Raw genomic sequence first — 94,494 nt, forward strand, 5'->3', positions numbered from 1 at the left:
TCTCCAGATCCACGGTCGCGCCGGTGCGGAGCTTGTGCTCCTCCAGCCGGAGCACGACCCGCCCCGCCGGCACGGCGGTCTTCGGCAGGTCGACGCGGATCGCCTCGTCCTCGTGGACCTTCGCCTCCGCCTCGGCCACCGCCTCCTGCGCCGACTCGAGCCGCTCGGACTGCATCCCGAGATGCTTGCCCGCCGACACCTGGGCCGACCGCTTGAGCCCACCAGCGATGATCTTCGGGATCCCGCCCTGCTCGAACGCCTTCTGGCCCCGCGCCCGGCGCTGATCCATCTTCATCCGCGCCTCGACCAGATCGCGCTTCTGCTTGCGGGCGTCGGCCTCGGCCGCCCGGAGCGTCCGCTCCGCGGCGTCCTGCTCGACCGCCACCGCCTCCTCGTACGCCGTCAGGTTGCCGCCGTACCAGGTGATGTCGCCCTTGCGCAGGTCACCGATCTGGTCGACCCGGTCGAGCAGTTCGCGGTCGTGGCTGACGATCAGCAACGCACCACGGAACTGGTCGACGGCGTCGTACAGGTGCCGGCGAGCCCGCAGGTCGAGGTTGTTGGTCGGCTCGTCGAGCAGCAGTACGTCGGGACGCCGCAGCAACTCGGCGGCCAGGCCGAGCAGGATGGTCTCGCCGCCGGACAGCTCACCGACACTGCGGTCGAGGTCGATCGCGCCCAGGCCGAGCTTGCCCAGCAACGCCTCGGCGCGTTCGTCGGCGTCCCACTCGTCGCCGACGATCGCGAAGTTCTCCTCCGAGGCGTCACCGGACTCGATCGCGGTGACGGCGCGGCGGATCGCGTCGATGCCGAGCGCCTGGTCGACCCGCAGACCGGTGTCGAGGGTCAGGTCCTGAGGCAGGTACCCGAGCTCGCCGGTCACCCGGATCGTGCCGCGCTGCGGCGTCAGCCGGCCAGCGATCAGGCGCAGCAGCGTCGACTTGCCGGCGCCGTTGCGGCCGACCAGGCCGGACCGCACGGGTCCGGCGACGAAGTTGAGCCCGTCGAACAGGACATCGCCGTCCGGCCAGGCGAAGAAGAGGTCTGTACAGGTCAGGGAATTACTCATATGCGTGTACTCCGAACGAGGTCTTGGACGAGACCGCGCACCAGAACGGGCGGCGGTCACCGGCTGCAGAAAAGACCTCGGAGTTACAACGCGACCCCTGACGTCGGGAATGGGACGTTCACCAGAGTAGCGGGCCGTGCTTCACCGCTTCAACTATTTTCCCGGCGCTTGCGCCAGGCAACGATCACCAGGTCGACCAGGGCGACGACCGCCAGGACCACGCAGGTGATCACCCAGCCGACCGGTACGTCGTACGCCGCGAACAGGATCGCGGACGTGACGAACAGCGCCACTCCGAAGCAGGACAGCACCAGCCGGAGCGTCAGCGCACTGCGGGGTGGCGGCGGTTCGAACGCCATACCACCGGACTACCTCAGGGCGCCTTGCGGAGCCAGGTCTCGACGCCGGCGATGTGGGCGGTCATCCAGGCGCGGGCGGCCTCGGCGTCACCGGCCTCGATCGCATCCAGGATCGCGGCGTGCTCGGACAGCGTCCGCTCGACCGCGCCGGCCTGGGTGACACCGCGCCAGATCCGCGCCCGCTGGGTCGCTCCGGAGATGCCGTCGAGCAGTGAGCAGACGACCATGTTCCCGGTCGCCTCGGCGATGCAGCGATGGAATCTGAGGTCGTTGGCGACCAGTTCCTCCACCTCCGCGTCGGGCGTGAGGTCGCTGCAGAGCAGCCGCAACTCAGTCACCTGTTCCCTGCTGATCCGGACCGCGGCCAGCGCGGCGACCCCTGGCTCGAGCAGCCGCCGTACCTCGAAGAACTGCAGTACGGAGTCGTCCCGGTGCAGGTCGACCATGAAGTTCAGCGCGTCCAGCAGGTGCGACGAGTCCAGGCTGGTGACGTAGGTGCCGTCACCGTGCCGGACGTCGAGGACGTTGACCAGCGTCAACGCCTTCACCGCTTCGCGCAGCGAGTTCCGCGACAGGCCCAGCCGCGCCGCGAGGTCCGCCTCCTTCGGCAGCCGATCCCCCGGACCCAGTTCCCCCGACGTGATCATCCCTTTGATCTTGACGATCGCCTCGTCCGTCAACGCCATTTGGTCAGTATGCCGCCCGCACCACTCAACGACGTACCGCGACAGCGTCCACTTCGAAGCTCATCTCCGGCAGGGCGAGTGCGGCGACGCCGAGCAGGGTCTGGACCGGCGGCCGCTCCGGCCAGTACTTCGCGATCACCCGACCGAGCGCGGCGAGTCTGTCCATCGAGTGGTCGACGATGTACGTCCGCAACTGGACGACGTTCTCGTAGTCGAGCCCGGCGGACCGCAACGCGATGCCGAGGTTGGCGAACGCGAGTTCCAACTGCTCCTCGAACCCGGCGACCGGTACGTGCCCGTCCGGGCCGGAGGCGTACTGCCCGGCGACGAAGACGAGGTCGCCGACCTCGGCGACATGGCTGTAGCCGAACCTAGCCGGATCGTGCAGCCCGACGGGATTGCTGATCATCGCGCACCTCTTCTTTTTCTGGATATTTGATGTCCAGAACATAGCATCCGGCTATGGGCACGACACCTGGGTATTCGGGTAAGCCGCTGGTCGCCAAGCTCGGGATCAAGGCGGAGCACGCCGTGTTGCTGGACAACGCTCCGGACGGGTTCGTGATCGAGGGCGTGCCGGCGACGCGGCGGTTGGGGCGGGGGCCGTACGACGTGGTGTTCGCGTTCTGCCCGGATCGGGCCCGGCTGGCAAAACGGCTGCCGGTGCTGCTGGCGAGGACGACGGCCGCGGGGATGATCTGGATCGCGTGGCCGAAACGGTCGTCCGGCGTACCGACCGACCTGAACGAGAACGGCATTCGCGAACTGGCGCTTCCGCTCGGCGTCGTGGACGTGAAGGTCTGTGCGGTCGACGCCACCTGGTCCGGCCTCAAGCTGGTTCGGCGGCTCAGCAACCGCTGAAGACCAGTCGTGTCGAAGTGGACTGATCCGAAGCGTGACGTTGGCCACATTCCTGCACAGTCCTGATCATCACCGGGGGCGAGTGCGCAACTGCATACAGTGGCCAGTTAGGCTGGAACCGTACACCGTGGGTCACCGTCAGAGTCGCCGGAAACCCTCCACTGCAAGGCGTCCCGGACACGGTTCGTCCGGACGGCGGAGCACCGGTCGATCACCGTCGGCCCGGTGAGCTGAAACACCTGTCAGCACAGTGTTTCAGGCCTCGAGCGATCCATCCGCCAAAGCCCGACCACCCGACACACTGGTCCGGTGGTCCCAGGCTGTGGAAGAGGGTCGCGTGCTATTAGCCTTGCCCTGGGGAACCACCCATAACATCAGCATTAACCACCGCGGTACCGGACCCGATCGGAAGAGGCGAACTGCCAAGTGGCCACCGAGCCATCAGACACAAATCCCCTAGCAGCCTTCGGTGCGAACGAATGGCTGGTCGACGAGCTGTACGAGAAGTACCTGCAGGACCCGAATTCGGTGGATCCGGCGTGGCTCGCCTATTTCAAGAGTGACAGCTTCAAGGCATCCCAGCCTGGTGACGCGAAGCCGGTGACGAGCACCCCGGCCGACGCTCCCCGGCCCGACGCCGTATCGGACAACAAGACTCCCGAGGCACCGAGGCGCGGCACTGTGCCGTCCGCGCCGGCTTCGAGCGCACCCGCCGCGGCCGCGGCCGCCACGCAGACCCCGGCCACGCAGACCGCCGTACCGCAGAGCCAGCCAGCAGCGAAGCAAGCGCCGGCCACGAAAGCCGCCGCCCCGACCGGAGGCACGGTGAACCAGCCGCCCAGCGCCCAGCCCAAGGCCACTCCCGCCACCACCGCGGACACCGAGCGCCAGATCATGCGCGGCGCGCCCGCCCGGACGGCGCAGAACATGGAGACCAGCCTCCAGGTCCCGACCGCGACCAGCGTCCGGCAGGTCCCGGTCAAGCTGCTGATCGACAACCGCATCGTCATCAACAACCACCTCAAGCGCGCCCGCGGCGGCAAGGTCTCCTTCACCCACCTGATCGGCTGGGCGCTGGTGAAGGCGCTGAAGACGCTGCCCGAGATGAACGCGTCGTACGACGAGACCGACGGCAAGCCGACCCACGTCCAGCCGCAGCACATCAACCTCGGCCTGGCCATCGACATGCAGAAGCCGGACGGCACCCGGCAGCTGCTGGTCCCGTCGATCAAGGCCGCCGAGACGATGACGTTCGCCGAGTTCTGGATGGCCTACGAGGACGTCGTACGGCGGGCCCGGGACAACAAGCTCGCGCTGCCCGACTTCCAGGGCACCACGATCAGCCTGACCAACCCCGGCACCATCGGCACCCAGCACTCGGTGCCGCGGCTGATGGCCGGCCAGGGCTGCATCGTCGGTGTCGGCGCGATGGAGTACCCGCCGGAGTACCAGGGCGCGGCCGACGAGACGATGGCCAAGCTCGCGGTCAGCAAGGTGATGACGCTGACCTCGACGTACGACCACCGGATCATCCAGGGCGCCCAGTCGGGTGAGTTCCTGCGCCGGCTGCACCAGCTGCTGCTCGGCGGAGAGGGCTTCTTCGACGAGATCTTCCAGTCGCTGCGGATCCCGTACGAGCCGATCCGCTGGGCCGCCGACCTCCCGCACAGCCACGAGGAGGACGTCTCCAAGCAGGCGCGCATCCTCGAGATGATCCACGCCTACCGGGTGCGCGGCCACATCATGGCCGACACCGACCCGCTGGAGTACAAGCAGCGCAGCCACCCGGACCTGGACGTGGCCACCCACGGCCTGACCCTGTGGGACCTGGACCGCGAGTTCGCCACCGGCTCGTTCGGGGCCGCCAGCGAGCGCAAGTTCATGAAGCTGCGCGAGATCCTCGGCATCCTGCGCGACTCGTACTGCCGGACCACCGGTATCGAGTACATGCACATCCAGGACCCCGAGCAGCGCAAGTGGATCCAGGAGCGGGTCGAGCGGCCGCACACCAAGGTGCCGCGCGAGGAGCAGTTGCGGATCCTGGCCAAGCTGAACGAGGCCGAGGCGTTCGAGACCTTCCTGCAGACCAAGTACGTCGGCCAGAAGCGGTTCTCGCTCGAAGGGGGCGAGACCACCATCCCGCTGCTCGACGAGCTCTGCGAGGAGGCGGCCGGGGCCGGCCTGGACGAGGTCGTCATCGGGATGGCGCACCGCGGCCGGCTGAACGTGCTGGCCAACATCGTCGGCAAGTCCTACGGCCAGATCTTCCGCGAGTTCGACGGCAACATCGACCCGCGGACCGTGCAGGGCTCCGGTGACGTCAAGTACCACCTGGGCGCCGAGGGCGAGTTCGTCTCCGAGTTCGGCGACAAGATCAAGGTATCGGTGGCGGCGAACCCGTCCCACCTGGAGACGGTCGACCCGGTGCTCGAGGGCATCGTCCGGGCCAAGCAGGACATCCTGGACCGCGGCGTCGCGTTCCCGGTGCTGCCGGTGCTGGTCCACGGTGACGCGGCCTTCGCCGGCCAGGGCGTGGTGGCGGAGACGCTGAACCTGTCCCAGCTGCGCGGCTACCGCACCGGCGGCACGATCCATGTGATCGTGAACAACCAGGTCGGCTTCACCACCTCGCCGGCCTCGTCCCGCTCGTCGATGTACTCCACCGACGTGGCCCGGATGGTGCAGGCGCCGATCTTCCACGTCAACGGCGACGACCCCGAGGCCTGTGTCCGGGTCGCCGACCTGGCCTTCGAGTACCGCCAGGCGTTCAACAAGGACGTCGTCATCGACCTGGTCTGCTACCGCCGCCGCGGTCACAACGAGGGCGACGACCCGAGCTTCACCCAGCCGCTGATGTACGACCTGATCGAGCAGAAGCGGTCGGTCCGCAAGCTCTACACCGAGGCCCTGATCGGCCGTGGCGACATCACGGTCGAAGAGGCCGAGCAGGCGATGCGCGACTTCCAGCAGCGGCTGGAGCGGGTGTTCGCCGAGGTCCGCGAGGCGAAGAGCCAGCCGGACACCCCCGCGCCGTACGTGACGGTGCCGGTCTACCCGGACAAGCCGGAGGGGCCGGACGCGACCGCGACCACGCCCGAGGTGCTGAAGAAGATCGCCGACGCGCACACCACGCTGCCGGAGGGCTTCACCGTGCACCCGAAGGTGCTGCCCCAGCTGCAGCGCCGGGCGACCGCGATCACCCAGGGCCCGATCGACTGGGCCAGCGCGGAGATCACCGCGTTCGGTTCGCTGCTGCTGGCCGGGCGCCCGGTGCGCCTCGCCGGTCAGGACAGCCGCCGGGGCACCTTCGTGCAGCGGTTCGCCGCGATCATCGACCGGGTCAACGGCCAGGACTACGTCCCGCTGCAGAACCTGGACGACAGCCAGGCGAACTTCCACGTCTACGACTCGCTGCTGAGCGAGTACGCCGCACTCGGCTTCGAGTACGGGTACTCCGTGGCCCGGCCGGACGCGCTGACCGTCTGGGAGGCGCAGTTCGGTGACTTCGTGAACGGCGCCCAGTCGATCATCGACGAGTACATCTCCGCCGGTGAGGCGAAGTGGGGCCAGAAGTCGGGTGTCGTGCTGCTGCTGCCGCACGGGTACGAGGGCCAGGGCCCGGACCACTCGTCGGCCCGGGTCGAGCGCTTCCTCCAGCTGTGTGCGGAGAACGCGATGACGGTCGCTCAGCCGTCGACGCCGGCGTCGTACTTCCACCTGCTCCGCCGGCACACGCTCGGCGAGGAGCACAACCCGATGATCGTCTTCACGCCGAAGCAGTTGCTGCGGCGCAAGGAGGCGGTGTCGCAGCCGGAGGAGCTCACCCACGGCACGTTCCGGCCGATCATCAGCGACGCCGAGGCGGAGGCCACCGCGGGCACGGTCGACCGGATCGTGCTGGCGTCCGGACGGATCGTCTACGACCTGCTGGCCGAGCGGAAGAAGGCGGAGCCGGACAAGATCAGCACCGCGGTCATCCGGGTCGAGCAGCTCTATCCGCTGCCGAGCGACGAGATCGCCGCGGAGCTGGCGAAGTACCCGAACGCGACCGAGATCCGCTGGGTCCAGGACGAGCCCGCGAACCAGGGCCCGTGGCCGTTCATGGCGCTGAACCTGACCGAGCACCTGGGCGGCAAGCCGTTCTACCGGGTGTCCCGGCCGGCCATGTCGGCGACCTCGGTGGGCTCGATGGGTGCGCACCAGGCCGAGCAGTCCACGCTGCTGAAGCAGGCCTTCAGCTGACGTGTACTTCACCGACCGAGGGATCGAGGAACTCGAGGGCCGGCGTGGCGAGGAAGACGTCACGCTGGCCTGGGTGGCCGAGCGGCTGCGCGAGTTCGTCGACCTGAACCCCGAGTTCGAGACCCCGATCGAGCGGTTCGCCACCTGGCTGGCCCGCCTCGACGACGAGGACGACTGAGCTTCCTCCTCATCTAGAGTGAGCGTGTGCCCTTCGCTGAGCAGCCCGTACGCCGGGTGGCCGCGGCGGAGGGCGTTCGTCCGTCCGGGCCTTGGCCGCACACGATTCCCGCAGTACGGCAACTGCTGACCGACGGTCTCGACCTGGATCCCGGTGTCACCTTCCTCGTCGGCGAGAACGGCACTGGCAAGTCCACTCTGGTCGAGGCGATCGCGGTCGCTTACGGCCTGTCCCCCGAGGGCGGCTCCACCGGAGCCCGGCTGACCACGCGGGCGACCGAGTCACCACTGGCGGACGAACTCCTGTTGACCCGGGGCGTCGGCGGCAAACGGGCCGGCTTCTTCCTCCGCGCCGAGACCATGCACGGGTTCTACACCTACCTCGAGGACAACCCTCGCCCCTCGGGCCCGGCGGATGTGGCCTTCCACGAGATGAGCCACGGCGAGAGCTTCCTGACCCTGATCAACGACCGCTTCACCCGGCGCGGGTTCTACTGCCTGGACGAACCCGAGTCGGCTCTGTCGTTCTCCAGCAGCCTGGCCGTGGTCGGCGTACTCAACCGGCTGGCCGAGTCGGGCTCGCAGGTGCTCTGTGCGACCCACTCCCCCGTGATCGCCGCTTTGCCGGGGGCAACGATCCTGGAGACCGGCGACTGGGGCATCCGGAAGACGGTCTGGGAAGACCTCGAACTCGTGCAGAACTGGCGTGCGTACCTGCGTCACCCCGAGCAGTACCTCAGACACATCATCTAGTCAGCGTGCGGCGGCCTGGTCCGCAACGGTGGGTCGGGAGCCAGGGTGCCGTCCGGAGCGATGTGCTCGAAGATCTGGTCGACCAGGTTCAGGACGTGTGGGTCGTCGACGGTGTAGATGTGCCGGCGGCCTTCGCGGCGGGCGGTGATGATGCCAGCCAGCCGGAGCTTGCCGAGGTGCTGGCTGGCGGTGGCGATACTCACGCCCACCCGCTCGGCCAGTGTGCCGACGTCGTACTCGCCCTGAGCCGCCAGTGAGACCAGATGCAGCCGCACCGGGGCGGACAGCATCGCGAAGGTGCCGGCGGCGGAGTCCAGCTGGGCCTTCGTGGGTTCGGGAAACGGTGTCGTCATCGCGCAGTCATTGTGACCGCTGAAGGGGCTGTGCGGCAGTCCGCCGGGCCGGGGTGAGGACGGTCTCACACTTTCGCAATTGCGAAAGTATCAAAACGGTGGCAGGCTGGAACCATGTTCCGAGCCCTCCGCCCTGTGCTCCTGCTGCTCGTGGTGGCGACCCCCGCGGTCGCCCTCCGGCTCACCGGCACACACCCCTCGGCCCTGCCGTCGATCTTCATCTTCGGCCTCGCCGTGGTCGCCGCGTCGTTCGTACTGGCCTGGGCGGCCGAGGCTGCGGAGGTCGACATCTCGGGCGGTCTGGCGATCGCCCTGCTGGCGGTCATCGCGGTGCTCCCGGAGTACGCGGTGGACCTGTACTTCGCCCACACCGCGGGCAGCAACCCGGACTACGTGCAGTTCGCCGCCGCCAACATGACCGGCTCGAACCGGTTGCTCCTCGGCCTCGGCTGGTCCAGCGTCGTCCTCCTCAGCCTGTACGTCGCCTCGCGGCGCAGCCGGCGGTCGGTCCAGGCACTCGTGCTCGAGTCCGGGTACCGCCGCGAGCTCGGCTTCCTGGCCATCGCCGGTCTGGTCGCGTTCGTCATCCCGGTGACCGGCGAGATCCACCTCCTGCTGGGCATCCTGTTGCTCGCGTTCTTCGCCTACTACCTGTACCGCGCCGCGATCTCGGAGCACGACGACGAGCCGGACCTGATCGGGCCGGCGGCGACGATCGGCGGGCTGCCGACGGTACAGCGACGGATCGCGGTGATCGGGATGTTCCTGGTCTCGGCCGGGGTGATCCTGGCCTCCGCGGAGCCGTTCGCGGACTCGCTGGTCGAGGGTGGCCACGCACTCGGGATCGACCAGTTCCTGCTGGTCCAGTGGCTGGCTCCGCTGGCCTCGGAGGCGCCGGAGTTCATCGTCGCGCTGCTGTTCGCCTGGCGCGGCAAGGGCGCGGCCGCGCTCGGCCTACTGATCTCGGCCAAGGTGAACCAGTGGACGCTGCTGATCGGCAGCCTCCCGATCGCCTACGGCATCGGCGGTGGACCGATGGCGCTGCACCTGGACGGACGGCAGATCGAGGAGTTCCTGCTCACCGCGACGCAGACGCTGCTCGGGATCGCCGTACTGCTGAGCCTGCGCTTCCCCCGCTGGGCGGCCTGGACGCTGCTGGGTCTGTTCGCGATCCAGTTCGCCGTACCGGGTCAGACCGGGCGGTATGTGATCAGCGGGATCTACCTGGTGCTCGCGATCGTGGCGGCCGTGCGCAACCGGCAGTACCTCATGGCAACGTTGACCTCGCCGTTCCGGAAGACGGACAAGCCCGCCGACGCCGAGCGCGCCAACGAACTCGTCGAGGTCTGATCCATCCCCCCGTCTCGTGGGTCAACCCACGAGACCGTGGGTTGGCCCACCGCACGCGGCTCGCCAACCCACACCCTGATAGGTCAACCCACCGGACCAGGGAGCGAGCCGGGCGAGCGGTGGGTCAGCCCACGAGACCGCGGGTTCGCCCACCGCACGCGACTCGCCAACCCACACTCTGATAGGTCAACCCACCAGACCGGGGAGCAAAGCCGGGCGCGCGTGGGTCAGCCCACGAGAGCGTGGGTTGGCCCACCGCGTGCGGCTCGCCAACCCGCGCTCTGGTGGGTGGACCCATCAGACGGGGAGGGGAGGCGGGTGGGCGGGGGTCAGCTGGCTTGCTGTTGTTCGGGCTCGACCAGGGTGCCTCGGCGGCGTTCCTGGGGGCCGGGCTTGCCGCGGCGGCGGCCGGAGAGGAACTTCTCGCCGGCCGCGGTGCCGGTGAACTTGGTCCGGCGGGCCCATTCACGGCATTCGTCGATCACCGGGCACGAGTTCAGGCACACGGCCTGGGCCCGGCGCTGCTCCCAGTGCGTGGCGGACTCGTCGTACGCCGGCGCCTGGCCGACGCACGCGGCCCGGGTCATCCAGCGGTCGGCGGGGTCGGCGATCACCGTCAAGGTCGGCCTCATGGGCCCTCCTGGTCCCTCATCGATCGGGCGGATCGACCCGCGGGGGTTTCCCGCGGTAGGACCAGAGTGCGCCCGCCTCATTGCCCCGCTGCGACGCGCATGTTTCAGCCGTGCAACGTCAGCGCCGGATCATCCGGATCTCCCAGAGGCCGAAGAACGGATCGTGCTTGCGGGCGCCGTCCTCGACGAAGTCGTTGCGCTGGTAGAACGACCGGGCCCGCCGGTTGTCCTCGAACACCCACAGGCTCGCCGGATCCTTGCCAATGGCAAGCTCCAGCAGCCTGGCACCGAGCCCGGTCCCCCACCACTTCTGGCGGGTGTAGATGGCCTGCAGCTCGAGCGGAGTCGGGGCGTCGTCGTCACGCCCCGGCCCGCCGGACGCGAAGCCCACCACCCGGTCGGCCACAGGTGCCGCGGGGTCCGGGTTCAACGCGAGCCAGCGCACCCATCCGTTCTTGGCGGCGGTCGTCCAGCGCTCGATCCGGCGGTCGATGTCGCTGGTCCGTTCGAGCAACTGGTCGGCCGGGACCAGGTCGGCGTACGCCTCCCGCCAGCAGAGCAAGTGACACCAGGCCGCGGCCTCGGAGTCCTCGACGGTGGCGCGGCGGATGAGAGGTTGCACCTAGACAGTGAAGACGATCTTGCCGAAGACGTCACCTTCATTGAGTTTGGTGAAGCCCTTGCGGGCGTCGGCCAACGGCAGGATCGAGTCGATGTGCGGCGAGATGCCGGCGTTCGCCATGAACTGGAGCAGCTCGGCCAGCTCGGTCCGGGTGCCCATCGTCGAACCCTGGACCCTGAGCTGCAGGAAGAAGATCCGGTTCAGCTCGGCCGACTTCGGCGCCTGGCCGCTGGTCGCGCCGGAGATGACCATCGTGCCGCCCTGCTTGAGCGACTTCAGCGAGTGCGACCAGGTCGCCTGCCCGACCGTCTCCATCACCGCGTCCACCCGCTCCGGCAGCCGCGCACCGGATTCGAACGCGCCGTGCGCGCCGATCTCGAGCGCCTTCGCCCGCTTCCCCTCGTCCCGGCTGGTCGCCCAGACCCGGATCCCCGCCGCCCGCGCCAGCGTGATCAGAGCGGTCGCGACACCACCGCCGGCACCCTGCACCAGCACGGTGTCACCCGGCTTCAGACCCGACTGGGTGAACAGCATCCGGTACGCCGTCAGCCACGCGGTCGGCAGGCACGCCGCCTGCTCGAAGCTCAGCCCGGCCGGCTTCGGTACGACGTTGCGAGCCGGTACGGCGACCTTCTCCGCGAGCGTTCCCTGGTAGCGCTCACTGAGCAGCGACCGCTTCGGGTCGAGCGTCTCGTCACCCTTCCACGCCGGGTCGGAGATCACCGCGTGCACGACGACCTCGTTGCCGTCCGGGTCGACCCCGGCCGCGTCACAGCCGAGGATCATCGGGAGGTTCTGCTCGGCCAGTCCGACGCCCTTGAGCGACCACAGATCGTGGTGGTTCAGCGCGGTCGCCCGGACGTCGATCGTCACCCAGCCCTCGGGCACCGTCGGGTCAGGGCACTCCCCCACCTCCAGAGCGGCGATCGGGTCGTCGGCGTCGAACTTGGCGGCGTAGGCAGCAAGCATGCGTACCACCCTAGCCAGTGGTTCAGTCGGAGTCAGTTACCGAATTCACCATCGGAGTGGAGAGCACGCCGTCGAGCAGGCGACGGGATTCCTCGAGTGCGGTGATCGAGGCGGTGATCCGGTCGCGCTCCTGGTGCAGCTGGTCGATGAGCACCTCACACCTCGGCTCCAGCTTCGCCGTGACGCACGGCAACACCTGCGAGATCGTCGCCGTCGACAACCCGGCCGCCAGCAAGGTCCGGATCCTGGCCACCACGTCGACGTCGCTCTCGGCGTACTTGCGATACCCGCTCGCCAGCCGCTGCGGACTCAGCAGCCCTTGGTCCTCGTAGTACCGGAGCAATCGCTCACTTACCCCGGTCCGCGCCACCATCTCGCCCATCCGCACCCCGTCGCCACCTCCACGACTCGACCCTCACATGCGTGTCGGAGTTTAACCTGCCTCCGGATCGGCAATAAGGGCCATGACCGTAATCCCCTGAGGAGACCCGATGCTACGCGCACTGATGGTCGCGGGTGTGACCGCCGCCTTGCTGACCGGACAGACCACGGCCGCCCCGGCCGCGCCGACCACACAGGTCACCGGCGCCTACCTTCAGATCACTGCCGACGGCGTCGCCACCGACCCAGGTTTCGAGGGCGCGTCGCATGCGCACGCCGCACTGGCGGCGATGTACGACGTCACCGGAGACCCGCGGCAGCGCCAGACCGCAGACGAACTGCTCGACTACATCCTGGGGCGAAAGCCCGGCCAGATGAGCACAGACCTCGCCCTGCAGTTCCTGCGAAGCCCTTACCTCCAGAGCGATCCGCGGTTGCGCGCCAACCTGGAGACCTTCGTGACCGCGCTCCTCGACCTGTACGCCACGCAGCCCGACAAGGTGCTGCGTACCGGCGACATCCGCACATTGACGGGACGCGCTGAGCTGCTGGTCGACTACGCCGAGTACCTCGAGCACCGGCACGGCGACCCGTCCCGGATCCGGTCCGCCGACACCGCGGCCCGAGCGATGCTGGACCGAGTCGCCGCGCTGCAGTACACCCGCGAAGAGGCCGTCTCGTCGTTCCACAACGACCGGTACGTCGGTGCCTTCCCGCACTTCGTCGCCGGTGACGACGGCAACATGGGCACCTGGGATGTCGAGCACTGGGCGCCGTCGATGCTGTCACTGGACCAGTACGCCGCGGTCCGCGCACTCGCCACCGGGTACGGCCGGTTCCACACCGCCACCTACAACGACGCCGCCGCGTCCGGCACCCGTCACCTGCTCGGCACGACCCAGATCGATCCGGGCCTGATTTACGCCGGCGCACCGGCCGGGTTCCCGCTGGACGGCGCGACGTACGTGATCGGCGAGGAGACCGGCGAGCAGCCGTACCTGATCACCTACGGCTGGTCCCCGAACGCGATCGCCCAGCTGGGTACGGCGTTGAAGGCGGTCCGGGACAACCGGGTCAAGGTGCCGGACTCGGCCGCCTGGCTGGCGTCGTACTGGCGTGGCACTCCTCCGCGCAGCGTGCTCGCACCGGGACAGTTCTGGCACGGGCTGGACGCGAAGATCGACTACACGCACCGGTTCATCGAGGCCACCCAGCTCGCAGTCCCCGCCGACTTCCCCTGGCTCGACCTGGACCGCACCACGTTCCCCGGCACGGGTGACGACGACATCCGCCGAGGCGGCTGGTACGACGGCTCCGGCCGCGGCACCATGTCCGCGGTCTACTCCCGGCTGGCGATGACCGGCTACATCCAGTCCGGCGGCCACGACATCCCCATGCTCAACCAAGCCGCCCAGTGGTGGGGCCGCATGATCGTCCGCAGCTGATAGCGGGTTATGTCACCGCTGGCCGGAAACTATCCCGCCAGCGGTGACACAACCCGACAGCGACCAGTCACGCGCGGGCGACTCCGTCGGTTTCGGCGGCTGCTGCTACTGCGGCGGCGACGGCTGGGGCGACGCGGGGGTCGAAGGGCGACGGGATGATGTAGTCGGGGCGCAGGTCGTCGGTCGCGATGAGGTTCGCCAGTGCTTCGGCGGCGGCGAGCTTCATGCCCTCGGTGATGCGGGACGCGTTCGCGTCGAAGGCGCCGCGGAAGATGCCGGGGAACGCGAGCACGTTGTTGATCTGGTTCGGGAAGTCCGAGCGACCGGTCGCGACGACGGCGGCGTGCCGGTGCGCGATGTCGGGGTGCACCTCGGGGTTCGGGTTCGCCAGCGCGAAGATCATCGACCCCGGTGCCATCCGGGCGATCGCTTCCTCGGGCACAGTCCCGCCGGAGACGCCGAGGAACACGTCGGCACCGTCGAGCGCGTCCACCAGGCGGCCGGACAGCCCACCGGTGTTGGTGTCCCGGGCCAGCGACAGCTTCACCGGGTTCAGGTCGGCGCGATCCTCGTGCAGAACACCCTTGCTGTCGACGACCGCCAGGTCGCCAACCCCTGCCTGCAAAAGGATTCGCGCACACGCGACCCCGGCCGCACCCGCACCGGAGATGACCACGCGGATGTCACTGATCGACTTGTCCGTGACCCGCAGCGCGTTCCGCAGCGCGGCCAGTACGACGACCGCCGTACCGTGCTGGTCGTCGTGGAAGACCGGGATGTCCAGGCGCTCCTTCAGCCGGCGCTCGATCTCGAAGCACCGCGGCGCGGAGATGTCCTCCAGGTTGATGCCGCCGAACGTCGGCGCCAGCCGGACGACGGTCTCCACGAACTCGTCCACGTCGGTGCAGTCGAGCGCGATCGGCACCGAGTCGACGCCGCCGAACTCCTTGAACAGCAGGGCTTTGCCCTCCATCACCGGCAGCGAGGCGGCCGGGCCGATGTCGCCGAGCCCGAGTACGGCGGTGCCGTCGGTGACGACCGCGACCACGTTGGACTTCCAGGTGTAGCGCCGTACCAGCGCGGGATTTTCAGCGATCGCCGTGCAGACGCGGGCGACGCCCGGAGTGTAGGCCTTGGACAGGTCCGCGGCGTCGCGGACGTGCACGGACGAGGTGACCTCGATCTTGCCACCGCGATGCAGTTCGAAGACGGCATCACCGGCGTACGGGTCGGGAACCTCTGGTGAGAATGGCTGGGCGACCATCAGAGCCCTTTCGCAAAACGTGGGTGGAAGTGTTCGACAACAGGGGATCGCCCGTGCGCACGAGTAAACCACACGGCCTACTGGTCTGCTGTGAGGGGTCCCACATCCGGTGACGATCCAGTCTCGCTCCGAGACGAACGCCGGGCGTCGGACTGCCTGTTGTGTCAGGATGCGGTTTCCCCCCACCATGTCGAGGAGAATTCGCGATGAACATCGTCTCCACCCTCCGCAGGAGCCGCCTGACAGCCGCCGCCACCACGGTCGCCGTCCTCGCGCTCGCGCTCGCCGCCTGTGGCAGCGACGACTCGGGCGCCGGTGGAACCGAGGACAAGGCGAAGGCGGCCGGCATCACGCTGGTCAAACCGGGCAAGTTCACTGTCTGCACACACCTGCCGTACAAGCCCTTCCAGTACAAGGACGGCAACAAGGTCGTCGGCTTCGACGTCGACCTGCTCGACCTGGTCGCCCAGGACCTCGGCCTGGAGCAGGAGGTGGTGAACATCGAGTGGGCGCAGGTCACGTCGGGCGCCGCGTTCAAGGCGAAGAAGTGCGACATGGGCATGGGCGCGATGACGATCACGCCGGAGCGGCAGGCCGCGATCAGCATCACCGACCCGTACATGGACGCCACCCAGGTGCTGATGGCCAAGAAGGACTCCGGCATCAAGGGCCTGGAGGACCTGCGCGGCAAGAACCTCGGCTCCCAGGCCGACACCACCGGCCACAAGTACGCCGACGAGAACAAGGACAAGTACGGCTACAAGGTGATCCCGTTCCCCGACTCGGCGCTGCAGGAGAACAACGTGAAGTCCGGCCGGGTCGCCGCCGCCATCAACGACAACGGCCTGCTGTACGACTTCATCAAGGACAACCCGGACATGGCCGTGGTGGCCGAGTTCGACACCGGTGAGCACTACGGCTTCGCCGCCCTCAAGGACGGCAGCGGCCCGAAGCTGGTGGAGAAGTTCAACGGCCTGCTGACCACGGCGAAGTCGGACGGCAAGTACAACGAGATCTACAAGAAGTGGTTCGGGGTCGAGCCGAAGAAGTGAGCCGACAGGAAATGAGCTCCGCCACCGAAACCCTTCAGCGGAAGGGGTTGAGCCCGCGGCAACGGGCTCGCCGCTCCCGCGGGATCCAGTACGCCGTCCTCGTCGTTCTCCTCCTGGTCGCCGCGTTCAGCGCGGACTGGGGCCAGATCGTCAGCGTCTTCTTCAAGCCGCAGTTCATCAAGGAGGCCTTCCAGAACGGGCTTCTCACCGCGCTGGTCAAGACGCTGGAGTACACCGCCGGCGCGTTCGTGATCGGCCTGGTCGGCGGCACCGTGCTGGCGCTGATGAGGCTGAGCCAGGTCGGGCCGTACCGGTGGATCGCGACCGCGTACATCGAGTTCTTCCGGGGCCTGCCGGCGATCGTGGTGTTCATCGCGTTCAGCCTGCTGCCGCTGGCGTTCGAGGGCATGACGATTCCCTGGGACCCGTACGGCGTGGTCTGGCTGGCGCTCGGGATCGTCGCGTCGGCGTACATGGCCGAGGTGATCCGGGCCGGCATCCAGGCGGTGCCGAAGGGACAGGTCGAGGCGGCCCGCTCGCTCGGTATGCCGGCCGGGCTGGCGACCCGCAAGATCGTGCTCCCCCAGGCGTTCCGGATCGTGCTGCCGCCGTTGACCAACGACCTGATCCTGCTGGTCAAGGACTCGTCGCTGGTGTTCATGATCGGTGTCGCCGCGGACGGGTACGAGCTGACCGGCTTCGGCCGCGACCTGGCCAATACCGAGGCCAACCTGACGCCGCTCGTCACGGCCGGCTTCTGCTACCTGCTGATCACGCTGCCACTGGGCCTGCTGGTCCGCCGGCTCGAGGCCAGGACGGAGAGGACGCGCTGATGGCACCGGTGGTTGAGATCAGGGACCTGCACAAGTCGTTCGGCAGCAACCATGTGCTGCGCGGCATCGACTTCACCGTCGAGCAGGGCGAGGTCGTCTGCGTGATCGGCCCGTCCGGTTCGGGCAAGTCGACGCTGCTGCGCTGTGTGAACCTGCTGGAGAAGCCCCAGCAGGGACAGGTGTTCGTGCGTGGTGAGGACATCACCGACCCGGACTGTCACCTGGATGCCGCGCGGCAGCAGATCGGCATGGTGTTCCAGCAGTTCAACCTGTTCCCGCACCTGTCCGCGCTGGCCAACTGCACGATCGCCCAGCGGACGGTGCTGAAACGCGGCCCGGTCGAGGCGGACCGGGTCGCCCGGGCCAACCTGGAGCGGGTGGGCCTGAGCGACAAGATCGACGCTTTCCCGGCGCAACTGTCCGGCGGTCAGCAGCAGCGGGTGGCGATCGCCCGGGCGCTGTCGATGGATCCGGCGCTGATGCTGTTCGACGAGCCGACGTCGGCGCTCGACCCCGAACTCGTCGGCGACGTACTCACCGTGATGCGCAAGCTCGCGCTCGAGGGGATGACCATGCTCGTGGTCACCCACGAGATGGCCTTCGCCCGCGAGGTCGCGGACCGGGTCGCGTTCATGGACGGCGGCGTCATCGTCGAGCAGGGTCCGCCGGCGGACGTCATCGGCGCCCCGAGGCAAGAGCGCACCCGCACGTTCCTGCGCCGGGTGCTCGACCCGACCCACGTCGAGCCGGCCTGACCGAAATTGTCACGCTGCGTGCCCGGGAGGTCGACGGGCCGCAGCGCGACGGCGGGCCAGGACTACGAATAGGTCTCCATTGGGCCCCCATCGGTGCGCCCCGGCTATCGGCCTGTGTCAAGATGCGGACACATGGCGCCGGGCCCGTCCGGCACCCAGCTTTGGAGGACTAGATGTCTGTCCTGCGTAGGACGCTCGTATTGTCCGGCGTCCTGGTTCTCGCAGCCGCCGGATGTGGTTCGAACTCGCTCGACAACGGGTCGAGCAGTTCGTCGAGCAGCGCCCCGACGAGCGCACCGTCCAGTGGTGGACCGGACCTGAGCGGTGCGTTGCCGGCCAAGATCAAGTCCGCCGGCAAGATCGTGGTCGGTGTGGACGCCAGCTACCCGCCGAACGAGTCCCTGCAGGGCGGCAAGACCGTGGTCGGGATGGACGTCGACCTGTTCAACGCGGTGGCGCAGAAGTTCGGCGTCACGGTCGAGTGGCAGCCGGCCAGCTTCGACACCATTATCACCGGTGTCCAGGGCGGCAAGTACGACGTCGGCGTCTCGTCGTTCACGATCAACGACAAGCGCAAGCAGCAGGTCAACATGGTCAGCTACTTCAACGCCGGCACCCTGTGGGCGACCGCGAAGGGCAACCCGAAGGGCATCAACGCCGACGACGCGTGCGGCAAGACCGTCGCGGTCCAGAAGGGTACGACGCAGGAGCAGGACGACCTGCCGAAGCGCCAGGCCAAGTGCAAGGCCGAGGGCAAGCCGGCGATCAAGACACTGCCGCGGGACAAGCAGGACCAGTCGACCGCGGACCTGGTGTCCGGCAAGGCCGACGCGATGCTGGCCGACTCCCCCGTCGTGCTGTACGCGATCAAGCAGACCAACGGCAAACTCGAGCAGCTCGGCGACATCTACGACGCGGCGCCGTACGGCTACGTGGTCCCGAAGGCGCAGACCGAGTTCGCGGCCGCGATCGTCCAGGCACTGAAGGCGCTGCAGACCGAGGGCACCTACAAGAGCACGCTGGCCAAGTGGAACAACGACTCGGGTGCGATCAGCGACTTCGCCGTCAACCCGTGAGCCGCGATGACAACCGATAGCGAAACGCGTTCCACCGAGTCGGCCGCCGACCGGCCCGGTGCGATCGATGCCGTACCGGTCCGGCATCCGGGCCGGTGGGTCGCGATCGCCATCATCGCCGTACTGGCGGCGATGCTGTTGCACCTGCTGCTCACCAACAAGGCGTTCGAGTGGCGGTTCGTCTTCGAGGCGATGAACCAGTCGCAGGTGATCAGCGGCTTCGTGAAGGGCACGCTGCTGGTCACCGTGCTGTCGATGATCGTCGGTGTGGCCGGCGGCGTGCTGCTGGCCGTGATGCGGCTGTCCGACAACCCGATCCTGGCCGGCGTGGCCTGGGTCTTCACCTGGTTCTTCCGCAGCATCCCGCGCTACATCCTGCTGTTCACGATGGGCACGCTGGGCATCTTGTTCCAGGAGGGTGTCGCGTTCGGGGTGCCGTTCGACTGGAAGATCATCGAGTGGCTCGGGATGTCGGGTGACTGGCGGTTGTTCACGCTGGACGCCAACCAGATCTTCACCGGCCTGGTCGCCGGTGTGATCGGCCTCGGCCTGTCCGAGGCGGCGTACATGGCCGAGATCGCCCGGGCCGGCATCCTCAGCGTCGATCCGGGCCAGGCCGAGGCCGCCCAGGCGCTCGGGATGAGCAACGGCAAGGCGATGCGCCGGGTGGTCCTGCCGCAGGCGATGCGGGTGATCGTGCCGCCGACCGGCAACGAGACGATCGCGATGCTCAAGGACACTTCACTGCTGGTCGCGGTGCCGGTGATCGGCGAGCTGTTCTACCAGCTGCAGTCGATCGGGAGCACGTACTACAAAACGTTCCCGATCGCCGTCGCCGCGGCGCTGTACTACCTGGCCGTGACGAGTCTGCTGATGATCGGCCAGTACTTCCTCGAGCGGCACTTCGGTCGCGGCTTCGGGAACCGGGCACCCCGGGCCGCCCGCCCGGCCGGCGCGGGAGGTGCGTGATGACGGCAGCCGCTGAGGCCGAGTCGGCGCAGATTCCGGCCGAGCCGCTGGTGCACGCGGTCAACGTGACCAAGTCGTTCCACCACAACGAGGTGCTCAAGGGCATCGACCTGGACGTGAACCGCGGTCAGGTGGTCTGCCTGCTCGGTCCGTCGGGGTCCGGCAAGACCACGTTCCTGCGCTGTATCAACCAGCTGGAGACGATCGACGGCGGCCGGATCTGGGTGGACGGCGACCTGATGGGGTACGACGACCGCGGCGGGCGGCTGTACCGCCTGAAGAACAAGCAGATCGCGGCCCAGCGCCGCGAGATCGGGATGGTCTTCCAGCGGTTCAACCTGTTCCCGCACAAGACCGCGATGGAGAACGTGACCGAGGCGCCGACGCAGGTCAAGGGCGAGGGCAAGAAGGAGGCGCGGGCCCGGGCCCAGGACCTGCTCGACCGCGTCGGCCTCGGCGACCGCGGTACGGCGTACCCGGCGCAACTGTCGGGCGGCCAGCAGCAGCGGGTGGCGATCGCCCGGGCGCTGGCGATGCAGCCCAAGCTGATGCTGTTCGACGAGCCGACGTCGGCGCTGGACCCGGAGCTGGTCGGCGAGGTGCTCGCGGTGATGCGGGAACTGGCCGACGAGGGGATGACGATGATCGTGGTCACCCACGAGATGTCGTTCGCCCGCGACGTGGCCGACACCGTCGTGTTCATGGACGCCGGCGTGGTGGTCGAGTCCGGTCCTCCGCGCGACGTGCTCGGCAACCCGCAACACCAGCGCACCAAGGCGTTCCTGACCCGGCTGCGCTCGGAGCACGAGCACCCGTGATTCCCACCGGTCGGCCGGCCCGTGCGAACGGGCCGGCCTGTTCGCCGTGCATCAACCGCTGCGAGCGTGGAAGATGTACGGCATGGTGAGCCGAGCGGCCGCCGGACACGAGGGAGGCAGTGTGAGCAGCACCGGACGATCCGCCGAGGTCCGACTGAGTATCCCGGCGGACAGTGCCTACATCGCCGTCCCGCGGTCGGTGGTCGGCAACCTGGCGGCTCGCAACGACTTCACCGTGGACGCGATCGACGACCTGCGGATCGCCGTCGACGAGGCGTGCGCCCTGCTGCTGCCGCAGGCCTCGGACGGCGTACTGGACTGCGTCTTCGAGATCGACCCGCCGCAGCTCACCGTCCGGACCAGCGCCGTCGTACCGAACGGCTGGCGGCCGGACACGTCGTCGTTCGGCTGGACCGTGCTGACAGCGCTGGTCGAGTCCGCGGCGGCCGAGACCATCGACGGCCGGCTCATCATCACCGTGACGGCAACCGCCACCGCCGCGGAGAATGCGTGACCGACGACCGCTCACTGGGCGAGCCCCAGGAACCTACAGACCTGCGCACCCGGACAGCCGAGCTGTTCCGGGTGATGGCCGCGGGCGATCCCGGCCGCGCCCTGGCCCGGGACGGCCTGGTCGCGCTGCACATGCCGCTGGTGGAACACCTGGCCCGCCGCTTCCGCAACCGCGGCGAGCCGTACGACGATCTGGTCCAGGTGGCCACGATCGGTCTGATCAAAGCAATCGACCGCTTCGACTCCGATCGAGGCGTGGAGTTCTCGACATACGCGACGCCGACGATCCTGGGCGAGATCAAGCGGTACTTCCGGGACAAGGGCTGGGCGATCCGGGTGCCGCGGCGGCTGCAGGAGCTGCGGCTGTCGCTGACCGCCGCGACCGCCGAGCTGACCCAGGAGCTGGGCCGCGCGCCGACGGTCGCCGAGTTGTCCGAGCGGCTCGGGTTGTCGCCGGACCTGGTGATCGAGGGGCTGGAGTCCGCGAACGCGTACAACACCCTGTCCCTGGACGCTCCCGATCAGAACGAGGCCGATGCCACCACGGTCCTGGACGGGCTCGGCGGCGAGGACGAGGCGCTCGAGAGCGTGGAGTACCGGGAGTCGCTGAAACCGCTGCTGGCCCAGCTGGACACCCGGGAGAAGCGGATCCTGACGCTGCGGTTCTTCCGCGGGATGACGCAGTCCCAGATCGCCGAGGAGATCGGCATCTCCCAGATGCACGTCTCCCGCCTGCTGGCCCGCACCCTGACCGAACTCCGGACAGGCCTGCTGAAGGAGTAGAGGGCGTCTACAGGACCGGACGGTCCTTGGTCGGGTCGTCGGCCAGCGCCAGGGTCGACGCCTTCTGGAACAGTCCGATCAGTACGCCGACGGCCGCGAGCGCCAGCGCGACCGAAACAGCCTTCGTCGACCCACCCCAGAAGCTGTACGCCACCAGCAGCTGGATCAGCTGGGCGAACACGGCCGGCCCCCGGCTCCAGGTCGAGGCCCGCCACAATCCACGGGCCACCAGGCCGAGGCCGGCGCCGTACGCGATGAAGAAGACGGCGGTGGTCAGTCCGAGCACCAGCCGGGATCCATGGATCGTAAATGCTTCGGCAATTCCCAGAACGATGAGCACAAGCCCTTCCGCAGCGACCACAGCCGCGGCTAGCTTGAGCGGTCTCGGTACGGCGGCAGCTGGGGAGTCGGTCGGCACTTCGCCAGCTTAATGCCCCATGCCGAGGTGTACTTCGGGCGCAAGGGACGAACACCTGCTCTTTCCGCGAGCCCGATCGGGTCGCGGAACCCCCAGCCCCACAAGGGCTTCGAGGTTGTGCGTAACCAATGAGCGGTTGGATCGGTTACTTGCAGTGAACGGGTGATTGCGGATGATCTTCTCCGTCCGGCTACCGGACGGGGCGAACCATCGCGCACCGGTTCGTAGTGTTAAGGAAGTGTTGTGATCTGATCGACAACTCCAGAACCCTTGTTTCACTCAGCTGAGATTGGGAACATGGTCTCGTTCGTGAAAACGTTCACAACACGAACCTCGCACCCGAACCCCCCGTGCGAGAAGCATCACGAGTACAGCACTGCTGATCGGGCACAGACCTACCCGACAGCGTACGACCACTACTGAGAGAGATGGGATCCGCCATGGATTGGCGCCACCGGGCCGTTTGCCTCGATGAGGACCCGGAACTGTTCTTCCCCATCGGCAACACCGGGCCCGCGATCATGCAGATCGAGGAGGCCAAGCAGGTGTGCCGTCGCTGCGACGTGCGTGAACAGTGCCTCGCCTGGGCGCTGGAAGCCGGCCAGGATCACGGTGTCTGGGGCGGTCTGAGCGAAGACGAGCGCCGCGCTCTCAAGCGCCGCAACGCTCGCGCCCGCATCCGCACCGCCTGAAGCCCCCAGAACGCCCGGCCCCGCGGGATCCGCGGGGCCTTTCGATTTCCCCAGCTACTCCTTGACCGGGATGTCCAGGGTGACCTGGGTTCCGGGCTTGCCGTCGTGGCGCGGGCCGAACTCGAGGGTTCCGTTCAGCTCGCCGATGACGAGGGTGCGGACGATCGACAGTCCGAGGTTCCCGGACAGCTCCGAGTCGAAGTTCGCCGGCAAGCCTTGTCCGTCGTCCACCACGGTCACGTGCAGCCGGCCGACGGATCGCTCGGCGCCCAGTTCGACCGTCCCGCTGGCCTCGCCGCCGTCCCGCGTACCGAACGCGTGCTCGACGGAGTTCTGCATCAGTTCCGTCAGCACCATCGCCAGCGGGGTCGCGATCTCGGAGTCCAGCACCCCGAAGTTCCCCGATCGCCGCGTCTCCACGGTCGTCTCGACGGTCGACACATCGGCCACCATCGCGGCGACCCGGTCGGCCACGTCGTCGAAGTCCACGTGCTCGTCGAACGACTCCGAGAGCGTCTCGTGCACGATGGCGATCGACCCGACCCGCCGGACCGCCTCGGCCAGCGCGGCCTGGCCTTCCGGCACGCTGATCCGCCGGCCCTGCATCCGGAGTAACGCGGCGACGGTCTGCAAGTTGTTCTTGACGCGATGATGAATCTCCCGGATGGTCGCCTCCTTGGTGACCAGCTCCCGCTCCCGGCTGCGCAGCTCCGTCACGTCGCGGAGCAGGATCAGCGCGCCCACGTGCTGCCCGTCGGCCCGCAGCGGGATCGCCCGCAGGAACAGCGTGGCGTCGGAGTTCTCGATCTCGATCTCCTTGGCCGCCCGACCGGTCAGCACCGACGCGAGCACGTCGTCGACCTTGTGCCCGCTGTGCAGCAGTTCGCCGGTGACCTCCTTCAGCCGGCTCCCGACCAGATCCGTGACGAGTCCCATCCGGCGGTACGCCGACAACGCGTTGGGGCTGGCGAACGTCACCATCCCGTGCCGATCGACCCGGATGCAGCCGTCCCCGACCCGTGGCGTGGTGGACAGCAGCCGCTCCCCGCCGTACGGGAAGATGCCGTCGTTGATCATCCGGGCCAGGTCGGTGGCGCTCTGCAGGTAGGCGATCTCGAGCCGGGACGGGGTGCGGACGCCGAGCAGGTTGGTGTTCCTGGCAATCACCGCGATCACCTTCGTACCCCGGCGGACCGGGATCGTCTCGACCCGGACCGGGACGTCGTCGCGCCACTCCGGGTCGCCCTCGCGGCAGATCCGGCCGCCGTCGTACGCCTGGTCGAGCAGGTGCCGGCGGCCGCGCGGGATGAAGCTGCCGACGATGTCGTCCATGTACGCCGTCGGCCCGGTGGTGGGCCGCATCTGCGCCCCGGCCCAGAACCCGAGGCCCTCGGTGTCGGGCAGCCAGAGCACCAGGTCGGCGAACGAGAGATCGGCCAGCATCTGCCAGTCCGAGACGAGCAGTTGCAGGCGGTCCAGGTCGGCCTGGTCCAGGGTCGTGTGGTTCCGCGCCACATCGCTCAGAGACGGCACCCCCCGATGCTACCGATGGCCTATACCAGCTCCTCGGGTGGTTCGCTCGACAAGTAGGTGGAGATGGGTGTTGATTGATCAGGCACCACAGATGAAAGGATGCTCCGGTGGAGTCGACGTACTGGCAGGACGTGATGGCCGCGGACTACGCGGTACCGGGCGACCGTGCGCTGACCGACCTCACCGAGGAGCTCGTCCGCGGCCTCGCCAGTACCAACCCGCAGGTCCGTGACGCCCTCGCGTATCCGACGCTCGCGACCTGGCTCGAGCGCGGGGTGTACGACGACCTGCTGCCGGGCTTCGGGGACGGCCTGTGCGCCGGACTCGCCTACGGCCTCGGGGAGGACGGCACCGACACCGTCTTCCGCCGCTCGTTCACCGCGCTGACGCTGGCGGAGGTGATCCACCGCGACAACGCCGAGTTCCTGGTGCACGACGAGGTGGTGATGCGCTGGGGCGACCGGCTGGCCACCTGGCTGCTCCGGGAGCGCGACCTGCGCGGGTACGTCCCGGACTGCGGCTGGGCGCATGCCGTTGCCCACGGCGCCGACGCGATCGGCGCGCTGGCGCGGTCCCGGCACTGCGACGCCGGTGTACTGCGCGCGCTGCTCGACGTACTCGCGGACCGGATCGTCAAGGACACGCAGTACCGCTGGGTCCATGAGGAGCACGACCGGGTCGCGCACGCGGTGATGACGATCCTGCACCGGAACATGCTGACCAGCGACGAGCTCGAGCGCTGGCTCAAGCCGGTCGCCGAGACCGCGGCCCAGCAGCCGCTGATGCACGAGACCCTGCCGGAGTGGCCGACTCCCCCGGTCTTCAACGCCCGCGGCGTCCTGCACGTGCTGCTGAGCCAGCTCGCGATCGGTGTGAAGGGCTTCCCGATCCCCGGCGACGACGAGCTGTTCGGCCGCCCGATCGAGGCCCGCGCGGACATGCTGCTGATGCTGACCGAGGCGGTCCAGTCCTCCCAGCCCTACATCTACCGCCCGGCGGCCAGCCCGCGGTCCTAGTCCGGCTTGGGTACGGCGACCGTCGCGACCACCGCGCGATGATCGGTCCCTGCGATCGCGTACGTCGCGAAGCGGCCGGGCTGGATCGACCGGGTCACCACCACGTGGTCGATCTGCGTCCGGGCCACGGCTGGTTGGTCCGCCGGCCAGGTGCCCTGCAGGCCGCTGCCCACCGACGGCCCGACGCTCCGGCAGTTGGTGCCCAGGGCATGCCGGAAGTCGGCGTGGTCGAGGGTCGCGTTGAAGTCGCCGGCCACGACGGTCGGCGGATCCTGTGTGCACCAGTGCCGCAGTACGAGCAGGTCCTGTTTCCAGGTCGGCATCGAGTCCGGCAGCGGCGGGAAGCCGTGGTACGCGATCAGCCGGACGTCGCCCAGATTCCCACCGGTAACGATCACGTGCCCGAACGCCGTACCGAGTTCCGTAGCGAACCGCACCGCGCCGAGGTTCGCGGAGACCAGAACGCTGGTGGCGCTCTCCACCGCTTTGGACGGCTGCTGCGTGTATCCCTTGTACTGCAGGTCTTGCAGCTGCGCGCGGATCTCCTCGCGTACGTCGACCTGTGCCTCGGGCAACGACACCAGATCGGGCCGGCGCTGCCGGATCAGCTCGGCCACCTCCCCCGCGTTGGCGCCCCCGCCGAGCACGTTCGCGACCATGATGGTGAGCTCCCGCGTGCCCGCCGCCGGCGGATCCGCAGCGGACAGCCGGCGCGGCACCGTGAGCGCCCCGCCGGTCAACGCCAGCGCCACCACGAGTACGGCGGCTATGCGCCATCCCCGCCGTACCAGCATCAGCAGACCGAGCAGCAGGACCACGACCAGCCCCTGGGGCCGGAACGCGACCAGCTGGGCGAACGGCGTGACCTCATCGAGGCCGAACAGTTCCGGATACAGCGGAACGGCAACCACCACGAGAAAGAGCACGGACAGCACGACCCGCCGTACCAACCATGCCTTTTCGTTATCCATGGACCACGCTGAAACTCTAGTCGGTGGTGCAGACGAGCGGTAGCGTGCTCCGTTGCGCCTGCTGTGTGTCCCGAGGAGGTTTGCTGTGTCCCGATTGTCCGCGGTCAAACCCGCGTACTGGATCTCCGGCGTTCTGCTGGCGGTCGCGGTCGTCGTACCGCTCCTGGTCTCCACCTACGCCAAGGATGAGCCCCGCCTGTGGGGCTTCCCGTTCTTCTACTGGTACCAGCTGATGTGGGTCTTCATCTCGGCGATCCTGGTCAGCATCTGCTACCAGCTGGTGAGCCGGGAGGAACGCCGGCGGCGGGCGGCCCAAGGGCTCAAGAACCCGGATCTGCACGGTGCGGACGAGGAGGCGGATCGGTGAACAACGTCGACTGGGTGCAGTTGATCATCGTCATCGTGATCTTCGGCGCCGTCACCGTGATGGGCTTCATGGCGGCCCGCTGGCGCAGTGCCGGTCACATGGACAACCTCGAGGAGTGGGGCCTGGGTGGCCGTGGCTTCGGCACGTTCATCACCTGGTTCCTCCTCGGTGGCGACCTCTACACCGCGTACACCTTCGTCGCCGTGCCGGCCGCGATGTTCGCGACCGGTGCGATCAGCGGCTTCTTCGCGGTGCCGTACACGATCGTGGTCTACCCGATCATCTTCATCTTCATGTCCCGGCTGTGGTCGGTGTCGCACCGCAACGGCTACGTGACCCCGGCCGACTTCGTCGGCGGCAGGTACGGCAGCAAGGCGCTGTCGCTGGCGGTGGCGGTCACCGGCATCCTCGCGACTATGCCGTACATCGCCTTGCAGCTGGTCGGTATGCAGGCCGTGTTCGAGACGATGGGCCTCGGTGGCGACAACACGCTGGCCAAGGACCTGCCGCTGCTGATCGCGTTCGCGGTGCTGGCGGCGTACACCTACTCGTCCGGTCTGCGGGCGCCGGCGATGATCGCGTTCGTCAAGGACGGCCTGATCTACCTGGTGATCGGCGTCGCGATCATCTACCTGCCGCACGAGCTCGGCGGCTGGCACTCGATCTTCGGTGCCGCCGAGGACAAGCTGACCGCGACCAACCCGGCGACGGGCAAGCCTGTGGGCGCGTTCATCCCGGGTGAGGCCGGGTTCTCGGCGTACTGGACGCTCGCGCTGGGGTCGGCGATGGCGCTGTTCATGTACCCGCACTCGGTGACCGCGGTGCTGTCGACGAAGAACCGCAACATCGTCCGGCGGAACGCCGCGATCCTGCCGGCGTACTCGCTGCTGCTCGGTCTGCTCGCGCTGCTCGGCTTCATGGCGATCAAGGCGAACGTCGACGTGAAGGGCCTGGACGGGCTGGCCAACCCGCAGCTGGCGATCCCGCGCCTGTTCGACCAGGAGTTCCCGTCCTGGTTCGCCGGCATCGCGTTCGCGGCGATCGCGGTCGGGGCGCTGGTGCCGGCGGCGATCATGTCGATCGCGGCCGCGAACCTGTTCACCCGCAACATCTACCGCGACTTCATCAAGCCGGCCGCGACTCCGGCCGAGGAGGCCAAGGTCTCCAAGCTGGCGTCGCTGCTGGTGAAGCTGGGCGCGCTGGTGTTCGTGCTCGCGATGGACAAGACGCTCGCACTGAACCTGCAGCTCCTCGGCGGTATCTGGATCCTGCAGACGTTCCCGGCGATCGTCATCGGTCTGTTCACCAAGTGGTTCCACCGCTGGGCGCTGCTGACCGGCTGGGCGGTCGCGATGGTGTTCGGCACCGTCGAGGCCTACAACGTGGTGAACCCAGCAACCAAGAAGCACTTCGGTGGTTCGCTGGCGAACATCCCGTTCACCGACAAGCAGGCCTACATCGCGCTGACGGCGTTCGTGCTCAACCTGGTCATCGTGGTCGTCCTGACCGCCGTACTGCGGGCGCTCAAGGTGCCGGAGGGCAAGGACACCACGCACCCGACGGACTACGTCGCGGACCGCGGCGACCCGGGCGTGAAGGACCTGCCCGAGCTCCTGGACGAGGGCGGCGCGTCGCCGGCCAAGTCCTAGCGCGGACCCCTCGACGGCGGTCTCATCGGCTCCGGCCGATGGGGCCGCCGTCACCATATGCCGCCATGTCGACACGCTGCGAGGTCAGCTTGCCCGGATTCGGGCCGCCGGGACGGCAGAATCGCGAGGGTGTTGCTGGTCCTCCTCGTCATGGTGCTCGGTGCTCTCGCGGCGCTCGCGACCGGCGGAGGGTTCGGACGACTGGCGGACAACTCCCTGGCCGGCGTGCACTGGCTGGCCGCGGCCGCGATCGGCCAGCTCCTCGGTTCGCTCTTGGGAGGTACGGCGTACCCGGTCGGGCTGATCGGGTCCGCAGTGTGCATCGCCGTGTTCCTGCGGCTCAACCTGAAGCATCCCGGCGTCGGCCTGCTGGCGTTGGGTTTCTTCGCGAACGCGGTGGTCGTCGCCCTGAACGGCGCGATGCCGGTGTCGCCGACTGCCTTGGCCCGCGTGGGGATCGGCACCTCCGTGGTAACCGATGCCCGCCACGAACTGTCCGATGCGGCGACCAGGTTGCCCTGGCTGGGCGACGTCGTACCCGTGGCGCTGCCGGGCCTGGGACAAGCTGTCAGCGCCGGAGACGTGCTGATCGCGGCCGGTGCCGGCTTGCTCTTGTACGCCGGAATGGGCGGCTCCGGCCGGATTCCCGCGGACGCCGCACCGGTGTGGGACGACATCGAGCCGTCTCCCGTCCATCCGGCCCTTCAAGTGCTGCGGACGCGCCTAGAAGCGGAAGCCCCGGCCGATCACGCGCCTGAGTGACTCGACCACGACCGGGTCGTACTCCGCCCCGATCCCGAGCCCGATCGACTCCATCGCCTTGGCCGGCGACTGTCCGTTGCCCTCGCCCACCAGTTGTTCGTAGGCCAGGGCAACATTCACGATGCCGCTCTCCAACGGGATGTCCGCATTACTCGCGCGACCGTGCCGGTACGGGTCGTTCGAGTGCCGGACGATCTCGGCGACGTGGTCCAGTACCCCGGACCGCTCGATCACCGAGGCTCCGATCTCCGCCGCCCGCTGGCGCTCCTCCCGCGTCCGCAGCAGGCTCGCGCCGCCCGGGCTGGGGTCTGCCAGCGCCAACTGCCCTACGCCCGACAACAGAGCGGCGTACTCCAAGGCCTCCATCCGCGCCGGGGTCAGACCCAGGTCGTTGCCGATGGCCACTGCCAGGGTCGCGGTCCGCGCGTTCTGCCCCGGACTGCTGAACCCGGCGATCTCAGTACTGCGGGCCATCGACCGCACCGTGGTCCGGTATGTGCGCTGCGCCGACGCGAACCGCCGGAACGCGAACTGGGTCAGCAGCAACGGCACCACGACCAGCGGCACCGCCCACAGTCCGATCAACGACGTACCCGCGGCGAGCAGCATGCCGCTGATCCCCATCGCCAGACCGATCCGTCCCATCACCGCGAGCTCGTCGCGCAGCGCCGCGGGGAACGGCCGGTTGTACCGCTCGGTGTCCTGCCCGGCTCCGACCAGAGCATCGGTGAGACCGGCCGAGAGCACCGCCAGCAACATGGCACCGGTCAGCGGTACTGCGTGGGTCCACGACCCGTTCCAGTACAGGCTCTCCGGCGTGACGAGCTCGAAGGTGACCGCGGCGAACGCGACCGAGAGGACTCGGCGGCTGGAGATGACCAGATCCCAGGGCAGGCCGGCGATCGCCCGCGGGAAGATCCCGGCCAGCGTCGCGAGGCCTGTGACGGCGACGATCTGCGCAACCTCCGGCGGGACCTCGACGGCCGGTCCGCGCAGCATCACGTAGGCCAGCGAGGCGCTGGTGGCGATCGGTGCCCGGTTCCGGCTGGGGTCCACGCGGAACTGCACCATCTCGCCGACCGCGATCAGCAGACCGAAGACGATGACGAACGGCCAGCCGGTCACGCCCTGCCTGGCCGTGATGATCAACGCGACCAGGCCGACCGCACCGCCCGCGACGGACAGCACCACGCCGCTGCCCAGCCGCCGCGCTTCGAAAGCGTCGAACTCCTTGGCCTGGGTCATGCCGGTCCAGCCGCCGAGCCCGACGCACCGCCACCGGTGCCGAGACTCAGATCGTCGTGGTCGATGCTGACCTGCACGCTCTGGTCCGGCGCCGGCTGGTCCGCGGCCGCAGCGCTCCAGCCCTGGGTCTGGATGACCTGGACGAACGCGTCGACCAACTCGGGGTCGAAGTGGGTGGTCTTGTCCTGGACAAGGATCGCCAGAGTCTCGTCGACGCTGCGGGCGGGCCGGTAGGACCTGGTCGAGGTGAGGCAGTCGAACGCGTCGACGATGCCGATGATCCGTGCGAAGAACGGGATGTGCGTGCCGCTGAGGCCGGCCGGATAACCGGTCCCGTCGTACTTCTCGTGATGGTGCAGGACGGCCGACTTGACCTCTTCGAGGAACGGGATGTTGCCGATCAGCTCGACCCCGCGGGCCGGGTGCAGCCGGATCGCGTCCATCTCCGCGTCGTCCAGCTTGCCCGGTTTGCGGATGATGCTGGTCGGTACGCCGACCTTGCCGACGTCGTGCAGCAGTCCCGCGTGCTCGAGCGCGTTCTGGCGGTCGTCGGGCAGCCCCAGCTGGCGCCCGAGCATGCCGACCCCGGCGCTGACCCGCTCGGAGTGTCCGCGGGTGTACAGGTCCTTGGTCTCGATGACCTGGATGAACGCTCGCATCGTCGCCGCCTGGGCAGCACGTTCGGCCTGGTACTGCGACAGCGCCCAGCGGACAACGAGTAATGGCCCGACTACCAGCAGGCACGACGCGATGCCGAGACCACCGATCCAGGTCACCGCCAGCAGGACGCCGAGAGCGCTGTACCCGAGCATCGGCAGGAAGGTCGGCCCGATCACCGACTTGAGGAAGTCGACCACCCGCACCTGCCCCTCGAGCCAGAGGATCAGGCTGAGCAGCAGTGCGTTGGCCAACTGATGGCCGATCGTGCCGGCCATCGCCGCGACGACGGTCGTCGGGATGTGGTCGAGGGCCTCGGGGCCGACAGGGCCACCTAGCAGGGCATAGGCGGCACCACCACCGGCGGCCGCGAGAACGCGGTACGACGGATTGAAGATGCGCTTGACCAAAGGCGACGGCTGCCGGAGCTGTGCGACGTACCCGAACACAGACACGGCGACCGCGGTCCATGGTCCTGCGATCACGAAGACGGCTACCAACGCCACGGAATCGAGGGCAGCCGGATGGTTGGGCAGGACCTTGAACCGCAGGGCCCCGCCAAGGAGCATGAGGAGTGCAAGTGCCAGAGTGGTGAGACTGAAGGTGATCTGAGTAAGAGACACGACGAGCACCGCCAGAGCGGACACGGCAACCACGGCCACCGCTGCTCGTAGCAGTGAAGCTCTCACTGGGGCGCCACCTCTAGCTTTCCACTACGACATAGTTCACCAGTCCCAGCTGTCGGTCGCCATGATAGTCACCTCCGACCAGCGGCGTAGTCTTGAAATCCCGGCTGTTGCGGGCTTCAGGGGGGCTAGACAGCGCATCGCTGACTCTTCCTTTAATTCTTGCTCAACCGACGTGCGCCGAAACACTGTAAGGCAGTGCATGACTCGCCGCACCGTGCCACCGACCGCAGCGTGGTATGAGAGACTGTGACTCTTTGCAGTTGTTTCAAGGAGGCTTAGGAATGGGCAAGACCGGACGCAAGCGCCGTGCACGCAAGAAGAAGGGCGCGAACCACGGCAAGCGCCCCAACGCCTGACTCAGGCGGCTACAGACAGCGAGGACCCCGGCCAAAACCGGGGTCTTTGCAATTTGGTCACAGCTCGGATCAGACCAGCTTTAACCGAGGTCTGTGTTCGGAGCGTCCCCGGTCGCATACTGAATGCTACCGTCAAACGACTGTTGGGTATTGCGATCACGTCGGTCGGCGGATCCTCCTGGAGTTGGCTCCGGATGTTCGGCACCGACGGTGCCGGGTGGGCTGCGTCGAGTGAGGGACGAATGAGGGACGAGTGAGGAGGTGGGTGGGCTGACCGCCGGGAGCCTGAGCGATCTGCTCCGCGGGTTCCGGACCAGGGCCGGGCTGACCCAGGCCGCTCTCGCCACCAAGGCCGGGTTGAGTGAGCAGGCGATCAGCGTGCTCGAGCGCGGCACCCGGCAGCGACCCCGGATCGGAACCGTCCAGGCACTGACCGTGGCCCTGGACCTGACTGCCGGCGAAGCCGAGGAGTTCCTCGCCGTTGCCCGCGGCAAGAGCCGTGCACTGCGGGTGCCGACCGCGGCGCCGGTATCGCCGGCACCGGCCGTGACCGACGCGTTACCGGTGCCATGGCAACTACCTCCGGCCGTGCCGGACTTCACCGGTCGTGCTGCTCAGATCGAAGCAGTCCAGGCCGCTTTGCGGGATCCCGCCAGGATCCGCACCGGCGCGGTCGGGCTGGTCGCGGTGACCGGCATGGGTGGTATCGGCAAGACCGCCCTCGCTGTTCAGGCAGCGCACAAGTTGACCAACAGCTATCCCGACGGCCACCTCTACCTCAACCTCCGCGGATACGGCCCGGGCCGGCCGATGACGACCGAGGATGCGCTTCGCCAGTTGCTGCGGTCCCTTGGTCTCGACCTTCAGCTGATCCCAGACGACGTGGAGGAAGCGGCCGCGCTGTTGCGTTCGCAGTTGGCGGGTCGCCGCGTGCTCGTGCTGCTCGACAACGCGACCGACGTACTTCACGTCACGCCGTTGCTGCCGGCGAGTCCGGGATCGGCGGCGATCATCACCAGCCGCGGATCGATGGCCGCATTGCCCGGGGCGCGGCAGATCCGGCTCGATGCGTTGTCGGAGACCGAGTCGGTCGAGCTGCTGTCCGGGGTCATCGGCCAGTCGCGGGTCGCCGCCGAACCGGACGCGGTCGAGCGGCTCGCGTCGTTCAGCGGCCGTTTGCCACTGGCCGTCCGGCTGATCGGCGGTCGGCTCGCGGCACGGCCGAGCTGGCCGATCCAGCATCTCGTCGACCTTCTCCGGGATGCGGAGCGCCGGCTCGACAACCTCGGTTCCGACGAGACCGGCGTACGCGCGAGCATCGCCAGCTCGGTGGAGTTCCTCAACACCAGCGACCGGGCGCTCGACCGCGAGGCCGCGCAGGCCCTTCCCCTGCTCAGCGTTCCGGACGGGTCGGATCTCCTCACCATCGTCGCCGCCCACCTGCTTGGCGTCCCGCTCCGCAGAGCCGACGCGATCCTGGAACGCCTCGTCGATCTCAATCTGCTCGAGTCCGTGGCCCCCGACCGCTATCGCCTGCACGACCTCATCCGGGCCTACGCCCGCGAACTGGCCGACGAATCCCTCACCCCGGCCGACCGCGACGCCGGTCTGGACCGCGTTCTTCGCTTCTACATCGCGGCGGCTTGGGCCTGCCAGCGGCTGACGCATCCGAAGAGTCCCAGGTTGTCGCTGGCCGTTGTCCAGGCCGAGCCACTTCCGGCGTTCACGGACATGGGCTCGGCGCTTCGGTGGTTCGACGACGAGCAGCGCAACCTGCTGGACCGAGTCGCTCAGGCAGCCGGTACGCCGATCGCCAGGACCGCCGTGTTCCCCGAGCTCGCGCTCGCGATGTTCGGCTACCTCGAGCCGCGCCGGCGCTGGGTGGAGATGCGCGAGCTCGGCCGAGGCGTGGTCGAGCTCGCCGAGCAGCTGAAGCTGCCGCTGACGGCCGCCTGGTTGCAGCACGACAGCGCGATCCCCGAGGTCGAGAACGGCGCCCTGGAAGCCGCCGTTCCGCATCTGTTCACGGCACTGGAGATGTTCCGGCAGGAGGCCGACATTCTCGGACAGGCGCGATGCTGTTCCTCACTGACGTATGTGCTCGGCCATCTGGGCCGCATCGACGAGGCGCTGGAATTCGGCAATCAGTCACTGCGCCTCAGTCAGGAAATCGGCGACGTCACGCTGGAAGGCGTCGCCTACACCGCCGTCGGCGGACTCTACGACCGCCTCGGCGACTACGAACGGGCCGACCAGGCGTTCGCGCAGGGCGTCGCCCTGGCACAGAAGTACGGCGACCAGCGCTCGGTGTTCAAGCGCTACGTCAACGCGGGGTTCTCCCATGTGCTCGTCGGCCGGTACGGCGACGCGGTCGACGCCGTGCAGCGCGCCGTCCTGCTGGCCGAACAAGCCCACGACGACGTGGGTCTCAACGAGAGCCATCACACGCTCGCCTTGGCGTTCGCCGGTCAAGGGCGGTTCGACACGGGTGAGTACCACGCCCACGAGGCCCTGCGGTTCTCCCAGCGGACCAAAAACCGGCTGCGGGAGGGGCGCATTCTGCTGGAACTGGCCAAAATCAATGCCGCGACCGGTGACCGTTCCGCCGCGACGGCAAATGCCACCGCTGCGGCCGGCCTGCTCGCGGGGCTTTCGCCTATTCACGAAACGCAGGCCGAGGAGCTGCTGGCTCACTTGGCGCGCGGCGAGCCCTACACCTACGCACTCACAAATCACTCGATCTGATCGCCGGCCCCGCGCAAACCGGGCGAACGGCGATTCAGTCGGTGGTGATGATGGTGGTTTCCACCTGGATTTGGGTCAGCCGGAGAAGGATTTTCCGGCGAAGGGCATCCGGGGCGTGGTCCGAGCCGCAGGAACGGTGCACGAGTTTCTTCACGCAGCGTTCCAGGTCGTATTCGTCCAGGCACGGGGCGCACTCTTCGAGGTGCTGCCGGATCTCGTCGGTGCTGGCGTCCTCGAGCTCGTTGTCGATGAACACGTACACCCGCTGCAGGATCTCGCTGCAGTCGACGTCGTGGTGCTCGCCGCAGCTCACGACTCCTCCTTCTCCGCGGTCGCGTCGGCGCTGTCGTCCGACGTGGGGATCAGGCCACGATCCCGAGCGTAGTCGCCCAGCAGCTCACGCAACTGGCGCCGGCCACGGTGCAGCCGGGACATCACGGTCCCGACCGGCGTACCCATGATGTCGGCGATCTCCTTGTAGGCAAAGCCCTCGACATCGGCCAGGTACACGGCCAGGCGGAAGTCCTCCGGGATGGACTGCAGCGCTTGTTTGACGTCCGAGTCGGGCAGATGCTCCAGAGCGACGGCCTCGGCCGACTTCAGTCCACCGGGAGTGTGGGACTCGGCGGCGGTGAGCTGCCAGTCCTCGATCTCCTCGGTCGGCGACTGCGTGGGCTGACGCTGCCGCTTGCGGTATCCGTTGATGAACGTGTTCGTCAGGATCCGGTACAGCCACGCCTTCAGGTTGGTGCCCGGCGTGAACTGGTGGAACGAGCTGTAGGCCTTCGCGAAGGTGTCCTGCACCAGGTCCTCGGCGTCGGACGGATTACGGGTCATCCGCATCGCCGCGGCGTACATCTGGTCCAGGAAGGGCAGCGCTTCGCGCTCGAACCGCGCGGTGCGCTGCTCGGGTGTCTCGGTGGTGGTGGGAGTCGGCATCGTGATCGAGAATACCGGGGTCTGCCCAGCGTCTCGCGCCGGAGCCACACTCGTCGCCATCATGTACGTCACAACACCCCCCGCCGCAGCGTCATTCCCGCCTGAGCGGGCGCGGCGGAGCGTTCAACCGCTGACCATCATCCGGACACTTCGCGGCTGACCCATTCGAACACAGCTTCGACCAGCAGGTCGAACGCCTCCTGCTGACTCAGCTCGGCCCGCTTCGGAACCTTGAACGAGTGCTCCGCGTCCGGTACGACGGCCATCTCGGTCAGCGGCGGGAACTCCTCCGGCGACCCGAACGGGTCCCGCTCCCCCTGCACGACCAGCGTCGGCAGCCCGGCGCCCTGCAACTCGTCGACGCGGGAGCTGCCCGGCTTGCCCGGCGGATGCAACGGAAACGCCAGCGCCAGAACGCCGGACGCACCCAGGCTGCTCGCGGTCCGGCAGGCCACCCGGGCCCCGGCGCTGCGGCCACCGATCACCAGCGGGGTGCGGACCCGGAGCTGGCCGATGATCGCGATCCAGGCCTCGTCCAGGATCTTCGGCGCCGGCGCGAGCTTCTTCCCGGCCCGGCGCCAGGGCTGCTCGATCAGGAATACGTTGATGTCCTGCTTCGGCAGCCGGGCGGCCAGTGCGGCCAGGTCGCCGGACTCGATCCCCGCCCCGGCGCCGTGACCTAGGGCCAGCGTCGCCACCGGCCGCCGGGCCCGATGCGCCACGATCCGGGCCTCACCGTGCGGCGTCCCCACAATCCGTTCGTCGGTCACGCGCCCATCCTGTCATCAGAAGGCGACGGATCGGCGCTGCTCGGGCGGTGGGTCAGCAGACAGCTGCTCCAAGGACGGGAAGGGAAGATGGTGGGTGGGTCAGAAGAGAGTGGTCTCCTCGGGCGCCGGTGGCTTGTCGATCGGGTCGGCGCCGTCGGGCGGCAGCGGGTCGACCAGGTGCGGTCCGTTGTTCTTCACCGAGCTGACCGCCTTGGACACGGCGTACGCCTCCAGCCGGCCGGGCGCGGCCGGGACCAGGAGGTCGAGCAGGTCGTCAGGATCCGACGACAGCGGGTCGAGCCAGGCGTCGTACCGCTCCCGCTCGACCAGGAGCGGCATCCGGTCGTGGATGCGGCCGAGGTCGTCGGTGGCCGTGGTCGTCAGGACCGTGCAGGTCCACAGCCAGGCCTCGTCGGAGTCCGCGTCCTGGACCGACTTGTCCCGCCAGATCTCGTACAGCCCGGCCATCGCCAGCACGCCGCCGTCGGCCGGGTGGATGAAATACGGCTGCTTGACCGGCTTGCCGTTCACCTTCTCCTCGGCCGTGTACCACTCGTAGTACCCGTCCGCGGGCAGGATGCAGCGCCGGGTGGCGAACGCCTTCTTGAAGGCCGGCTTCTCCGCCACCGTCTCCATCCGGGCGTTGATCAGCCGGTTGCCGATCGAGGTGTCCTTGGCCCAGGACGGCACCAGTCCCCACTTGACCGTGGTCAGCTTGCGGACCGTGTCCTCGGGCTGCTCGCGGTTCTTCCGCTCGACCACGGCGATCACCTGGTCGGTCGGCGCGACGTTGTAGTTGTCTGCGAGCTCCTGCACCGACTCGCGCACGTTCCCGGCCTCGATCTCGAACTCGACGACGAGGTCCGACGGGTCCCGGCTGGACGCGTATCTTCCGCACATGGCACCAGCCTAGACAGGGCCACCGACAACGACCACGGGACGAGCGACGACGGATCGCTCACCCCGTGATGAGCGATCCGCCGCCGGTCCGATGCGTCCGGGCACCCCCCTGTTGGCGTCCGGACGCAGGTCCCTAAGGTCTGGCCAGTTCGTCGAGCACCCGGCCGGACATCTCGTCGCTGCTCGGCAGTCCTTCGATCCAGATCCGCGCCAGCTGGGGTACGTCGGTGTCCAGCCGCCACTGGGTGATCAGGGCTCGTACCGTCGCGACCTGCTCCGGCAGGTTCGGCTCGCGGCCGACGAGCGCCGCCGCACGGTGTGAGCCGACGCGGCCCAGTACGTCACCGCCGCAGAAGACGATCCGCAGGCACTCCGCCACGTCGACCAGCCGGAGCTCGCGGTCGAACGGCGTGGTGCCCGGGGGATTGAGCGGCTCGACAACCACCAGTGCGTGGGTCTGCGGTACGGAAGTTCCACGGAATTCCGCCTCTCGGTAGAGCTCGCCGAGCCGGGACCGCAGGTGCGCCAGGCTGGAGAGCCCGGTCAGCGGGTCCTCGCAGGACAGCGAGTGGAGGTAGACGAGGGAGGCCTCGGCCCAGCTGGAACTGAGTGCGCGTACCGCGGCGAAAGCCGGCTCGCCCCCGGCGATCGAGCGGTACAGCGCACTCAGCCCATCAAGTGCCTCGAGCAACGAGACTCCGTCGGCCGCCAGTTGGCGGCCGACCTCGTCGCTCGCAGGCACGACATCGGCACCGTCCCGGAGCGCCTCGGCGATCGCGAGGTAGGCGCTGTGGTCGGTGCTGCTTTCGGGACAGCTCATCGCGTCGGGGCCGGCTGTGCCGTGCGGCTCCGTCCGCCCGCACGGTTGATCGGTTGGAGACGACGCTTCCGGCCGGTTCCGTGCGGGCGACCCCGCCAGGTTCAGGGACTTGGCCGGACGCAGGTCGAACCGTCTGCGGAGATCCGCGAACAGCGACATGGCCCTCCTCGAAAACAGCCCCGTCAGTCTCCCGACCGGTCGGCCGGAAGCGTCGTTCCGGAGGTGAGACAGCGGCCGGCGAAGTTCATGACGCGGATTCGGAGAACTTTTTTCGCGTAACTTCCGCGTGGGCGTCCTCGTCAGGAAAGGTGCGCCGGGAAGATGCGTACAGCCCGTCCCACGTGGGAGCCTTGTCCTCGGCAACTATGTGACAGACGGTGACGCCGTCGTACGGACAGTCGTGACCACAGACCTCGGGGAGATCGATGGAGACGCCGGAAGGACCGAGCGACGCCGAACTGATCGCCCGCGTCCGCAACGGCGACCTCGAGGCGTACGGCGAGTTGTTCGGCCGGCATCACCACGCGGCCGAACGGATGGCCCGCCAACTGGTCCCGGCCAACGATGCCGACGACCTGGCCAGCGACGCGTTCGCCAAGGTGCTCGACGCGCTCCGCTCCGGCGGTGGCCCGGACATCTCGTTCCGCGCCTACCTGCTGACGACGGTACGGCGGGTGCACGTCGACCGGATCCGGTCCGGGCGCAAGGTGCAGGCCACCGACGACATCGCGGCGTACGAGCGGGAGCCGGAGACCTTCGACGACCCGACCGTGACCGGCTTCGAGAGCGGCGCGGCGGCCAAGGCGTTCGCGAGTCTTCCCGAGCGGTGGCAGGCCGTGCTCTGGCACACCGAGGTCGAGGGTGAGAAGCCGGCCGCGATCGCTCCCCTGCTCGGTCTGACCGCGAACGGTGTGTCCGCGCTCGCCTACCGGGCCCGCGAGGGTCTGCGCCAGGCCTACCTGCAGCAGCACCTGGCCGACGTCGCCGGGGATCGCTGCCGCTGGACCACCGAGCGTCTGGGTGCGTACGTCCGCGGCGGCCTGACCAAGCGGGAGAACCGCAACGTCCGCGAGCACCTGGACGGCTGCGCGAAGTGCACCGCGGTCTACCTCGAACTGGTCGAGGTCAACAGCGCGCTGCCGGCCCTGCTCGCCCCGGCCCTGCTGGGCACCGCGGGTCTCGGCTACCTGGCCGCCGCGTCCGGCGCCAAGGTCGGCTTCGTCGGTTTCCTGGCCACGGGCTGGAAGAAGGCCACCGAGAACAGCACGCGTACCGCGGTCGGCGCCGGGGCGGTCGTGGTCGTCGCGGTCGCGGCCGTGCTCGCGGCGATGGCGCTGACCGGCAACGACACTCCCCCGGCGGCGATCAGCAATCCGCCGAGCCAGCAACCCACCCAGCCACCGGGGACAGCTCCGACGGTGCCACCGGCTACGCCGCCGACGGTCAAGCCACCGACCGTGGAGCCGACGAAGGCTCCGACCACCGCACCCCCGACGACCGCGCCGACGTCACCGGAGCCGACGCCCGGCGTCACTCCGACTCCGCCTGGGACCACGCCGACCCCACCGTTGCCGACGACACCGATCCTGGACGAGGGCCTGCTGACCATCAGTGCGCCGCGCGGCGGTAGCAGCCCCACGACTCGGGCCGGCGGGGTGCAAAGCGAGGCCTCCGAGCAGTGGATCATCACCATCACGGCCCCGGCGCAGAACGCCGACCCGATCGTGGTCGGCCTGAAGTACGGCTCCGCACTCCACTGGCCGCTCAGCGGGGACCCTCGCGGCTGGACGTGTGACCAGGCCGCCGGCACGTGTACGGCGGACAACTCGTCCGCGCCCCAGCCACTGCCGGTCTCGTTCACGACGCCGACCGGCGGCTCGGCAGCCGACCGGACCTTCACCGTCTCGGCCAAGACCGGCCGCCTGTACGACGACGACTCGGCCACGCTGACCGCACCGCCGCGGACCGACGAGAACCTGCTGAAGATCGTCGCCGGCAAGACGGACCCGGACGTCCACCACCGCATCCTGACCGTTGCCCCGGGCACGGACCGGACCAGCGTGACTCTGAAGCTGAGCTACGGCTCGTCGCTGGAGTGGCCGATCACCGGCAACCCCGCGGGCTGGAAGTGCTCGGCGTCGACGAAGACCTGTACGTCGCTCACTCCCGCGAAGCCAGCTCCGCTGCCCGCGGACTTCGACGTACCCGAGGACGGCCCGGCGGCGGCGCGGACGTTCACGGTGGCGGCGACGGCCGGGCTGGTGAGCGACACGGACTCCGACGTACTGCCGGGGATCCAGCCGGACGAGTCGCTGCTGCAGATCGTCACTCCGACACCGGGCACCGACCCGAACCCGTTCCTCTACAACCGGTTCCTACAGCTCAGCGGGGCCACGAACCGGCGGGTGACGCTGGACATCACCTGGGGCCGCAGCCTGCAGTTCGTGCCGGCGCTCAACGTCGGGTGGACCTGCTCGCGGTCGTCCGACGTGAACAGCATGACCTGCTGGACCGACAACTACCGCAAGCCGTTCAACTCGCAGTGGGCCGCATGGCTGCCCGGCACCGGCTCGAGCAACACGATCACCGTGCACGCCCAGGCCGGCGGCCGCGAGGACACCGACTCCGTCAAGATCCCACCCTCCACCACCCGCCGCTGACCTCCCCACCCCACCTCCTCCGCCCCCACCCCGCCTCCCCTTCCGTTCTAGTGGGCTGACCCATCAGAACGGAAGTTGGCCAACCGCGTGCGACTGGCCAACCCGCACGCGGATGGGTCAGCCCACCAGACGGGGGCCGGGTGCGAGTCGAGGGCGGGGCCGGTCGGATCGCGGTCGCTTCCTAGCTCGCGTTCTGGTGGGCTGACCCATCAGACCGTGGGTTGGCCAACCGCGTGCGACTGGCCAACCCACACGCGGATGGGTCAACCCACCAGACAGGGGGCGAGGGCGGGCGGGGGGTGGGGGGGGTGGGAAGTCGGTTGGTGGTGGGGGGTGGGGGTCGGTAGGCTGGTCGGGTTCGCGTTGACGGAACCGAGTAGCGCCGTACACCACGTTCGAGAGAGTCGCCGGTAGCTGTGAAGGCGATGCGTGGAGCGGTGGCGAAGACACTCCCGAGCGGATGCACGGCAAGAGGCCGGACCCGGGCACGTGCCCGATCCGGTGAAGGTGTGGTGGCACCGCGAGATTCCCCTTCGCCCACACCTCCGGGGTACGAGAAACGACCTGGAGGTGAAAACAGCGATGCGCATTCTCAGCCATGAGATCCCCTCAGCAGTAGGCCAGTCCGTCACGGTGGCCGGCTGGGTCCACCGAAGACGACGGCTCGCCGCCGTCAGTTTCCTGATCCTGCGCGACCGATCCGGTCTGAGCCAGATCGTCGTGAAGGCGCCGGAAACCCAAGCACAGCTGGACGAACTCGGTGAGGAGACCGTCGTCCAGGTGACCGGTACGGTCGCCGCCAACCCGCAGGCACCCGGCGGCGCGGAGATCGTCGACCCGGTGATCGAGGCGCTGACCGAGCCGGCCGCGACGCCGCCGATCGAGCTCTGGCGACCCACGGTCGGCGCGGGGTTGCCCGTCGTACTGGACAACGCGCCGGTCGCGCTGCGGCACCCGGCGGTGCGGGCCGGCTGGGAGATCGCGGCCGCTGCGCTGCACGGGTTCCGCCGGACCATGGACGGTCTGGAGTTCACCGAGATCCAGACGCCGAAGATCGTCGGTACGGCGACCGAGTCCGGGGCCAACGTGTTCGCGCTGGACTACTTCGGTGGCCCGGCGTACCTGGCGCAGTCGCCGCAGTTCTACAAGCAGACGATGGTCGGGGTGTTCGAGCGGGTCTTCGAAGTCGGACCGGTGTTCCGGGCCGAGCCGCACGACACGGTCCGGCATTTGGCCGAGTACGTGTCGCTGGACGCGGAGTTCGGGTTCATCGAGGGCCATCGCGACGTGCTCGCCGTACTGCGCTCGGCCGTCGCCGGGATGTTGGCCGCAGTGGGCGAACGGGCGACGCCGGCGCTGGAACGGCTGGGAGTCGCCTTGCCGGAGATCCCGGTCGAGGTGCCGGTCGTGCACTTCAGCGAGGCGCTGAAGATCGCCGGCGCGGACCCGGACGAGCCGGACCTGGCACCGAAGGACGAGCGGGCGATCGGCGAGTGGGCGTTGCGCGAGCACGGCAGCGAGTTCGTCGCGGTCGAGGGCTACCCGATGGTGAAGCGGCCGTTCTACACCCATCCGCAGCCGTCGGACCCGCGCTGGTCCAACTCGTTCGACCTGCTCTTCAAGGGCGTCGAACTGGTCACCGGTGGCCAGCGTCTGCATCGCTACAGCGACTACGCCGCCGCCCTCGCGGCGCGTGGTGAGTCGCCGGACGACCCGGCGTACAGCTCGTTCCTGCAGGCGTTCAAGCACGGGATGCCACCGCACGGCGGCTTCGCGATCGGTCTCGAGCGCTTCGTCGCGCGGCTGACCGGGGCGGAGAACGTCCGCGAGGTCACGCTGTTCCCGCGCGACCTGCACCGGCTGACGCCGTAGTGGACACCACCGCGTCGGTTGTCGCCGAGCTGAACGTTGCCCTAGGCACCAGTTACCAGCTCGTCCGGCAACTGACCGGTGGTCTCCAGTCCAGCGCGTACGAGCTCACCGACGGCGACACCACGGTCGTCCTGAAGTGGACGGCCGACCCGAGCTGGGCGCCGCGGGTCCGGCGGGCGGCCGAACTGGTCGGCCGGGCGCGAACGGCCGGCTACCCGACCCCGGCCTGGCTGGCTGTGGGCGAGACCGTGGCCGGGTCGCCGTACCAGCTGCAGGAGTTCGTCACCGGCGAGCCGCTCCGCGACACATCGGTGCTGGACGAGCGGCTGGCCCGGCAATTGATCGCGATCTGCGAACTGCAGCGCAATCTCGTCCCCGAGGACGGTGTGAGCTGGTCGGGGTGGTCGAGCGGCGTCGTCTTCGAGGACTGGGACGGCGTCTGGGGCCGGGTGCATGCGTACGGCGGTGAGGTCGCCGAGCTGCTCGACCGCTACGCCGAGTTGTGCCGGCCGCACCGTGGCGAGGTCCTGCCCGACAACGATCTCGTGCACGGGGATCTCAACGTCGGCAACTTGATTGTCGACAATGGGCGGATTTCCGGGATCGTCGACATCGAGGCGGCGGGCGGTGGGTCGCGGGCGTATGACCTGGTCTCGCTGGCGACGTCAGCGGCACGCGATGGTGCGCCGGCCGGAGTCGACGAGCTGTTCCTGGAAGCGGCATTGCGGGCCGGTGGGCGGGCGGCGGTCGCAGTGTGCGCGGCGGCGGCGTACGCGACGATCGCCGAGTTCGTCCACGAACGCTCGAAGTTCTCGCAGGATCTGGTCCGGGAGGGCGCGCGGCGGGTGTTCGAACTGCTGGATGCATGATGTGCGCATGCTGAGCGAGGTGGAGCGACGGGTGCTGGCCGCGGTCGACGACGCGCGGGTGATCGAGGATCTGCGTGACCTGGTGCGCATCCCGAGTGTCGACGGTACTCCGGCCGAGGGCGACGTCCAGGCGTGGTGCGCGGAGCGGTTGGCGGCGCTCGGTCTGATTGTCGACAAGTGGCCGATCGACCTGCCGACAATCACCGCCGACCCGGAGTTTCCCGGCATGGAGGTCGCACGGGACGAGGCGTGGGGTTGTGTGGGGGTACTCGGTGGAGACGGGACGCCGGGACTGATTCTCAACGGGCATGTGGATGTGGTGCCGCCGGGTGAGCTCGGGTTGTGGCCGGACGGCGATCCGTTCTCGGCACGGGTCGAGGACGGGGTGATGTGGGGTCGCGGTACCTGTGACATGAAGGGTGGCGTGGCCGCGATTCTCGGCGCGGTCGCGGCCATCGTTGCCTCGGGCATCGAGCTGCGCAAGCCGCTCGCCGTGCACACCGTGATCGGTGAGGAGGACGGCGGCGCGGGCGCGTTCGCGACCCTGAAGCGCGGCCACACCGGCGAGGCGTGCCTGATCGCCGAACCGACCGCGAGCTGTGTCATCCCGGCCAACGCCGGGTCGCTCACCTTCCGGCTGGAGGTCCCCGGGCTCGCGACGCACGGCTCGACCCGGACCCGCGGGGTGAGCGCGGTCGAGAAGTTCGTGGTGATCCAGTCGGCGCTGCAGGCGATGGAGGCCGAGCGAAACCGCGATCCGCACCCGTTGCTGGCGCACCTCGAGCTGGCGAACCCGCTGTCCGTCGGTCGGGTCGAGGCGGGCGACTGGGCCAGCACCGTCCCGGATCTCCTCGTCGCCGAGGGCCGGTACGGCGTACGCCTCGGCGAATCGGTGGCCGCGGCGCGGGATGCCTTCGAGGCGGCGATCGCCGAAGCGTGCGCGAAGGATGACTGGCTGCGTGAGCATCCTGTCGTGGTGAGCTGGCCGGGAGGTGAGTTCGCCTCAGGGTTGCTGACCGAGGGAGATCCGCTGCTGGCGGACACGGTGCAGGCAGCCACTGACGCGGGTGGCACGACTCCTGAGGTGAAGGGAGCGCCGTACGGCTCGGATCTCCGGCTGTATGCGGCGGCGGGGATCCCGACGCTCCAGTACGGTCCCGGCGACGTGCGGTACGCCCATGCCACCGACGAGCACGTGCGTCTGTCCGAGGTCCTGCACGCGGCCCGCGCCTACGCCCTGCTAGCGGTCCGCCGCTGCGGCTGAGTGGTACAAATCCACCATGGGGCCGTTGCGTGGGCGTTCGGCGGAGCTCAGACGGCTGCTGGACGCACTGCGCGCAGCCGCTGACGGGCAGTCCTCGCTGGCCGTCGTCACCGGCGAGCCCGGGATCGGCAAGTCGGCGTTGCTGGCCGCCGCAGTCGAGCAGGCCGAGCGGCATGGCTTCCTGGTCGCCTGCGCGTCCGCACAACAGACCGACAACATCAGCCCGCTGTCCTCGCTCGCACCCGCACTCCGCGCCGGCAAGGAGCCGCTGGTCGACACAGCGCAGTTCATGGAGCTGGCCACCCTCAACACCCAGCCGCTCTGGCTCGCTGAGCGCTTGGCCGACCTCATCGGCCACCGGTTGGACGGTACGCCGGCTGTCATCGTGCTGGACGATGCGCAGTGGTCCGACCCGCTGACCGCCTTCGTACTCCGCGTGGTCGCGGCCCGGCTGGCCGACTCCCAGCTGCTCTGGCTCGTGGCCGCTCGCCCGTCCCCCGGTGGCGTGACCGACCAGCTGACCGACGCCGTCCGCGGCCAGGTCCCGATCCACGCCATCAACCTCGCACCGCTCGCCGCAGAGGCCATCCAGGACATCGCCGCCGATCTGCTGAACGGTCCGGTCGACCCGTCCCTCGCCATCCAGCTGGCCGGTGTCCAGGGCATCCCGTTCCTCGCCGAACAGCTGATCGACGGGCTGTACCTCGGCACCGCCCCGGACACGACCGGTCCGCTCCCGACCGGTCTGGTCGAAGGCGTACGGCGCCGTACCAGCGGACTGTCGGAGCTCAGTCGGACACTGGTGCGGACGGCCTCGGTGTTCGGCAGCGAGTTCCGGCTCGAGGACGTCGCCGTACTCATGGCCGAGCCGGTGGCCAGACTGGCCGATCCGCTCGAGGAGGCGATCCAGTCCGGGCTGCTCACGGATGCCGGCTCGGTACTGCGCTTCCGCCACGAGCTACTGCGGTCGGCTGCGCTGGCCGACGTACCTCCCTCGGCTCAGAGAGCTCTGCACGGGGCCATAGCCAGTCAGCTCATGTCGGCTGGCCGAGGAGCGGCCGCTGCGGCTCCCCATGTACTCGCAGTCGCGCAGCCCGGTGACGCCTCGGCGATCGCGACCCTGCGCGAGGCGGCCCGCGGCCTGCTGGCGACCATGTCGACCACGGCCGCCGAGGTCATCCAGGAGGCGTTCGACCTCACCTTGGTCGACGACCCGCTGCGCGCTGAGGTCGGTGAAGAGGTCGTGAGCATCCTCCTCGCGGCCCGGCAGTACGACCGCGCCAAAGCGTTCGCGGACGACCTGCTCAGTGGCAGCGTGCTCTACCGGGGTCCGATCACCCCGACGCTCCAAGCCACCGTCCGCCTGCACCTGGCGCCGTACCAATGGCCGACCAACCGCCTGGACGTCCGCGACCTCACCGTTCCGGGCGCGGAGCCTCCGCTCTCCGAGCGCCTCACGGCCTTCCGGGTGCTGGCCGGTGCAGAAGCGCCGGGCACGCCGGAAGACCCGGTGGCTCGGGGCGTGTTGCTGGTGGCCGCGGCGGAGGAGGAGCGGGCGGCGGGGCGGTATGCGACTGCCCTTCAGTACTACGTGCAGGCTCGGCGAGTGCCCGCCGGGCTGGGGAGCTTGCCGGATGCGTTGGTCGAGGTCGGCGAGCTGTACTGCCGGGCTGAGGTTGATGAGTTGCCGGGTGGGTTGGAGCGGGTGCGGGAGCTGCTGAGCGGCGGCGACTCGTGGGTGGCGCCGCAGTTGGCTGTGCTGCAGGCGCGGCTCGAGTACGCGTCTGGCAACTTGGCCGAGGCGGAGCAGGCTGCCAACACCGGACTCCGGTGGATGAGCCAGCTGCACGACAGCACGTTGGCTCCGGTGGCGCATCAGGTGCTCGCGCTCATTGCTCTGCAGCGCGGCAAGCTCACCCACGCACGGGAGCTCGCGGGGCACGACCCGACGATCAACGCCTTGCTCGCGGTCGCGGATGGCGATGCCAAGGCGGCCGCCCGGTTGCGCGACGTACCGCCGGACTTCCCCGAGCGGACCGACGTACTCGTCCAGGCGGACGCCGAGGACCTGCTGGCAGAACAGGCGGCCGCTACCCCATCGACAGCGCACCGCGGGGCGCTGGAGCTGGTGGCTGCGGGCAACGACTTGGAGCGGCTGGCAGCGGCGACCGAGACGCTGCGTACGGCGCACCGGCCGTTGCTGCTGGCAAAGGCCGAGGAGCTGTACGGCGGCGCCGTACTGGAGTCCGGCGACCGCTCGACCGGCATCGCCGCCCTCGAACACGCCCTCGACACCCTGACCACACTCGGCGCCACCGCTCCCGCCGGCCGGATCCAGGCGGTGCTCCAGGCAGCCGGAGTACGACGCCGCCGGTGGTCCGCCGTACCGCCGCGGGCTCAGGAGGGCTGGGATGCGCTCACCCCGATGGAGCGCCGGGTCGCGCTCCTGGTCGCCGAGGGCCATACCAACCGGTCCGCCGCCGAGGAGCTGGTCGTTTCCGCAAGTACCGTCGGCACCCATCTGCGGTCCGCGTTCGGCAAGCTCGGGGTCAACTCGCGGGTCCAGCTGACCCGTCTGGTGCTGGAGCGATTCACTCCTCCCCCGAACGCATGAGTTTTGGGTGCACCGCCGTCGTCCACGGCTGAGTTCACCCCTGGCAAGTTCCGTTGTTCGGTCGATCCGGCCGAGCGGGCCTGCGCGGTTTCCTTCTAGTACCAAGCCAAACCTGAAGGAGATCGAGAGCAATGACCGACAAGACCCCCACCGTCGTCCTCGTGCACGGCGCGTTCGCGGAGAACTCCAGCTGGGCCGGTGTGATCGCCGAACTGACGAGTCGCGGCATCAACGCCGTGGCGGTCAGCAACGAACTGCGCGGTCCCGCGCTGGACGCCAGCCGGGTCGCCGCCCAGGTCCGCGAGATCGACGGCCCCGTCGTCCTGGTCGGGCACTCGTACGGCGGCGCGGTGATCACCGCCGCCGCGAACGAGGCCGACAACGTGACCGGCCTGGTGTACGTCGCCGCGTTCCTCCTGGACGAGGGCGAGAGCCTGCAGGACCTGCTCGGCAGCTTCCCCACCAACGACTTCCCGGCCGGTCTGGTGCCGCACACGCTGCCGACCGCCGACGGCGGCGAGGAGACCTACCTGAGCATCGCGCTGGACAAGTTCCCGGCGCTGTTCGCCGCCGACGTCGAGGACGCAGACGTCCTGGCCCGGACCCAGAAGGCGATCGCCGCATCGGCGTTCGACGAGAAGGCCGGTCCGGCGAGCTGGAAGCGGCTGCCGGTGCATGTCCTGGTCGCGACGGGCGACGAAGCGATCCCGCCGGAGGGCGAGCGCATCATGGCCGCCCGCGCCAGGGCCACCACCATCGAGGTCGACGGCTCGCACGCCGTGGCCGTCTCGCAGCCGAAGGCTGTCGCCGACTTCATCGCGACCGCGGTCGAGGGGGGTGCGGCCCGATGAAGCTCCGTCGTTTTGGTGCACTCCTCGCCACCGCCGCAGTACTGCTGACCGGCGCGACCACCGCCACCGCTCAGACCGAGCACAACCCGAAGCCGACCATCGTTCTCCTGCACGGCGCGTTCGCCGACGGGGCGAGCTGGTCGGAGGTGACCGGCAAGCTACAACGCGACGGGTACACCGTGGTCGTCCCCGCCCTGCCGCTCCGCGGGATCGCCGCCGACACGACGTACCTGAGCGGCGTCCTCGCCGCAGTCCCGGGTCCGAAGGTCCTCGTCGGTCACTCGTACGGCGGTGCGCTGGTCAGCGAACTCGCCGGGACCAGCGGGGTCAAGTCGCTCGTGTATGTGGCCGCGTTCATCCCGCAGGCCGGTGAGACGATCGGCGCCCTGAACGCGAAGTACCCGGGCAGCGAGCTCGGGCCGGACACCACGAACGCGATCAGCTACTCCGGTGGCGTCGACCTCGTGGTGAAGCCGGAGGCGTTCCACCGGGTGTTCTCGGCCGACCTGCCCGCTCGGCAGGCCGCCGTACTCGGGGCCTCCCAGCGTCCGATCAACGCCGCCGCCTTCGACGAGCCGGTCGCGACGACGGCTCCGGCCGGTCTGCCGAAGTACGCCGTGATCCCGACCGGAGATCACGCCATCCCGCCCGCGGCCGAGCGGTTCATGGCCGAGCGCGCCCACGCCAGGACGGTCGAGATCCCAGATGCGTCCCACCTGGTCGCCCTGTCCCACTCGTCAGCCGTCACTCAGGTGATCGAGCAAGCCGCCCGGTGACGTCCCGTGGCCCGCACACCACTGTGGCGTGCGGGCCGCGTCGGGTCGGTCGTCGATTGCGATCAGAGACTGCGGGCGACGATGTCGCCGACGGTCGTGGTCGCTCGGATGGTGAGCGGGGAGGTGTCGCCTTCGGCGTTCTTCAGCGCGTTGCTGATCCTGCCGGTGGTGGTGCCGGCGTCCAGGGTGGCCGAGACTCCGGCAGCGGCGCCGACCTCCACCTCGCCGACGTCGGTGCGCAGTACGACCGCACCGCTCACGGCCTCGGCGATCCGGATGTCACCCTGGCTGGTGCGAATCTCCGCGGGCCCGTTGAGGCGGCCGACGGAGACGTCACCGGCGACAGTGGTGAGGTGGGCGCTCGCGACGTCCTCCAGGTCGATCGAGCCGTGCGCGCTCTTGACCGCGACGTCGCCGAACCGTCCGACGGCTCGGAGTTCGGCACTGGCCGCGTTCACCTCGACCTGGGAACCAGCAGGCAGGTGGACGGTCACCGCGACGGAGCCGGAAGGTCCGAAGTACTGGTTCTTGGCCGAGACCTCGATCCGCAGAACGCCGTCGCCGTACTCGACCTTGGCCTCCTCCGCCGCCTTGACGTCGCGGCCCTTCGAGGGGTTCGCCGGCACGATCTCGACGGCGGTGTCGGCCCGGTCGGCGGCGATGAACTGGATGCGTCCCGCGGGGATGTCGAGGACTGCGGAGATCGGCTCGGGGGTGTTGAAAGTCGGCATGGTCGTACCTTCCTGATTCGCTGGTGACGAGCTGTTGATGAGACCAGCTTCGAAGACCGCGCTGACACTGGACGGCCACCGTGCTGACATGACGGACGAGCCCGCTGTCAGCAGCCGAGCCGGTCGACGATCACAGCAGGCGATCGAGGGCCGCTACACCGGCTGGGCCCCAGTGTGGTTTGCCGCCTGGGAGGCCTTTGTCGCCGTTGATTCCCATGGCGATCAGGAACATCGCCCGGACCACGGCCCAGCCGCGAGCCCGACGTACCGTTGCCTGGTCCGGCTGGTAGCGCTCGAAGAACCGGTCCGCGGCCCCGGCCGGGAGCAGGATCCAGGCGGCTGCGAGATCGTTCGCCGGATCGCCGGCGCAGATCTCACCGAAGTCCAGGACGCCGGCAAGGGTGCCGTCGGCAACGACCACGTTGGCCGGGTGCAGGTCGCCGTGCAGCCACACCGGAGGTCCGTCCCACTCCGGCGCCGCGATCGCGTCCTCCCAGACCGCACGGATCTCGTCGCCGCGGCCGGCGTACGCCCGGACCTCGTCGGAGTCGATCAGTCCCGCCGGCAGGCCGGTTCGGTCAGTGGCCGGCGCTTCGGCCGGCGCATCGGTGTGTAGCGCCTGCAGGAAGTCGACCAGTACGTCGGCAGCCTTCGGATCCGTGATCGGTGCATGGTCCGCGGGTTCTCCGTGGACCCAGGTGGTGATCAGCCACGTGCGGGAGAAGCGGTCGGACGGCTCGCCGAGGCGGACCGGGACGGGGACGGGAAGCGGAAGACGGGCCGCGAGGCCGGGCATCCAGCGATGCTCCTTCAACAGCAGCTCCGGCGCCCCTTCGGTCCGTGGCATCCGAACCGCCAGGTCGTCCCCCAGCCGCCACATCTGGTTGCCCCAGCCGCCGACCACCTCCCGGAGCTCCAGTTCGGCCAGATCCGGATGCTGATCCTGCAGCAAGGCACGCACCAGTTGTTCGTCCATGCAGCGTCGGACGCATCACACTCGGGTCTGGTTGGGAATAGACCGCCGATCACGGTGAGTTGGCACGAGTATGCGTATCGATGTGTGGTCCGACGTCATCTGCCCGTGGTGCTACATCGGGAAGCGGCGGTTGGAGCAGGCCCTCGAGTCCAGCGGCGAGAAGGCCGAGATCGTCTGGCACAGCTTCCAGCTCGACCCGTCCGCGACGAGCGACGATCCACGCGACCTGCCGACCCGGCTGGGTGAGAAGTACGGTCGCGACCGCGCGTGGGGCGTGCAGGCCAACGCGCACGTGACCGAGATCGCCGCCGAGCTCGGCCTCGAGTACAACCTCGACCGGGCCAAGTCCGCGAACACCGTCGACGCGCACCGTGTCCTGCACCTGGCCCGCGACCTGATGGCCGCCGGCGAGGTGCCTGCCGACACGCAGGACCGCCTCAAGGAGCGGCTGCTCAAGGCGTACTTCACCGACGGGCTCCCGGTCGGCGACCACGCGACGCTCACGCAACTCGCCGAGGAGGTCGGCCTCCCGTCCGAGCGGGTCCGCGAGGTGCTCGCGAGTACGACGTACGCCCAGGATGTCGCCGACGACCAGGCCCAGGCGCTGGCGTACGGCGCGAACGGGGTGCCGTTCTTCGTGATCGACGAGAAGTACGGCGTCAGCGGCGCACAGCCGGTCGAGGTGTTCCAGGAGGCGCTGCGCCGGGCGAACGCGGACCGCAAGCCGGTGACGCTGATCACCGCCCCGGGCGCCGGCACCGACGACGCCGCCTGTGGTCCGGATGGTTGCCCGATCTGAGGCTGAACCGCGCAGCCTTGGGTACCGGACGGCGTACAGGACGTGGTGTATGAAGGAGGCATGACTGTCGTGCGTGCACTGGCCAGGCCACTGCTCTCGATGATCTTCGTCGCGCAGGGTGTGAACTCGATCCGGAACCCGGAGCCGCTGGTGCCCAAGGCCCAGCCGGTGACGGACCGCTTGGTGCCGATGGTGAAGAACGTCGCACCGGCGCAGATCGCTGACCGCATCCCCGAGACCACGGTCAACCTGGTTCGGCTGAACGGCGTCGTCCAGGTGCTCGGCGGTCTCGCACTGGCCAGCGGCAAGGGCCGGCGGACGGGCGCCGCGGTGCTGGCCGCCACGCTGATCCCCGTGACGGTCGCCGGGCACCCGTTCTGGCAGGTGAAGGACAAGGAGGCCCGGGGTGCGCAGCGGATCCAGTTCATGAAGAACCTGGGTCTGTTCGGCGGTCTGCTGCTCGCCGCGGTCGACACCGAGGGCAAGCCGGGTGTCGCCTGGCGGGCCACCCACGGCGCGAAGGCCGCGAAGCGGGAGACCAAACGCGGCGCGAAGGCCGCGAAGCGGGAGACGAAGCAGCTGGCCCGTGAGGCCAAGCACGCCGCCAAACTGGCGAAGGCAGAACTGAACCTCGGCTGACGGCGCCCGGAAGGCTGGAAGGTCGTACAACCGCGATGCCCTAGGCTCAAGGCAGGAGTTCCGAGCCGAGGGAGTGGGATGAGCACGCAGCAGGGCTGGGCGGCACCGAAGGCCCAGGGACCGGTCAGCGGCCGGGTCACGGTGCCCGGATCGAAGTCGATCAGCAACCGTGCCCTCATCCTGGCCGCGCTCGCCGACGGCCCGTCGCATCTCACCGGCCTGCTCGCTGCACGCGACACCGCGCTGATGCGCGCCGGGCTCGTCTCACTCGGTGTCGGCATCGCGGACAACGGCTCCGCCGTGACAGTGACCCCGGGCTCACTCAAGGGCCCGGCGTCCGTCGACTGCGGTCTCGCCGGCACCGTGATGCGCTTCGTGCCGCCGGTCGCCGCACTGGCCGACGGCGTGGTCGAGTTCGACGGCGACCCGTACGCGCGGGAGCGCCCGATGGGCGTCATCCTCGACGCCCTGCGCACGCTCGGCGTCCGGATCGACGACCAGGGCACCGGCCGGATGCCGTACTCCGTGTCCGGCGCAGGCTCGGTCCGTGGCGGGAAGGTCACGCTGGACGCCTCCGGGTCGAGTCAGTTCGTGTCGGCCCTGCTGCTCGCCGGAGCCCGGTACGACGAGGGCGTCGACATCCGCCACGACGGGAAGCCGGTGCCATCGCAGCCGCACCTGGACATGTCGGTGGCGATGCTGCGCGAGCGCGGCGTCCAGGTCGACGACAGCGAACCGAACCGCTGGGTCGTTGCCCCCGGCCCCATTCGGGCGATGGACACCACGATCGAGCCGGACCTGTCCAACGCTGCGCCGTTCCTGGCCGCGGCGGTCGTCACCGCCGGCGAGGTCACCGTGACCGGCTGGCCGGAGCAGACCACCCAGCCTGGCGGTCAACTCGGCGACATCTTCACCCGGTTCGGTGCCGAGGTGACTCGCACCGCCGACGGCCTCACCGTCCGCGGCACCGGCCGGGTGCAGGCCGTCGACCTCGACCTGAGTGAGGTCGGTGAGCTCAGCCCGGTCATCGCGGCGGTGGCTGCGTTTGCGGAAGGACCGTCGTACCTTCGGGGAATCGCGCACCTGCGCAACCACGAGACGGACCGGCTGGCGGCGCTCGAGCACGAGTTCAACGCGCTCGGTGGGGACGTGACGCAGACGGCCGACGGGCTGGAGATCCGGCCGCAGCGCTTGCACGGTGGGCTTTTCGGGACCTACAACGACCACCGGATGGCCCACGCCGCCGCCGTGGTCGGCCTGCTTGTGGACGGGCTGGAGATCGAGAACATCGGGACCACGGCGAAGACCCTGCCCGAGTTCCCCGACATGTGGTCGGGGCTCACGAGCTGATGTCGCGGTACGACGAGGAGGCCCGGTACGACCGGCCGAAGCGCCGGACCCGGCCGCGGACCAAGGACCGCCCCTCGTACGACGACGCCGTCACCGGCATCGTGATCACCCGCGACCGCGGCCGCTACACCTGCTGGGTCGACGACCGGCAGGTGACCGCGATGAAGGCGCGGCAGCTCGGCCGCACGGGCGTGATCGTCGGCGACCGGGTCAGGCTCGCCGGCGACGCGAGCGGTGACGAGGGTTCGCTGGCCCGGATCGTCGAGGTTCTCCCGCGAACGACGCTCCTGCGCCGGTCGGCCGATGACGACGACCCGGTGGAGCGGCCGCTGGTGGCGAACGCGGACCAACTCGTCATCGTCGTCGCCGTCGCGAACCCGGAGCCGCGGACCGGCCTGATCGACCGCTTCCTGGTCGCGGCGTACGACGCGGGTATGCGGCCGTTGCTGTGCCTGACGAAGACCGACCTCGCCGACCCGGATCCGCTGCTGTCGATCTACCGTCCGCTGGGGGTCGAGTCGGTGGCCACGCAGCAAGGCGGCGATCTGTCCGGCCTCCAGGAGCAGCTCCAGGACCGGATCAGTGTCCTGGTCGGCCACTCGGGCGTCGGCAAGTCGACGCTGGTGAACGGGCTGATTCCCGGTGCCGACCGCGCGATCGGCGTCGTCAACGAGGTGACCGGCCGCGGGCGCCATACCTCGACGAACACGCTGGTCCTCAGGCTGCCTGACGGCGGCTGGCTGATCGATACTCCCGGCATCCGTTCCTTCGGGCTGGCGCACGTCGACCCGGACAAGGTGATCGATGCCTTCCCCGACCTGGCCGAGGTCACCGAGTCCTGTCCCCGAGGCTGCACCCACACCGAGTCCGCCCCCGACTGCGGCCTGGACGAAGCTGTCGCCGAAGGCCGCCTCGACCCGGACCGGGTAGCGTCCTTCCGCCGCCTCCTGGCCAGCCGCGAAGGCCGCACCCAGGCAGTACCGGAGCAGGACCTTACTTAGGCGGAAGCTGACCCGTCCAGACGGCCTTGGCGCCGGCGTCGCCGGTGCGGATGGTCTGGTAGATGACGATAACGCCGATGACCACGACGGCGGCGCTGGTGACGAGCTCCAGCGGGCGGCTCTTGGTTGCCTTGGCACCCTTTCCGCTGGCCAGCGACGACGGCCCGCTCAGCACCAGGACCGCGACCACGGCGATCACCGCGAAGGCCAGGCAGAACCAGAACAGCAGATCTCCGCGCTGCTCGTGCAGCTTGACCGGCTGCTGCAGCGACGGGACCGCGGCGACGAACGCCTCCCCGCTCTTCTTCGCCACGAACGCGCACACCAGCGCCCCGAGCCCCAGTACCAACGCCGGCCAGCGCAGGAACCACCGCCACCGCGGCATCACCGCGAAGACGATCAGGGTCAGGGCCGCGATCGGCAGCGCCACCACGGCCAAGTGGATCACGAGCACGTGTAGCGGCAGGTCCCCGAAGCGCTCGAACATTGACGCCTCCTGGCGGTCATAGAACGTGGTCCGACTCTAGTGTCCTGAGTCGGAAGTTCGACTCAGGACACTAGTAGCCCGCACGGGCTACTTACTGCACGTTCAATCACCCGATTGGGTTCAATTCGCGTCGCAACCGATCCGCAACGTTTGCGGTCACTCCGCCCGCTGAGCGGGGGAACGGGCTAGCCTTCCGGCATGCCCTCGCACACGGATGACCTGCGGCTCGCCCACATCCTGGCCGACGACGCGGACTCGACCACGATGGACCGCTACAAGGCGCTCGACCTGCACGTGGCCACCAAGCCGGATCTGTCGCCGGTGAGCGAGTCCGACAGCAAGGTCGAGGACGTGATGCGCAAGACGCTGGCCCGGGCCCGGCCGCGGGACGCGTTCGTGGGCGAGGAGGAAGGCACCACCGGCTGGGGCGTACGGCGCTGGGTCGTCGACCCGATCGACGGCACCAAGAACTACATCCGTGGCGTCCCGGTCTGGGCGACGCTGATCAGCCTGATGATCGAGGACCAGGTGGTCGTCGGAGTGGTGTCGGCCCCGGCGTTGGGCAAGCGCTGGTGGGCGTCGTACGGCGATGGCGCCTGGACCGGCCGCGCGCTGATGTCCGCGCAGCCGTGCCGGGTCAGCGACGTGAGCCGGATCGAGGACGCGTCGCTGTCGTACGCCTCGCTCAAGGGCTGGGAGAAGCTCGGCAAGAAGAACCAGTGGGCCGAGCTGATGGAGTCCTGCTGGCGCACCCGCGCGTACGGCGACTTCTGGTCGTACATGCTGGTCGCCGAAGGCGCCGTCGACATCGCCGCCGAGCCCGAGCTCAACCTGTACGACATGGCCGCACTGGCGATCATCGTCGACGAGGCCGGCGGCAAGTTCACCTCGGTCGACGGCACCCCCGGCCCGAACGGCGCGAACGCCATCGCCACCAACGGCCGCCTGCACGACGAGGTCCTCAAGCGCCTCGAGTGATGCGCCGTTGCAGGAACTCCGCCTCCACGGCGTTGCTGGTGAACGCCAGCGCCTCCTCGTACGCCGCTCGCGCCTCCTCCACCCGTCCGGTCCGCCACAACAGCTCCGCCCGCGTCGACGCCAGATAGGGGTACGTCGCCAAAGCCGGATCATCGGCCAGCTCCGCCAGGGCCGCCTCGGGGCCCGACACGTAGCTGAGCGCGACCACCCGGTTCAGCGCGACCACCGGAGACGGCCAGCGGGCCAGCAACACGTCGTACAACCCGAGGATCTCCATCCAGTCGGTGTCCTCCCAGCGCTCGGCCTCGGCATGGACGGCAGCGATCGCCGCCATCAGCCCGAACCGTCCGACCGACCGGCTCACCGCCTCCTGCACCAACGCCAGCCCCTCATCGATCAGCTCCCGGTCCCACAGCGCGCGATCCTGGTCCTCCATCAGCACCAACCGCCCGCCGTCGTCGACCCGCGCGGCCTGCCTGGCCTCCGTCAGCACAAGCAGCGCGAGCAGACCCGCCGCCTCCCCGCTGTCCGGCAGCAGCAATCGCATCATCCGAGCGAGATCGATCCCCCGCCGTGCCAGGTCCGGCCGCGTCAGCCCGTCCCCGTCCGCTGCCGTGTGGCCGGCCGTGTAGACCAGATGGACGACGTCCAGCACCGCGTCGATGCGCTCCGGCAAGTCCGGCCGCCGCGGGATGCGGTACGGGATTCCCGACCGCGAGATCTTGTGCTTGGCCCGGGTGATCCGGGCCTGCATCGTGGCTTCCTTCACCAGGAACGCCCTCGCGATCTCCGCCGACGACAACCCGCACACCAGCCGCAGCGTCAACGCGATCTGCGCCTCCTGAGCCAGCGCCGGGTGGCAGCAGGTGAACACGAGCCGCAACCGATCGTCCGGGAACACCCCGTTGGAGTCCTCGACCGGATCCGGCATCAGCAGCGGGAGCTTCCGCTGCGCGACGTCGGCCCGCCGCCGCAACTCGAGCGCGCGCCGCGTCGCGACGGTCGTCAGCCACGCCCCCGGCCGCCGCGGCACGCCCTGCTCGCGCCAATGCACCAACGCCTTGGCGTACGCGTCCTGCACGCAGTCCTCGGCCAGATCCAGATCGGCTGCGACGCGTGCGGTGGCAGCGAGGACGAAGGCCCACTCGCTCGAGTGGGCCTCCGCCACCGCCGCGGAGACCGAGTCAGCCACCGTTGATGATCGGGCGTACCTCGACGCCACCCATCGGGGACGGGACCTGCTTGGCGATCGCGAGCGCCTCGTCCAGGTCGGCCGCCTCGATGATGTAGTAGCCGCCCATCACCTCCTTGGTCTCCGCGAACGTCCCGTCGGTGACGACGTACCCGCCACTGCCGTCAGAACGGATCGACGTCGCCGTGGTGCTTCCGTCCAGCTGCCCACCGCCGCGCAGCGCCGGACCGTTGGCGTCCGCGAAGGCCTGGTGGTTCTTGTGGTTCTGCTCCGTCACCGACGGGTCCGCCGCGTCCCACTTGGCCTCGTCGTCGTAGATCATCACCAGGTACTTGCCCACTGATGTCACCTCTCTCATGGTCTGTCGATTCCAGCATTCACCACTCCGATGCGCGACCCCGGCGCGGATCGACACCACCGGCGGAGAATTTCCGGACCACGTAGGGTGGCGGCATGCCCTTGACCTACCCCATCGCGGAGCAGACGCTGGACAACGGCTTACGCGTCGTCGTCAGCTCGGACCGCGCCGTCCCGATCGTCGCGGTGAACCTCTGGTACGACGTCGGATCGCGCCACGAGCCGACCGGGCTGACCGGGTTCGCGCACCTGTTCGAGCACCTGATGTTCCAGGGATCGCGCAACGTCGCCTCCGGTCAGCACTTCAGCCTGCTGGAGAACGCCGGTGCCAGTCTGAACGCGAGCACGTTCTTCGACCGGACGAACTACTTCGAGTCACTGCCGAGCGGCGGTCTGGACCTCGCCCTGTGGCTCGAGGCGGACCGGATGGGCTACCTGCTCGACGCGGTCAACCAGGAGAACCTGGACAACCAGCGCGACGTGGTCAAGGAGGAGAAGCGGCAGAGCTACGACAACCGCCCGTACGGCGACTCGTACGAGCGGCTGGTCCGGCTCCTTTTCCCGGCGGACCACCCGTACGCGCACATGACGATCGGCTCGATGGCCGACCTGGACGCGGCGTCGGTGGAGGACGTGCACGCGTTCTTCCGCAAGTACTACGGCCCGAACAACGCGGTCCTGACCATCGTCGGCGACGTCTCGGTGGAGGACGCGTTCGACGCCGCCAAGCGGTACTTCGGTCACCTGCCGGCGATCCCGCAGCCGCCGGCCGCCCCGGACGGCACGATCGGGCCGCTCACCGAAGTCCACCGCGACGACGTCGTCTCCGACGTACCGTCCGACCTGATCACGATGATGTTCCGGCTGCCCATGGACGGGACGCCGGAGCTGGACGCGGCCGGGCTCGCGCTCGACGTCCTCGCCGCCGGGCAGAGCGGCCGGCTGAACCGGCGGCTCGTCCGCGACGAGCAGATCGCGCAGTCGGTCTCGGGCGGTGCGCTGCCGCTGATCGGCGGGGTGTCGTTCGGCACGCTGACCGGCATCGCCTCCGACGGCGTGGACCTGCAGAAGGTCGAGGACGCGCTGCTCGAGGAGGTCGAGAAGCTCGCCGAGAACGGCGTCACCGAGGATGAACTGGCGACCGTGCAGGCACAGGCGGAGCGGGACTGGCTGGAGCAGTTGTCCACCTGCGCCGGGCGGGCCGACGAGATCTCCCACCACGCGCTGCTGTTCGGCGATCCGAACCGGATCAACACCCGGATCGATCAAGTCCGCGCAGTGACCGTGGAGCAGGTGCAGGCGGCCGCGGCGCAGTGGATCCGCGCCGCCGGACGTGTGCAGGTCGCTTACCGCCGGTCGGAGAACGCAGGAGAGCAGGCATGAACCAGGTTCTGACCACCCCACCGGCCGTCGGTGCGCCGCGCCCGTGGACGTTCCCCGAGGCCACCACGACGACGACCAGCTCCGGCTCGCCGGTGCACGTCTTCGATCGCCCCGGCCAGTACGTCGCCACGGTCCGCGTGACGATCGCGATGCCGCTGATCGCCGAACCGCGGGAGCTCGAGGGCGTCGCCACGATCATGTCCCGCACCCTCGACGAGGGCACCGAACTGCATTCGGCCAACGAGTTCGCGGCCGCCCTGGAGCGGCACGGAGCGGCGTACGGCGTCGATGTCAGCTCGGACGCCTTGCACGTGGAGATCTCGGTCCCGGTGTCGCACCTGGCGCCGGCGGTGCAACTGCTCGCGGAGGCGGTCACCCGGCCCGCGTTCAACCAGGCCGACGTCGGCCGGCACGTGACGATCCGGCTCGGCGAGATCAACCAGGAGCGCGCGAACGCCGCCTACCGGGCCCGTGAGGCGTTCTCGGGCCATCTGTTCGACCCGTCGACGCGGCGGTCCCGGCCGACCGCGGGCACCCCGGACACGATCCGCCCGCTGACCAACACGCAGGTCGCCGACTTCTACCGGCGCAACATCGGTCCGGAGCGCGCGCAGATGCTGTTCGCGGGAGACGCCACCGGCGTCGACGTGGCCGGCATCATCGACGAGGCCTTCGGTGGCTGGACGTCGACCGCCAGTACCGCGCTGGATACGCCGGAGCCGCTGTACCTCGTCGGCAACCGGGTCGTGCTGGTCGACCGGCCCGGATCGGTCCAGAGCCAGCTGCTGATCGGCTGCGCCGGACCGGATCGTCGCGACCCCGCGTGGGGTGCGGCCGCGGTCGCGAACCACGTCGTCGGCGGCACGATCACCTCCCGGGTGGACACCGTGCTGCGCGAGGAGAAGGGCTACACCTACGGCACGCGGACCAGCTTCGCGGCGCCGCGCAAGGGCGGGACCTTCAGCCTCGGTGGCGCCGTCCGCACCGAGGTGACCGGTGCCGCGATCGGTGACGCGCTGCGGATCCTGCGGGAGGCCCGCGACGGTCTGACCGAGCAGGAGGTCCAGGAGGCGAAGGACAGTCTGATCCGGACCGCCCCGCTGCGGTACGAGCAGGCCGATTCCGTCGCCCAGCAGGTCGGCAGCAACATCGCGAACGGCGTACCGATCGACTTCGCCGACACCTACCTGACCCAGATCGCCGCCACCACCGCGGCTGAGGCCACCGAGGCGTACCGGCGGTATGTGGGAACCGACGGGCTACTGGTCGTCGTCGTAGGGGAAGCCAAGGAAGTTCGTCCCCAGCTCACCGGGCTGGACCTGGGTGAACTGATCGACGTGAGCTGAGGACGGCCGTTGCTCCTCTGCTCAGCGCCTGGCCCTGAGTAGAGGAGCACGATGATGTCGTTCGCCGAACGTCCCACCGACGCGACGGACCGCACGCACACCTTCTGGCCGGCGTACCCGGTCCAGCCTGGCTTCCCGGACCGGCCGGCGTACGGCATCCTGCAGGACCATTCGCAGGCCACCGTCTCGCTGGTCCTCGGCGCGATCGCGCTCTGCACCGGCTTCGTGTTCCTCTCGCCGGTGGCCTGGTGGCTCGGCAACCAGGCCCTTGCCGAGATCGACGCCTCCCCTGGCGTCTACAACAACCGCGGCATGGCCCAGGCCGGCCAGATCTGCGGCATGATCGGCACCGCCCTCCTGACCCTGGTCATCCTCTTCTTCGCGGCCATGCTCCTCATGCTCTTCGCGACCTGATCACTGCGGCACGACCAGGCACGTGACAGTCCGGTCGTCCTGTCGCCAAGCGTCCTCGCTCGGCCGGAGGACGTAGACGCGTGACGGCCGGCTGACCTGCTCCTTCGAGGCGACCCACCGATTCCAGCACCCCTGCTCCGCAGGTTTCCGCATCACCTCGTCGCCGAGCCACGGACCGTCCGGCACCGCGAACCGGGCGAACACCCTGCCGCCGTTGGGCTGATCGCACGGCTTGACCACCACGTCCCTGACCTCCCCCTGCGGCAGGTCCTCGACACAGTCGCCGACCTTGAGCTTGCTCCCCGGCCCAACCGGCTCACGCGCCGTGTGCGCGGCTGAGTCCGGATCGATCCGGTCCAGGAAATGATTGAGGATCCTCAGGTCGACAGAGATCCAGACGGCAGCGATCACGAACCCGGTGATCGCGATCCGCGCGCCCTGCTCGCCTCTCTTCTTCGCCTGGTCCATCGCCTTGATCCCGAGCGGGATGCTGACCGGGACAAGCCCCAGGACGGCGAGGACGAGCGACAGCACCGCCTTCCTGTTGGTCGGCCTGAGCCCCGCCAAGACCGGCGGCATGGTCGGGAACGGCTGTGGTGGGCCGGGTTCCGGTTGCGGGTTCCCGGCCGGCGGCCGGGCGCTGTATTCCGGGAACTTCGGCTCTCGCGGGTGATTCATGTTCTCCCCCCAGGAGTTTGTTGTGTTCCTACTTCGGTGTCAGCAAGCAGGTGACGCCGCGGTCACCGAGCCGCCAACTGTCCACGGTCGGCCCGAGGATGAAGATGTCCGACGGATCGGTCGCCTGCTCGTTCGACGCAGACCAACGCTCCGAGCAGCCGTCGTTCATCTTCTCGTCCACGGTCTCGCGTCCCGGCCAGCTGCCAGGCGGGAAGGTGAACACGGCGAACACCCTGCCGCCGTTAGGCTGGTCGCAGGGCTTCACGGTGACCTTCTTGACCGTGCCTTCCTCCAGGTTCGCCACGCAGTCGCCGACCTTGAGGTCCTGAGGTCGCGTGGTCTTGGCCGCCGTCACCTGCCCCGACGCCACATCCCGATCCGGCTCCGAGCTGTCCGGGTAGTTCTTGATGATCGACGCGAAGATGGCGATCCACAGGCCCGAGGCGACGAACCCGGTCACCACGAGGCGACCGCCTCGCTGGCCTCGCTTCCTGATCCGGTCGAGCGCGGCGATCCCCAGCGGGATGCTCACCGGGAACAGCCCGATCACGCCGCACACCAGCGCGAACACGGCCTGGATGCTCAGCGTCGGGTGCGGCACCTGCGCGACAGGCCGCATGTTCGGGAACGGCGGCGGCGGGCCGGGGTCCGGTTTCGGGTTCACGGCCGGCGGCCGGGCAGTGTATTCCGGGAACTTCGGGTCTCGCGGATAATTCATGTCTCCCCCCAGGAGCGTGTTGTTCCTACTTCGGTGTGAGCAGGCAGGTCGTGCCGCGGTCGCCCAGGCTCCAGCCGTCCTCGGTCGGGTGCAGGTAGAAGATGCTGGAATCCGCGGAAGCCTGCTGCTTCGACGCCTTCCAGCGGTCGGTGCAGCCCTTCTCGGCCGACGTCTGGACCGCGGTCAGTCCCGGCCAGTCCCCCGCCGGCAGGTCGAAGACAGCGAACACTTTGCCGCCGTTGGGCTGATTGCACGGGACGACCTTGATGTTCGCGACCTCGCCCTCGTTGATCTCGCTCACGCAGTCGCCGACGCGGAGCTTGTCCGGTCGGGTGTTCTGCGTCGTGGTGACCTGTCCGGAGGCGTCCCGATCCGGCTCACCGTCACCGAACACGGCGATCGCGACCACGATGCCGACCAGCCAGAGACCGGAGACCGCCAGCCCGGCGATGGCCAGGCCTTTGCCCTTCTGGCCCTTCTTCGGGATCTGGGTCAGCGCGACGATGCCGAGAACGATGCTGATCAGGATGCCGCCGAGCACCCCGAAGATCAGCGACAGGATCGCCGGCACACTCGTCTTCTGCGGCTGCCCCGGGTACGGCCCGGGACCGGGCATGCCGGGGTACGGCGCCTGCCCGCCGTACTGCGGTCCGGGGTATGGCTGCCCCGGATATGGCTGGCCCTGGTACTGCTGCCCCTGGTACGGCGGTTGTCCCGGATACCCGGGTTGCCCGGGACCGGCTTGGCCCGACCCCGGCTGCCCCGGCTGCCCCGGCTGCCCCGGCTGCCCCGGCTGCCCCGGCTGCTGCGGTGATCCGCCGTACGGGTTCTGCTGCGGTGATCCGCCGTACGGAGGTTGTTGCGGTGTGCCGCCGTACGGGGGCTGCCCGGAGGACGGCGTACCGGAGTCACCGTCCGTGGGATGTGTCGGATCCATGCACGGACTGTAGTCCCCCGCCAGGGGCTTCCGGGTCGATCAGCTGGAGATGTAGTTGGACAGCTGCTCCCGCTCGAACTCGAGCTCGCCGATCCGGGACTTCACCACGTCACCGATGCTGACCAGTCCGGACAAGGCCCCGTCGACCACGACCGGCACGTGCCGGATCCGGTGCTCGGTCATCAGCCGCATCAGGTTGTCGATCAGTTCGTCCGGCGTACAGGTGCGGACCTCGGCGGTCATGATCGCGCTGACCCGGACGTCGCCCGCCTCCGGGGTGCCGTTCCACAGCCGGACGATGTCGCGCTCGGAGACGATGCCGGCCACCGACGACCCGTCCGGGCTGACCACGACCGCGCCGATGTTGTGTTCGGCCAGCAGTGCGAGCAGTTCGGTGACAGTGGCTTCTGGGGAGATGGTGACGACCTGGTTGCCCTTGCCGCGCAGTACGTCGTTGATCTTCACGGAGCCTCCTGCAGATCGAAGGACCAATACACCAAGGTAGCGAAATCCACCCCGTTCCGGCAGCCCTCGCCTGTCACCCCCTGTGACAACGATGGACAACCAGTCACAGGATCTTGTGGCGTCGGACGGACTCAGGCATGCAAGGTGGGGCGGTAGGTGAGCTCCTGAGTGTTGCCGTCGAGCGTCCGGTGCTCGAGTAGCTCGAGATCGAAGTCGGCGGCACCCTCGAAGATCGGGTCCGCTCCGGTCTGACCGGCGACGACCGGGAAGATCGTCACCTGCACGCGGTCAACCAGGCCGGCGGCCATCAGCGCGCGGTTCAGCGACGGGCTGCCGTGCGAGCGCAGCGGTACGTCGGACTCCTCCTTGAGCCGGGCAATGATGTCGACGGCGTCGCCGTTCGCGACCGTCGCGTCCGGCCAGTCGAGCGGTCCTCGGAGCGTGCTCGACACCACCGTTGCCGGAAGGTGCCTCATCCGGGTGACCCACGGATCATGTACTTCGGACCCCTCGGTGCTCGAGGCCAGCATCTCGGCGAAGGCCCGGTAGGTGTTGGCCCCGAAGACCATCCGCTGTTCCTCGCCGTACAAGGCGAACCGGTGATCGAGCAACTCCGGGCCTTGCTTGCCCCAGTAACCACCCCAGTCGCCACTGTGGGCGCCAAAGCCGTCAAGACTGGAAAAGACGTCGAAGGTGTAAGTCGCGCTCATGATGCTCTCCTCGAGTACGGTGGCGCCCCTGATAGGCAGCCGCTCACCCCTCCTACGAACACCCCACTACCCATCCGACATCACCTCCCCCGAATTCCTGCATCCAGCTGACGAAGCGTGACCGGCGGTCGCACGTAAGGTTGGGGGGTGAGCTTCATCGTGCCGGGCCAGGGGAAGAGGAACGAAGAGGTAGCGCGCTCCGAGGCCGGTGCTCCGCCTTTTACTCCTGGGGCTACGGACTTGCCGGCGTTCGAGGAGCCGCCGGAGGTTGCGGTTGCCGGGTGGCCGGAGGAGCTGCAGCAGGTGGTGCAGGACGACTTCCGGCGTACGAGCGCGCTCGCCAGCTACCGCTGGAAGACCGCGGACACCGCGCTGCGGGACGTCGTACGCGGGCTGGACGACCTGCTCGACCTCGTCGCCGAACGGGTCCAGGCCGGAGAGCCGAAGCGGTCCCGGCGTCAGACCAAGAAGTCCACTCAGGGGACGGCCGCGGCCGCGTTGCTGGCAGAGCTGCCGTTCGCGGACGTGGCGGATCTGCTCGGCATCCCGGCCGACGAGATCGACGACATCCTCGAGCTCGCCACCCGCCGGTCGCGCGCGGATCGTCGTACGGCGCTGCGAGCCATCAAACAGCTCCGTGCGCAGCTGCAGCACATCGAGATCACCAAGGACCACTCGCGCCTCAGCCGGCTGTTCAGCTTCATCGTCAGACTCTTCCTGGTACTCGGCACCGCCGTCGGGTCGCAGTCGGTCTCCGAGTTGGTCGCCGGCGACCCGCAACTGGACGCGATGATTCAGACGGGGGTCGGCGCGCTGGTCGCGTTCGCGCTCGAACGCTCAACGGCAGCGCTCCGCGACGCGTGGCACGAACGCGAGCCCGCCACGGTCGCAGCCGAAGCCCACAAGGGCGTACTCAAGGCGCTCGCGGATGCGGCGCCGGCCGACGACAACGAGCGCACGGTCTGGGCCTTCCGGATCCTCGTGTGTTCGGCCCGCGCCTGGGTCGCGTGCTTCCAACTGGAATGGACCTTCACCGACAAACTCGAGTACTGGCGGGTGCTCGACGAGATCCCGGAAGCGATCCGCACCGACTCCGCCGACACCCTCCGGACCCTCCACCAACGCCTGGAGGCACTCACACCGCCTAAGCCGTGATCGCAAGGTCTTCTTCGTAGGCGGTCTGGAGGTCGTCGTCCCAAGGCTCGGACTCGGCAGCGAGCGAATCGAGGACGGTCTCGGGACGGGTTGCGCCCGAGAGCACCGACAGGACGGGAGACGACGCGAGGAGTGCCCGCAGTTGCAGGCGTTGCCGGGAGACGCCACGTGCGGCTGCCATCGCCGCCAGCCGTGGCGCAGTGGCCGACGAGCGGAGCGGCGAGTAGGCGAAGAACGGCACCTGGCCAGCTTCGCACCACGCGAGGACCTCGGCTGACTCGCGTCCCATCGCACTGTGCAGATTCTGTACGGCGTCAACCCGAGCGATCGCGGTCGCGCGTTCGAGATCGGCCACGGTGACGTTCGACAGACCGATCCGTGCCAGCTTGCCTTCGTCGCGAAGAGCCGCCAGGGCCGACATGCCCTCTTCGACAGGTTGTCCGGCGAGGTCGACTCTGTGCAAGTAGTACAGCTCGAGACGTTCGCCTCCGAACACCTGCAGACTCGTCTCCACATCCGACCGGATCCGGCCGGGGCTGATGTCCGCGTCCCACGTGGTCAGGCCCGTCCGCGAATGGCCGCCCTTCGTCCCGACGATCACCCCCGTACCGCGAGCCGCTTCCGCCGCAAGCTCCTCGCCGTACAACGGCGCATCGACCTGGGCGTACGCCCGCGCAGTGTCGAGAATCGCCGTACCCGCAGCGATTCCGGCCCGGATCATCGCCAGATCAGCAGCCCGATCCCGGGCCACCATCGACACCCCGGCAACCCCAAGCCCAACCCGCCCGACAAGCTCCACCACCATGCCTCCAACCAATCAAGTCGTCTGCCGAGAGCGACAGTACGACGGATCGGCTACAGGTTGGTCTGGGCCTCGAGTTCGTCCGGGTAGCGGCCACCCTCGATCTCGATCTGCGCCGACGCCTCGGTGAGCTGAGCCACCTCGTCGGTGGACAAGGTGACGTCGGCGGCGGCGATGTTCTCCTCCATCCGGTGCAGCTTGGTCGTGCCGGGAATCGGGACGATCCACGGCTCCTGGGCGAGCAGCCACGCGAGCGCGATCTGCGCCGGCGTGACCTCCTTCGCGGTCGCGACGGATCGCACCAGCTCGACCATGGCGATGTTGTGCCGCAGGGCGTCGGCGCCGAAGCGCGGAATGCGTGCCCGCAGGTCGTTGTCCTTGTCGAAGCTGCTCGACGTACTGAGAGTTCCGGTGAGGAATCCCTTGCCGAGTGGGCTGTAAGGCACGAACCCGATGCCGAGTTCTTCGCAGGTGGCCAGGACCTCCTGCTCAGGACGTCGCCACCACAGTGAGTACTCGCTCTGGATCGCTGTCACCGGCTGTACGGCGTGGGCGCGACGGATCGTGCCGGCCGCTGCCTCGGACATCCCGTACCGCTTGACCTTGCCGGCCTCGATCAGCTCCTTCACCGCCCCGGCGAACTCCTCGATCGGAACATCCGGGTTGACCCGATGCTGGTAGTAGAGGTCGATCGCGTCGACTCCGAGCCGCCGCAGCGAGCCCTCGACGACGCCGGCGAGTTGGTCGGGGCGCAGCATCCGGCCTCGCGGCTTGCGTTCCACCGGATCGATGTCGGTCGCGAACTTCGTAGCGATGGTCACGCGGTCCAGGTACGGCGCGAGCGCCTCGCCGACGAGCTCTTCGTTCGCGTGCGGGCCGTAGATCTCCGCGGTGTCGAAGAAGGTGACACCGCGATCCACGGCGGCGTGCAGCAGCCTGATCATCTCCGGCCGGTCGGGCCGGCCGCCGTAGCCACCGGTCATCGTCATACAACCGAGCCCAACGGCCGAGACCGTCAGGCCGCCAGTGCCAAGGGTGCGTTCGTGCATGGTCTGTTCTCCTGATGTGCTGGTGGCTGCCCGGGACCTTCGCCGTACGGCGTCCAGTCAACGCGGATCGATCGATGCGCGGGAGGTCGGGCTGAACCGGGTTCTGACAGAACCCCCCTCGCCTGCAACCGGGTTCGTACGCTGGAGGGCATGGGCACCGAGAACCGGAAGCAGGTGCGCGACTTCCTCGTCAGCCGGCGGGGAAAGGTCACCCCGGAGCAGGCTGGGCTGCAGCACTACGGGGGTAATCGGCGCGTGCCGGGCCTGCGTCGCGAGGAGGTCGCAATGCTGGCCGGACTCAGCGTCGACTACTACGTGCGGATCGAGAAGGGCAACATCTCCGGCGTCTCCGAGACCGTACTGCACGGCATCTCCGAGGCTCTTCAGCTCGACGAGGCCGAGCGCACGTACCTGTTCGATCTCGCCCGCGCCGCGAATGCGAGCAGCCGAACTCCTCGCCGGGAACCCGCACGGCGAGTCCGGCCCGCCGTTCAGCGGATCGTCGACGGCATGGCGGCCACACCCGCGCTCGTCCGCAACGGCCGCCTCGACATCCTCGCCGCCAACGCGCTCGGCCGGGCTCTGTTCGCACCGATCTTCGACAGCGCTGTCAGCGCCCCGGGCCGAGCACCGAACTTCGCCCGATTCGGCTTCCTCGACCCCAACGCCCGCGATTTCTACCCCGACTGGGCTCTGTCCGCCAACACCAACGTCGCCATCCTGCGCACCGAGGCCGGCCGCGATCCGTACAACCAGGACCTCACCGAGTTGATCGGCGAGCTCAGCACCCGCAGCGACGACTTCCGCACCCGCTGGGCCGACCAGAACGTCCGCCTGCACCGCACCGGTACCAAGACCTTCCGCCACCCCGTCGTCGGCGAACTCACCCTGGACTTCGAAGCCCTGGAACTGTCCGCCGACGCCGGCCTCACCCTCACCGTCTACACCCCCGAACCAGCCTCACCATCCGCCGACGCCCTCAACCTCCTCGGCAGCTGGATCTCGAGCGCTACCGCAAGGGAGCAACCGACTTCCGGTACTGCGTGAAGCCTTCGATCGTTACCGATCGATCAGTGGGAGGGCTGGGAAGGTGTAGTGCTGCCAGAGGAGGCGGGAGGTTTCCTCTGGGTAGGTGGTGACGGTGCATTGGGTGTCGAGGAGTTGGACGAGGCGCTGGTCGTCGTACGTCGGCCAGCCGGCGTCGCCGTCGGTGGCGAAGGACGTCCAGGCGGCGCGGATGCGTGCGGACAGTGCCTCCGCCTCCGCGGAGGGGGGATCGCCGATCAGTAAGGCGGGCTGGCCGCTGCTCAGGTTGCCGAAGACGAGGGGTACGTCGAGGCCGTGGCAGGCACCGAGTCCGCCGCCCAAGCCAGGGGCGGGCCAGGTCAGCTCGTAGAGGTGGGTGCGTCCGCCCGAGGCGGCGTGCGCCTGGGCGAGATGGAGCGTCGGCATGCGGAACAGCCAGTCGGAGTTGACCAATTCATAGAGCTCCTCCGGGCCGGCGGCCGGGAACGCCTCGCGGTAGCTGCGGGCGCCGTCCGGGGCGAGGGTGTGCAACGCGGTCTCGGCCTGTTCCTCGGTCACCTGGCCCAGCACGCCCTCGATCAGGCTGAACAGCCGGTGCTCGTCACGGACATGCCCGATCAGCAGGTCGACGTCCCGGCCGGCACCGTCGGCCAAAGCCTCCCACGGCGTCGCCGGGAGTACGTCGCCGTCGACAACGGGAGCGTACGGGATCCGCCGGTAGGTGATCGGGCCCCAACGGTCCTTCCACTCATCCATCTTCGCGAACACGGCGTCGCCCGCGGCGGACAACAGAGACGGCTCCACGGCGGACAGATCGGCCATCGTTGGCCGCACGCCCAATTCGGCAGCGCAGGCGGCGGCGATGTCGGCGGCAAGTTCCTGCGAGAAGAACGTCCCCGGCACGCTCTGTGCGACGGCCCGACGGAACAGCCCGGCCGCCCGTGGCATGGCCAGCAGTGCGGCGACCGATCCGCCACCCGCCGACTGGCCGAAGACCGTCACCCGATCCGGGTCACCGCCGAAGCCCCGGATGTTGTCGCGCACCCACTCCAGCGCGGCAACCTGGTCGAGCAGGCCCCGGTTAGCCGGGGCGCCGTCGATCTGCACGAACCCCTCCACGCCCAGCCGATAGTTGAGCGTCACCACGACCACACCGCCAGCAGCCAGCCGACCACCATCGAACTCCGGAAGACTGGATGTCCCAACCGCATACCCGCCGCCAGGAATCCACACCAGCACAGGCAAACCGGCCCCCGGCGCCGGATCGGGCGACCAGACGTTCACCGAAAGCCAGTCGTCGCCCGCACCCTCGTCCGTGCGCGCACCCGTCGCAAGCACGCCGGCCTGCGGAGGCGGCGGCCCGTACGAATCCGCCGCCCGCACCCCCGTCCAACCACCCACAGCCCGCGGCGCCGCAAACCGCAGCGCACCAACCGGCGGCTCGGCATACGGCACACCCCGAAACACCGCCACCCCCGCCGCCCACCCCCCACGCAACACCCCAGCCACCGCACGAACCTCAGGCTCCGCGCCGACGGTCATGACCGTCCCCCCTCCACGAATCGGGCGAGAGCAACCAACGCCCCGACCCGCGGATAGTCCCACCGAGTAGCCCCATCAGCCAGCGATTTACAGCCGCAGGCAGCCGAAAGGCCAGCCGCCGCGGAGCGGTGTCCTTTCGCGAGCGGTGTCCGTCAGCCCTTGATGGCTCCGCCGAGGGCGAAGGCGCCGCCTAGTTTCTTGCTGAGGAGGAGGTACAGCAGGAGGACCGGCATCGTGTAGATCAGCGAGTACGCCGCCAGTTGCCCGTAGTTCGGCTCGCCGTACTGCCCGAAGAACGTGAAGATGCTGACCGAGGCAGGCAAGCGTTCGGGCGACAGCAACAACATGAACGGGACGAAGAAGTTCCCCCACATGCCGATGAAGGTGAAGATCAGCACCACCGCGATCCCGGGCCACATCAGCGGCAGCACGATCCGTGCGAGCGCCTGCATGTTGCCGGCACCGTCCACCCAGGCCGCTTCCTCGAGCGAGATCGGTACGCCGTCCATGAACGTCTTGGTCAGCCAGATCGCGAACGGCAGCGAGGCGGTCGCCATGAACATGATCGTGCCGCCGAGCGTGTCCACCAGGTTCAGCTGCACGAACAGGCCGTAGACCGGCACCATGACGGCGGTGATCGGCAGCCCGGTGCAGAACAGGACGGTCAGCAGGAACGGCCGGTTGAACTTCGACTTGAAGCGGGACAGCGGGTACGCCGCCAGGACCGCGCAGATCATCGTCAGCAGGGCCGCACCACCACACAGCACGATGCCGTTGAGCACCGGCCGGTACGTCGTGTCGGTGTTCAGCACCGCCTTGAAGTTGCCGAGCGTCGGATGCGTCGGGAACTCGACCCGCAGACCCGCGGTCCGGTTGATCGACGCGAACAGCACCCACAGCAACGGCAGCACGAACAGCACGCCGATCGCCAGCAACACCAGGTTGCCGGCCACCTTGCTGATCCGGTCGCGGGCTATCACGCTGCCTCCGAGTTGAGTCCACGCAGGTAGATCAGCGAGAAGACCGCGCCGATCGCCAGCATCACCAGGGCGATCGCCGTGCCGTAGCCGATCTGGGAGAAGCTGAACGCCTGCTCGTACATGTACAGCGGCAACGTCTGGCTCTTCGTGCCCGGGCCGCCGCGGGTCATCGCGTAGATCAGGCCGAAGACGCTCAGCGTCTGCAGCGTGATCAGCATCAGGTTGGTCATGACCGCCCGGCTGATCATCGGCAGCGTCACGAACAGCAGCCGCCGCCAGCCGGAGGCGCCGTCCATCTCGGCCGACTCCTCGATCTCCTTGGGTACTTCGCTCAACGCGGCGGAGTACACGAGCATCGAGAACGCCGTACCACGCCAGATGTTGGCCAGCGACACCGCGATGATCGGTGCCGCGTACAACCAGTCCTGGCCGGGCAGGCCGACCGCGTGCAGCATCACGTTCAGCGTGCCCTCGTCGTTGAAGAACGCGCTGAGCAGGTACGCCGCCACCACCTCGGGCAGCACCCACGCACCGATGACCGCGGTCCCGACGAAGTTGCGGACCACCTTCGTGGACCGGCGCATCAGCAGCGACAGGCCGAGCCCGAGAGTGTTCTGGCCGATGATCGCGGAGATCAGCGTGAACACCAGGGTCAGCCAGATCGCGTTGGTGAACGCGCCGCTGCCGAAGGCCTTACGGAAGTTGTCCAGGCCAACGAACTTCACGTTCGCCGCACCTGTGCCGGTCAAAGCCATGTTGGTGAACGCGGCGTACAGGCAGTAGATGATCGGGCCGGCCAGGAAGACCAGCATCAACCCGATCGCCGGGCTCAACGGCAACATCCGGAACAGCTTCGCGGCCTTCGGCCGCCCGCTCTTCCCGGCGGACTTGCCGGGAGGAGCGGATGCGGCCGAAGTGGGAGCGACAGTCGTCGTCACAGGGGGAATTCCTTCGCCGGGCCGGACTTACTGGCCCTGAGTGGTCTTGTCCTTGCCGACGATGCCTTCGACCGCTTCGTCGTACGTCTTCGCGGCATCATCCGGCGAGGACTGGCCGGTCATCACCGCCTCCATCGCGGTGATGATCTCGTTGGAGACCTTCGGGTACTCGGCGTACGCCGGCCGGTACACGGTGACGGAGACCAGATCGGTGAAGAACTGGGTGCTCTTCGAGGAGCTCTTGTACCCGGCGTCGCTGGCGACGTCCTTGCGGACCGCGATCTGCGCACCGTCGGTGGCGTACTTGGCCGCGTTCTTCTGGGTCTGCAGGGTCTTGATCAGGTTCCAGGCCGCGTCGGGGTTCTTCGACTTGGCCGGGATCGCCCAGGTCCAGCCACCGGAGAGGCTGACCTTGCCCTTGCCGCTGCCGTCCTGGGTCGGCATCGCGGTCTGCCCGAGCACGTCGGTCCACTGCGGCCACGGCTTCGCACCGGTCTTCTGCCAGTTGCCGTAGATCCAGGAGCCGTCCAGCGCGATCGCGAGCTTGCCGCCCGGAAGCAGCTCGGTGCCGACCTTGCTGCCCATGTTCGGGTCGAGCGCCTGCTTCGGCGACGGGCCGAGGCCCTCGGAGTAGACGGTCTTGACGAAGTTCAGCGAGTCCTTGAAGCCCTGACTGCCGACGACCCACTTCTGCTGGTCGTTGTTGTACAGCGTGTCCTTGGTGCCGTACAGCAGCATCTCGAAGCCCTGCATGGCCGAGGCTTCACCCATCGGCTTGCCGGAGTACACGTTCATCGGGATGACGCCGGGGACCTTCTGCTTGATGGTCCGAGCGGCGGACAGTACGTCGTCCCAGCTCTTCGGCTGCCAGTCGGCGGGGAGCCCGGCCTTCGCGAAGAGCTGCTTGTTGTACCACAGTGCGCGAGTGTCGGTGCCGTCCGGGATCCCGTACGTCTTGCCGTCCAGCGCCTTCGCCGCGCCCTTGGCGGTGTCCTCGAACTGGCCCCACTGGTCCCAGTTCTTGATGTAGTCGTCGAGCGGCCGCAGGTAGCCCGCGGTGATGTCGGAGTTGATCAGGAACGTGTCTTCGTACACCACGTCCGGGGCGGTGTTCGGCGACCGCATCATCAGCTGGAGCTTGGTGTAGTAGTCGTTCTCACTGGCGACGATCGGCAGGATCTCGACCTTCGACCCGGGGTTGGCCGCCTCGTACTCGGTCTTCACGCCGGTCAGGAAGTTCTTCATCACGACGCCCGGGCCCCATTGCTGGTAGGCGATCTTGATGTTCGCCGGGCCGGCGCTCTGCGAGCTGCCCGCCTCCGGCTGCTTGGTCGTCGAACCCTGGCTGCAGGCCGAGACCGCCAGCAGCAGCAACGCGCTCATGGCGGCCGCTGCCTTGAAACGTTTCCTTGTCATCACGTCCACCTTCGGGCAATCGTTGTCATCCCGGTACCCCGACCGAAACCCAGCGGTCATTGTCGCGACGGTAGGAGGCCCGGGGCTGGGAAGTCAATGCTTGACAGACAACGTTGTCGCCGCCGGTACGCCTCGACGCGGCCACCGGAGCGTAACAATCCGATCACCGCGCCGGAACTTTGTTCAGACAGTAACGGGCTTCGCCTCGTGGCGGGCGTGTACGACGCGCTGCGATCTCATTGCACCGAGTGAACACAGCAGCAGCCCGGCGACCAGCCAGCAGCCCAGGACGAGCAGCGGACGCCCGACTCCCGCGCCGTCGAAGAAGCTCACCGAACGTAGGGCCGTACCCGCGGCACCTGGCGGCAACAGCTGGCCCAGCGCACCCCAACCGCTCGGCAGCATCTCTGGTGCACTCGTCAGACCTGACAGCGGGTTGCCGAGCAACATCATCACTGCGGCTCCGAGCGCGAGCCCCGCCGTACCGAGCAGCCACTCCAGACCGAGCAGCGTCAGGCTCACGGCCGCGATCGACAACGCGATCACGCCGGAGTTGGCCAGATAGCTGCCCTCGAACGAGCCGAGCCAGTACTGCAGTACGGCGGCCAGCGCGAGACCGCCCGTGATCGAGAACACGATGGCACCGACCATCCGCCGCGGACCCGACCGCACCAACTGAGTCAGCGCGCCGGCGGCGATGATCCCACCGAGCACGAGCGGCAACGCACCCGCGGCCAGACCGGCACCCCGCGGATCGTCCTTCGGTAGTGGTACGACGTCGGTGAGCTTGGGCGGGTTGTCCGGCGACAACCGGCTCGACATCTGCGTCAGGATCTGCGCGACCGCGGGAGCGCCGGCCGACGCGGTCAGCATCTCGGGCTGCTGCGGGTCGAGCACGATCGCGCCGTACACGTCCCGATCCTGGATCTTCTGCACCGCGGTGGCCCGATCCGGTACGGCGGTGACCTGGAAACCACCGGGCATCGCCTGCTCGAGACTGTTCTCGACCTGGGCGACGGCCGGCGCGGGGCCGGCCACGGCGAGCGGGACGTTGCGCGGTTCGGACCGTGCGGCCGGCCAGGCGAATGCGATCAGCAGGACAGTGAGCAGTGCGGTCAGCATGAGTACGACCGCGACCACAGGCGGCCGACGGCGGTCGCCCTGCACCTCAGCGGACATGACGAGGACTCCTTCGTTAAAACCGAATGATCGTTCTTTATTGATTCGAGCCTGGAACATCGAGGGGCAGCTTGTCAAGAACGGACATTCGTTTTATGTTCGCGCTATGCCGAAGGTCACGGAGGAACACCGCGTGGCGCGCCGGGCGCAGATCGTCGCCGCGGCCCGTACCTGCGTGGTCGAGCAGGGTTTCCACAAGACGACGATGGCCGACGTGATCCGTGAGTCCGGCCTGTCCGCCGGCGCGGTCTACGGCTACTTCAAGAGCAAGGAGGAGATCGTCGCCGCCATCGCCGAGGAAGCCCTCGGCACCGTCGACGAACTTTTCGAGAAGATCCTCACGACCGAGCACCCGCTGACGCCGCTGGCCGCACTGGAGGCGGCGCTCAACCACGCGGTCACCATCGCCGAACGGCCCGGCGGCGACGTCACCAGGGTCGCGGTCCAGGCGTGGGCCGAGGCGCTGCACAACCCCGCCATCCTGGACATCGCGGGCGGCAAGTACCTGCTGCTCCGGGAGCACTTCGAGGACGTCGTACGCCGGGCCCAGGCCGACGGCACCGTCGACCCGGACACCGATCCCAAGTACATCGCCCAGGTCATGTTCGGCATGCTGCCGGGCTTCGTGCTCCAGCGGCTGCTCATCGGCGACGTCACCCCGGACACCTACACCGCCGGACTGAAGGCCCTGTTCCGCGCTTAGGGGCACCCCAGCGGGGGTGGACTTTCACCCACCCTGAGCGGCGGTCCAGCACCCTGGGGAGACCGGTCCCGGCTCCGTAGCGTCAACGGCATGACGAAGACGACGCGACGGATGAGGCGCGCGCAGGAAGCGGCCGCCACGAGCGAGCACTCGGTGCTCCTGCAGGACGTACGACGGGTCTACGGTCGCGGCGGCAACGCGGTCACCGCCCTCAACGGCATCTCCATCGGCTTTGCCCGCGGCACCTTCACCGCGGTGATGGGACCGTCCGGCTCCGGGAAGAGCACGTTCCTGCACTGCGCCGCCGGTCTCGACCGGCCGACGTCGGGCAGCGTGCTGATCGACGGCCAGCCACTGGCCGACCTGAACGAGCGCAAGCTCACCGAGCTGCGCCGCGACCGGATCGGCTTCGTGTTCCAGTCGTTCAACCTGCTGCCCGCGCTGACGGTCTGGCAGAACGTCTGCCTGCCGCTGGAACTGGACGGCCGCCGCCCGAACCGCGCCGCGGTCCGTCAGGTCCTCGACCGCGTCGGCCTCGGTGATCGCCACAAGCACCGCCCCGGCGAGCTGTCCGGTGGTCAGCAGCAGCGCGTCGCGATCGCCCGCGCACTGGTCGCCCGCCCGGCGGTCATCTTCGCCGACGAGCCGACCGGCGCCCTGGACACCCAGACCGCGGCCGACGTCCTTCAACTGCTGCGCGAGCCGGTCCGCACGCAGGGCCAGACGGTGGTGATGGTCACCCACGACCCGGTCGCCGCCTCGTACGCCGACCAGGTCGTGTTCCTGGCCGACGGCGTACTGGCCGGCAGTCTGTTCGCGCCGACGGCCGAGGCCGTGGCGGACCGGATGACCCACCTCGGCGCGCGGTCCAACCTGCAGGGCGTGGCCCGATGATGCGCCTGGCCGTCCGTACTCTGCGATTCCGCAAGGGCGGCTTCATCGCCACTTTCGTGGCGGTCGTGTTCGGTACCGCGATCGTGATGGCCTGCGGCGGTCTGATGGAGACCGGGATCCGCTCCAACGTCTCCCCCGAACGTCTCGCCGCCGCCCCTCTCGTTGTCACCGGCAAGCAGTCGCACCTGCGGCCGGGCGCCGAGGACGCGACAGCGCTGCCCGAGCGTGTCGGCGTTCGGACCGATCTTGTTTCCAGGATTCGTTCTGTCGAAGGGGTTTCGGACGCGATCGGCGACCTGACCTTCCCCGCTTCGGTCCTCGGCTCCAGCGGTCTCACGGTTGCTGAAGGCCACAACTGGTCCTCCGCCACACTGGCGCCATACAAGCTGACCTCCGGTCGTGCGCCGACCGCTGGTCAGGTCGTCAGCACGACTGCGGGCACGAAGATCGGCGACCGGGTCACCTATGTCATCGACGGCAACCCTGAGACTTTCACGGTCAGCGGCATCGCGCAGGGGCCTGCCGGGCATTCGTTCTTCTCCGACCATGAGGCGCGCCAGCTGGCCGGAAATCCCGCGCGGTTCGCGGACGTCGGCGTACTGCTTGCTCCTGGCACCGATGTCGACAAGGTGAAGGACCGGATCAAGGCGATCGACGGTGGCATCACCGTCAGCACCGGCATCGACCGTGGCCTGGCCGAGCACCCCGGCACCGAGGCGCAGCGTGTCGCGCTGATCTCGATCGCCGGCTCCTTCGGCGGCATCGCGGCGATGACGATGATGTTCGTGGTCGCGTCCACGCTGGCGCTGTCGGCACAGCACCGAGAGCGCGAGTTCGCCCTGCTGCGCGGCATCGGTACGACGCCCGGCCAGGTTGGCCGGATGATCCTTGGCGAGTCCATGCTGGTGTCGATCCCGGCGGTCCTGGTCGGCGTGGTGCCTGGCGTCTTCCTGGGCCGGTTCCTCTTCCAGGAGTTGGGTTCGCACGGCGTCGCGTCGCCGGTGGTCGAGTTCTCCCAGGGCATGATCCCGTTCGCGGCCGGCGCGGGCGCGGCCATCCTCGCGGCCATCGGTGCGGCCCTGATCGCGGCCCGCAAGTCCGCGAAGATCAAGCCGGTCGAGGCGCTGGTTGAGGCGTCGTTGCAGCGGAAGTGGTTCGGCTGGATCCGTCTGCTCTTCGGCCTGCTGGCTCTCGGCGGTGGACTGGCGCTGCTCATCGTCACCGCAGCCGTGATGACCGGTCCGCTCGCCGGTGCCACCGCTGGTCCGTCCGTACTCTGCTGGGCAATCGGTGTCGCCTTGCTCGGCCCCTTCTGGACCAAGGCTGTGCTCGCGATCTGGCGCTGGCCTGTGCAACTGCTGACCCGGGTGAACGGGCGGCTGGCGATCCGCAACGTCACGGCACGATCGGTCGCGATGTCGGCCGCGGTCATGCCGGTGATGCTTGCCGTCGGCATCTCGACCGCCAACCTCTACATGCAGACCACTCAGATGGATGCGGCGTCCGAGGCCTTCACCCGTGATCTGAAGGCCGACACCGTGCTGGTCTCCGAGGCCGGTATGTCACCCGCGCTGGTCGACCAGGTCCGCGCGGTTCCCGGTGTGGCGAGTGCCTCGGCGTTCGTCCGCAGTACCGGCGTGATCGACGAGCCTCGCAACGCTCCGTTCGACGAGGACGGCGCGCCTCTGCTCGGCGTGGATGCCCAAGGCAAGGACGGTACGGCGCCGGTGCAGGTGACCAGTGGATCGCTTGCCGGCCTGACCGGATCGACTGTGGCGCTGCCCGAGTACGTCGCGGGGAAGATGGACCGTGGAGTCGGTTCGGACATCACCATGACGCTAGGCGACGGGACCTCGGTGAAGCTGCGGGTGGTCGCCACATTCGCGGCCGAGCGCGGCTACGAGAGCATCATCCTGCCGGCCAGGCTGGTCGCCGCGCACACCACCGACGGTCTGACCAAGCAGATCCTGGTTCGCTCCACACCAGGTGCCGACGTACAGCCGGCGCTCGCGAAGGTGGCTGCCGCGCATCCCGGCGTACAGGTCGCCGATCGGGACACTCTGGTCGCCGCGAACGCCGAGGACCTGCAGACACAGGCGTGGGTCAACTACATGCTGGTCGGCATGCTGATCGCGTACACCGCGGTCTCGGTCGTCAACACTCTGGTCTCCACCACGTTGCGGCGCCGCCGCGAGTTCGCTCTGCAGCGGCTCACCGGTTCGACCCGGATGCAGGTCCTGCGCATGCTCACCACCGAGAGCACGCTGGTCACCCTGGCCGGCATCACCCTCGGCACCCTGGTCGCCCTGGCCTGCCTGCTCCCGTTCTCGGCCGCTGTCTCCGCCAGCGCCATCCCCACCGGACCGCTGTGGATCTTCCTGGTGATCGTCGGCGCCGCCGCCGTACTCACCTTTGGCTCAACGCTGCTCCCGGCCACCGCCGCCCTCCGCCACTCCCCCACCCAACCCACCCACGCCGACTGATCGAGCCAGACAGGTCAGCAGGAGAGGAATCGGATCGCCTGGCAGTCGCCACAGACCGTCGTCGCCCAGCGCCATCCGCGGATGGCGCTGGCGCAGGTCCACGGGCAGTTCGTCCAACCGCTCGATCCGCAACCCAGCACCGGCGAGCGCCGTCACCAGCCCACCCACCGTCCACGGCCAGGTGCTCTGCACGTGCGCCGGAAGCTCTTGCCCGGTGTAGCTCGCCGCCACTTCCCGATCGGCCGCCCCGGTCCGGAAGTACGACGTACAGATCCGCAACTCGCTGTCGACGAGACTCTGCATCGGATGGAACTCGGCGACGAACAACACGCCGCCGGGGCGCAGCAGCCGCGCCACCACCCGAGCCCACTCGGCAAGATCCGGCAGCCAGACCAACACCCCGTACGTCGCCACCACCACGTCGTACGACTCGGCCTCGAGTATGTCGGCCACGTCGTACACATCAGCCTGAACGAAGCGTGCCGGCAGCCCCATCTCGTCCGCCAGCCGCCGGGCGGCCGCCACTGCCTCTCCCGAGAAGTCCACGCCGGTCACCTCTGCACCCATCCGGGCCCAGGACAACGTGTCCAACCCGAAGTGACACATCAGATGAAGCAGCCTCTTGCCGCGCACCTCGCCCAGCGCCTCGACCTCGAACGACCGCAGCGAACTCCCGCCCGCCTTGAACCCCTCGAGGTCGTAGAACTCCGACCCGACGTGCGCCCCAACGCGCAGATCCCACGTCTCCCGGTTCCGCTCCAACCGCTCCTGGTCGTCCACGCCCCGACTGTAAGACCGAGCTCCTGCGTCATTGGGCAGGTGTGGGCTCCGCGACTGGTTGGAGGGCGAGGGTAGTGGCCTGGATGATGGCTGCGTTGGTGCGGATCCAGGTCGAGAGGACCACCTGCAGGTCCTCGAGATCGCTCTCCTCCAGGATCACGCCGGGGACCGGGACGCTGGCGCCCAGCTCGGCCAGGACCGGACGCAGATGCTGATCGGCGAGGAGCTTATGGCTCGGGGCGGCGGACACAGTGACCGGCACGACGACCGCTCCCGCCAGGGCCCGCGGAGGCAGGACGTCGAGGAAGCTCTTCAGCAAGCCGGTGTAACTGCCTTTGTACACAGGCGTCGCCAGCACCAGTACCGACGCCGAGGTGACCAGGTCGATCGCACCCTCCAACGCCGCGCGATCCGCCGCCTCCAGCTGGAAGATCGCCGGCGCGAACGTCACGAGGTCGACCAGTTCGTCGATCCGGTACGGCGTACCGAGCTCGGAGGCGAGCAACTCCGCAACCGACGCCGCGGCCGCGGCCGTCCGCGAGCCCGGTCTCGGGTTGCCGACCACGGTGACGACTGACTGCGGCCAGACCGGTGGATCCGGAACGACCTGCGGTTCGAACGCGACTGAAGGCATCTGATCCAGCTCCTGAACTCGGTGGTGATGGATCGAGCCTAATCAAAGTCGAGCGCTCTACTTGACTTTCTCAGATACCGAACGCCGGTCGCGGAGCTTCACCACCACGAACCAGACCACCGCCGCGACCGCGGCAGCGATCACGACCCACTGGAAGACGCCCACCGACGACTCCACGACGTGCCACCGCTCACCGAGCTGGTAGCCTGCGACGATCAGCAACGAGTTCCAGATCAGGCTCCCCAGTGCTGTCAGCACCAGGAACAACGCCACCGGCATCCGCTCCACGCCGGCCGGCACCGAGATCAGGCTGCGCACCACCGGCACCAAACGACCGATCAGCACCGCCTTCGGCCCGTGCCGGGTGAACCAGGTCTCGGCCTTGTCCACGTCCTCGAGCTTCACGAGCGGCAACTTCCGCGCCACCGCTCTGGTGCGATCACGGCCGAGCCCGGCACCCACGCCGTACAGGGCGAGCGCGCCGACGATCGAGCCGAGCGTGGTGAACACGATCGCGCTCACCAGCCCGAGATCGCCGCGGCTGGCCGCGAACCCCGCCAGCGGCAGGATGACCTCACTCGGCAACGGTGGAAAGAGATTCTCCAGCGCCACCGCAAGTCCGGCACCTGGTGCGCCGAGCCGCTCCATCAGGTCGATGGCCCAGCCGGCCACTCCTCCGGTCGGTTCCTGCGTCGCCTGCAGCGCGGTCATCATCACCTGATTCGTCGTGAACATGCGGACGACGGTAGGTGCGCGAACACCCTCCCCTCACTGGGGCCAACCGCCGTCCCGGGCCGGGTTTTCCACCGTACCGACCGGGGGAAAACCCCACCCCGCTCAGCCGAACCGTGGCCCGAGGAACAGCCCGCCGGTGGCGTCCACGGTCTGCCCGGTGATCCAGCGAGCATCGTCGGAGGCGAGGAACGCGACCACCTCGGCGACGTCCTCCCCGCGACCGAGCCGGCCGAGCGACGTGTTCTGAGTGACGAAGTCGACGAGCCCCGGGGTCTCGAAGAACGCGCCGTTCGCCTCGGTCCGGGTCGCGCCCGGCGACACCGCGTTGACAGTGATGTTCCGGGCACCGAGCGCATGCGCGAGCGTCATGGTCATCGTCTCCACCGCACCCTTCGTCATCGCGAACGACGTCTGGATCGGGTTCGCGAAGCGAGTGGCACCCGACGAGAGCGAGATGATCCGGCCACCATCACGCAGCACCGGAAGCAGCCGCTGGATCAGGAAGTACGGCGCTCTGACGTTGACAGCGAAGAGTGCGTCGAACCCAGACTCGGTGTCGGTCTCGATCGGACCAGCCGGAGGCGCCGCCGCATTGTTGACCAGCACATCCAAGGACCGGCCGGCCAAGCCGTCCGAGAGCTGCCCGAACACCTCGTCGACATCACCGGGGACGCCGAGCTCAGCCCCGATCAGAAAGCCACGACCCCCGATTTGTTCAAGCGTTTCCTCAGCGCCGGCCTTGTCACGGTGATAGTGCACCGCCACCTCGGCGCCCGCCGCAGCCAGCCGCTCCGCGATCGCACGACCGATCCCGCGCGAGGCGCCGGTCACCAACGCCACCCTCTGGTTCATGTTAGAAACTATCATGTTGTTAGTATCTACCACATGAGTCTGAGGGACCGCCAGCGAGCCGAGACCAGGCACCGGATCCAGCGGCAGGCGATCAGGTTGTTCGTCGACCGCGGGTACGACGCGACGACGGTGAACGACGTCGCCGCCGCGGCCGGCGTCTCCGCGATGACGGTCTACCGGCATTTCCCCACCAAGGAGGACCTCGTCCTGTACGACGACTTCGACCAACTGGCCGCGGCGACGATCAGCGAACTTCCCGCGACCGGCTCACTGGCGGACCGGATCGGCCGGACCGTGCTGGCGACGTTCGACCTGGCCGGCACGCACGATCGGGAGATCCTGCTCGACCGGCTGCGGCTGATGATCTCGACACCAGCCCTCCAGGCCCGCCACCTGGACAGCCAGTACCGCCTCCAGGAGGCCTTCGTCACCGGGATCGGCGCCGGCTCCGACGACCCCACCGCCGAGTTCCAGACCCGCGCGGCCGCCGGAGCCGTCCTCGGCGTCGCCTACACCGCCCTGCTCCGCTGGGCGGCCGAGGACGGCGAGAGCAGCCTGCCCGAACTCTTCCGCGAGGCCTTCACCAGCACCTTCGGGCAATCGCTCTGAGCGGACCACCGACGTATATTCCTCATATGGCAACTACGTTCGAGGTGCTGGCGGAACCGCGGCGGCGGGACATCCTCGACCTGTTGCGGACCGGCGAGCGACCGGTCGGGGAACTCGTGGAGCAACTGGAGCTGAGCCAGCCCGCGGTGTCGAAGCATCTGAAGGTCCTGCGCGACGCCGGGCTGGTGGAGGTCCGCCAGGACGCGCAACGCCGCTGGTACCGCCTCCGCCCCGCGCCGCTCGCCGAGATCGACGCCTGGCTCGAGCCGTACCGCGACCTGTGGCACCACCGCCTCGACGCCCTCGAAGCCCACCTCGACCGGATGGACTGAGTCAGGTCAGCTCGGGGACGCGCAGGTGGGCGATCACAAGCTCGAACTCACCGGTGTCGAGGACCTGTGCGCCGGCGTCCTTGCTGGTGGCGGCGCGCATCGATGCGGCTGCGTCGCGGTTGGCGTCCATCGCCTCCCGGCTGTCATAGGTCACCGACGACACGGCCCGGCCGGAGGCGCGGTCGACCAGCAGGCTGGCGCTGCAGAACCCGGCCAGGTCCTCGATCCGCGGCAGTGACGCCAGCCGGTAGACGTCGATCGCCCGCTCCAGTTTCTGGGGGTCGAGCTCCACCCACGTCGCGCGGATGCACGCACCGGCGACCGAACGGTGATCCCGATGCAGTACGGCGATCTCCCACTCCTGGACCTGCGGACTGCCACCGAGAGTCCGCGCGAGCCGCTCCCGGACCGGGCGCAACTCTTCGTCGGTGGCACGCATCGCCTGCTCCGACCGCCAGGCGGTGGTGGTGATGCACCGACCGGACTCCCGGTCGGCCATCATGGACAGGCCGATGCAGCCCTCCATCTCCATGAGAGTGGGCATCACTTCGTCGCGCACCTGTGCGACACCGGCGTCGATCGACATCAGCATCGCGTTGATCGTGGTGGAACGCGCGTACATGCTCCACCCCCTTACCGTCAGGGCGGCACCCCGGGCGGTGCCACTGGTCTGATCCCACAGTCCTCCGCCTGCACCACCAGCACAAGGGACGGATGGTTGACTGGCCCGATGGGAATCCCCGGCACCTCCGACGCCGAGCTCGGCCAGGCGCGCGCCACCCGCTGGTGGGTCCGCGGACGACGGATCGGATCGATCGAGCGAGCCACGAAGTTCGTCGACGACGTCGGTTTCGCGCTGCTCTTCCCGGCGCCGCACACCGTCGTACCCTCGTTGTGGGAGGCGGTCGCCGGCGAGGACGAGGAGCCGTTCGGCAGCGGTATGGGCACGAACGAGCAACGCGTCTGGACCTGGAAGGACGAACTCCCCCGGCGCGGCCTGGCCTGGTACGGCGCCTACCTCGGCAGCCGCGGGTCCTTCCTGTCGCCGGAGCTGCTGACCGCGCTCTACCCGGCGCCGGGCGACCCCAGCGACCACCTCTTCCTGGAACTGTCGCCGACGGCACATGAGATCGCCGACGCGATCGCGGCCGAGCCGTTGCCGAGTGCCACCCTGCGGGCGCTGATCGGCAACAAGAGCCGGTATCAACGGGCGATCACCGAGCTACAGCGCAATCTGCTGGTGACCACCGCAGGTGTCCACGAGACCGGATCCGGCTGGCCGGCCGCGCTTATCGCGCTCACCTGTCATCAGTTCGACGTCGGTGGCGCCACCGATCACACACTGGCTGCCGGACGATTCCTGGACACCATGGTCGCCACCACGCCAGGCGAGCTCGCCCGCGCCTTCCGGTGGCCGGTGGCGCAGGCGCGAGCCCGCCTGGAAGAGCAGGTCGACGCCGGCCGGGCGACCTTCGACGGCGTCCGGTACGTGGCCGGTTAGCGGACCTCGGCCAGGTCGAAGACGTTGCCCTCGGGGTCGGCGAGCGTGATCCAGTGGGCGCCGTACTCGTCGTGTTCGTCGTGACGCTTCGCGCCGAGTGCGATCAGTCGGTCGACCTCGGCGGACCAGTCGGCAGTGGCCAGGTCGAGGTGCAGCCTGTTCTTGCCGACGCGCGGCTCGGGGACCTGGAGGAACATCAGCGTCGGGCCGTCCGCGGCCTTGTTCACGGTGGCGAAGAACTCGTTGCCGCCGGCATCGACCTCCGACGACAGCACGCCGGCCCAGAAGGTGGCGAGCGCGGTGGCGTCGGAGCTGTCGAAGACGACGTTCTCGAGAGCGATGGACATGGATCAGCCTTTCGTGACAGGGGATGTGGGGATCTGGCGGATCGGCCAGCAGATCTCGGTGCGGTAGCTGGCCGGGTCGGGGCCGTCCCCCGGGCCGACGGCGTACAACTCACGGATCGGGCCCGGCGCGACCTCGCAGTGCTCCGCGACATGGCTGCCGAGCGCTCCGTAGCTGAGGTCGAAGTCGGTGAGCGGCCCGCTGTGGACGGCGATCGCGAAGAACCCGCCGGGAAGATCCACCAGTTCGACACCGTCGGCGGGCGCCTGATCCGGCGCGACCGGCAGGAACGCGACCACCTGACCGGAATCCTCGGTGAAGAACTCATCGCTGTACGTCGCTCCGGATGTCGCGACGATGCCGTCGCGGGCAGCGATCGCGCCGAGCCGCCCGAACGCGAACTCGCACCACTCCCCGATCCCCTCCCGCTCGACGTGACCGGAGACGCCGTACGCGCGGAACGCGGGGATGAACCGGTACTCGACGGCGAGCTCGGCCGGCTGGAGCGTCAGCATCTCGCGCAGCGACGTGACCACGTCACGGGTGTGTGCGAGCTCCCGCTCCATCCGGTCCAGGTGCGCGCGGAGCGTCTCCTCCCGGGTGCCACCGTCGGCCGCGTCAACGACCGCCCGGACCTCCGGCAGCGGCATCCGCAGCTCGCGCAGTCGCCGGATCAGCTGGGCGACTTCGACCTGGGACGTCTCGTACCGCCGGTAGCCGGACGATGGGTCGACCGATGCCGGCGCGAGCAGGCCGATCTCGTGGTAGTGATGCAGGGTCTTCACACTCAGATGGGTCAAGCGGGAGAACTCGCCGACCGTCACCGTTGCCGTCATGACCCCACCATCCACCCTCCGGCAACCGGAGAGTCAAACCGACGCCGGCGCCGCCCGGGAACAAGGCGACGCCGGCTCAGGGTTGGTGCGGATCAGCCGCGGTAGCGACCGATCACCTTGGTGTAGTCCCAGGCCTGCTGCGGTACGCCGGAGCAGGTGTCCGCGCCACCGCCGCTGCACGGCCGGTCGCGGTTGACCGACCAGAACGTGAACCGGGCCAGGTGGTGCTCGCTCGCGTACGACAGCATCGATTCGAAGTCGGACAGGTTGACCCGCTCACCGGCGACGTCGGTGATCCCGTTCATCGACGAGATGCCGATCTTCCGGTACGCCGCGTCGTCGCTCAGGCCGTACGCCGACTTGACCTGGTTCTTCAGCCCGTCAGCCGCTTGCCGGGTCAGCGTGCCCATGTTGCTCGAGCCACCGCCGAAGTCGAACGGCATGATCACCCAGCCGTCCAGGTTCAGCCCGGAGGCCGCACCACGCCGGATCAGGTCCTGGCCGTTGCCGTCCGGCCCGGACGTCGTCGTACCGAAGGTCAGGTACGTCGCGATGCCGGGGTTGTTCTGCTCGACGATCTTCAGCGCGTCGATCACCTTCTGCCGCACCGCGGCGCCGGCGATCTCCTGGTCCTCGATGTCGATGTCGATCGCCTTCAGCGACAGCGCGTTGATCACCTTCTGGTACGCGCCCGCCAGCTCACTCGCCGATCCACAGCTCTGCCCGAGCTTGTTGCCGGACCAGCCACCGATCGACACGACCGCGTCGCCACCGTTGGACCGGATCGCGGTGAGCGCCTGCTGGTCGACTCCACCCGTCAGCGGCCGATTCCCGTCCCACTGAGGGTTGCAGTAGCCGTTGGACAGGATGAACGCCATCGTGAACCACTTGACGCCGGTCGCGTTCATGACGGTCGCCGGGCTGGGCGGACTGCCCCAGCCTTGGTAGAGGTACGGCGCTGCCGCCATCGGAGCACCGTCCGCCGGTGGCGGACCATCGTCTGCCGCCGGGACGTTCCACTTCTGGTTCGCCGCACCGGTGCACGTCCACAGCTGCAGCGGAGTGCCGTTGGCAGAGTTGTTGCCCGTGACATCGAGGCACTTGTTCGCCTGCGGGTTCACCAGGTCCCGGCCAGACGTGTACGACCACTGCTGCGCGGCACTGCCGTTGCAGGTCCACAGCTGCACCTTGGCACCGTTGGCAACCGACCCACCGCTGACATCCAGACACTTACCCAATGCGGTCAGCGTCCCGTTCGAGTTCCGGCTCCAGCTCTGCGCGCTGGTCCCGTTGCAGTCGTACAGCTGGACCTGAGTGCCGTCCGCGCTGCTCGCCGCAGCGATGTCCGCGCACTTGCCGGCCAGGCCGGTGATCGTCCCGGTCGCCGCCTGTGCAGGCGCGGCCGACATCAGTAGACCGGCACCCAGCACCAGAGCCGCGGCGACCGCCGCCACCCGGCGCATCAGACGTTCCACTTCTGATTTGCGGCGCCGGTGCAGCTCCACAGCTGCAGCGGTGTGGCGTTCGCCGAATTGTTGCCAGTGACATCAAGACACTTGTTCGCCTGAGGATTCACCAGATCTCTCCCGCTTGTATAGGTCCATTGCTGGGCGGCACTTCCGTTGCACGAATAGAGCTGAACCTTCGCTCCGTTGGCGACCGAGCCGGCGTTCACGTCGAGGCATTTGCCGAGGGCACGGATCGTCCCGTCACCCGGGCGCTCCCACTGCTGCGCCGCCGTCCCGTTGCAGTCGTAGAGCTGCACGGCCGTACCGTCCGCCGAGTTGGCACCGGCGACGTCGATGCACTTGCCGGCCAGGCCGGTGATCGCGGAACCGGTACCGCCACCGCCACCCTGTGTGCCGGACCAGGTGAAGGTCGCGGAGGTCTTGGTCGGCAGCGTGTAGACGAACGACTGGCTCCCCCAGTTCACCCGCACCGACTGCGAGCTGCCGGTGGTGTTGAACGCGATCAGCGCCTTCGAGCCGTCCGGGTTCTTCCACGCCACGTTCTTCACCGAGTTGTTGGCACTCGAGTCGATCCGCAGCGCACCCGGCTTCACGAACTTGGTCAGGTGACCCATCGTGTAGTACTCGACGGTCTTGGTGACCTGACCGCGCTGGCTGTCGTTGCGGTGCACGGTGACGAGGCCGGTGCAGACGTTGCACCCGGCACCGACGTACGGAAGCATGTTCTCGTCCTGCGCGAGGCTCCACTTCACCCACGACTTGTCCCAGTTGCGGGTGTAGTCGATCAGGTTGTTCATGTCCTCGACCTGCTGGTTCGGGATCCAGGTTCCACCGGAGTGCTCGGTCATGTACGCGTTCACGGCCGGGTACTGGTTGTGGATCTGCGTCTGCAGGTTCACGTCACCGCCGTACCCGTGCCAGGCGATGCCACCGAACAGCGGGTCGTTGCGCAGGCCGGCGTCGGCCAGCGGGACCGAACCGAGGTCGTTGTAGTTGCCCCAGTTGTAGTCCAGGACCAGCACCTTGGTGGTGATCCCGGCCGCCCGGAACGCCGGGAACAGGTGGTTCTTGGTGAAGTTCAGCAGGCCGGCGCCGTTCCAGTTCATCGACGCGTAGCCGGTGTCGTCGGTGCCGCAGCAGGTCGGCTCGTTCTGCACCGAGACGTAGTCGATGTGGTTGCCCTGGGCCTCGTTCTGCTGGATGTACTTGACGAAGTACTGCGCGTAGAGCGGGTAGTACTCGGCCTTCAGCCAGCCGCGGTTGGTGAACTTGTTGTTGTCCTTCATCCAGGCCGGCGCGCTCCACGGCGCACCCTTCACCTTCAGCGCCGGATTCAGCTGCTTGGCCTGCTTGGTCAGCGGTACGACGTCCGCGAGGTCGTGCTGAATGCTGAAGTCGTTGAGATCGCAGCAGGTGTCGTCGTACGAATAGTTGAAGCGGGCCAGATCCGAGGCGCCCATCGGGTTGCGGGTGAAGGCCAGGCCGATCCCGTTGACCGGGTCGAACAGGTCCTTCATCACCTGGTCGCGGGTGGCCGCGCTGATCGTGTTGCTGCTGTTCAGCAGCCAGGCGGCGCTGTCGGTGAACGACGCACCACCACCTTCGAACGACTGGTACGTCGTGTTCTCGTTGACCGTGATCGTCTGGTTGGCCGAGCCGCCGGCCGGGCCGAAGTTCACCGGCGTCTGCTGCTGCAGACCGCGGGTGACGTTGCGCCCGGCCGAGTCGTTCGTGGTGGTCAGCCAGATGTTGACCTGCTCACCGGCGGCCTGGGCGGGTGGGGCGGTACCGAATCCGAGTCCGGTCGCGGCCACGCACACCACGGCCACGGCCAGTGGCAGCAGGCGAAGGGCGCGACGAGGTTTCCCGTTCGCGGGCATGGGGCGGTTCTCCCTTGTTCAGAAGGGTTCTGGAGACATCAGGGAGTTGTCGGCGTCTGCCCGCGCCGCAACAGGTGGTCACCATGAGGTAACCATCGGTGCATGCCGGTGTCAACGGGATGCCGAGACTTTTTTCATGTCTTTTATTTAGTCCCGGCCTTGACGTGAGAGCGTTCCCACACCAAGCTGCGGCCATCTCTTCTCCGACCGCCCCCGCGAGAAATGAGGCGTCCATGAAGCGTTCCCGCATGGCTGCGTTCGTCGCGATCGGTGCCGCTCTGGTCGGCATCACACTGCTCCAAGCACCTGCCGAGGCCAGTCCGCAGGCCGCCGCCGCGCCCACGGCGACGATCTGGGAGGACAACTTCGACGGCCCGGCCGGCCAGGCCCCCGATCCCGGCAAGTGGCGCTACGACATCGGTGGCTCCGGCTGGGGCAACGACGAACGGCAGTACTACACCAACAGCACCCGGAACTCCGCGCTCGACGGCCAGGGCAACCTGGTGATCACGGCCCGCCAGGAGAACGGCGGCTTCCAGTGTCACTACGGCCCGTGCCAGTACACGTCGGCCCGGTTGCTCACCGCCCAGACTTTCACCCAGACCTACGGCCGCTTCGAGGCCAGGATCAAGATCCCTGGTACACAAGGGGTTTGGCCCGCGTTCTGGATGCTGGGTGGCGGCAACTGGCCGAACGACGGTGAGATCGACATCATGGAGAACATCGGCCGCGAGCCGAACATCGTGCACGGCACGATCCACGGGCCGGGCTACTCCGGTGCCGACGGCATCGGTGCGGCGTACAACTCTCCGGACGGACAGCCGTTCCGCAACGGGTTCCACACCTACCGGGTCGACTGGGAGCCGAACTCGATCACCTGGTACGTCGACGGCGTCCAGTACCAGCGCCGTACCCCGGCCGATCTGAACGGCAAGACCTGGGTCTACAACCACCCGTTCTCCATGATCATGAACGTCGCGGTCGGCGGCTACTGGCCGGGCTACCCCGACGGTTCGACCGTGATGCCGCAGACGATGACGGTCGACTACGTCCGCGTCTCCGACGTCGGCAGCAGCTCCGGCGGTTCGCGGATCACCGGCCTGGCCGGCAAGTGCCTGGACGTCGCCGCCGCCAACTCCGCCGACGGCACGCCGGTTCAGCTCTACGACTGCAACGGGACCGGGGCGCAGCAGTGGACCCGTCCCGGCGACGGCACGATCCGCGCCCTGGGCAAGTGCCTCGACGTCAACGCCGGATCGGTTGCCGACGGCGCCAAAGTCCAGCTCTGGACCTGCAACGGCTCCGGCGCCCAGCAATGGACGTACTCCGCTGCGCACGACCTGGTGAACCCGCAGGCCAACAAGTGCCTCGATGTCACCGGCAACAACTCGGCCAACGCAACTCCGGTGCAGACCTGGACCTGTACCGGCGCCGCCAACCAGAAGTGGACGGTCTAACGCCGCGGAGGTAGGACGCCTCCGTCGCGCAGTAATCGCAGTACGGGAAGGGTCGCGGCGCCGAGAGCTACGGCGTCGCGGCCCAACTCGCACAGCACGATCGAGACCTGCTGATACGGCTGGCGCAGCGCGTGCTTCCCGACCTCCTCCCGCAGCAGCGGCAGGTAGCGCTCCCCCAGCAGCAGCCCGGCCCAGCCGCCGAGGACGATCCGTTCGGGGTTGACCAGGTTCACCAGATTCGCGAACCCGGCGGCCAGGTAGCCGACCGTGTCCGTCACGACCGTTGCCGCGGCCTCCGAAGTACTCACGGCATCGAGTAGGCCGACGAAGGCCGCTTCCTCGTCGCCGGACAGGCCCCGCCCGCCGAGCTCACGGTAGCGGCCGAGCACGCCCTCCGCGCCGACGTACGCCTCCAGACATCCATCCGCACCACAGCGGCACCGGCGACCGCCGTACGCGATCGTCATGTGGCCCCATTCGCCCGCGCTGCTGCGTGTTCCGCGGTAGCTCGACCCGTCCGCGACCAGGGCCGCGCCGACGCCGGATCCGACCAGCGCCACCACGGCGTCCGTCGCGCCCCGGCCGGCCCCGAACCACATCTCCGCCTGGCCGAGCGTGTTCGCGCCGTTGTCCACCTGGATCGGGATATCGGTGCCCTCGGCAAGCATCTGGCCGAGCGGTACGGCGTCCCACCCGAGCGTCTGCGCATGGACGACGGCGTCGCCCTCGACGATCCCGGCCGCCGCGACACCGAGACCGAGTACCTGCTCCGGCCGGACACCAGCGTCGGCAAGCACCGCACCGAGGCCGGCCAGCACGTGTTTCACGACCATCGCCGGCGTCGGCGAGTGGATCGGGTGGTCGGCGCGGGCGAGTACCCGCATCGCGAGGTCGAACAGCTCGACCCGTACGCGGGTCTCGCCGACCTCGGCACCGACGACGTACCGGAACGTCGGTGACACCCGCAGCAGGACGCGTGGCCGACCGCCCTCGGACTCGACCGAGCCTGCCTCCTCGACCACGCCTTCGGCGATCAGTTCGGAGACCAGGTTGCTGACACTGGCCGCGCTCAACGACGTCCGGATACTCAGCTCCTGACGGCTGAGCGGGCCGTCGCGGAAGATGCCGGTGAGGATCACCGACCGGTTGGACCGGCGCATGTCGCGCACAGTGGTCCGCCGAACGTCCATGCCCTGCCCCTACCTGGTCCGGCCCCAGGCAGGCCGCTCGCCCCGAGTTCATCACGCCGTACCGGCGGCCCGGAAGAGGCGCCTTCCTCCAAGTTGTGAATTAAGCCGCGATTCGTTACCACCCTGTGATTGACGACCCCTCGTCGTCTCCGCTTCACTCTACGGAACCGCTTCCGAAACCGCTTCCGAAACCGGTTCCGACACCGGTCCCGGACTGGACCCCGACCGCCCGAGGGGAGTCAGCATGTCGATCACCATCGCCGATGTCGCGGCGCGTGCCGGTGTCAGCAAGACCACCGTGTCGCGCGTGCTCAACGGCAAGGGCGAGCTCGATCTGCGGACCGCGGAGCGGGTCCGTCAGGTGATCGCCGAGCTCGGCTACGTGCCGAGCGCCCGCGCGGTCGGCCTGGCCCGCGGCCGGACCCGGATCGTCGGCATGCTGGTCCCGTCGCTCACCTGGCCCTGGATGGGCGAGGTGCTGCAGGGCGCCGTCGACGTGGTCGAGAGCGAGGGCTACGGACTGCTGCTGTTCACCTTCAACCGGGGTGAGGAGTCGATGCACCAGTTCGCCTCGCAGGTCTCGGCCCAGTCGTTCGACGGCCTGCTGGTGATCGAGCCGGAAGGCACCCTCACCTACATCGAGCAGTTGCACGCGCGTGGCCTCCCGGTGGTCCTGATCGACGACCGTGCCAAGCGCCCGCAGTTCCCGTCCGTCGCCACCACCAACTACGCCGGCGGTGAGTGCGCCGCGCGGCACCTGCTGGAGCTCGGCCGCCACCGGCCGCTGGTGATCACCGGTGTCGAACGGTTCGGCTGCACCCACGAACGCCTGGACGGCTTCCGCGACACCTACGCCGAAGCCGGTATCGAGCTCGATCCGGGACTCGTGTTCGAAGGCGATTTCACCCACGAGAGCGGACGCCGCGGCATCCAGCACGCGTTCGACCAGCGCCTCGAGTTCGACGCCGTCTTCGCCCACAACGACCTGTCCGCCGGCGGCGCCATCCAGGCCGTCCGCGAGACCGGGCGGAACGTGCCGAACGACGTGTCGGTGATCGGCTTCGACGACATCCCGTACGCCGAACACACCGAACCGCCGCTGACCACGGTGCATCAGCCGATGCGCCAGATGGGTCAGGCGGCCGCCCGGATGCTGATGGGCTACTTCGGCGGCACCCCGCTGCCGGACGAACCCCAAGTGCTGCCGACGACGCTGATCGTCCGCAGCTCAACCGCCCCGAAAGCCGCCCAGAGGACCAGCCCCGCCCCGAAAGCCCGGTCCCACTAGAAGCTCCGGTGGCGGGGCAGCTGCCCCTGTCCCGCCGCCGGCGTACTCCCCACACATCGAACGACAAGGCGTGAGCTCTTCCCATGAGAGCGCTTTCACGCCACCATGCACTGGCCCACCGGCTCAGGGTGGGCCATCCGCCAACAGATGCACAGGAGGAACCGATGCGAGCACGACGCACTGTCGCGCTGGCCCTGTCGGGCTTGCTCGCGGCAGCCGTACTGGCTGCCTGTAGTAACGGGGACGGGAAGACTGACAGCAGCGCTTCCGGCAGTACCGCCACCGTCCTGAATGTCGGTATGCCGAACGGCCCGCAGACCGAGAACCACAACCCGTTCCTCGGCTCCTCCTCGGGCGCCTCGCTGGGCTACCGCTGGATGATCTTCGAGCCGCTGGTGATGATCAACGGCATCAAGCCGACCGAGGCGGGCAAACCCTGGCTGGCCACCGAGTGGAAGTTCGACGCGAACTACACCAAGTTGTCGCTGACCGTCCGCGACGGCGTGAAGTGGTCCGACGGCCAGCCGATGACCGCCGAGGACGTCGCGTACTCCTTCCAGATCCGCAAGGACAACGAGGCCCTGAACCCGGAGGCGATCCCGTACGGGACCATCACCACGTCCGGCAACAAGGTCGACCTGACCTTCACCCGGTCCCAGTTCGTCAACCAGAACAAGATCCTGACCGCATTCGTGGTCCCCAAGCACCAGTGGTCCACGCTGAAGGACCCGACCCAGGACACGCTGAAGAGCCCCATCGGCACCGGCCCGTACACGGTCAAGTCGTTCACCCCGCAGACCACCACGCTGGTGCTGCGTGACTCGTACTGGCAGGACCTCCCGAAGGTCAAGGAGCTGCGGTACACGTCGTACAACGACAACAACGCGCAGACCACCGCGCTGGCCAACGGCGCGTCGGAGTGGAGCTTCGTCTTCGTCCCGAACGTGAAGGCCGTCTACCAGGCCAAGGACGAGAAGAACCACAAGCTCTGGTTCCCGGCGAACCTCGGCATCCACGGCCTCTGGATCAACACCACCCGCAAGCCGTTCGACAACCCGGCGCTGCGGCGGGCGATGGACAAGGTGATCAACCGCGACGACATCTTCATGCAGGGTGAGGCCGGCTACTTCTACCCGAAGGTCGAGTCCGTCACCGGCATCCCGACGCCGGCCGGTGAGTCGTTCATCGCCCCGGACTTCAAGGACAAGAAGCACTCGGTCGATGTCGAGGCCGCGAAGAAGGAGCTGACCGACGCCGGCTTCAAGCTCGAGGGCGACGTGCTCAAGGACCCGACCGGCAAGCCGGTGACGATCACGCTGACCGACCCGGCCGGCTGGTCGGACTACATCACCGACCTGGAGATCATCAAGGACAATCTGTCCACGATCGGGATCAAGGCGACCGTCGACAAGGCCAACCAGGACGCCTGGTTCAAGAACATCGACGAGGGCAACTTCGACGCCGCGATGCACTGGACCAATGGCGGCGCGACGCCGTACGACATCTACCAGAACATCATGGACGGCAAGATCCTGAAGCCGGTCGGCAAGGGCGGCGTCAGCGGCAACTACGGGCGGTTCAACAGCCCGGAGGCGACCACGGCGCTGGACCAGTACGCCAACGCGACCGACGACGCCACCAGGACCACCGCGCTGAACACGCTGCAGAAGATCATGGTCGAGCAGATGCCGGTGATCCCCACCTCGGCCTCGAACGTCGGCGGTCTCTACAGCACGAAGAACTGGGTCGGCTGGCCCGACGAGCATAGAAGACCACCACGTTCCTGATGTTCCAGGACGGCAGGGCCGAGGAGGCGATGAACTTCTACCTGTCGCTCTTCGACAATGCGGAGGTCGTCTCG

At 68.6% G+C, this 94,494-nt stretch carries 93 protein-coding genes and 1 pseudogene (1 of these 94 running past the window's edge); 47 read left to right on the forward strand and 47 right to left on the reverse strand.

The window, feature by feature from the left end; genetic code table 11:
• The 4 genes from AB0I34_RS13430 to AB0I34_RS13445 all read right to left on the reverse strand — a co-directional run.
• A protein-coding gene (locus tag AB0I34_RS13430; protein WP_360444402.1) for an ATP-binding cassette domain-containing protein crosses the window boundary here: on the reverse strand, positions 1 to 1,069 show its 5' portion. It extends 512 nt beyond the left edge of the window; only the first 1,069 of its 1,581 coding nucleotides appear in the window; it begins with the start codon at positions 1,067 to 1,069; the stop codon falls past the left edge of the window.
• Between the two features lie 149 nt (positions 1,070 to 1,218).
• Positions 1,219 to 1,428, reverse strand: a complete 210-nt coding sequence (locus AB0I34_RS13435; RefSeq protein ID WP_360444405.1) for a DUF6343 family protein — start codon at positions 1,426 to 1,428, stop codon at positions 1,219 to 1,221.
• 14 nt (positions 1,429 to 1,442) lie between these two features.
• Positions 1,443 to 2,114, reverse strand: coding sequence for a FadR/GntR family transcriptional regulator (locus tag AB0I34_RS13440; RefSeq protein ID WP_360444408.1), 672 nt, complete (start codon positions 2,112 to 2,114; stop codon positions 1,443 to 1,445).
• Positions 2,115 to 2,139: 25 nt separating this feature from the next.
• Positions 2,140 to 2,523, reverse strand: coding sequence for a Rid family hydrolase (locus AB0I34_RS13445; RefSeq protein ID WP_360444411.1), 384 nt, complete (start codon positions 2,521 to 2,523; stop codon positions 2,140 to 2,142).
• Positions 2,524 to 2,576: 53 nt separating this feature from the next.
• Here AB0I34_RS13445 and AB0I34_RS13450 point away from each other — a divergent pair, with 53 nt between their 5' ends.
• The 4 genes from AB0I34_RS13450 (at position 2,577) to AB0I34_RS13465 (ending at position 8,147) form a co-directional block, all read left to right on the forward strand.
• Positions 2,577 to 2,975 (forward strand): DUF3052 domain-containing protein, encoded by a 399-nt coding sequence (locus AB0I34_RS13450; RefSeq protein WP_360444414.1) that lies wholly within the window; start codon positions 2,577 to 2,579, stop codon positions 2,973 to 2,975.
• A 426-nt stretch (positions 2,976 to 3,401) separates the two neighbouring features.
• On the forward strand, positions 3,402 to 7,217 hold the full coding sequence (locus AB0I34_RS13455) for a multifunctional oxoglutarate decarboxylase/oxoglutarate dehydrogenase thiamine pyrophosphate-binding subunit/dihydrolipoyllysine-residue succinyltransferase subunit (RefSeq protein WP_360444417.1): 3,816 nt from the start codon (positions 3,402 to 3,404) through the stop codon (positions 7,215 to 7,217).
• A gap of 1 nt (position 7,218) precedes the next feature.
• Positions 7,219 to 7,395 carry a DUF6104 family protein gene (locus AB0I34_RS13460; protein ID WP_165554028.1) on the forward strand — a complete coding sequence of 59 codons (177 nt, stop codon included), beginning with the start codon at positions 7,219 to 7,221 and terminating at the stop codon, positions 7,393 to 7,395.
• 26 nt (positions 7,396 to 7,421) lie between these two features.
• Entirely contained in the window at positions 7,422 to 8,147 is a 726-nt protein-coding gene (locus tag AB0I34_RS13465) for an AAA family ATPase (RefSeq protein ID WP_360444422.1), read from the forward strand.
• On the opposite strand, the gene AB0I34_RS13470 is transcribed toward AB0I34_RS13465, so the two are convergent.
• The gene (locus tag AB0I34_RS13470; protein WP_360444425.1) at positions 8,144 to 8,500 is read right to left on the reverse strand and encodes a metalloregulator ArsR/SmtB family transcription factor; all 357 of its coding nucleotides are present in this window, start codon (positions 8,498 to 8,500) and stop codon (positions 8,144 to 8,146) included. The two genes, AB0I34_RS13465 and AB0I34_RS13470, sit on opposite strands and share 4 nt — an antisense overlap.
• A 114-nt stretch (positions 8,501 to 8,614) precedes the next feature.
• Between AB0I34_RS13470 and AB0I34_RS13475 the strand changes: the two genes are divergently transcribed.
• A complete protein-coding gene (locus AB0I34_RS13475; protein ID WP_360444428.1) occupies positions 8,615 to 9,850 on the forward strand; it encodes a sodium:proton exchanger in 1,236 nt (411 codons plus the stop codon).
• A 329-nt stretch (positions 9,851 to 10,179) separates the two neighbouring features.
• On the opposite strand, the gene AB0I34_RS13480 is transcribed toward AB0I34_RS13475, so the two are convergent.
• The 4 genes from AB0I34_RS13480 to AB0I34_RS13495 form a co-directional block, all read right to left on the reverse strand.
• Complete coding sequence (locus AB0I34_RS13480) at positions 10,180 to 10,482, reverse strand: WhiB family transcriptional regulator (protein WP_360444431.1); 303 nt, start codon at positions 10,480 to 10,482, stop codon at positions 10,180 to 10,182.
• A gap of 118 nt (positions 10,483 to 10,600) precedes the next feature.
• Positions 10,601 to 11,104 (reverse strand): GNAT family N-acetyltransferase, encoded by a 504-nt coding sequence (locus tag AB0I34_RS13485; RefSeq protein ID WP_360444434.1) that lies wholly within the window; start codon positions 11,102 to 11,104, stop codon positions 10,601 to 10,603.
• The gene (locus tag AB0I34_RS13490) at positions 11,105 to 12,073 is read right to left on the reverse strand and encodes a zinc-binding dehydrogenase (RefSeq protein WP_360444437.1); all 969 of its coding nucleotides are present in this window, start codon (positions 12,071 to 12,073) and stop codon (positions 11,105 to 11,107) included.
• 22 nt (positions 12,074 to 12,095) lie between these two features.
• Positions 12,096 to 12,455 (reverse strand): MerR family transcriptional regulator, encoded by a 360-nt coding sequence (locus AB0I34_RS13495; RefSeq protein WP_360444439.1) that lies wholly within the window; start codon positions 12,453 to 12,455, stop codon positions 12,096 to 12,098.
• Positions 12,456 to 12,564: 109 nt separating this feature from the next.
• Here AB0I34_RS13495 and AB0I34_RS13500 point away from each other — a divergent pair, with 109 nt between their 5' ends.
• Complete coding sequence (locus tag AB0I34_RS13500; protein ID WP_360444442.1) at positions 12,565 to 13,899, forward strand: hypothetical protein; 1,335 nt, start codon at positions 12,565 to 12,567, stop codon at positions 13,897 to 13,899.
• A gap of 67 nt (positions 13,900 to 13,966) precedes the next feature.
• On the opposite strand, the gene AB0I34_RS13505 is transcribed toward AB0I34_RS13500, so the two are convergent.
• A complete protein-coding gene (locus AB0I34_RS13505; RefSeq protein WP_360444444.1) occupies positions 13,967 to 15,163 on the reverse strand; it encodes an NADP-dependent malic enzyme in 1,197 nt (398 codons plus the stop codon).
• 206 nt (positions 15,164 to 15,369) lie between these two features.
• Here AB0I34_RS13505 and AB0I34_RS13510 point away from each other — a divergent pair, with 206 nt between their 5' ends.
• From AB0I34_RS13510 to AB0I34_RS13545, 8 genes are all read left to right on the forward strand, one after another.
• Positions 15,370 to 16,215, forward strand: a complete 846-nt coding sequence (locus AB0I34_RS13510) for an ABC transporter substrate-binding protein (RefSeq protein ID WP_360444447.1) — start codon at positions 15,370 to 15,372, stop codon at positions 16,213 to 16,215.
• An 11-nt stretch (positions 16,216 to 16,226) separates the two neighbouring features.
• Positions 16,227 to 17,048 carry an amino acid ABC transporter permease gene (locus AB0I34_RS13515; RefSeq protein WP_360444450.1) on the forward strand — a complete coding sequence of 274 codons (822 nt, stop codon included), beginning with the start codon at positions 16,227 to 16,229 and terminating at the stop codon, positions 17,046 to 17,048.
• Positions 17,048 to 17,803, forward strand: coding sequence for an amino acid ABC transporter ATP-binding protein (locus AB0I34_RS13520; protein ID WP_360444453.1), 756 nt, complete (start codon positions 17,048 to 17,050; stop codon positions 17,801 to 17,803). The genes AB0I34_RS13515 and AB0I34_RS13520 overlap by 1 nt, the downstream gene beginning before the upstream one ends.
• 173 nt (positions 17,804 to 17,976) lie before the next feature.
• The gene (locus AB0I34_RS13525) at positions 17,977 to 18,879 is read left to right on the forward strand and encodes an ABC transporter substrate-binding protein (RefSeq protein WP_360444456.1); all 903 of its coding nucleotides are present in this window, start codon (positions 17,977 to 17,979) and stop codon (positions 18,877 to 18,879) included.
• A gap of 6 nt (positions 18,880 to 18,885) precedes the next feature.
• Entirely contained in the window at positions 18,886 to 19,848 is a 963-nt protein-coding gene (locus AB0I34_RS13530; RefSeq protein ID WP_360444459.1) for an amino acid ABC transporter permease, read from the forward strand.
• Positions 19,848 to 20,666, forward strand: coding sequence for an amino acid ABC transporter ATP-binding protein (locus AB0I34_RS13535; protein WP_360444462.1), 819 nt, complete (start codon positions 19,848 to 19,850; stop codon positions 20,664 to 20,666). The genes AB0I34_RS13530 and AB0I34_RS13535 overlap by 1 nt, the downstream gene beginning before the upstream one ends.
• Positions 20,667 to 20,787: 121 nt before the next feature.
• On the forward strand, positions 20,788 to 21,180 hold the full coding sequence (locus tag AB0I34_RS13540) for an anti-sigma regulatory factor (protein WP_360444465.1): 393 nt from the start codon (positions 20,788 to 20,790) through the stop codon (positions 21,178 to 21,180).
• Positions 21,177 to 21,962, forward strand: coding sequence for an RNA polymerase sigma factor SigF (locus AB0I34_RS13545; RefSeq protein ID WP_360444468.1), 786 nt, complete (start codon positions 21,177 to 21,179; stop codon positions 21,960 to 21,962). Before AB0I34_RS13540 ends, AB0I34_RS13545 begins: the two co-directional genes overlap by 4 nt.
• Positions 21,963 to 21,969: 7 nt before the next feature.
• Here AB0I34_RS13545 and AB0I34_RS13550 read toward each other — a convergent pair whose 3' ends face one another.
• Positions 21,970 to 22,248: a hypothetical protein gene (locus tag AB0I34_RS13550; RefSeq protein WP_360444471.1), complete on the reverse strand. Its 279-nt coding sequence runs from the start codon at positions 22,246 to 22,248 to the stop codon at positions 21,970 to 21,972.
• Between the two features lie 572 nt (positions 22,249 to 22,820).
• On the opposite strand from AB0I34_RS13550, the gene AB0I34_RS13555 reads away from it, so the two are divergent.
• The gene (locus AB0I34_RS13555) at positions 22,821 to 23,072 is read left to right on the forward strand and encodes a WhiB family transcriptional regulator (RefSeq protein ID WP_012922773.1); all 252 of its coding nucleotides are present in this window, start codon (positions 22,821 to 22,823) and stop codon (positions 23,070 to 23,072) included.
• Between the two features lie 54 nt (positions 23,073 to 23,126).
• On the opposite strand, the gene AB0I34_RS13560 is transcribed toward AB0I34_RS13555, so the two are convergent.
• The gene (locus AB0I34_RS13560; protein WP_360444474.1) at positions 23,127 to 24,605 is read right to left on the reverse strand and encodes a histidine kinase N-terminal domain-containing protein; all 1,479 of its coding nucleotides are present in this window, start codon (positions 24,603 to 24,605) and stop codon (positions 23,127 to 23,129) included.
• 107 nt (positions 24,606 to 24,712) lie between these two features.
• Between AB0I34_RS13560 and AB0I34_RS13565 the strand changes: the two genes are divergently transcribed.
• Positions 24,713 to 25,621, forward strand: a complete 909-nt coding sequence (locus tag AB0I34_RS13565; protein ID WP_360444477.1) for a DUF2785 domain-containing protein — start codon at positions 24,713 to 24,715, stop codon at positions 25,619 to 25,621.
• Here the strand turns inward: AB0I34_RS13565 and AB0I34_RS13570 are convergent.
• Complete coding sequence (locus tag AB0I34_RS13570) at positions 25,618 to 26,592, reverse strand: endonuclease/exonuclease/phosphatase family protein (RefSeq protein ID WP_360444480.1); 975 nt, start codon at positions 26,590 to 26,592, stop codon at positions 25,618 to 25,620. The two genes, AB0I34_RS13565 and AB0I34_RS13570, sit on opposite strands and share 4 nt — an antisense overlap.
• 85 nt (positions 26,593 to 26,677) lie before the next feature.
• Between AB0I34_RS13570 and AB0I34_RS13575 the strand changes: the two genes are divergently transcribed.
• The 3 genes from AB0I34_RS13575 to AB0I34_RS13585 all read left to right on the forward strand — a co-directional run bounded on the left by AB0I34_RS13575 (position 26,678) and on the right by AB0I34_RS13585 (position 29,370).
• Positions 26,678 to 26,959 carry a DUF3311 domain-containing protein gene (locus tag AB0I34_RS13575; protein ID WP_360444482.1) on the forward strand — a complete coding sequence of 94 codons (282 nt, stop codon included), beginning with the start codon at positions 26,678 to 26,680 and terminating at the stop codon, positions 26,957 to 26,959.
• Positions 26,956 to 28,608 carry a monocarboxylate uptake permease MctP gene (gene mctP, locus AB0I34_RS13580; protein WP_360444486.1) on the forward strand — a complete coding sequence of 551 codons (1,653 nt, stop codon included), beginning with the start codon at positions 26,956 to 26,958 and terminating at the stop codon, positions 28,606 to 28,608. Before AB0I34_RS13575 ends, mctP begins: the two co-directional genes overlap by 4 nt.
• A 129-nt stretch (positions 28,609 to 28,737) precedes the next feature.
• Positions 28,738 to 29,370, forward strand: a complete 633-nt coding sequence (locus AB0I34_RS13585; RefSeq protein WP_360444489.1) for a DUF5317 domain-containing protein — start codon at positions 28,738 to 28,740, stop codon at positions 29,368 to 29,370.
• On the opposite strand, the gene AB0I34_RS13590 is transcribed toward AB0I34_RS13585, so the two are convergent.
• Both AB0I34_RS13590 and AB0I34_RS13595 read right to left on the reverse strand, forming a co-directional pair.
• Positions 29,332 to 30,615, reverse strand: coding sequence for an HD domain-containing phosphohydrolase (locus AB0I34_RS13590; RefSeq protein WP_360444492.1), 1,284 nt, complete (start codon positions 30,613 to 30,615; stop codon positions 29,332 to 29,334). The two genes, AB0I34_RS13585 and AB0I34_RS13590, sit on opposite strands and share 39 nt — an antisense overlap.
• Positions 30,612 to 31,961 (reverse strand): HD-GYP domain-containing protein, encoded by a 1,350-nt coding sequence (locus AB0I34_RS13595; RefSeq protein WP_360444495.1) that lies wholly within the window; start codon positions 31,959 to 31,961, stop codon positions 30,612 to 30,614. Before AB0I34_RS13595 ends, AB0I34_RS13590 begins: the two co-directional genes overlap by 4 nt.
• Positions 31,962 to 32,578: 617 nt before the next feature.
• On the opposite strand from AB0I34_RS13595, the gene AB0I34_RS13600 reads away from it, so the two are divergent.
• Positions 32,579 to 35,062, forward strand: a complete 2,484-nt coding sequence (locus AB0I34_RS13600; protein ID WP_360444498.1) for an NB-ARC domain-containing protein — start codon at positions 32,579 to 32,581, stop codon at positions 35,060 to 35,062.
• Positions 35,063 to 35,096: 34 nt separating this feature from the next.
• Here AB0I34_RS13600 and rsrA read toward each other — a convergent pair whose 3' ends face one another.
• From rsrA to AB0I34_RS13625, 5 genes are all read right to left on the reverse strand, one after another.
• Positions 35,097 to 35,375: a mycothiol system anti-sigma-R factor gene (gene rsrA / locus AB0I34_RS13605; RefSeq protein WP_360444501.1), complete on the reverse strand. Its 279-nt coding sequence runs from the start codon at positions 35,373 to 35,375 to the stop codon at positions 35,097 to 35,099.
• Positions 35,372 to 36,001, reverse strand: a complete 630-nt coding sequence (locus AB0I34_RS13610; RefSeq protein WP_360444504.1) for a sigma-70 family RNA polymerase sigma factor — start codon at positions 35,999 to 36,001, stop codon at positions 35,372 to 35,374. The genes rsrA and AB0I34_RS13610 overlap by 4 nt, the downstream gene beginning before the upstream one ends.
• Before the next feature lie 137 nt (positions 36,002 to 36,138).
• Entirely contained in the window at positions 36,139 to 36,771 is a 633-nt protein-coding gene (locus tag AB0I34_RS13615) for an alpha/beta family hydrolase (protein ID WP_360444507.1), read from the reverse strand.
• Positions 36,772 to 36,870: 99 nt separating this feature from the next.
• Entirely contained in the window at positions 36,871 to 37,671 is an 801-nt protein-coding gene (locus AB0I34_RS13620) for an SOS response-associated peptidase (protein ID WP_360444510.1), read from the reverse strand.
• Between the two features lie 133 nt (positions 37,672 to 37,804).
• On the reverse strand, positions 37,805 to 38,650 hold the full coding sequence (locus AB0I34_RS13625) for a hypothetical protein (protein ID WP_360444513.1): 846 nt from the start codon (positions 38,648 to 38,650) through the stop codon (positions 37,805 to 37,807).
• Between the two features lie 266 nt (positions 38,651 to 38,916).
• On the opposite strand from AB0I34_RS13625, the gene AB0I34_RS13630 reads away from it, so the two are divergent.
• From AB0I34_RS13630 to AB0I34_RS13660, 7 genes are all read left to right on the forward strand, one after another.
• Complete coding sequence (locus tag AB0I34_RS13630) at positions 38,917 to 41,151, forward strand: sigma-70 family RNA polymerase sigma factor (RefSeq protein WP_360444516.1); 2,235 nt, start codon at positions 38,917 to 38,919, stop codon at positions 41,149 to 41,151.
• A 582-nt stretch (positions 41,152 to 41,733) separates the two neighbouring features.
• Positions 41,734 to 43,023, forward strand: coding sequence for an aspartate--tRNA(Asn) ligase (aspS, locus tag AB0I34_RS13635; protein ID WP_360444519.1), 1,290 nt, complete (start codon positions 41,734 to 41,736; stop codon positions 43,021 to 43,023).
• Positions 43,023 to 43,892 carry an aminoglycoside phosphotransferase family protein gene (locus tag AB0I34_RS13640; protein WP_360444522.1) on the forward strand — a complete coding sequence of 290 codons (870 nt, stop codon included), beginning with the start codon at positions 43,023 to 43,025 and terminating at the stop codon, positions 43,890 to 43,892. Before aspS ends, AB0I34_RS13640 begins: the two co-directional genes overlap by 1 nt.
• A 7-nt stretch (positions 43,893 to 43,899) precedes the next feature.
• On the forward strand, positions 43,900 to 45,156 hold the full coding sequence (locus tag AB0I34_RS13645; RefSeq protein WP_360444525.1) for an ArgE/DapE family deacylase: 1,257 nt from the start codon (positions 43,900 to 43,902) through the stop codon (positions 45,154 to 45,156).
• Between the two features lie 16 nt (positions 45,157 to 45,172).
• Complete coding sequence (locus tag AB0I34_RS13650) at positions 45,173 to 47,770, forward strand: AAA family ATPase (protein WP_360444528.1); 2,598 nt, start codon at positions 45,173 to 45,175, stop codon at positions 47,768 to 47,770.
• A gap of 131 nt (positions 47,771 to 47,901) precedes the next feature.
• The gene (locus AB0I34_RS13655) at positions 47,902 to 48,621 is read left to right on the forward strand and encodes an alpha/beta hydrolase (RefSeq protein ID WP_360444531.1); all 720 of its coding nucleotides are present in this window, start codon (positions 47,902 to 47,904) and stop codon (positions 48,619 to 48,621) included.
• On the forward strand, positions 48,618 to 49,397 hold the full coding sequence (locus AB0I34_RS13660; protein WP_360444534.1) for an alpha/beta hydrolase: 780 nt from the start codon (positions 48,618 to 48,620) through the stop codon (positions 49,395 to 49,397). Before AB0I34_RS13655 ends, AB0I34_RS13660 begins: the two co-directional genes overlap by 4 nt.
• A 62-nt stretch (positions 49,398 to 49,459) precedes the next feature.
• Here AB0I34_RS13660 and AB0I34_RS13665 read toward each other — a convergent pair whose 3' ends face one another.
• Entirely contained in the window at positions 49,460 to 50,128 is a 669-nt protein-coding gene (locus AB0I34_RS13665; RefSeq protein WP_360444537.1) for a DUF4097 family beta strand repeat-containing protein, read from the reverse strand.
• A 130-nt stretch (positions 50,129 to 50,258) separates the two neighbouring features.
• Complete coding sequence (locus AB0I34_RS13670; protein WP_360444540.1) at positions 50,259 to 51,104, reverse strand: aminoglycoside phosphotransferase family protein; 846 nt, start codon at positions 51,102 to 51,104, stop codon at positions 50,259 to 50,261.
• A gap of 70 nt (positions 51,105 to 51,174) precedes the next feature.
• On the opposite strand from AB0I34_RS13670, the gene AB0I34_RS13675 reads away from it, so the two are divergent.
• The 4 genes from AB0I34_RS13675 (at position 51,175) to rsgA (ending at position 54,893) form a co-directional block, all read left to right on the forward strand.
• The gene (locus AB0I34_RS13675) at positions 51,175 to 51,903 is read left to right on the forward strand and encodes a DsbA family oxidoreductase (RefSeq protein WP_360444543.1); all 729 of its coding nucleotides are present in this window, start codon (positions 51,175 to 51,177) and stop codon (positions 51,901 to 51,903) included.
• A gap of 60 nt (positions 51,904 to 51,963) precedes the next feature.
• Positions 51,964 to 52,542 carry a DoxX family membrane protein gene (locus tag AB0I34_RS13680; RefSeq protein ID WP_360444546.1) on the forward strand — a complete coding sequence of 193 codons (579 nt, stop codon included), beginning with the start codon at positions 51,964 to 51,966 and terminating at the stop codon, positions 52,540 to 52,542.
• 78 nt (positions 52,543 to 52,620) lie between these two features.
• The gene (gene aroA / locus AB0I34_RS13685; protein ID WP_360444552.1) at positions 52,621 to 53,892 is read left to right on the forward strand and encodes a 3-phosphoshikimate 1-carboxyvinyltransferase; all 1,272 of its coding nucleotides are present in this window, start codon (positions 52,621 to 52,623) and stop codon (positions 53,890 to 53,892) included.
• Positions 53,892 to 54,893, forward strand: a complete 1,002-nt coding sequence (rsgA, locus tag AB0I34_RS13690; RefSeq protein WP_360444555.1) for a ribosome small subunit-dependent GTPase A — start codon at positions 53,892 to 53,894, stop codon at positions 54,891 to 54,893. Before aroA ends, rsgA begins: the two co-directional genes overlap by 1 nt.
• On the opposite strand, the gene AB0I34_RS13695 is transcribed toward rsgA, so the two are convergent.
• Positions 54,886 to 55,380, reverse strand: coding sequence for a DUF2231 domain-containing protein (locus tag AB0I34_RS13695; RefSeq protein ID WP_360444558.1), 495 nt, complete (start codon positions 55,378 to 55,380; stop codon positions 54,886 to 54,888). The two genes, rsgA and AB0I34_RS13695, sit on opposite strands and share 8 nt — an antisense overlap.
• Positions 55,381 to 55,578: 198 nt before the next feature.
• Here AB0I34_RS13695 and hisN point away from each other — a divergent pair, with 198 nt between their 5' ends.
• Positions 55,579 to 56,358, forward strand: coding sequence for a histidinol-phosphatase (gene hisN / locus AB0I34_RS13700; RefSeq protein ID WP_360444561.1), 780 nt, complete (start codon positions 55,579 to 55,581; stop codon positions 56,356 to 56,358).
• Here the strand turns inward: hisN and AB0I34_RS13705 are convergent.
• Positions 56,342 to 57,550, reverse strand: a complete 1,209-nt coding sequence (locus tag AB0I34_RS13705) for a DUF6596 domain-containing protein (RefSeq protein ID WP_360444564.1) — start codon at positions 57,548 to 57,550, stop codon at positions 56,342 to 56,344. The two genes, hisN and AB0I34_RS13705, sit on opposite strands and share 17 nt — an antisense overlap.
• Positions 57,543 to 57,899 carry a YciI family protein gene (locus AB0I34_RS13710; RefSeq protein WP_360444567.1) on the reverse strand — a complete coding sequence of 119 codons (357 nt, stop codon included), beginning with the start codon at positions 57,897 to 57,899 and terminating at the stop codon, positions 57,543 to 57,545. Before AB0I34_RS13710 ends, AB0I34_RS13705 begins: the two co-directional genes overlap by 8 nt.
• 104 nt (positions 57,900 to 58,003) lie before the next feature.
• On the opposite strand from AB0I34_RS13710, the gene AB0I34_RS13715 reads away from it, so the two are divergent.
• From AB0I34_RS13715 to AB0I34_RS13725, 3 genes are read left to right on the forward strand one after another with little or no spacing between them, the layout of a single operon-like run.
• Positions 58,004 to 59,290, forward strand: coding sequence for a pitrilysin family protein (locus AB0I34_RS13715; RefSeq protein WP_360444570.1), 1,287 nt, complete (start codon positions 58,004 to 58,006; stop codon positions 59,288 to 59,290).
• Complete coding sequence (locus AB0I34_RS13720) at positions 59,287 to 60,636, forward strand: pitrilysin family protein (RefSeq protein ID WP_360444573.1); 1,350 nt, start codon at positions 59,287 to 59,289, stop codon at positions 60,634 to 60,636. The genes AB0I34_RS13715 and AB0I34_RS13720 overlap by 4 nt, the downstream gene beginning before the upstream one ends.
• Before the next feature lie 54 nt (positions 60,637 to 60,690).
• On the forward strand, positions 60,691 to 61,050 hold the full coding sequence (locus AB0I34_RS13725) for a DUF4190 domain-containing protein (RefSeq protein WP_360444576.1): 360 nt from the start codon (positions 60,691 to 60,693) through the stop codon (positions 61,048 to 61,050).
• Here AB0I34_RS13725 and AB0I34_RS13730 read toward each other — a convergent pair whose 3' ends face one another.
• The 5 genes from AB0I34_RS13730 to AB0I34_RS13750 form a co-directional block, all read right to left on the reverse strand.
• Positions 61,051 to 61,728, reverse strand: coding sequence for a hypothetical protein (locus AB0I34_RS13730; RefSeq protein WP_360444579.1), 678 nt, complete (start codon positions 61,726 to 61,728; stop codon positions 61,051 to 61,053).
• A 28-nt stretch (positions 61,729 to 61,756) separates the two neighbouring features.
• On the reverse strand, positions 61,757 to 62,446 hold the full coding sequence (locus AB0I34_RS13735) for a septum formation family protein (protein ID WP_360444582.1): 690 nt from the start codon (positions 62,444 to 62,446) through the stop codon (positions 61,757 to 61,759).
• 25 nt (positions 62,447 to 62,471) lie between these two features.
• Entirely contained in the window at positions 62,472 to 63,383 is a 912-nt protein-coding gene (locus AB0I34_RS13740; protein WP_360444585.1) for a DUF4190 domain-containing protein, read from the reverse strand.
• A gap of 39 nt (positions 63,384 to 63,422) precedes the next feature.
• The gene (locus AB0I34_RS13745; RefSeq protein ID WP_131516222.1) at positions 63,423 to 63,848 is read right to left on the reverse strand and encodes a CBS domain-containing protein; all 426 of its coding nucleotides are present in this window, start codon (positions 63,846 to 63,848) and stop codon (positions 63,423 to 63,425) included.
• 131 nt (positions 63,849 to 63,979) lie between these two features.
• A complete protein-coding gene (locus AB0I34_RS13750; protein WP_360444588.1) occupies positions 63,980 to 64,558 on the reverse strand; it encodes a dihydrofolate reductase family protein in 579 nt (192 codons plus the stop codon).
• Positions 64,559 to 64,798: 240 nt separating this feature from the next.
• Here AB0I34_RS13750 and AB0I34_RS13755 point away from each other — a divergent pair, with 240 nt between their 5' ends.
• A complete protein-coding gene (locus AB0I34_RS13755; RefSeq protein WP_360444591.1) occupies positions 64,799 to 65,713 on the forward strand; it encodes a hypothetical protein in 915 nt (304 codons plus the stop codon).
• Here AB0I34_RS13755 and AB0I34_RS13760 read toward each other — a convergent pair.
• Positions 65,703 to 66,518, reverse strand: coding sequence for an aldo/keto reductase (locus AB0I34_RS13760; protein WP_360444594.1), 816 nt, complete (start codon positions 66,516 to 66,518; stop codon positions 65,703 to 65,705). The two genes, AB0I34_RS13755 and AB0I34_RS13760, sit on opposite strands and share 11 nt — an antisense overlap.
• 50 nt (positions 66,519 to 66,568) lie before the next feature.
• Positions 66,569 to 67,564 (reverse strand): aldo/keto reductase, encoded by a 996-nt coding sequence (locus AB0I34_RS13765; protein ID WP_360444597.1) that lies wholly within the window; start codon positions 67,562 to 67,564, stop codon positions 66,569 to 66,571.
• Between the two features lie 150 nt (positions 67,565 to 67,714).
• Here AB0I34_RS13765 and AB0I34_RS13770 point away from each other — a divergent pair, with 150 nt between their 5' ends.
• Positions 67,715 to 68,611 carry a helix-turn-helix transcriptional regulator gene (locus AB0I34_RS13770; RefSeq protein ID WP_360444600.1) on the forward strand — a complete coding sequence of 299 codons (897 nt, stop codon included), beginning with the start codon at positions 67,715 to 67,717 and terminating at the stop codon, positions 68,609 to 68,611.
• Between the two features lie 12 nt (positions 68,612 to 68,623).
• On the opposite strand, the gene AB0I34_RS13775 is transcribed toward AB0I34_RS13770, so the two are convergent.
• The 5 genes from AB0I34_RS13775 to AB0I34_RS13795 form a co-directional block, all read right to left on the reverse strand.
• Positions 68,624 to 70,132: a carboxylesterase family protein gene (locus tag AB0I34_RS13775; RefSeq protein ID WP_360444603.1), complete on the reverse strand. Its 1,509-nt coding sequence runs from the start codon at positions 70,130 to 70,132 to the stop codon at positions 68,624 to 68,626.
• Positions 70,133 to 70,284: 152 nt separating this feature from the next.
• Positions 70,285 to 71,112 (reverse strand): carbohydrate ABC transporter permease, encoded by an 828-nt coding sequence (locus AB0I34_RS13780; protein ID WP_360444606.1) that lies wholly within the window; start codon positions 71,110 to 71,112, stop codon positions 70,285 to 70,287.
• Positions 71,109 to 72,050 carry a sugar ABC transporter permease gene (locus tag AB0I34_RS13785; protein ID WP_360444609.1) on the reverse strand — a complete coding sequence of 314 codons (942 nt, stop codon included), beginning with the start codon at positions 72,048 to 72,050 and terminating at the stop codon, positions 71,109 to 71,111. Before AB0I34_RS13785 ends, AB0I34_RS13780 begins: the two co-directional genes overlap by 4 nt.
• A 27-nt stretch (positions 72,051 to 72,077) precedes the next feature.
• Positions 72,078 to 73,466 carry an extracellular solute-binding protein gene (locus tag AB0I34_RS13790; protein ID WP_360444612.1) on the reverse strand — a complete coding sequence of 463 codons (1,389 nt, stop codon included), beginning with the start codon at positions 73,464 to 73,466 and terminating at the stop codon, positions 72,078 to 72,080.
• A 183-nt stretch (positions 73,467 to 73,649) separates the two neighbouring features.
• Positions 73,650 to 74,645 carry a hypothetical protein gene (locus tag AB0I34_RS13795; protein ID WP_360444615.1) on the reverse strand — a complete coding sequence of 332 codons (996 nt, stop codon included), beginning with the start codon at positions 74,643 to 74,645 and terminating at the stop codon, positions 73,650 to 73,652.
• Positions 74,646 to 74,751: 106 nt separating this feature from the next.
• Here AB0I34_RS13795 and AB0I34_RS13800 point away from each other — a divergent pair, with 106 nt between their 5' ends.
• The 3 genes from AB0I34_RS13800 to AB0I34_RS13810 all read left to right on the forward strand — a co-directional run bounded on the left by AB0I34_RS13800 (position 74,752) and on the right by AB0I34_RS13810 (position 78,725).
• Positions 74,752 to 75,348 carry a TetR/AcrR family transcriptional regulator gene (locus AB0I34_RS13800; protein ID WP_360444618.1) on the forward strand — a complete coding sequence of 199 codons (597 nt, stop codon included), beginning with the start codon at positions 74,752 to 74,754 and terminating at the stop codon, positions 75,346 to 75,348.
• Positions 75,349 to 75,438: 90 nt separating this feature from the next.
• A complete protein-coding gene (locus AB0I34_RS13805; RefSeq protein WP_360444621.1) occupies positions 75,439 to 76,242 on the forward strand; it encodes an ABC transporter ATP-binding protein in 804 nt (267 codons plus the stop codon).
• The gene (locus tag AB0I34_RS13810; RefSeq protein WP_360444623.1) at positions 76,239 to 78,725 is read left to right on the forward strand and encodes an FtsX-like permease family protein; all 2,487 of its coding nucleotides are present in this window, start codon (positions 76,239 to 76,241) and stop codon (positions 78,723 to 78,725) included. Before AB0I34_RS13805 ends, AB0I34_RS13810 begins: the two co-directional genes overlap by 4 nt.
• Here AB0I34_RS13810 and AB0I34_RS13815 read toward each other — a convergent pair.
• From AB0I34_RS13815 to AB0I34_RS13830, 4 genes are all read right to left on the reverse strand, one after another.
• Positions 78,660 to 79,505 (reverse strand): class I SAM-dependent methyltransferase, encoded by an 846-nt coding sequence (locus tag AB0I34_RS13815; protein ID WP_360444626.1) that lies wholly within the window; start codon positions 79,503 to 79,505, stop codon positions 78,660 to 78,662. The two genes, AB0I34_RS13810 and AB0I34_RS13815, sit on opposite strands and share 66 nt — an antisense overlap.
• A gap of 28 nt (positions 79,506 to 79,533) precedes the next feature.
• Complete coding sequence (locus AB0I34_RS13820) at positions 79,534 to 80,139, reverse strand: NAD(P)H-dependent oxidoreductase (RefSeq protein ID WP_360444629.1); 606 nt, start codon at positions 80,137 to 80,139, stop codon at positions 79,534 to 79,536.
• A 57-nt stretch (positions 80,140 to 80,196) separates the two neighbouring features.
• Entirely contained in the window at positions 80,197 to 80,874 is a 678-nt protein-coding gene (locus AB0I34_RS13825) for a DedA family protein (protein ID WP_360444632.1), read from the reverse strand.
• Positions 80,875 to 80,976: 102 nt separating this feature from the next.
• Entirely contained in the window at positions 80,977 to 81,726 is a 750-nt protein-coding gene (locus tag AB0I34_RS13830; RefSeq protein ID WP_360444635.1) for an SDR family oxidoreductase, read from the reverse strand.
• Between the two features lie 33 nt (positions 81,727 to 81,759).
• On the opposite strand from AB0I34_RS13830, the gene AB0I34_RS13835 reads away from it, so the two are divergent.
• Positions 81,760 to 82,335: a helix-turn-helix domain-containing protein gene (locus AB0I34_RS13835; protein ID WP_360444638.1), complete on the forward strand. Its 576-nt coding sequence runs from the start codon at positions 81,760 to 81,762 to the stop codon at positions 82,333 to 82,335.
• A gap of 26 nt (positions 82,336 to 82,361) precedes the next feature.
• Complete coding sequence (locus AB0I34_RS13840; protein ID WP_360444641.1) at positions 82,362 to 82,667, forward strand: metalloregulator ArsR/SmtB family transcription factor; 306 nt, start codon at positions 82,362 to 82,364, stop codon at positions 82,665 to 82,667.
• A gap of 1 nt (position 82,668) precedes the next feature.
• On the opposite strand, the gene AB0I34_RS13845 is transcribed toward AB0I34_RS13840, so the two are convergent.
• Entirely contained in the window at positions 82,669 to 83,289 is a 621-nt protein-coding gene (locus AB0I34_RS13845; protein ID WP_360444644.1) for a hypothetical protein, read from the reverse strand.
• A 108-nt stretch (positions 83,290 to 83,397) separates the two neighbouring features.
• Between AB0I34_RS13845 and AB0I34_RS13850 the strand changes: the two genes are divergently transcribed.
• The gene (locus AB0I34_RS13850) at positions 83,398 to 84,168 is read left to right on the forward strand and encodes a hypothetical protein (protein ID WP_360444647.1); all 771 of its coding nucleotides are present in this window, start codon (positions 83,398 to 83,400) and stop codon (positions 84,166 to 84,168) included.
• Here AB0I34_RS13850 and AB0I34_RS13855 read toward each other — a convergent pair.
• From AB0I34_RS13855 to AB0I34_RS13870, 4 genes are all read right to left on the reverse strand, one after another.
• Positions 84,165 to 84,515: a VOC family protein gene (locus AB0I34_RS13855; RefSeq protein ID WP_360444649.1), complete on the reverse strand. Its 351-nt coding sequence runs from the start codon at positions 84,513 to 84,515 to the stop codon at positions 84,165 to 84,167. The genes AB0I34_RS13850 and AB0I34_RS13855 overlap by 4 nt on opposite strands.
• A gap of 3 nt (positions 84,516 to 84,518) precedes the next feature.
• Complete coding sequence (locus tag AB0I34_RS13860) at positions 84,519 to 85,349, reverse strand: MerR family transcriptional regulator (RefSeq protein WP_360444652.1); 831 nt, start codon at positions 85,347 to 85,349, stop codon at positions 84,519 to 84,521.
• Between the two features lie 92 nt (positions 85,350 to 85,441).
• Complete coding sequence (locus tag AB0I34_RS13865; RefSeq protein WP_360444655.1) at positions 85,442 to 86,812, reverse strand: ricin-type beta-trefoil lectin domain protein; 1,371 nt, start codon at positions 86,810 to 86,812, stop codon at positions 85,442 to 85,444.
• Entirely contained in the window at positions 86,812 to 88,698 is a 1,887-nt protein-coding gene (locus tag AB0I34_RS13870; protein ID WP_360444658.1) for a ricin-type beta-trefoil lectin domain protein, read from the reverse strand. Before AB0I34_RS13870 ends, AB0I34_RS13865 begins: the two co-directional genes overlap by 1 nt.
• A 233-nt stretch (positions 88,699 to 88,931) precedes the next feature.
• On the opposite strand from AB0I34_RS13870, the gene AB0I34_RS13875 reads away from it, so the two are divergent.
• A complete protein-coding gene (locus AB0I34_RS13875; RefSeq protein ID WP_360444660.1) occupies positions 88,932 to 90,155 on the forward strand; it encodes a family 16 glycosylhydrolase in 1,224 nt (407 codons plus the stop codon).
• Here AB0I34_RS13875 and AB0I34_RS13880 read toward each other — a convergent pair.
• Positions 90,152 to 91,345 carry an ROK family transcriptional regulator gene (locus tag AB0I34_RS13880; protein WP_360444663.1) on the reverse strand — a complete coding sequence of 398 codons (1,194 nt, stop codon included), beginning with the start codon at positions 91,343 to 91,345 and terminating at the stop codon, positions 90,152 to 90,154. The two genes, AB0I34_RS13875 and AB0I34_RS13880, sit on opposite strands and share 4 nt — an antisense overlap.
• 244 nt (positions 91,346 to 91,589) lie before the next feature.
• On the opposite strand from AB0I34_RS13880, the gene AB0I34_RS13885 reads away from it, so the two are divergent.
• From AB0I34_RS13885 to AB0I34_RS13895, 3 genes and pseudogenes are all read left to right on the forward strand, one after another.
• Positions 91,590 to 92,633, forward strand: a complete 1,044-nt coding sequence (locus tag AB0I34_RS13885; protein ID WP_360444666.1) for a LacI family DNA-binding transcriptional regulator — start codon at positions 91,590 to 91,592, stop codon at positions 92,631 to 92,633.
• Between the two features lie 164 nt (positions 92,634 to 92,797).
• Positions 92,798 to 94,420 (forward strand): ABC transporter substrate-binding protein, encoded by a 1,623-nt coding sequence (locus tag AB0I34_RS13890; RefSeq protein ID WP_360444669.1) that lies wholly within the window; start codon positions 92,798 to 92,800, stop codon positions 94,418 to 94,420.
• Positions 94,420 to 94,494: pseudogene (locus AB0I34_RS13895) on the forward strand (hypothetical protein); the annotation flags it as partial. The gene AB0I34_RS13890 and the pseudogene AB0I34_RS13895, both read left to right, overlap by 1 nt.

This window comes from Kribbella sp. NPDC050281, from assembly GCF_040655855.1.
Lineage (GTDB): Bacteria > Actinomycetota > Actinomycetes > Propionibacteriales > Kribbellaceae > Kribbella.

Coding starts and splice junctions, on each gene's coding strand:
- AB0I34_RS13435 (WP_360444405.1), bottom strand. CDS start 1,428: ATGGCGTTCGAACCGCCGCCACCCCGCAGTGCGCTGACGCTCCGGCTG.
- AB0I34_RS13440 (WP_360444408.1), bottom strand. CDS start 2,114: ATGGCGTTGACGGACGAGGCGATCGTCAAGATCAAAGGGATGATCACG.
- AB0I34_RS13445 (WP_360444411.1), bottom strand. CDS start 2,523: ATGATCAGCAATCCCGTCGGGCTGCACGATCCGGCTAGGTTCGGCTAC.
- AB0I34_RS13450 (WP_360444414.1), top strand. CDS start 2,577: ATGGGCACGACACCTGGGTATTCGGGTAAGCCGCTGGTCGCCAAGCTC.
- AB0I34_RS13470 (WP_360444425.1), bottom strand. CDS start 8,500: ATGACGACACCGTTTCCCGAACCCACGAAGGCCCAGCTGGACTCCGCC.
- AB0I34_RS13475 (WP_360444428.1), top strand. CDS start 8,615: ATGTTCCGAGCCCTCCGCCCTGTGCTCCTGCTGCTCGTGGTGGCGACC.
- AB0I34_RS13480 (WP_360444431.1), bottom strand. CDS start 10,482: ATGAGGCCGACCTTGACGGTGATCGCCGACCCCGCCGACCGCTGGATG.
- AB0I34_RS13490 (WP_360444437.1), bottom strand. CDS start 12,073: ATGCTTGCTGCCTACGCCGCCAAGTTCGACGCCGACGACCCGATCGCC.
- AB0I34_RS13495 (WP_360444439.1), bottom strand. CDS start 12,455: ATGGGCGAGATGGTGGCGCGGACCGGGGTAAGTGAGCGATTGCTCCGG.
- AB0I34_RS13500 (WP_360444442.1), top strand. CDS start 12,565: ATGCTACGCGCACTGATGGTCGCGGGTGTGACCGCCGCCTTGCTGACC.
- AB0I34_RS13505 (WP_360444444.1), bottom strand. CDS start 15,163: ATGGTCGCCCAGCCATTCTCACCAGAGGTTCCCGACCCGTACGCCGGT.
- AB0I34_RS13510 (WP_360444447.1), top strand. CDS start 15,370: ATGAACATCGTCTCCACCCTCCGCAGGAGCCGCCTGACAGCCGCCGCC.
- AB0I34_RS13515 (WP_360444450.1), top strand. CDS start 16,227: ATGAGCTCCGCCACCGAAACCCTTCAGCGGAAGGGGTTGAGCCCGCGG.
- AB0I34_RS13520 (WP_360444453.1), top strand. CDS start 17,048: ATGGCACCGGTGGTTGAGATCAGGGACCTGCACAAGTCGTTCGGCAGC.
- AB0I34_RS13525 (WP_360444456.1), top strand. CDS start 17,977: ATGTCTGTCCTGCGTAGGACGCTCGTATTGTCCGGCGTCCTGGTTCTC.
- AB0I34_RS13530 (WP_360444459.1), top strand. CDS start 18,886: ATGACAACCGATAGCGAAACGCGTTCCACCGAGTCGGCCGCCGACCGG.
- AB0I34_RS13535 (WP_360444462.1), top strand. CDS start 19,848: ATGACGGCAGCCGCTGAGGCCGAGTCGGCGCAGATTCCGGCCGAGCCG.
- AB0I34_RS13555 (WP_012922773.1), top strand. CDS start 22,821: ATGGATTGGCGCCACCGGGCCGTTTGCCTCGATGAGGACCCGGAACTG.
- AB0I34_RS13570 (WP_360444480.1), bottom strand. CDS start 26,592: ATGGATAACGAAAAGGCATGGTTGGTACGGCGGGTCGTGCTGTCCGTG.
- AB0I34_RS13590 (WP_360444492.1), bottom strand. CDS start 30,615: ATGACCCAGGCCAAGGAGTTCGACGCTTTCGAAGCGCGGCGGCTGGGC.
- AB0I34_RS13610 (WP_360444504.1), bottom strand. CDS start 36,001: ATGCCGACTCCCACCACCACCGAGACACCCGAGCAGCGCACCGCGCGG.
- AB0I34_RS13620 (WP_360444510.1), bottom strand. CDS start 37,671: ATGTGCGGAAGATACGCGTCCAGCCGGGACCCGTCGGACCTCGTCGTC.
- AB0I34_RS13625 (WP_360444513.1), bottom strand. CDS start 38,650: ATGTCGCTGTTCGCGGATCTCCGCAGACGGTTCGACCTGCGTCCGGCC.
- AB0I34_RS13630 (WP_360444516.1), top strand. CDS start 38,917: ATGGAGACGCCGGAAGGACCGAGCGACGCCGAACTGATCGCCCGCGTC.
- aspS (WP_360444519.1), top strand. CDS start 41,734: ATGCGCATTCTCAGCCATGAGATCCCCTCAGCAGTAGGCCAGTCCGTC.
- AB0I34_RS13645 (WP_360444525.1), top strand. CDS start 43,900: ATGCTGAGCGAGGTGGAGCGACGGGTGCTGGCCGCGGTCGACGACGCG.
- AB0I34_RS13650 (WP_360444528.1), top strand. CDS start 45,173: ATGGGGCCGTTGCGTGGGCGTTCGGCGGAGCTCAGACGGCTGCTGGAC.
- AB0I34_RS13655 (WP_360444531.1), top strand. CDS start 47,902: ATGACCGACAAGACCCCCACCGTCGTCCTCGTGCACGGCGCGTTCGCG.
- AB0I34_RS13660 (WP_360444534.1), top strand. CDS start 48,618: ATGAAGCTCCGTCGTTTTGGTGCACTCCTCGCCACCGCCGCAGTACTG.
- AB0I34_RS13665 (WP_360444537.1), bottom strand. CDS start 50,128: ATGCCGACTTTCAACACCCCCGAGCCGATCTCCGCAGTCCTCGACATC.
- AB0I34_RS13670 (WP_360444540.1), bottom strand. CDS start 51,104: ATGGACGAACAACTGGTGCGTGCCTTGCTGCAGGATCAGCATCCGGAT.
- AB0I34_RS13675 (WP_360444543.1), top strand. CDS start 51,175: ATGCGTATCGATGTGTGGTCCGACGTCATCTGCCCGTGGTGCTACATC.
- AB0I34_RS13680 (WP_360444546.1), top strand. CDS start 51,964: ATGACTGTCGTGCGTGCACTGGCCAGGCCACTGCTCTCGATGATCTTC.
- aroA (WP_360444552.1), top strand. CDS start 52,621: ATGAGCACGCAGCAGGGCTGGGCGGCACCGAAGGCCCAGGGACCGGTC.
- rsgA (WP_360444555.1), top strand. CDS start 53,892: ATGTCGCGGTACGACGAGGAGGCCCGGTACGACCGGCCGAAGCGCCGG.
- AB0I34_RS13695 (WP_360444558.1), bottom strand. CDS start 55,380: ATGTTCGAGCGCTTCGGGGACCTGCCGCTACACGTGCTCGTGATCCAC.
- hisN (WP_360444561.1), top strand. CDS start 55,579: ATGCCCTCGCACACGGATGACCTGCGGCTCGCCCACATCCTGGCCGAC.
- AB0I34_RS13715 (WP_360444570.1), top strand. CDS start 58,004: ATGCCCTTGACCTACCCCATCGCGGAGCAGACGCTGGACAACGGCTTA.
- AB0I34_RS13720 (WP_360444573.1), top strand. CDS start 59,287: ATGAACCAGGTTCTGACCACCCCACCGGCCGTCGGTGCGCCGCGCCCG.
- AB0I34_RS13725 (WP_360444576.1), top strand. CDS start 60,691: ATGTCGTTCGCCGAACGTCCCACCGACGCGACGGACCGCACGCACACC.
- AB0I34_RS13730 (WP_360444579.1), bottom strand. CDS start 61,728: ATGAATCACCCGCGAGAGCCGAAGTTCCCGGAATACAGCGCCCGGCCG.
- AB0I34_RS13735 (WP_360444582.1), bottom strand. CDS start 62,446: ATGAATTATCCGCGAGACCCGAAGTTCCCGGAATACACTGCCCGGCCG.
- AB0I34_RS13740 (WP_360444585.1), bottom strand. CDS start 63,383: ATGGATCCGACACATCCCACGGACGGTGACTCCGGTACGCCGTCCTCC.
- AB0I34_RS13750 (WP_360444588.1), bottom strand. CDS start 64,558: ATGAGCGCGACTTACACCTTCGACGTCTTTTCCAGTCTTGACGGCTTT.
- AB0I34_RS13760 (WP_360444594.1), bottom strand. CDS start 66,518: ATGGTGGTGGAGCTTGTCGGGCGGGTTGGGCTTGGGGTTGCCGGGGTG.
- AB0I34_RS13765 (WP_360444597.1), bottom strand. CDS start 67,564: ATGCACGAACGCACCCTTGGCACTGGCGGCCTGACGGTCTCGGCCGTT.
- AB0I34_RS13770 (WP_360444600.1), top strand. CDS start 67,715: ATGGGCACCGAGAACCGGAAGCAGGTGCGCGACTTCCTCGTCAGCCGG.
- AB0I34_RS13775 (WP_360444603.1), bottom strand. CDS start 70,132: ATGACCGTCGGCGCGGAGCCTGAGGTTCGTGCGGTGGCTGGGGTGTTG.
- AB0I34_RS13790 (WP_360444612.1), bottom strand. CDS start 73,466: ATGACAAGGAAACGTTTCAAGGCAGCGGCCGCCATGAGCGCGTTGCTG.
- AB0I34_RS13795 (WP_360444615.1), bottom strand. CDS start 74,645: ATGTCCGCTGAGGTGCAGGGCGACCGCCGTCGGCCGCCTGTGGTCGCG.
- AB0I34_RS13800 (WP_360444618.1), top strand. CDS start 74,752: ATGCCGAAGGTCACGGAGGAACACCGCGTGGCGCGCCGGGCGCAGATC.
- AB0I34_RS13805 (WP_360444621.1), top strand. CDS start 75,439: ATGACGAAGACGACGCGACGGATGAGGCGCGCGCAGGAAGCGGCCGCC.
- AB0I34_RS13810 (WP_360444623.1), top strand. CDS start 76,239: ATGATGCGCCTGGCCGTCCGTACTCTGCGATTCCGCAAGGGCGGCTTC.
- AB0I34_RS13820 (WP_360444629.1), bottom strand. CDS start 80,139: ATGCCTTCAGTCGCGTTCGAACCGCAGGTCGTTCCGGATCCACCGGTC.
- AB0I34_RS13825 (WP_360444632.1), bottom strand. CDS start 80,874: ATGTTCACGACGAATCAGGTGATGATGACCGCGCTGCAGGCGACGCAG.
- AB0I34_RS13830 (WP_360444635.1), bottom strand. CDS start 81,726: ATGAACCAGAGGGTGGCGTTGGTGACCGGCGCCTCGCGCGGGATCGGT.
- AB0I34_RS13835 (WP_360444638.1), top strand. CDS start 81,760: ATGAGTCTGAGGGACCGCCAGCGAGCCGAGACCAGGCACCGGATCCAG.
- AB0I34_RS13840 (WP_360444641.1), top strand. CDS start 82,362: ATGGCAACTACGTTCGAGGTGCTGGCGGAACCGCGGCGGCGGGACATC.
- AB0I34_RS13845 (WP_360444644.1), bottom strand. CDS start 83,289: ATGTACGCGCGTTCCACCACGATCAACGCGATGCTGATGTCGATCGAC.
- AB0I34_RS13850 (WP_360444647.1), top strand. CDS start 83,398: ATGGGAATCCCCGGCACCTCCGACGCCGAGCTCGGCCAGGCGCGCGCC.
- AB0I34_RS13855 (WP_360444649.1), bottom strand. CDS start 84,515: ATGTCCATCGCTCTCGAGAACGTCGTCTTCGACAGCTCCGACGCCACC.
- AB0I34_RS13860 (WP_360444652.1), bottom strand. CDS start 85,349: ATGACGGCAACGGTGACGGTCGGCGAGTTCTCCCGCTTGACCCATCTG.
- AB0I34_RS13865 (WP_360444655.1), bottom strand. CDS start 86,812: ATGCGCCGGGTGGCGGCGGTCGCCGCGGCTCTGGTGCTGGGTGCCGGT.
- AB0I34_RS13870 (WP_360444658.1), bottom strand. CDS start 88,698: ATGCCCGCGAACGGGAAACCTCGTCGCGCCCTTCGCCTGCTGCCACTG.
- AB0I34_RS13875 (WP_360444660.1), top strand. CDS start 88,932: ATGAAGCGTTCCCGCATGGCTGCGTTCGTCGCGATCGGTGCCGCTCTG.
- AB0I34_RS13880 (WP_360444663.1), bottom strand. CDS start 91,345: ATGGACGTTCGGCGGACCACTGTGCGCGACATGCGCCGGTCCAACCGG.
- AB0I34_RS13885 (WP_360444666.1), top strand. CDS start 91,590: ATGTCGATCACCATCGCCGATGTCGCGGCGCGTGCCGGTGTCAGCAAG.
- AB0I34_RS13890 (WP_360444669.1), top strand. CDS start 92,798: ATGCGAGCACGACGCACTGTCGCGCTGGCCCTGTCGGGCTTGCTCGCG.